91 protein-coding genes, 1 tRNA gene and 1 pseudogene (1 of these 93 running past the window's edge) are annotated in these 115,343 nt (G+C 72.5%); 44 read left to right on the plus strand and 49 right to left on the minus strand.

What is annotated here, in order from left to right; all coding sequences use genetic code 11:
• Positions 1–8: 8 nt before the first annotated feature.
• The 4 genes from ACFY93_RS23050 to ACFY93_RS23065 form a co-directional block, all read right to left on the minus strand.
• On the minus strand, positions 9–1,391 hold the full coding sequence (locus tag ACFY93_RS23050; protein ID WP_391362060.1) for a hypothetical protein: 1,383 nt from the start codon (positions 1,389–1,391) through the stop codon (positions 9–11).
• Positions 1,392–1,491: 100 nt separating this feature from the next.
• Positions 1,492–2,454: a glycine betaine ABC transporter substrate-binding protein gene (locus ACFY93_RS23055; RefSeq protein ID WP_391362063.1), complete on the minus strand. Its 963-nt coding sequence runs from the start codon at positions 2,452–2,454 to the stop codon at positions 1,492–1,494.
• A gap of 22 nt (positions 2,455–2,476) precedes the next feature.
• Positions 2,477–3,196, minus strand: coding sequence for an ABC transporter permease subunit (locus tag ACFY93_RS23060; protein WP_391362065.1), 720 nt, complete (start codon positions 3,194–3,196; stop codon positions 2,477–2,479).
• Entirely contained in the window at positions 3,193–3,915 is a 723-nt protein-coding gene (locus ACFY93_RS23065; protein ID WP_391362068.1) for an ABC transporter permease subunit, read from the minus strand. Before ACFY93_RS23065 ends, ACFY93_RS23060 begins: the two co-directional genes overlap by 4 nt.
• 397 nt (positions 3,916–4,312) lie before the next feature.
• Here ACFY93_RS23065 and ACFY93_RS23070 point away from each other — a divergent pair, with 397 nt between their 5' ends.
• The gene (locus tag ACFY93_RS23070) at positions 4,313–5,494 is read left to right on the plus strand and encodes a betaine/proline/choline family ABC transporter ATP-binding protein (RefSeq protein WP_391362071.1); all 1,182 of its coding nucleotides are present in this window, start codon (positions 4,313–4,315) and stop codon (positions 5,492–5,494) included.
• A 12-nt stretch (positions 5,495–5,506) separates the two neighbouring features.
• Here ACFY93_RS23070 and ACFY93_RS23075 read toward each other — a convergent pair whose 3' ends face one another.
• Entirely contained in the window at positions 5,507–6,634 is a 1,128-nt protein-coding gene (locus ACFY93_RS23075) for an alpha/beta hydrolase-fold protein (protein ID WP_391362074.1), read from the minus strand.
• Between the two features lie 225 nt (positions 6,635–6,859).
• On the opposite strand from ACFY93_RS23075, the gene ACFY93_RS23080 reads away from it, so the two are divergent.
• The 6 genes from ACFY93_RS23080 to ACFY93_RS23105 all read left to right on the plus strand — a co-directional run bounded on the left by ACFY93_RS23080 (position 6,860) and on the right by ACFY93_RS23105 (position 11,987).
• Entirely contained in the window at positions 6,860–8,716 is a 1,857-nt protein-coding gene (locus tag ACFY93_RS23080) for a phosphatidylglycerol lysyltransferase domain-containing protein (protein ID WP_391362076.1), read from the plus strand.
• Between the two features lie 144 nt (positions 8,717–8,860).
• On the plus strand, positions 8,861–9,760 hold the full coding sequence (gene folP, locus ACFY93_RS23085; protein ID WP_391362079.1) for a dihydropteroate synthase: 900 nt from the start codon (positions 8,861–8,863) through the stop codon (positions 9,758–9,760).
• Positions 9,757–10,251, plus strand: coding sequence for a nuclear transport factor 2 family protein (locus tag ACFY93_RS23090; protein ID WP_391362090.1), 495 nt, complete (start codon positions 9,757–9,759; stop codon positions 10,249–10,251). The genes folP and ACFY93_RS23090 overlap by 4 nt, the downstream gene beginning before the upstream one ends.
• Positions 10,252–10,451: 200 nt before the next feature.
• A complete protein-coding gene (gene folB, locus ACFY93_RS23095; RefSeq protein WP_391362093.1) occupies positions 10,452–10,811 on the plus strand; it encodes a dihydroneopterin aldolase in 360 nt (119 codons plus the stop codon).
• Positions 10,808–11,419 (plus strand): 2-amino-4-hydroxy-6-hydroxymethyldihydropteridine diphosphokinase, encoded by a 612-nt coding sequence (gene folK, locus ACFY93_RS23100; RefSeq protein ID WP_391362096.1) that lies wholly within the window; start codon positions 10,808–10,810, stop codon positions 11,417–11,419. The genes folB and folK overlap by 4 nt, the downstream gene beginning before the upstream one ends.
• Positions 11,420–11,498: 79 nt before the next feature.
• Positions 11,499–11,987: a DUF3180 family protein gene (locus tag ACFY93_RS23105; protein ID WP_391362099.1), complete on the plus strand. Its 489-nt coding sequence runs from the start codon at positions 11,499–11,501 to the stop codon at positions 11,985–11,987.
• Positions 11,988–12,054: 67 nt separating this feature from the next.
• Here ACFY93_RS23105 and folE read toward each other — a convergent pair whose 3' ends face one another.
• The 6 genes from folE to dacB form a co-directional block, all read right to left on the minus strand.
• A complete protein-coding gene (folE, locus tag ACFY93_RS23110) occupies positions 12,055–12,663 on the minus strand; it encodes a GTP cyclohydrolase I FolE (RefSeq protein ID WP_391362102.1) in 609 nt (202 codons plus the stop codon).
• 155 nt (positions 12,664–12,818) lie between these two features.
• A complete protein-coding gene (gene ftsH / locus ACFY93_RS23115; protein ID WP_391362308.1) occupies positions 12,819–14,846 on the minus strand; it encodes an ATP-dependent zinc metalloprotease FtsH in 2,028 nt (675 codons plus the stop codon).
• A 219-nt stretch (positions 14,847–15,065) separates the two neighbouring features.
• Complete coding sequence (hpt, locus tag ACFY93_RS23120) at positions 15,066–15,626, minus strand: hypoxanthine phosphoribosyltransferase (RefSeq protein WP_391362105.1); 561 nt, start codon at positions 15,624–15,626, stop codon at positions 15,066–15,068.
• Between the two features lie 77 nt (positions 15,627–15,703).
• Entirely contained in the window at positions 15,704–16,936 is a 1,233-nt protein-coding gene (tilS, locus tag ACFY93_RS23125) for a tRNA lysidine(34) synthetase TilS (protein WP_391362108.1), read from the minus strand.
• Between the two features lie 214 nt (positions 16,937–17,150).
• Positions 17,151–18,287, minus strand: a complete 1,137-nt coding sequence (locus ACFY93_RS23130) for a zinc-dependent metalloprotease (protein WP_391362110.1) — start codon at positions 18,285–18,287, stop codon at positions 17,151–17,153.
• A 92-nt stretch (positions 18,288–18,379) separates the two neighbouring features.
• The gene (gene dacB / locus ACFY93_RS23135; RefSeq protein WP_391362112.1) at positions 18,380–19,966 is read right to left on the minus strand and encodes a D-alanyl-D-alanine carboxypeptidase/D-alanyl-D-alanine-endopeptidase; all 1,587 of its coding nucleotides are present in this window, start codon (positions 19,964–19,966) and stop codon (positions 18,380–18,382) included.
• Positions 19,967–20,045: 79 nt separating this feature from the next.
• Between dacB and ACFY93_RS23140 the strand changes: the two genes are divergently transcribed.
• Positions 20,046–20,537 (plus strand): inorganic diphosphatase, encoded by a 492-nt coding sequence (locus ACFY93_RS23140; protein WP_081218601.1) that lies wholly within the window; start codon positions 20,046–20,048, stop codon positions 20,535–20,537.
• Between the two features lie 167 nt (positions 20,538–20,704).
• Positions 20,705–22,378 (plus strand): threonine/serine exporter family protein, encoded by a 1,674-nt coding sequence (locus ACFY93_RS23145; RefSeq protein WP_391362114.1) that lies wholly within the window; start codon positions 20,705–20,707, stop codon positions 22,376–22,378.
• Between the two features lie 147 nt (positions 22,379–22,525).
• Here the strand turns inward: ACFY93_RS23145 and ACFY93_RS23150 are convergent, their stop codons facing one another.
• Together ACFY93_RS23150 and ACFY93_RS23155 are read right to left on the minus strand one after the other, a co-directional pair.
• Entirely contained in the window at positions 22,526–23,227 is a 702-nt protein-coding gene (locus ACFY93_RS23150; RefSeq protein ID WP_391362116.1) for a VTT domain-containing protein, read from the minus strand.
• 229 nt (positions 23,228–23,456) lie between these two features.
• Positions 23,457–24,218, minus strand: coding sequence for a TipAS antibiotic-recognition domain-containing protein (locus tag ACFY93_RS23155; RefSeq protein WP_391362118.1), 762 nt, complete (start codon positions 24,216–24,218; stop codon positions 23,457–23,459).
• Between the two features lie 111 nt (positions 24,219–24,329).
• On the opposite strand from ACFY93_RS23155, the gene ACFY93_RS23160 reads away from it, so the two are divergent.
• Together ACFY93_RS23160 and ACFY93_RS23165 are read left to right on the plus strand one after the other, a co-directional pair.
• Positions 24,330–25,604, plus strand: coding sequence for an ion channel protein (locus tag ACFY93_RS23160; RefSeq protein WP_391362121.1), 1,275 nt, complete (start codon positions 24,330–24,332; stop codon positions 25,602–25,604).
• Positions 25,605–25,686: 82 nt separating this feature from the next.
• Complete coding sequence (locus ACFY93_RS23165) at positions 25,687–27,093, plus strand: glutamate decarboxylase (RefSeq protein WP_391362123.1); 1,407 nt, start codon at positions 25,687–25,689, stop codon at positions 27,091–27,093.
• A 23-nt stretch (positions 27,094–27,116) separates the two neighbouring features.
• On the opposite strand, the gene ACFY93_RS23170 is transcribed toward ACFY93_RS23165, so the two are convergent.
• From ACFY93_RS23170 to ACFY93_RS23185, 4 genes are all read right to left on the minus strand, one after another.
• Complete coding sequence (locus ACFY93_RS23170; protein ID WP_391362126.1) at positions 27,117–27,758, minus strand: helix-turn-helix transcriptional regulator; 642 nt, start codon at positions 27,756–27,758, stop codon at positions 27,117–27,119.
• 99 nt (positions 27,759–27,857) lie between these two features.
• The gene (locus tag ACFY93_RS23175) at positions 27,858–28,397 is read right to left on the minus strand and encodes a DUF664 domain-containing protein (RefSeq protein ID WP_391362129.1); all 540 of its coding nucleotides are present in this window, start codon (positions 28,395–28,397) and stop codon (positions 27,858–27,860) included.
• A 121-nt stretch (positions 28,398–28,518) separates the two neighbouring features.
• Positions 28,519–29,979 (minus strand): aldehyde dehydrogenase family protein, encoded by a 1,461-nt coding sequence (locus ACFY93_RS23180; RefSeq protein WP_391362132.1) that lies wholly within the window; start codon positions 29,977–29,979, stop codon positions 28,519–28,521.
• A gap of 141 nt (positions 29,980–30,120) precedes the next feature.
• On the minus strand, positions 30,121–30,957 hold the full coding sequence (locus ACFY93_RS23185; RefSeq protein ID WP_391362311.1) for a Scr1 family TA system antitoxin-like transcriptional regulator: 837 nt from the start codon (positions 30,955–30,957) through the stop codon (positions 30,121–30,123).
• A 346-nt stretch (positions 30,958–31,303) separates the two neighbouring features.
• Here ACFY93_RS23185 and ACFY93_RS23190 point away from each other — a divergent pair, with 346 nt between their 5' ends.
• Positions 31,304–31,837, plus strand: a complete 534-nt coding sequence (locus ACFY93_RS23190; protein ID WP_391362135.1) for an ATP-binding protein — start codon at positions 31,304–31,306, stop codon at positions 31,835–31,837.
• A gap of 66 nt (positions 31,838–31,903) precedes the next feature.
• On the opposite strand, the gene ACFY93_RS23195 is transcribed toward ACFY93_RS23190, so the two are convergent.
• Positions 31,904–32,167 (minus strand): DUF397 domain-containing protein, encoded by a 264-nt coding sequence (locus tag ACFY93_RS23195; RefSeq protein WP_391362137.1) that lies wholly within the window; start codon positions 32,165–32,167, stop codon positions 31,904–31,906.
• 505 nt (positions 32,168–32,672) lie between these two features.
• On the opposite strand from ACFY93_RS23195, the gene ACFY93_RS23200 reads away from it, so the two are divergent.
• The gene (locus ACFY93_RS23200; RefSeq protein WP_391362139.1) at positions 32,673–33,176 is read left to right on the plus strand and encodes a hypothetical protein; all 504 of its coding nucleotides are present in this window, start codon (positions 32,673–32,675) and stop codon (positions 33,174–33,176) included.
• A gap of 281 nt (positions 33,177–33,457) precedes the next feature.
• Positions 33,458–34,021 (plus strand): DUF4232 domain-containing protein, encoded by a 564-nt coding sequence (locus ACFY93_RS23205; protein ID WP_391362142.1) that lies wholly within the window; start codon positions 33,458–33,460, stop codon positions 34,019–34,021.
• Positions 34,022–34,174: 153 nt separating this feature from the next.
• On the opposite strand, the gene ACFY93_RS23210 is transcribed toward ACFY93_RS23205, so the two are convergent.
• A complete protein-coding gene (locus ACFY93_RS23210; RefSeq protein WP_391362145.1) occupies positions 34,175–35,338 on the minus strand; it encodes a DUF2786 domain-containing protein in 1,164 nt (387 codons plus the stop codon).
• Positions 35,339–35,491: 153 nt separating this feature from the next.
• Here ACFY93_RS23210 and ACFY93_RS23215 point away from each other — a divergent pair, with 153 nt between their 5' ends.
• From ACFY93_RS23215 to ACFY93_RS23230, 4 genes and pseudogenes are all read left to right on the plus strand, one after another.
• Complete coding sequence (locus tag ACFY93_RS23215) at positions 35,492–36,220, plus strand: ATP-binding cassette domain-containing protein (protein ID WP_391362149.1); 729 nt, start codon at positions 35,492–35,494, stop codon at positions 36,218–36,220.
• Positions 36,214–38,344 (plus strand): annotated as a pseudogene (locus tag ACFY93_RS23220) (ABC transporter permease). The gene ACFY93_RS23215 and the pseudogene ACFY93_RS23220 overlap by 7 nt, the downstream one beginning before the upstream one ends.
• A gap of 169 nt (positions 38,345–38,513) precedes the next feature.
• Positions 38,514–39,254, plus strand: a complete 741-nt coding sequence (locus tag ACFY93_RS23225; protein WP_391362152.1) for a Clp protease N-terminal domain-containing protein — start codon at positions 38,514–38,516, stop codon at positions 39,252–39,254.
• A 188-nt stretch (positions 39,255–39,442) separates the two neighbouring features.
• The gene (locus ACFY93_RS23230) at positions 39,443–41,170 is read left to right on the plus strand and encodes a bifunctional 3'-5' exonuclease/DNA polymerase (RefSeq protein ID WP_391362155.1); all 1,728 of its coding nucleotides are present in this window, start codon (positions 39,443–39,445) and stop codon (positions 41,168–41,170) included.
• A gap of 234 nt (positions 41,171–41,404) precedes the next feature.
• Here ACFY93_RS23230 and ACFY93_RS23235 read toward each other — a convergent pair whose 3' ends face one another.
• The 3 genes from ACFY93_RS23235 to ACFY93_RS23245 form a co-directional block, all read right to left on the minus strand.
• Positions 41,405–44,674 carry a BTAD domain-containing putative transcriptional regulator gene (locus ACFY93_RS23235; protein WP_391362157.1) on the minus strand — a complete coding sequence of 1,090 codons (3,270 nt, stop codon included), beginning with the start codon at positions 44,672–44,674 and terminating at the stop codon, positions 41,405–41,407.
• Between the two features lie 345 nt (positions 44,675–45,019).
• Positions 45,020–45,541: a nitroreductase family deazaflavin-dependent oxidoreductase gene (locus ACFY93_RS23240; protein ID WP_391362160.1), complete on the minus strand. Its 522-nt coding sequence runs from the start codon at positions 45,539–45,541 to the stop codon at positions 45,020–45,022.
• A gap of 109 nt (positions 45,542–45,650) precedes the next feature.
• The gene (locus ACFY93_RS23245; RefSeq protein ID WP_391362163.1) at positions 45,651–45,884 is read right to left on the minus strand and encodes a DUF2180 family protein; all 234 of its coding nucleotides are present in this window, start codon (positions 45,882–45,884) and stop codon (positions 45,651–45,653) included.
• Positions 45,885–46,406: 522 nt separating this feature from the next.
• On the opposite strand from ACFY93_RS23245, the gene ACFY93_RS23250 reads away from it, so the two are divergent.
• Together ACFY93_RS23250 and ACFY93_RS23255 are read left to right on the plus strand one after the other, a co-directional pair.
• The gene (locus tag ACFY93_RS23250; RefSeq protein WP_391362166.1) at positions 46,407–48,674 is read left to right on the plus strand and encodes a catalase; all 2,268 of its coding nucleotides are present in this window, start codon (positions 46,407–46,409) and stop codon (positions 48,672–48,674) included.
• 252 nt (positions 48,675–48,926) lie between these two features.
• Entirely contained in the window at positions 48,927–49,277 is a 351-nt protein-coding gene (locus ACFY93_RS23255; RefSeq protein WP_391362169.1) for an SCO0607 family lipoprotein, read from the plus strand.
• Positions 49,278–49,296: 19 nt separating this feature from the next.
• Here ACFY93_RS23255 and ACFY93_RS23260 read toward each other — a convergent pair whose 3' ends face one another.
• From ACFY93_RS23260 to ACFY93_RS23275, 4 genes are all read right to left on the minus strand, one after another.
• Positions 49,297–49,989 (minus strand): response regulator, encoded by a 693-nt coding sequence (locus ACFY93_RS23260; protein WP_391362171.1) that lies wholly within the window; start codon positions 49,987–49,989, stop codon positions 49,297–49,299.
• Positions 49,986–51,281, minus strand: a complete 1,296-nt coding sequence (locus tag ACFY93_RS23265; RefSeq protein WP_391362174.1) for a histidine kinase — start codon at positions 51,279–51,281, stop codon at positions 49,986–49,988. The genes ACFY93_RS23260 and ACFY93_RS23265 overlap by 4 nt, the downstream gene beginning before the upstream one ends.
• A gap of 7 nt (positions 51,282–51,288) precedes the next feature.
• Positions 51,289–53,526 carry an MMPL family transporter gene (locus tag ACFY93_RS23270; RefSeq protein WP_391362177.1) on the minus strand — a complete coding sequence of 746 codons (2,238 nt, stop codon included), beginning with the start codon at positions 53,524–53,526 and terminating at the stop codon, positions 51,289–51,291.
• A 316-nt stretch (positions 53,527–53,842) separates the two neighbouring features.
• Positions 53,843–55,243: an aminotransferase class I/II-fold pyridoxal phosphate-dependent enzyme gene (locus tag ACFY93_RS23275; protein WP_391362180.1), complete on the minus strand. Its 1,401-nt coding sequence runs from the start codon at positions 55,241–55,243 to the stop codon at positions 53,843–53,845.
• 242 nt (positions 55,244–55,485) lie between these two features.
• On the opposite strand from ACFY93_RS23275, the gene ACFY93_RS23280 reads away from it, so the two are divergent.
• The 14 genes from ACFY93_RS23280 (at position 55,486) to ACFY93_RS23345 (ending at position 70,815) form a co-directional block, all read left to right on the plus strand.
• Entirely contained in the window at positions 55,486–57,069 is a 1,584-nt protein-coding gene (locus ACFY93_RS23280; protein ID WP_391362182.1) for a chorismate-binding protein, read from the plus strand.
• Positions 57,066–57,662 (plus strand): gamma-glutamyl-gamma-aminobutyrate hydrolase family protein, encoded by a 597-nt coding sequence (locus ACFY93_RS23285; RefSeq protein ID WP_391362184.1) that lies wholly within the window; start codon positions 57,066–57,068, stop codon positions 57,660–57,662. The genes ACFY93_RS23280 and ACFY93_RS23285 overlap by 4 nt, the downstream gene beginning before the upstream one ends.
• A 517-nt stretch (positions 57,663–58,179) precedes the next feature.
• Entirely contained in the window at positions 58,180–59,601 is a 1,422-nt protein-coding gene (locus ACFY93_RS23290) for a phenylacetate--CoA ligase family protein (RefSeq protein WP_391362187.1), read from the plus strand.
• 1 nt (position 59,602) lies between these two features.
• Positions 59,603–60,250 carry a hypothetical protein gene (locus tag ACFY93_RS23295; protein ID WP_391362189.1) on the plus strand — a complete coding sequence of 216 codons (648 nt, stop codon included), beginning with the start codon at positions 59,603–59,605 and terminating at the stop codon, positions 60,248–60,250.
• Positions 60,251–60,296: 46 nt separating this feature from the next.
• Positions 60,297–61,586 carry an amidohydrolase family protein gene (locus ACFY93_RS23300; protein WP_391362192.1) on the plus strand — a complete coding sequence of 430 codons (1,290 nt, stop codon included), beginning with the start codon at positions 60,297–60,299 and terminating at the stop codon, positions 61,584–61,586.
• Positions 61,586–62,809 (plus strand): MFS transporter, encoded by a 1,224-nt coding sequence (locus ACFY93_RS23305; RefSeq protein WP_391362195.1) that lies wholly within the window; start codon positions 61,586–61,588, stop codon positions 62,807–62,809. The genes ACFY93_RS23300 and ACFY93_RS23305 overlap by 1 nt, the downstream gene beginning before the upstream one ends.
• Before the next feature lie 182 nt (positions 62,810–62,991).
• A complete protein-coding gene (locus ACFY93_RS23310) occupies positions 62,992–63,759 on the plus strand; it encodes a phenylalanine--tRNA ligase beta subunit-related protein (protein ID WP_391362198.1) in 768 nt (255 codons plus the stop codon).
• Positions 63,760–63,811: 52 nt separating this feature from the next.
• Positions 63,812–65,029, plus strand: coding sequence for an ATP-grasp domain-containing protein (locus tag ACFY93_RS23315; protein WP_391362201.1), 1,218 nt, complete (start codon positions 63,812–63,814; stop codon positions 65,027–65,029).
• A gap of 2 nt (positions 65,030–65,031) precedes the next feature.
• Entirely contained in the window at positions 65,032–66,342 is a 1,311-nt protein-coding gene (locus tag ACFY93_RS23320) for an MFS transporter (protein ID WP_391362204.1), read from the plus strand.
• Positions 66,343–66,487: 145 nt separating this feature from the next.
• Positions 66,488–67,792 (plus strand): TrpB-like pyridoxal phosphate-dependent enzyme, encoded by a 1,305-nt coding sequence (locus ACFY93_RS23325; RefSeq protein ID WP_391362207.1) that lies wholly within the window; start codon positions 66,488–66,490, stop codon positions 67,790–67,792.
• Positions 67,793–67,928: 136 nt separating this feature from the next.
• Positions 67,929–68,600 carry an NAD(P)H-dependent oxidoreductase gene (locus ACFY93_RS23330; RefSeq protein WP_391362210.1) on the plus strand — a complete coding sequence of 224 codons (672 nt, stop codon included), beginning with the start codon at positions 67,929–67,931 and terminating at the stop codon, positions 68,598–68,600.
• A gap of 66 nt (positions 68,601–68,666) precedes the next feature.
• Positions 68,667–69,011 (plus strand): cupin domain-containing protein, encoded by a 345-nt coding sequence (locus tag ACFY93_RS23335; RefSeq protein WP_391362213.1) that lies wholly within the window; start codon positions 68,667–68,669, stop codon positions 69,009–69,011.
• A complete protein-coding gene (locus ACFY93_RS23340; RefSeq protein ID WP_391362215.1) occupies positions 69,008–69,319 on the plus strand; it encodes a chorismate mutase in 312 nt (103 codons plus the stop codon). The genes ACFY93_RS23335 and ACFY93_RS23340 overlap by 4 nt, the downstream gene beginning before the upstream one ends.
• Positions 69,316–70,815 (plus strand): UbiD family decarboxylase domain-containing protein, encoded by a 1,500-nt coding sequence (locus tag ACFY93_RS23345; protein WP_391362219.1) that lies wholly within the window; start codon positions 69,316–69,318, stop codon positions 70,813–70,815. Before ACFY93_RS23340 ends, ACFY93_RS23345 begins: the two co-directional genes overlap by 4 nt.
• On the opposite strand, the gene ACFY93_RS23350 is transcribed toward ACFY93_RS23345, so the two are convergent.
• Together ACFY93_RS23350 and ACFY93_RS23355 are read right to left on the minus strand one after the other, a co-directional pair.
• On the minus strand, positions 70,727–72,274 hold the full coding sequence (locus tag ACFY93_RS23350) for an aminotransferase class I/II-fold pyridoxal phosphate-dependent enzyme (RefSeq protein WP_391362222.1): 1,548 nt from the start codon (positions 72,272–72,274) through the stop codon (positions 70,727–70,729). The genes ACFY93_RS23345 and ACFY93_RS23350 overlap by 89 nt on opposite strands.
• Positions 72,275–72,352: 78 nt before the next feature.
• Positions 72,353–73,039 carry an FCD domain-containing protein gene (locus ACFY93_RS23355; RefSeq protein ID WP_391362225.1) on the minus strand — a complete coding sequence of 229 codons (687 nt, stop codon included), beginning with the start codon at positions 73,037–73,039 and terminating at the stop codon, positions 72,353–72,355.
• 187 nt (positions 73,040–73,226) lie between these two features.
• On the opposite strand from ACFY93_RS23355, the gene leuA reads away from it, so the two are divergent.
• Positions 73,227–75,053 (plus strand): 2-isopropylmalate synthase, encoded by a 1,827-nt coding sequence (gene leuA / locus ACFY93_RS23360; RefSeq protein ID WP_391362228.1) that lies wholly within the window; start codon positions 73,227–73,229, stop codon positions 75,051–75,053.
• 76 nt (positions 75,054–75,129) lie between these two features.
• On the opposite strand, the gene ACFY93_RS23365 is transcribed toward leuA, so the two are convergent.
• The 11 genes from ACFY93_RS23365 to bldG form a co-directional block, all read right to left on the minus strand.
• A tRNA-Thr gene (locus tag ACFY93_RS23365) sits at positions 75,130–75,203 on the minus strand.
• A gap of 95 nt (positions 75,204–75,298) precedes the next feature.
• On the minus strand, positions 75,299–76,948 hold the full coding sequence (locus ACFY93_RS23370; protein WP_391362231.1) for an alpha/beta fold hydrolase: 1,650 nt from the start codon (positions 76,946–76,948) through the stop codon (positions 75,299–75,301).
• A 105-nt stretch (positions 76,949–77,053) separates the two neighbouring features.
• On the minus strand, positions 77,054–78,259 hold the full coding sequence (locus ACFY93_RS23375; RefSeq protein WP_391362234.1) for a DNA polymerase III subunit delta': 1,206 nt from the start codon (positions 78,257–78,259) through the stop codon (positions 77,054–77,056).
• Between the two features lie 193 nt (positions 78,260–78,452).
• On the minus strand, positions 78,453–81,737 hold the full coding sequence (gene tmk / locus ACFY93_RS23380; RefSeq protein WP_391362236.1) for a dTMP kinase: 3,285 nt from the start codon (positions 81,735–81,737) through the stop codon (positions 78,453–78,455).
• 117 nt (positions 81,738–81,854) lie between these two features.
• Positions 81,855–84,686, minus strand: coding sequence for a type I DNA topoisomerase (gene topA / locus ACFY93_RS23385; protein ID WP_391362240.1), 2,832 nt, complete (start codon positions 84,684–84,686; stop codon positions 81,855–81,857).
• Positions 84,687–84,957: 271 nt separating this feature from the next.
• Positions 84,958–85,155, minus strand: a complete 198-nt coding sequence (locus ACFY93_RS23390) for a hypothetical protein (protein WP_391362243.1) — start codon at positions 85,153–85,155, stop codon at positions 84,958–84,960.
• Positions 85,156–85,457: 302 nt separating this feature from the next.
• A complete protein-coding gene (locus tag ACFY93_RS23395) occupies positions 85,458–86,975 on the minus strand; it encodes a methyltransferase (RefSeq protein WP_391362246.1) in 1,518 nt (505 codons plus the stop codon).
• Positions 86,976–87,366: 391 nt separating this feature from the next.
• Complete coding sequence (locus tag ACFY93_RS23400; protein ID WP_391362248.1) at positions 87,367–87,951, minus strand: small secreted protein; 585 nt, start codon at positions 87,949–87,951, stop codon at positions 87,367–87,369.
• Positions 87,952–88,164: 213 nt separating this feature from the next.
• A complete protein-coding gene (locus ACFY93_RS23405) occupies positions 88,165–90,570 on the minus strand; it encodes a sodium-translocating pyrophosphatase (protein WP_391362251.1) in 2,406 nt (801 codons plus the stop codon).
• Between the two features lie 357 nt (positions 90,571–90,927).
• Positions 90,928–91,368: an ATP-binding protein gene (locus ACFY93_RS23410; RefSeq protein WP_391362254.1), complete on the minus strand. Its 441-nt coding sequence runs from the start codon at positions 91,366–91,368 to the stop codon at positions 90,928–90,930.
• Positions 91,369–91,494: 126 nt separating this feature from the next.
• Complete coding sequence (gene bldG, locus ACFY93_RS23415) at positions 91,495–91,836, minus strand: anti-sigma factor antagonist BldG (protein ID WP_005475923.1); 342 nt, start codon at positions 91,834–91,836, stop codon at positions 91,495–91,497.
• Between the two features lie 80 nt (positions 91,837–91,916).
• On the opposite strand from bldG, the gene ACFY93_RS23420 reads away from it, so the two are divergent.
• The gene (locus tag ACFY93_RS23420) at positions 91,917–94,379 is read left to right on the plus strand and encodes a DEAD/DEAH box helicase (RefSeq protein WP_391362257.1); all 2,463 of its coding nucleotides are present in this window, start codon (positions 91,917–91,919) and stop codon (positions 94,377–94,379) included.
• Between the two features lie 131 nt (positions 94,380–94,510).
• Here ACFY93_RS23420 and ACFY93_RS23425 read toward each other — a convergent pair whose 3' ends face one another.
• From ACFY93_RS23425 to ssd, 7 genes are all read right to left on the minus strand, one after another.
• Positions 94,511–94,966: an Rv3654c family TadE-like protein gene (locus ACFY93_RS23425; protein WP_391362314.1), complete on the minus strand. Its 456-nt coding sequence runs from the start codon at positions 94,964–94,966 to the stop codon at positions 94,511–94,513.
• A gap of 161 nt (positions 94,967–95,127) precedes the next feature.
• The gene (locus tag ACFY93_RS23430) at positions 95,128–95,457 is read right to left on the minus strand and encodes a TadE family type IV pilus minor pilin (protein WP_391362260.1); all 330 of its coding nucleotides are present in this window, start codon (positions 95,455–95,457) and stop codon (positions 95,128–95,130) included.
• Between the two features lie 142 nt (positions 95,458–95,599).
• Positions 95,600–95,800, minus strand: coding sequence for a DUF4244 domain-containing protein (locus ACFY93_RS23435; RefSeq protein ID WP_391362317.1), 201 nt, complete (start codon positions 95,798–95,800; stop codon positions 95,600–95,602).
• Between the two features lie 190 nt (positions 95,801–95,990).
• A complete protein-coding gene (locus ACFY93_RS23440; RefSeq protein ID WP_391362263.1) occupies positions 95,991–96,773 on the minus strand; it encodes a type II secretion system F family protein in 783 nt (260 codons plus the stop codon).
• Entirely contained in the window at positions 96,770–97,621 is an 852-nt protein-coding gene (locus ACFY93_RS23445; RefSeq protein ID WP_391362319.1) for a type II secretion system F family protein, read from the minus strand. Before ACFY93_RS23445 ends, ACFY93_RS23440 begins: the two co-directional genes overlap by 4 nt.
• Positions 97,622–97,673: 52 nt before the next feature.
• Positions 97,674–98,897 carry a TadA family conjugal transfer-associated ATPase gene (locus ACFY93_RS23450; protein WP_391362266.1) on the minus strand — a complete coding sequence of 408 codons (1,224 nt, stop codon included), beginning with the start codon at positions 98,895–98,897 and terminating at the stop codon, positions 97,674–97,676.
• 56 nt (positions 98,898–98,953) lie between these two features.
• Positions 98,954–100,048, minus strand: a complete 1,095-nt coding sequence (gene ssd, locus ACFY93_RS23455; RefSeq protein WP_391362270.1) for a septum site-determining protein Ssd — start codon at positions 100,046–100,048, stop codon at positions 98,954–98,956.
• A 570-nt stretch (positions 100,049–100,618) separates the two neighbouring features.
• Between ssd and ACFY93_RS23460 the strand changes: the two genes are divergently transcribed.
• Entirely contained in the window at positions 100,619–101,452 is an 834-nt protein-coding gene (locus ACFY93_RS23460; protein ID WP_391362273.1) for an HAD-IB family hydrolase, read from the plus strand.
• A gap of 525 nt (positions 101,453–101,977) precedes the next feature.
• Here the strand turns inward: ACFY93_RS23460 and ACFY93_RS23465 are convergent.
• Positions 101,978–102,823 (minus strand): oxidoreductase, encoded by an 846-nt coding sequence (locus ACFY93_RS23465; RefSeq protein WP_391362275.1) that lies wholly within the window; start codon positions 102,821–102,823, stop codon positions 101,978–101,980.
• A gap of 100 nt (positions 102,824–102,923) precedes the next feature.
• Here ACFY93_RS23465 and ACFY93_RS23470 point away from each other — a divergent pair, with 100 nt between their 5' ends.
• A complete protein-coding gene (locus ACFY93_RS23470; protein WP_391362277.1) occupies positions 102,924–103,904 on the plus strand; it encodes an ATP-binding protein in 981 nt (326 codons plus the stop codon).
• Between the two features lie 109 nt (positions 103,905–104,013).
• Here the strand turns inward: ACFY93_RS23470 and ACFY93_RS23475 are convergent, their stop codons facing one another.
• The gene (locus tag ACFY93_RS23475; protein WP_391362280.1) at positions 104,014–105,285 is read right to left on the minus strand and encodes a hypothetical protein; all 1,272 of its coding nucleotides are present in this window, start codon (positions 105,283–105,285) and stop codon (positions 104,014–104,016) included.
• A 338-nt stretch (positions 105,286–105,623) separates the two neighbouring features.
• Between ACFY93_RS23475 and ACFY93_RS23480 the strand changes: the two genes are divergently transcribed.
• From ACFY93_RS23480 to ACFY93_RS23505, 6 genes are all read left to right on the plus strand, one after another.
• A complete protein-coding gene (locus ACFY93_RS23480) occupies positions 105,624–108,347 on the plus strand; it encodes a SulP family inorganic anion transporter (RefSeq protein ID WP_391362283.1) in 2,724 nt (907 codons plus the stop codon).
• A 340-nt stretch (positions 108,348–108,687) separates the two neighbouring features.
• Positions 108,688–110,688: an acetate--CoA ligase gene (gene acs / locus ACFY93_RS23485; protein WP_391362285.1), complete on the plus strand. Its 2,001-nt coding sequence runs from the start codon at positions 108,688–108,690 to the stop codon at positions 110,686–110,688.
• A gap of 270 nt (positions 110,689–110,958) precedes the next feature.
• A complete protein-coding gene (gene nhaA, locus ACFY93_RS23490) occupies positions 110,959–112,356 on the plus strand; it encodes a Na+/H+ antiporter NhaA (protein WP_391362322.1) in 1,398 nt (465 codons plus the stop codon).
• A 56-nt stretch (positions 112,357–112,412) separates the two neighbouring features.
• The gene (locus ACFY93_RS23495; protein ID WP_391362288.1) at positions 112,413–112,901 is read left to right on the plus strand and encodes a phage holin family protein; all 489 of its coding nucleotides are present in this window, start codon (positions 112,413–112,415) and stop codon (positions 112,899–112,901) included.
• Positions 112,898–113,848 carry an alpha/beta fold hydrolase gene (locus ACFY93_RS23500; protein ID WP_391362290.1) on the plus strand — a complete coding sequence of 317 codons (951 nt, stop codon included), beginning with the start codon at positions 112,898–112,900 and terminating at the stop codon, positions 113,846–113,848. Before ACFY93_RS23495 ends, ACFY93_RS23500 begins: the two co-directional genes overlap by 4 nt.
• Positions 113,849–114,071: 223 nt before the next feature.
• Positions 114,072–114,251: a hypothetical protein gene (locus tag ACFY93_RS23505; protein WP_391362292.1), complete on the plus strand. Its 180-nt coding sequence runs from the start codon at positions 114,072–114,074 to the stop codon at positions 114,249–114,251.
• A gap of 89 nt (positions 114,252–114,340) precedes the next feature.
• Here the strand turns inward: ACFY93_RS23505 and ACFY93_RS23510 are convergent, their stop codons facing one another.
• On the minus strand, positions 114,341–115,343 hold the 3' portion of the coding sequence (locus ACFY93_RS23510; protein ID WP_391362295.1) for a MarP family serine protease. Its footprint extends 197 nt past the window's final position; 1,003 of the gene's 1,200 nt are visible here — the last part of the coding sequence; its start codon lies off the right edge, out of view; the stop codon is at positions 114,341–114,343.

Here is a 115,343-nt window from a genome sequence, read left to right on the forward strand (position 1 = left end):
GCAGCCGGTCAGGAGACCGCGCTGCGGAGCCCCGTCAGGTCGATCTGCTCGGTCTCGTCGTGCGCGGTCAGGTCGATGACCTGGCCGATGCCCCGGGACTCCTCGTCCGCGGGCTTGAACACGCCCTCGGACTCGGCCTTGTGCAGCGCGAGCGCCTCCTGGCCCACCACGTCGGCCAGGTCCTCGTTCTGCACGGCCTCCATCGCGTCCGCGGACGAGTCCTTCTGGGTGCCGAAGAAGTCGAAGCCGCCCTGGACGGAGGGGCGGCGCGACGGCGACTGCGGGGCGACGGCCACGGCGGTCGGCACGGTGAAGTGACCGGAGGGACGGGTGCGCTTGACCGGCGCGACGGGCTCGGCCGGCTTCTCCACGGCGGCCGCGTGCCCGTGCTCGTCGGCCGCCCCGGGCTTCCCCTGCGCCTCGTCCTCCCCGGCGGGGGCGTCCGACGCGGAAGCGCCGGGCGCGGGGTCCGCGTCGTCCCGCACGGGCTCCGCCCGCACCGCGTCGGCCCTCACGGCCTCCCTGGCGGCGTCCCTCACGGCCTCCTTGACGGCGGCGTCCCTGACCGGGCCGCCTTTGGCCACATCGGCGCCGCCTTCGGCGAGGCCGTCCGCCGTCGCCTCGTCCGCCGTCTCCTCGGCCGCCGTCGGCTCCGGTCCGCCGTCGGGTGCCCCGGAGTCAGGGTGGCGGCCGGCTTCGGCGAGGCGGCTGAGGGCCGCGTCGGCCCGCAGGAACAGGGCCGAACCCCCGGGCGAGAACACACCCGCGCCGGCCACGGTCTCGGCGTCGGACGCGACAGCGGAGTCCGGCCCGGCCACGGAGTCCGGTCCCCCGGCGGAGCCGGACGTCGGTCCGGCCCCGGTCCCGGAGCCGGGCCGCGTCCCGCTCTCCGCGACGGTCGCCGACGGCCCTGCCGTCAGCTCGCGCGAGGGGACCGTCGTCTCTATCGCGAGCAGCCGGCGGCCCTCCAGCGCGGTGGCCCGTTCCGTCTCGGCCGTGGCGTACCGCCGCAGCAGCGCCGCGTGTTCGTTGCGCAGGCCCGCCAGCTCGGCCCGCTTCGCCCGCAGCTTGTGCTCCAGCTTGACGCGCAGTTCGCGCGATTCGTCCAGATCCGTCTCGAGTTCGGCGACGCGCTCCTCGTAGCGCCATTCGTCGCTCGCCCGCGCGCGCGTGAGGTCGGCGACGCGTCTGCCCGCCGCCGCGTCCCAGCGGCGCATGACGAAGGCGCCCACGACCGCCGTCACCGCGGCGCCCGCGGCCAGCCCACGGAGCACCAGCGGCTCCGTGAACAGCCAGGGCCCCACGGCGCAGACGAGCGAGACGCCCGCGATCGCCGAAGGAGGCAGCAGCCTGTGCAAGGGCGGGGAATGGCGGTGACGTCCACGTGGCATGGCCAGAAACTTACCGCGAGTAGGCGAATCATGGTGCCCCGCCCGGTAAAAACACAGCCACCTCGAACGCTTCACACCGCCACGGGCATCCCCCGGCGCGCTACTTCTTGATCAAACCCTTCGACCGCAGATACTCCTCGGCCACATCGGCCTCCTTCTGACGCTCCGCGTCGACCTTGCGGTTGAGTTCCACCAGATCGTCCGTGGTGAGCGTCCGGGTCAACTCCGAGAGGGCGTCCGCAATCGCCTGACCGCCCGCGTCCTTCGCGTTGACCACGGGAAGCACGTTGTCCGCGTTCTGCAGCTTCTTGTCGTCCTCCAGGAGGACGAGGTCGAAGTTCTTGAGGGTCGCGTCCGTGGTCGTGGTCAGCACCAGCTGGTCCGTGCCGTTCTTGACGGCCTGCTTGGACTGGGTCGTCCCGACGCCCTTGGGGTCGATCCCGGAGACGTCGATGCCGTACGTCTTCTTCAGACCGGGCGCGCAGAAGGGGCGGGTCTCGCATTCGTCACCGGCGGCGATCTTGACCTTGACGCCCGACTTACCGAGATCCGAAAGCGTCTTGAGGTGATGCTTCCGGGCGAATTCGGCGCTCACCGCGAACGCGTTCTGGTCGACCGCCTCGCCCGGCGGCAGCACCTTGAGTCCCTTCGGCCCGGCGAGCTTCTTCAGCGCGGCGACCGTGGCGTCGACATCGCTGGAGGCGACCGTCTTCGCGTCGGCGCCGTTCTCCTTCAGGTTGAGGAATTCCGCGAGGGTCGCCGCGTATTCGGGGACGACGTCGATGGCGCCCTTCTCCAGCTGCGGTTCGTAGATCTCGCGGTTCTCCACGGTCTTGACCGTCACGCTGTATCCGGCGTTGTCCAGGACCTGCTTGTAGAGCTCGCCGAGGACCTTGGCCTCGGTGAATCCCGCGGCGCCCACGACGAGTTCGCCCTTGCCGCCACCGGCCCCCTTGTCCGGGCCGTCGTCCTCCAGGCTGTCACCGCCGCAGGCGGCGAGCGAGGCGGTGAGCGCGCCCACGGCGACCGCCGCGACCGCCATCCGACGCGTTCTGCTGTTCATCGTTTCGTTCCCCTCTTCAGGATCAGGTAGTTGGACGTCCGCCGTCGAGCACCTCGCCGCCCGCGCGGAACCGGGAACGCGACGAAGGGGAGGGGTCGAAGATCCGGCCCGCCACCACCAGCACCGCCTCCACCAGGAGCGCGAGCACCGCGACCAGGAAGGCGCCCGCGACCACCTGCGGCGTGTTCTGCAGGCTGAAGCCGGCCGTGATGATCCGGCCGAGGCCGCCCTCGCCCGCCATGGCGGCGAGGGTCGCCGTGGCGACCACCTGCACGGCGGCCGACCGCAGTCCCGTCATCACCAGCGGATACGCGAGGGGCAGTTCGACGCGCCGGAAGACCTGGCCGCCGCTCATGCCCATCCCGCGGGCGGCCTCGACCACCGACCGGTCCACCTCCCGCATCCCGAGATACGCGTTGGTCAGCAGCGGCGGCACGGCGAACAGCACCAGCGCGATGAGCGTCGGCAGGTCCCCCTGCTGCCCCAGCGGTGTCAGGGTCAGCAGCACGAGCACCGCCAGCGTGGGCACGGCACGTCCCACGTTGGAGATGTTGACCGCGAGCGCGCCCCCCTTGCCGATGTGCCCGAGCCACAGGGCGAGCGGCAGCGCGACGAGGCAGGAGACGGCGAGGGTGACCCCGCTGAAGTACAGGTGCTCGGCGAGCCGGTGCCAGACCCCCTTCTCGCCCTGCCAGTTGGCGCCGGTCGTCAGCCAGTCGTACGCACCCGAGATGGCGTTCATGCGGGCTCCGTCACCTTCTCCGCGGCCGGACGCCGCCGTATGCGGGACGTGCGGGGCGTCCGGGTCCACGGCGTGAGCAGCCGCTGCAGTCCGAGCAGCAGCAGGTCCGCAGCGACCGCGAGCAGCACGCACAGCACGGACGCGGTGAGCACCTGCGCCTTGAAGGTGGAACGCAGGCCGTCGAGGATCAGCGTGCCGAGGCCGCCGTAGTTCACGATCGCGCCCACCGTCGTCAGCGCCACCGTGGACACCGTCGCGATGCGCACCCCGGCCAGCATCGCGGGCAGGGCCAGCGGCAGCTCGACCTCCCACAGCAGCCGCACCGGTCCGTACCCCATGCCGCGCGCCGCCTCCCGGGCGTCCTCGGGGACGGCCTGCAGGCCCGCGAGGATGTTGCGCACGAGGATCGTCAGCGAGTACAGCACGAGGCCGGTGACCACCAGCGAGGCCGAGAGCCCGAACACGGGCAGCAGCAGCGAGAACATGGCGAGCGACGGGACCGAGTACAGGACGGTGGTCAGCCCCAGGATGGGGGCCTCGAACGCCCGGCCGCGCCGGGCGAGCAGCGCCAGCGGGAAGGCCACGGCCACGCCGATGGCGACCGCCGCGGCGGTGATGCCCACGTGCTGGACGGTCGCGTCGATGAGCTCCTGGCTGCGGGAGCGGACGTACTCCCCGCACACCCAGTCGTTCGCCACGAGACAGTTCTGCTTGCTCACCCGCCCCACCTCCCCCGAAACACCCGAACATATGTCAGTGGACCGACGAGCCGCCCGTCGTTCCCGTCGCCGGCGGCTCCGGGACGTTGCGCCCGGACCGGTCCGGACAGGAGACCCTAGGGTCTGTCCGGCGGATCATGCCGCAGACGCGGGAACCGGCACGCACATCTGCGGCGTTGTCGTCGGTTGCCATGGCTCCGCCATGTCGCCCTCCTCCGCCTTGCAGCTGCACGCACCGGTCCCCGCTCACCGGCGCTGATCAGGCACCGCCGGCTCACTGCGACTTGATCCGCCGGACAGACCCTAGTACGCACCACTGACAATGGCCGATGGACGCCGTACGAACGAAACACCGTCTTCACACAACGCTCCGCGCCGACGGCCACAATGGGGAGTCATGATCCGGTTCGAGAACGTCACCAAGCGGTACGCGGACGGCACCACGGCCGTCGACGACCTGTCCTTCGAGGTAGCGGAGGGCGAACTGGTCACGCTCGTCGGCCCGTCCGGCTGCGGCAAGACCACCACCATGAAGATGGTGAACCGCCTCATCGAGCCGACCGCCGGGCGGATCCTCCTGGACGGCGAGGACATAGCGGCCGTCGACCCGGTCCGGCTCAGACGCCGTATCGGCTACGTCATCCAGCAGGTCGGCCTCTTCCCGCACCGGACGGTCCTGGACAACACCGCCACCGTCCCCCACCTCCTCGGCGTCAAGCGCGCCAAGGCCCGCGAGCGCGCCGCCGAACTCCTCGACCTGGTCGGCCTGGACCCGCGCACCTTCGGCGGCCGCTATCCCGACCAGCTGTCCGGCGGCCAGCGCCAGCGCGTCGGCGTGGCACGGGCCCTGGCCGCCGACCCGCCCGTCCTGCTGATGGACGAACCGTTCGGCGCGGTCGACCCGGTGGTCCGCGAGCACCTGCAGAACGAGTTCCTCAGGCTCCAGCAGTCGGTGCGCAAGACGGTGCTGTTCGTCACGCACGACATCGAGGAGGCCGTGCGGCTCGGCGACCGCATCGCCGTCTACGGACAGGGCCGCATCGAGCAGTTCGACACCCCCTCGGCCGTACTGGGCGCGCCCGCCACCCCGTACGTGGCCGACTTCGTCGGAGCGGACCGCGGTCTCAAGCGGCTGTCCGTGACCCCCATCGAGGAGAGCGACCTCGAACAGCCGCCCGTGGTACGGCTGGACGATCCGCTGCCGCGGAAGCTCGACAGCGGGGCCCGCTGGGCCGTCGTGCTCGACGCGGACGGCGCGCTGCACGGCTGGATCTCCGCGGAGCACGCGCGCGTGCGCACCGGCACCGTGCGCGAGCACGCCCGCCGGATGGAGGCGTGGCTGCCCGTGGGCGCGTCCCTGAAGCAGGCGTTCTCGACGATGCTGCAGCACGACGCGGGCTGGATCGCCGTCATCGACGAGGACGGCGAGGGCCGCTTCCTGGGCGTGCTCACCCCGGCGCGCCTGCACGAGGCGCTGCGCCGGTCCACGGCCGCCGACGCGCGGGACATCGCCCGCGCGGACGTCGAGCTGGAGTCGGTGGGCACGCTGGACCCCGCTGCGGCCGCGGGGGACGGCTGAGGTCACCGGGCGTCAGCGGCCGGTCAGCCGTCCGCTGAGCCACTGGAGGGCCGGCGGGATCTCGCGGCGCCAGGTGTTGAAGTTGTGCCCGCCGCTGTCGAGGACGATCGAGGAGATCCGGGTCGGCGGCCTCGACTTCACCAGCTCTATGAAGTCCAGCGTGTCCTGGTAGTTGGCCTCGCCCTGGCGGCTGCTGGTGACCAGCAGGGACGTGTCGGGCGCCGGCCGGTGTCCCAGGTACCACCTCAGGTCGGCCTCGTCGCGCAGCTTTTCGTCGCCGTGGAAGAGGTCGCCCGTGGTGGCGTCGGTGGGCGCCGCGTAGTAGGGCGACAGTCCCGCCCCCGCCGCGTAGGCCTGCGGGTGGTGGACGGCGAGTTTCAGCGCGCAGTAGCCGCCGGTGGAGTCGCCGACGACGCCCCAGTTCCCGGGCTTCGTACCCACCCTGTAGTGGGCCGACACGGCGTCCGGCAGGTCTTCGGCGAAGAACGACTCGGTGGGCGGGCCGCCCGGGACGTCGACGCACTCGGTGTCCCGCGGGGGCGCCACGGTGGGCCGCAGCATGACCAGGATCATCGGCTGCGCCCTGCCGTTCTTGGCCTCCTCGTGCGCGGTCTGCGGATAGGGCAGTCCCTTGATCAGCGCCTGGGCGGTCCCCGGGTATCCGGTGAGGACCACCACCGCCGGGAACGTGCGCGTGCGGTACCGCGGCTGGAAGTACTCCGGCGGCAGGTACACGTACGCCCGGGTGGCGATGCGGGTCGTACGGCCCACGACGGCGACCTCCTGGATCTGGCCGCCGACCCGGGGCCGCGAGCCGCCCGCCACGCTCACCTCCTGGGTGCCGACCACCCGGAGGGGTCCGCCGTCCGCGCCGGCGGCGGTGTGGTCGAGGACCACGCCCTGACCGTTCTCCCTGCCGAGCAGGTCCGCCCAGCTGGCGTAGAACCCGAAGGCCTGATTGGCGCTCAGGCCGAGCGCGAGCACGATCGCCACCTGGGTGGCCAGCAGCAGGCCGATCCGGCCGCCGACCGCCCCCAGGCTCCGTCGCGCCAGCCGCGGCCACAGCCACACCGTGCCGACGAACAGCAGTACGGCGAGCGAGACCGCCAGCACCAGCACCTTGTTGCTCGTGAGACCCATGGGGTGTTTCCTGCCTGCGCTTTCCGTCCTGGATCCGCCCTCGCCGTCGCGAGGCCTTGGCCCGGGTTCTGCCCGCCGTTCGGCACGGCTTTCCGGAGGGGAGTGAACCTGGCCCCCCAAGACACCGTCCTAGAGGGCGCAATGTCGCCGGATGCCGGATTGGCACCGGATTCACGATCTCTCGCGGAACTACGGGTTGCGATGTCTGTCAGGATAGATGCGGAAATGTCGGGTGCGGTTCCGGAACGAACGGGCGGACCCCGGCGCACGATCCGCGGTCCGCGCCCCGAGGCCGTCCCCGCCCTGGTCTCCAGGACCTGCACGCTCGTGGGCCTCCTCGACATCGCCGCCGGTGTCTTCCCGCGCTTCCGGCACAGCCGCATGCACACCCTCGCCGAGGTACTGCCGGGCTCGCTGGGCCCGTTCGCCGCCGCGCTCTCGCTCAGCGCGGGCGTGCTCCTGCTGCTGCTCGCCCACGGGCTGCGCCGGCACAAACGACGCGCGTGGCGCGCCGCCGTGGTGCTGCTGCCGGCCGGAGCCGTGGCCCAGTTCAGCTACCGGCACTCCCTCCTGGGCGCCGTCATCTCGCTGGCGCTGCTCGTGCCGCTGCTGCGCCACCGGAGTGAATTCGCCGCGCTGCCCGACCCGCGCAGCCGCTGGCGCGCGCTGGCCAACTTCGTCCTGATGGGCGCCGGTTCGCTGGTCCTGGGGCTCGTGATCGTCAGCGTCCACCCGGACCGGCTGGTCGGCGACCCGAGCCTCGCCGACCGGATCACCCATGTGCTGTACGGGCTGGCCGGATTCGAGGGCCCCGTCGACTACACCGGGAACACATCCTGGACGGTCGCCTTCTCCCTCGGTGCCCTCGGCCTGCTCACCGCCGTCACCACGATCCACCTCGCCTTCCGTCCCGAACACCCGGCCGCCCGCCTCACCGGGGACGACGAGACTCGTCTGCGGGCGCTCCTGGACAAGCACGGCCGCCGCGACTCCCTCGGCCACTTCGCGCTCCGCCGCGACAAGGGCGTCGTCTTCTCACCCAGCGGCAAGGCGGCCGTCACCTACCGCGTGGTGTCCGGGGTGATGCTCGCCAGCGGCGACCCGATCGGCGACGTCGAGGCGTGGCCCGGTGCGATCGAGCGCTTCATGGACGAGGCGAAGGCCCACTCCTGGACGCCCGCCGTCATGGGCTGCTCCGAGACCGGCGGCGAGGTGTGGACGCGCGAGACCGGCCTCGACGCGCTCGAACTGGGCGACGAGGCGGTGGTGGACGTCGCGGATTTCTCCCTGGCCGGGCGCGCGATGCGCAACGTGCGCCAGATGGTGAAGCGCATCGAGCGGGCCGGCTACGAGACCCGGGTACGGCGCGTCCGTGACCTCGGCGAGGGCGAACTCGACCGGATCCGGCGCGCCGCGGCGGACTGGCGCGGCACGGACACCGAGCGCGGCTTCTCCATGGCGCTGGGCCGCATCGGCGACCCCGCCGACGGCGACTGCCTGATCGCCACGGCGCACCGCGTCGACGGCCCCGTCGCCGGCACGTCCGGCGCGGCGGCCGGTGACGCCCGGACCGCCGCCGGGCCCGGCCCCTACGGCGACCTGAAGGCCGTCCTGCACTTCGTCCCGTGGGGCCGGGACGGGGTCTCCCTCGACCTGATGCGGCGCGACCGCTCGGCGGACCCCGGCATGAACGAACTGCTCATCGTGGCCGCGCTCCAGGCCGCACCGCGGCTCGGGATCACCCGCGTGTCGCTGAACTTCGCGATGTTCCGCGCGGCCCTCGCCCGCGGCGAGAAGATCGGGGCCGGGCCGGTGCTGCGCGCCTGGCGCGGCCTGCTCGTCTTCCTGTCGCGCTGGTTCCAGATCGAGTCGCTCTACCGGTTCAACGCCAAGTTCCGGCCCCGCTGGGAGCCCCGCTTCGTCGTCTACCGCTCGCCCAGGGACCTGCCGCGCATCGGCCTCGCAGCCCTGCGCGCCGAGGGCTTCGTCACCCTCGCCGCGCCCCGCCCGCTGCGCCGCGGGCCGGCTCCGCAGCGCCCCTGCGCCCACCGGCCGGCCGACCGCGAGGTCCGGGCCGCGTAGGAACCGCCGGAGCGCGCGGAGGCCCGCGCGGTGCCCTTCCCCCCTCCCACCGGGCCCCGCGCGGGCCGGCCCCGGGCCGTGCGCCCCCGCGGACGACCCCTCCGCGGGGGAAGCGGGGGCACCCCGGGGGCCTAGGCTGGTCATATGAGCACGATGAGCCGGCGCGGCCGAGTGGCGGGACTGCCGACGTGGGACCGCTGCGCGGTCATGGGGGTCGTCAACGTGACGCCCGATTCCTTCTCCGACGGGGGCCGCTGGTTCGACACGGCGGCCGCCGTCAAGCGCGGCCTCGCGCTCACCACCGAGGGCGCCGACCTCGTGGACGTCGGCGGCGAGTCGACCCGGCCGGGAGCCACCCGCGTCGACGAGGCCGAGGAGCTCAAGCGGGTCGTCCCCGTCGTACGGGGCCTCGCCTCCGAGGGCGTCACCGTGTCCGTCGACACCATGCGCGCGTCCGTCGCCGAGCAGGCGCTCGCGGCCGGCGCCGCCCTCGTCAACGACGTCAGCGGGGGTCTCGCCGACCCGGCGATGATCCCGGTCGTCGCGTCCGCCGGCGCGCCCTTCGTGGTCATGCACTGGCGCGGCCTCCTGGAGGGCGCCAACGTCCAAGGCACGTACGAGGACGTCGTCACCGAGGTCGTCGACGAGCTGCACGCGCGCGTGGAGGCCGTCCTGGAGGGCGGCATCGCCCCCGACCGGATCGTGGTCGACCCCGGTCTCGGCTTCTCCAAGGACGCCGAGCACGACCTGGAACTCCTCGCCCGTCTCGACCGGCTGCGCGAACTCGGCCACCCCCTGCTGGTCGCCGCGTCCCGCAAGCGGTTCCTCGGCCGGGTGCTGGCGGGACCGGGGGGCACCGTCCCGCCCGCGCGCGAGCGCGACGCCGCCACCGCCGCGGTCTCCGCGCTCGCCGCCGACCAGGGCGCGTGGGCCGTGCGCGTCCACGAGGTACGGGCGACCGCGGACGCCGTCCGGGTGGCGCGCGCGGTGGAGGGCGCCCGCGTCCCGGACGCCGGGAGCCGGGGCGGGGACGCGGGCCGGTGAGCACTCCCCGGACCGACGTGGAGGCGGTCGAGCGCGCCAACACCGCCTTCTACGAGGCGCTGGAGCGCGGCGACTTCGAGGAGCTGTCCTCCCTGTGGCTGGCCCCGCGCGACACCTCCGACGACGACATCGAGGGCGCCGCCGCGGTGGTCTCCTGCGTCCACCCCGGCTGGCCCGTCCTCAACGGCCGCGGCGAGGTCCTGCGGTCGTACGCGCTGATCATGGCGAACACCGAGTACATCCAGTTCTTCCTCACCGACGTCCACGTCTCGGTCACCGGGGACACCGCCGTGGTCACCTGCACCGAGAACATCCTCAGCGGCGGCCCCGCGCCCGAGGAGGGCGACGAGCTCGGCCCGCTCGTGGGCCAGCTGGTCGTCGCCACGAACGTGTTCCGCCGCACCGGCGACGGCTGGAAGCTCTGGTCGCACCACGCGTCCCCCGTGCTCGCCGAGTCCGGGGAGGACGACGGCGAGGAGGCGTCCTCCTGAGGGGCGGGCGGCGCGGCGACGGGAGGCACGGTCCCCGGTTGGGAGCGCGGTCCCGTGGGTAGGGCGGCTACCGGCCCGCGCGCCGTGGCGCCCCCACGGGCGAGCGCTGTCGGTGCCCGCGGGTAGATTCATCCGAGGCCGTAACACCGACCGCACTCGGTGTGCACCGGCCGTCACCGACGACTGCAGGAGTGATTCGCGTGGATCGTGTCGCGCTGCGCGGCCTCAAGGCCCGCGGGCACCACGGCGTCTTCCCGAAGGAGCGCGAGGAGGGCCAGACCTTCATCGTGGACCTGACGCTGGGCCTGGACACCCGGCCGGCCGCGGCCGACGACGACCTGGCGAAGACCGTGCACTACGGCATCGTGGCGGAGGAGGTCGTGGCCGTCGTCGAGGGCGACCCCGTCGACCTCATCGAGACCCTCGCCGAGCGCATCGCCCGGACCTGCCTGAAGCACGAGGGGGTCCAGGAGGTCGAGGTCTGCCTCCACAAACCGGACGCGCCGATCACGGTCCCCTTCGACGACGTGACCGTCACCATCACCCGGAGCCGAGTATGAGCGCGTTCTTCACCGGAGACCAGAGCGACCCGACGGTACAGCCGGTGCCCGCGTCCGTGGTGGAGCGCGTGGACGCCGCCGACTCGACCCTCAGCAACCCCCGGCGCGCCGTGCTCTCCCTCGGCTCGAACCTCGGCAACCGCCTGGAGACCCTCCAGGGCGCCGTCGACGCCCTGGAGGACACCCCCGGAATCCGCGTCAAGGCGGTCTCGCCCGTCTACGAGACGGAGCCCTGGGGCGTGGAGCCGGGCAGCCAGCCCTCGTACTTCAACGCGGTGGTCGTGCTGCGGACGACGCTGCCGCCCTCCTCCCTCCTGGAGCGCGCGCACGCCGTCGAGGAGGCCTTCAGCCGGGTCCGCGACGAGCGCTGGGGCCCGCGCACCCTCGACGTCGACATCGTTGCCTACGCCGACGTCGTCTCCGACGACCCGGTGCTCACGCTCCCCCACCCGCGCGCCCACGAGCGCGCCTTCGTCCTCGCCCCCTGGTACGACGTGGAGCCCGAGGCCGACGTCCCGGGGCGGGGCCCCGTGGCCCGGCTCCTCGGCGAGGTCACCCGGGAGGGCGTCACGCCCCGCGCGGACCTGGAACTCCGGCTGCCCGAGTAGTCGTTAAGGTCAGGACGACCGCACGACGCACGCGGACGGCGGCACACCGGCCGGCCGTCGCCACCACGAGGGGATTCGAGTGAAACAGCTGCGCATCAGGGTGCTGGCCGCCGTGTTCGTGGTGGCCGGCGTCCTGTCCTGGGCGGGCGCCCGCCTGTGGAACGCGGTGGGCACGCTCCCCCGGGTCCCCCTGGCCGCCCCGATCGTGCTGGCCCTGATCGCCGTGGTCCTGCTGGCCACGGCGCTCTCGCTGCGCGCCCGCCTCAAGGCCCAGCGCGAGCGCCGGCCGGAGGCCAAGGGCGTCGACCCGATGATGGCGGCCCGCGCCGTCGTCTTCGGTCAGGCCAGCGCCCTCGTCGCCGCCCTGGTCTCCGGGATGTACGGCGGCACGGGCGCCTTCCTGCTGGAGTTTCTCGACATCCCGGCCCGCCGTGACCAGGCCGTCTACGCGGGCCTGTGCGTCGTCGCGGGCATCGGCGTCATAGCGGCCGCCCTCTTCCTGGAGCGCGTCTGCAAGCTCCCGGAGGACGACGACGAGAACGGCGGGACGGCCCCCGCGGGGCCGTGACACGACAAAGGCGGGGGGCGGACGACCCGGTCGTCCGCCCCCCGCCTCCGTCACCGGCCGTCCGGGCTCAGCGGGCCATGATCAGGCTCATCGCCTCGTTGCGCGTGGCCGGGTCCCGCAGCTGCCCGCGCACCGCCGACGTGATGGTCTTGGCGCCGGGCTTGCGCACCCCGCGCATGGTCATGCACATGTGCTCGCACTCGATGACGACGATCACCCCGCGCGGCTCCAGGATCTCCATCAGCGAGTCCGCGATCTGCGTCGTCAGCCGCTCCTGCACCTGGGGACGGCGGGCGTAGACGTCCACGAGCCGGGCCAGCTTCGACAGCCCCGTGATCTTGCCGTCGGCGGAGGGGATGTAGCCGACGTGGGCGACGCCGACGAACGGCACGAGGTGGTGCTCGCAGGAGCTCTGCACCTCGATGTCCTTCACCAGGACCATCTCGTCGTGTCCCAGGTCGAACGTCGTCGTCAGGACGTCCTCGGGCTTCTGCCACAGGCCGGCGAATATCTCGCGGTACGCCCGCGCCACCCGCGCCGGCGTCTCCCTCAGGCCCTCGCGGTCCGGGTCCTCACCGACCGCGATGAGCAGCTCGCGCACGGCGTTCTCGGCGCGCTTCTCGTCGAACTCGCCGCCGACGACGGCTTCGCCGTCCAGCGTCATCGGGTCGGTCATCTGATGCCTCGTTCCTGTGCCTCACCCGTACGGATCACACCTCGCCCGTACGGGCATACGAAAATGCCGCGCCCCCCAAGGCTAGAACCTCGGGGGGCGCGGCGTTCATTCCGGGGCCGGAGCCGGGCCTGGGGCCACAGACCGGCCGGGAGCCGTCAGCTCTCGGGACGCTCCTCGGGGACCGCGTCCGTCGTCTGACGCGACTCGGTCACGCCCGCGATCGACGCCGACGCGCCGTTCGCCCCGTTCGTCAGGGACAGCTCCTTGGGGGAGAGCACCGGAGGACGGGTCGACGGGGTGCGCCGGGAGGAACCGGTCCACGCGGGGCGGGCCGGACGCTTCACGATCGGGGCGAAGATCTCGGCGATCTGCTCCTTGTTCAGCGTCTCCTTCTCGAGCAGCGCGAGGACCAGGTTGTCCAGGACGTCGCGGTTCTCGACCAGGATCTCCCACGCCTCGTTGTGCGCGGTCTCGATGAGCTTCTTGACCTCTTCGTCGACGAGCGCGGCGACCTCTTCCGAGTAGTCGCGCTGGTGACCCATCTCCCGGCCGAGGAACGGCTCGGTGTTGTCGCCACCGAACTTGATCGCGCCGAGACGCTCCGTCATGCCGTACTGCGTGACCATCGCGCGGGCCGTGGTGGTGGCCTTCTCGATGTCGTTCGCCGCACCGGTGGTCGGGTCGTGGAAGACGAGCTCCTCGGCCGCGCGGCCGCCCAGCATGTACGCGAGCTGGTCCAGCATCTCGTTGCGCGTGGTGGAGTACTTGTCCTCGTCCGGCAGGACCATCGTGTAGCCGAGAGCACGGCCTCTGGAGAGGATCGTGATCTTGTGCACCGGGTCGGAGTTCGGGGAGGCCGCCGCGACCAGGGCGTGACCGCCCTCGTGGTACGCGGTGATCTTCTTCTCCTTGTCCGACATGATCCGGGTCCGCTTCTGCGGGCCCGCGACCACACGGTCGATCGCCTCGTCCAGCATGGAGTTGTCGATCAGCTTCAGGTCACTGCGGGCGGTGAGCAGCGCGGCCTCGTTGAGGACGTTGCTCAGGTCCGCGCCGGTGAAGCCCGGGGTGCGCCGCGCGACGGCCGACAGGTCGACGTCCGGGGCGACCGGCTTGCCCTTCTGGTGGACCTTGAGGATCTCCAGACGGCCCTGCATGTCCGGGCGGTCGACCGCGATCTGGCGGTCGAAGCGGCCGGGGCGCAGGAGGGCCGGGTCGAGGATGTCGGGCCGGTTGGTGGCGGCGATCAGGATGACGCCGCCCTTCACGTCGAAGCCGTCCATCTCGACGAGCAGCTGGTTCAGCGTCTGCTCGCGCTCGTCGTGCCCACCGCCGAGACCGGCGCCGCGGTGCCTGCCGACCGCGTCGATCTCGTCGACGAAGACGATCGCCGGAGCGTTCGCCTTGGCCTGCTCGAACAGGTCGCGGACCCGGGAGGCACCGACACCGACGAACATCTCGACGAAGTCGGAACCGGAGATCGAGTAGAACGGAACGCCCGCCTCGCCCGCGACGGCACGCGCGAGCAGCGTCTTGCCCGTACCGGGCGGGCCGTACAGCAGCACACCCTTGGGGATCTTGGCGCCGACGGCCTGGAACTTCGCCGGCTCCTGGAGGAACTCCTTGATCTCCTGGAGCTCCTCGACCGCCTCGTCCGATCCCGCGACGTCCGAGAACGTCGTCTTCGGGGTGTCCTTGGTGATGAGCTTCGCCTTGGACTTCCCGAAGTTCATGACCCGGGAGCCGCCGCCCTGCATCTGGTTCATCAGGAACAGGAACACGACGACGATGAGGACGAAGGGCAGCAGGGACAGCAGGATGCCGACGAAGGCGTTCTGCTTGGACGGCGAGACCGTGTAGCCGTCCGGGATCTGCTTGTTCTGGAACTTGTCCTGGAGAGTGCTGGCGAGGGCGACGCCCTGGTCGCCGATGTAGCTCGCCTGGATCTTCGAGCTGTCCTCGACCTCTTGGCCGTCCTTGAGCTGGACCTTGATGACCTGCTCGTCGCCGGTGGTGATCTTGGCCGACTCGACCTTGTTGTCATTGATCGCCTGGACGACCTGGCCGGTGTCCACTGTCTTGTAGCCGCCGGACGAACCGACGACCTGCATCAACACGACCACGGCAAGGACGGCCAGCACGATCCACATGACCGGCCCACGGAAGTATCGCTTCACGTCCATCCATACGGAGCGGTGCCGCCCCGTCCCTCCTGCCATAGTGAGTTTGATAAAGACTTTTAAAGACTGTTCCTCGGACGGTACCCCAGCATTGTCACCCGAAGCCGCAGGGGACGGCTGGCAATCCCGTCTACGCATGCTCCAACGGCGCGGAGCCCACGGGGGTTCCCGGAACGCCCCATGACGTTCCCATGACGTCGGACACCCGGGGTCCCGCGGCCGTCAGCCGCCGTAGACGTGGGGCGCGAGCGTACCGACGAAGGGCAGGTTGCGGTACTTCTCGGCGTAGTCGAGGCCGTATCCGATGACGAACTCGTTCGCGATGTCGAAGCCGACCCACTCGACGTCGATCGCGACCTTCGCCGCCTCCGGCTTGCGCAGCAGCGTGCACACCTTCAGCGAGGCGGGCTCGCGCGAGCCGAGGTTGGAGATCAGCCAGGACAGCGTGAGCCCGGAGTCGATGATGTCCTCGACGATCAGGACGTGCTTGCCCTTGATGTCGGTGTCGAGGTCCTTGAGGATCCGCACCACGCCGGAGGACTGGGTGCCCGCGCCGTACGACGACACGGCCATCCAGTCCATGGTGACCGGGGTGGACAGCGCGCGCGCCAGGTCCGCCATGACCATCACGGCGCCCTTGAGGACACCGACGATGAGCAGGTCCTTGCCCGCGTACTCCGCGTCGATCTTCGCGGCCAGCTCCGCCAGCTTCGCGTCGATCTCTTCCTTGGTGATGAGCACCGACTTGAGGTCGGTGCCCATGTCTTTCGCGTCCACCCGCATCACTTTCGGTCGTCCGTCCCACCGGCCGTTCGGACCGAGCGCGGCCCGTGTGAACGGGGCGGCGGGAGGGTCCGGTTTCAGCCTTGCCGGATAACCAGTCTGCCACCCTGCCGCCGGGCCACGACCCGGCCGGGGAGATTGATGGCCCCCTGGCCGCGCCAGCCGGTGATCAGCCGGTCGACCTCCTCGATGTGCCGGGCGAACAGCGAACCGGCCGGGGCACCCGCGTCGATGGCGGCGCGGCGCAGGATCCGGCGGCGCACGGCGGGCGGCAGGGTGCGCAGCTTGGCGCACTCCAGGAGGCCCGCGGCGTCCCGTACGGAGGCCTCCGCCTGCCCGGCCCAGGCGTCGAGGGCGTCGGCGTCGTCGCGGGAGAGCTGGGCGGTACGCGCGAGCGCCTCGACGACGCCCTTGCCGAGCGCCTTCTCCAGGGCGGGCAGGCCCTCGTGGCGCAGCCGGGAGCGGGTGTAGGCGGGGTCGGCGTTGTGCGGGTCGTCCCAGACGGGCAGCGACTGGACCATGCAGGCCTTGCGGGCGGTCTGCCGGTCGAGGTGCAGGAAGGGACGCCGGTAGCGGCCGCCGGCCCCCGAGACCGCGGCCATCCCGGACAGGGAGCGGATGCCGGAGCCGCGGGCGAGGCCCAGCAGGACGGTCTCGGCCTGGTCGTCGCGGGTGTGGCCGAGCAGGACCGCGGTGGCCGAGTGGCGCTCCAGGGCGGCGTCCAGGGCCGCGTACCGGGCGTCGCGGGCGGCGGCCTCGGGGCCGCCCTCCCGGCCGACGGCGACGGCGACGGACTCGACGGGGTCGAGGCCGAGCTCGCGCAGCCGCTCGACGACCTCGTCCGCGCGCGGTCCCGAGCCGTCCTGCAGGCCGTGGTCCACGGTGATGCCGCCGGCCCGGATGCCGAGTTTGGGGGCTTCGAAGGCGAGCGCGGAGGCGAGCGCCATGGAGTCGGCGCCGCCCGAGCAGGCGACGAGCACGACCGGCGCGGGCGGCACCGGCTGCCCGGACCGCCCCGGCGGTTCGAGCGGCGACCGCTCGGGAGCGGCGGCGGGGACGGCTGCCCGTCCCTCGCCCCGGGCGGTGGCGGCGGAGCCGGGCGCGAAGGCGTGTGCGCTCTCCCGGGCGGGGGCGGGCGGATACCCGGCGCCGCCGACGGAGGGCCGTCCGCCGCCCGGGGCGGGGACGCGTCCGGGGGCGCGGGCGGGCGTGCGCCCGGTGGCGCGGGCGGGCGCGTGCTCGGCGAGGATGTCGTGGAGTACGCGGCGAACCGCCAGGCGTATCGCCGCGACCGCAGGATGGGGACCCATGTCCGGTTCCCTTCATGAAGTTTTCGGGGGGTGAGCCAGAGTCGGTCACTCAGAGTGTGTAGATGGTGACAGAAGCGGGCCGTTCCCCGAGCATTGCACGCCTACCCGTGGCTCACGGTCCCTCGGACGGGTGATTGGAGGGGCGTTCGCCTGCCGTCGGCCGGATTCGGCTCACGGGCTCTCCGCACCACGTTTCACGCCTTTCCCACCCGGCTCAGGAGTCCGTCCTGCGGTGCACGCGCGTGATCCAGTCACCGGGCCGGGAGATCTCGGCCTTGGTCGGCAGTGTGTTCGGCGAGGTCCACACACGGTTGAACCCGTCCATGCCCACCTCCTCGACGACCGCGCGGACGAACCGCTCCCCGTCGCGGTACTGGCGCAGCTTGGCGTCGAGGCCGAGCAGCTTGCGCAGCGCGAGGTCGAGCCGGGAGGCACCCTTGGCGCGGCGTTGCTGGAACTTCTCGCGGATCTCGCCCACGGACGGCACGACGTCCGGCCCGACACCGTCCATCACGAAGTCCGCGTGGCCCTCGAGCAGTGACATGACGGCCGTGAGGCGTCCGAGGATCTCGCGCTGGGCGGGCGTCTGCACGAGTTCGACGAGGGAACGCCCGCCGTCGTCCTCCTCGCCCTCGGGCCTGCCGCCCGCCAGCGACTGGGCGGCTTCCCTGATCCGCTCCAGGACGGTCATGGGGTCGACCTCGGTCTCGCCCAGGAACGACTGGATTTCGCCCTCGAGGTGGTCGCGCAGCCAGGGCACCGCCGTGAACTGGGTGCGGTGGGTCTCCTCGTGCAGACAGACCCAGAGGCGGAAGTCGTGGGGCTCCACGTCCAGTTCCCGCTCGACGTGCACGATGTTCGGCGCGACCAGCAGGAGCCTGCCGCCGCGCCTCCCGCCCGGGGAGTCGCCGGCGGGGAGGTCGCTGGTGGCCGGGGCGAAGGTCTCGTACTGTCCGAGGACGCGGGACGAGAGGAAGGACAGCAGCATGCCCAGCTCCACGCCGGTGACCTTGCCGCCGACCGCGCCGAGCACCGCGCCGCCCGTGGTGGAGCCGCGCCGTTCCTGCATCTTGTCCAGCAGCGGCTTGAGGATCTCCCGGAAGCCGGCGACGTTGGCCCGCACCCAGCCGGGGCGGTCCACGACGAGGACGGGGGTGTCGTGGGCGCCGTCCTCGCCCAGCCGGGTGAATCCCCGGACGTGTTCCTCGGAGGCCTTCGCGTGCCTGCGCAGCTCCGCGACGACGGCCCGCGCCTCGTCACCGCTCACCTCGGGGCCCGGCCGTACGAGCCGGGTCGCGGTCGCGACCGCGAGATTCCAGTCGACCATCTCGGCACCACCGATGCTCGTCATGCGTCAACCGTACGTGAGCACACGCGGGAGCGGTGGGGGATGAGCACGGCCGGTGGCGGGCCGTGGGGCCGGTGGTGCCAGGGATACGGCTGTCATCCGCACCCGCACTTCGCGAGGGCGGTGGCCGTGCGGTCCAGGACGGCCTGGGCGGCCTGCGGGTTCGGCGGGTGCTCGGTGTCGGAGGTGAGGAAGGCGAAGGCCAGCAGCCGTCCGTCGGCGTCGACGACCGTGCCGGCGAGGGTGTTCACGCCGGTCAGGGTGCCGGTCTTGGCCCGTACGACGCCGGTGCCGAGGACGTCGTCGGTGTAGCGGTGGCTGAGGGTGCCGCTGAAGCCCGCCACCGGGAGGCCGGTCAGCACCGGCCGCAGTTCGGCGTGTCGGGGGTCGCCCGCCTCGGCCAGCAGCGCGGTGAGCAGGCCGGCGGTGAGCCGGTCGTCCCGGTTCAGCCCGCTGCCGTCCGCGAACACGGCCCCCTCGACCGGCAGCCGGAGCTTCTTCAGCGCGGAGCGGATCGCAAGGGCGCCGCCCTCGAAGCTCGCCGGTCCGCCGGAGGCGAGCGCCGCCTGGCGGGCCATCGCCTCCGCGATGTCGTTGTCGCTGTTGGTCAGCATCCGCTCGACCAGCGCGGACAGGGGCGGGGAGCTGACGGAGGCGAGCGGCTTCGCGCGCTCGCCCGCCCGGGAGACGCCGGGGGCGCCGGTCTCGACACCCCTGTCGTGCAGGAGGTCCGCGAAGGTGCGGGCGGCGTCCTGGGCGGGGTCGGCCGCGCGGGGCGCCGGGCCCTTTCCGGAGTCGTCCAGGCGGCCCTCGTCGGCCATCAGGGCGGTGACCGGTGCGAGGTTGCCGTTGACGCCGATGGGGTGCTGGGCGGGGCCGGTGTACAGCGAGGTGTCATAGGAGAGCGTCACCTTGCCCAAGTGACGTTTCTTCAGGGCCCTGGCCGTGTCGTCGGCCAGCTCCCGCAGGCTCGCGTACCCGTCGGCCTTCGCGCGGGCAGTGAGCGTCGGGTCGCCGCCGCCGACGAGCACGACCTCCTCGGTGCCGGGTTCCAGGACCACGCGGGTGGTGATGCGGTGGTCGGGGCCGGCCGTCGAGAGCGCCGCGACGGCGGTGGCGATCTTCGTGGTGGAGGCCGGGATCAGGGCGTCGCCCACGTTCCTGCCGTACAGGCGCTCGCCGGTCGCGACGTCCACGACGACGCCCGTGCGCCGGACACCGAGCGCCGGGTCGTCCAGGAGCGGGTCCAGTACGCCGGCGAGGGCGCCGCCGGAGGCGGCGGGACCGTTGCCCGTGCCGTCCGGACCGGCGCCGGTGGAGGGACCGAGCCCGGCCAGCACGGCCGCGGCGCTGGGCGCGGGGCGGGGCGCCTTTGCGGACGTACCGGGCGCGCGGCCGTGATCTGCGCCACCCTCGCCGTCCCAGGAGGCGGCCCGGTCGCGCTCAGCCGTACGCTGGCCGGAGGAGTCCCACGGACCGGCCGCGGTCACCACCCCGGCCGCGAGGGCCAGGCCCACCGTGGCGGCACCGGCCGTGAGCTGCCAGGTCTTCGGCTTCGCGGCCCGCGCGAGACGCGGCGTCACGGTGCGCGTGATCCGCGCCAGGCGCGGTCCCACCGCTTCCGCGACCCGCACCACGTGCGGTCTCGCGGCCCGCCAAGCCCTCAGCTCTGGCACGACCACCAGCCCCTTTCGCGATCACACACCTGCGTGAGGGACACTTAACCACCAGAACTATGTGTTGATCATGGAGGAGCCACCGGTGGAGTTCGACGTCACGATCGAGATTCCGAAGGGTTCACGGAACAAGTACGAGGTGGACCACGAGACCGGTCGGATCCGTCTGGACCGTCGGCTCTTCACCTCGACCAGCTACCCGGCCGACTACGGCTTCGTCGAGAACACCCTCGGCGAGGACGGCGACCCGCTGGACGCGCTGGTCATCCTGGACGAGCCGACCTTCCCCGGCTGCCTCATCCAGTGCCGCACCATCGGCATGTTCCGTATGACGGACGAGGCGGGCGGCGACGACAAGCTGCTCTGCGTCCCGGCGCACGACCCGCGCGTGGAGCACCTGCGCGACATCCACCACGTGTCGGAGTTCGACCGCCTGGAGATCCAGCACTTCTTCGAGGTCTACAAGGACCTGGAGCCCGGCAAGTCCGTCGAGGGCGCCGACTGGGTGGGCCGCACCGACGCCGAGGCCGAGATCGAGCGTTCCTACAAGCGCTTCAAGGAGTCCGGCGGCCACTGACGCCCCCGCCCGGCCGGGCCGCGTGATCCTCACCGGGTCGCGCGGCCCGTTCGCGTGTCCGTGCGCATACTGAGGCATACGGAGGCTCACGGAAGGCACGTGGGCGTACGGAGGAGATGAGTGCGCACGCGAGGGGTACGTGCGTACGAGCAAGGCGCGCGCGACAGGTGAGGCAGGAACTGGTGGCGGACCCCGAGGCGGACGACCGTAAACCGCAGTCGGACGAGGCGAGGAGTGCCTTCGCTCAGCCGCCGGGCGTGGTCCAGCAGGCTCCCGTGGCGGAGGACGAGTCGTCCACCACGTCCGAGTTCGCCATCCCCAGGGGGCTGGGCACCCCGCAGCCGCCCGCCGCCGAGGCGGAGGGCTCGGCGTTCAGCGTCCCGCGCACCTACGACGCGCGCAGCGCGCCGCCCGCCTTCACCCCGCCGGCCGGCGTCCCCCTGGTCCGGCTGACCAAGGACGTGCCCTGGCAGGACCGGATGCGCGCGATGCTGCGGATGCCGGTCACCGAGCGTCCGGCACCGGAGCCCGCGCACAAGGAGGACGAGGCCGGGCCGGCCGTGCCCCGCGTCCTGGACCTGACCCTGCGTATCGGCGAGCTGCTGCTGGCGGGCGGTGAGAACGCCGAGGACGTGGAGGCGGCGATGTTCGCCGTCTGCCGCTCCTACGGGCTCGACCGCTGCGAGCCGAACGTCACCTTCACCCTCCTGTCGATCTCGTACCAGCCCTCGCTGGTGGACGACCCGGTGACGGCGTCCAGGACGGTACGGCGCCGGGGCACCGACTACACCCGGCTCGCGGCCGTCTTCCAGCTCGTCGACGACCTCAGCGACGAGGAGACCTCGATCTCCCTGGAGGAGGCCTACGGGCGCCTCGCCGAGATACGCCGCAACCGGCACCCGTACCCCGGCTGGGCGCTGACCTCGGCGAGCGGCCTGCTCGCCGGGGCGGCCTCGGTGCTGGTCGGCGGCGGGGTCGCCGTGTTCGTCGCCGCCGCGCTCGGCGCGATGCTGGGCGACCGGCTGGCGTGGCTGTGCGCCGGACGCGGACTGCCGGAGTTCTACCAGTTCATGGTGGCCGCCATGCCCCCGGCGGCGATCGGGGTGGCGCTCACGGTGACGCACGTCGACGTGAAGGCGTCCGCGGTGATCACCGGCGGTCTCTTCGCCCTGCTGCCGGGGCGGGCGCTCGTCGCGGGCGTGCAGGACGGGCTGACCGGCTTCTACATCACGGCGTCGGCGCGGCTGCTGGAGGTCATGTACTTCTTCGTGGGCATCGTCACCGGTGTCCTGGTGGTCCTCTACTTCGGGGTGAAGCTGGGCGCCGAGCTCAATCCGGAGGCGGCCCTGAGCAGTGCCGAGCGGCCGGTGTGGCAGATCACCGCGTCGATGCTGCTGTCGCTCACCTTCGCCGTCCTGCTGCAGCAGGAGCGGTCCACCGTCCTGATGGTGACCCTCAACGGCGGGGTCGCCTGGGTCGTCTACGGGGCCATGCACTACGCCGGGGACATCTCGACGGTGGCGTCCACGGCGGTCGCGGCGGGCCTCGTGGGCCTGTTCGGGCAGATGCTGTCCCGCTACCAGTTCGCGTCCGCGCTGCCGTACACGACGGCCGCGATCGGCCCGCTGCTGCCCGGTTCGGCCACGTACTTCGGGCTGCTGGCCTTCGCCCAGAACGACGTCGACCGGGGCCTGGCGTCGCTGACCCGGGCGGCGACCCTGGCGATGGCCATCGCCATCGGCGTGAACCTCGGGTCGGAGATCTTCCGGCTCTTCCTGCGAGTGCCGGGCGGCGAGAGCGCGGCGGGCCGCCGCGCGGCCAAGCGGACCCGCGGCTTCTGACCCGCGGCGTCTCAGGCGCCCGGGGCGGCGTCCGGACGCGGGGCGGCGCCCGGGCACGGGGCCGGGCACGCGGACGGCCCCCCGCGCGGCCCTCACGAAGCGGAGGGCGGCACGGGAGGCGGGAAGGACACGGGCCGGGGCGGGACCCTAACGCTTGGCGTGGCGGCCGCGCTGGCCCGGCGGGACCTGGGACGCGTCGTCGGCGGGCGGGGCCGCGGCCGCCGCCTTCTTCGCCTTGCCGCGCGCCCGCAGGAACTCGATGGCGATCGGGACCACCGAGACGAGGACGATCAGGATCAGGATCGCCTCGATGTTCTTGTGCACGAACTCGATGTTGCCGAGCCAGGAACCCAGCAGGGTGACGCCCGCGCCCCACAGGACGCCGCCGATCACGTTGAACGTGATGAACGAGCGGTACTTCATCCCGCTGACGCCGGCGATGATCGGCGTGAACGTGCGCACGATGGGCACGAAGCGGGCCAGCACCAGCGACTTGGGGCCGTACTTCTCGAAGAACTCGTGGGCCTTGACCACGTTCTCCTGCTTGAAGAGGCGGGAGTCCGGGCGGGTGAAGAGCGAGGGACCGACCTTCTTGCCGAAGACGTAGCCCGCCTGGTCGCCGAGGATCGCGGCGAGGCAGATCAGGGCGACGGCCCCCCACAGCGGGAAGTCCATCTGGTCGGAGGCGATCAGCAGGCCGCAGGTGAACAGCAGCGAGTCGCCCGGCAGGAAGAAGCCGATGAGCAGGCCCGACTCCGCGAAGACGATGAGGAGCAGACCCCAGATGCCGAACGAGTCGAGCAGGTGGTCCGGATCCAGCCAGCTTGGTCCGAGGGCAAGCGTCGTCACGGTTCCGGGCTCCTGAGTTGTGAAGGAAGGCGCGGCGGCCTGTTCGGTCCACCAAAGCTACCAACGCAAGGTGTCCACGCCAGGTTCCACGAGGTCCTCCAGGATGCACTGTGCACGGCCCGCGACAAACCCGCGGGTCCCGAAGGGCCGGGCCGCGCGGACACCGGACCGCGCGTGAGGGGCGCCCGCGACGGCGGGCGCCCCTCACGCGCGGGAACCGACGAGCCGGTCAGGCGCCGTGACGGTCCGCGTTCGCCGCGATCGCGTCCCTCAGGTGCTCGGCGAGGCCCGGCCGCAGGGAGTCGTAGTACTCCTTGAAGCGCTCGTCGGCCACGTACATCTCGCCCAGGCACCGGTGCATCGCGTAGGCGCAGGTGTAGTACCAGGTGGTGATGTGCTGCCGGTGCTCCTCGGCCAGGTCCATCGCGCGCTCGCCCGCCGGGGGCTCGCCCGCCTCCATGAGGGCGCCGTAGCGCTCGCCCCAGGAATCGACCTCGGCCTGGATGCGCTTCCAGTCCTCCTTGGTGTAGCGGGCGGCCCGGCGCTGCGACTCGGCGTACTCCTGGGTGCCGCCCCAGCGGCGCTCCGCCTCCTCCGCGTGCTCCTCCGGGTCCTTGCCCCCGAAGACCTCGAACTTCTCCTCCGGTGTGAGGTTGATGCCCATCGTGCGTGCCTCCATGGCGTGCTCCACGGCCGCGGCCATCCTCTGCAGCTTCTCGATCCGGGCGGTCAGCAGGCTGTGCTGCCGGCGCAGCTGCGCGCGCGGGTCCGCGTCCGGGTCGTCGAGCAGGGCGGCGACCTCGTCGAGCGGGAAGCCGAGCTCCCGGTAGAACAGGATCTGCTGCAGCCGGTCCAGGTCGCCGTCGCCGTAGCGCCGGTGGCCCGCGTGGCTGCGCTCGCCGGGTACGAGCAGGCCGATCTCGTCGTAGTGGTGCAGTGTGCGCACCGTGACCCCGGCGAATCGGGCGACCTGTCCCACGGAGTAGCCCATGTCCCCGCTCCTTCCTGGTCGGTACGCGCTTCAGGCTGAACCCTGACGCGGCGTGAGGTGCAAGCCCGCCGAACGAGCGCTTTGCGGCCTTCGCCCGCTTAAGGTGCTTTCGTGACCACCGAGACGCCCCCGGCGACCGCGTCCCCCGTACGGCGTCTGCTGCCGGTGATGCTGCCCGCCGTGGTGGTCGGTGTCCTCACCTCGTTCGTCCTGCTGGGCGTCAGTCTGCTCGCCGACCGGCTCAAGGACGTGCTGTGGGAGACCCTTCCGGACGCGCTGGGCGTCGGCCGCTACTCGGTGCTCTGGATGATGGTCGTGCTCACGGTGACCGGCGCCGCGGTGGGCCTGGTGGTGTGGAAGGTACCGGGGCACGCCGGTCCGGACCCCGCGACCATGGGACTGGTCGACCCTCCCCTGCCGCCCGGGGTACTCCCCGGCCTGCTGCTCGCCACCCTCCTGGCGCTCGCGGGCGGAGTGAGCCTGGGCCCCGAGAACCCGATCACCGCCGCCAACATCGCGCTCGCGTGCTGGCTGGGCACCAAGGCGGCACCCGGCTCCCCCACGGCCCTGTGGACGGCGCTGGCGGCCGCGGGCACGATCGGCGCGCTGTTCGGCACCCCGGTGGCCGCCGCGCTGGTCTTCTCCGAGGTCCTCGCCGGCCGCCCGGGGCCGGGGGGCGCGCTGTGGGACCGGCTGCTGCCACCGCTGCTCGCGGGCAGTGTGGGCGCGCTGACCATGACGCTGCTGGAGCACCCGAGCTTCGACCTCTCCCTGCCCGCGTTCTCCGGGCCGCACTGGGCCGACCTCCTGGCGGCCCTGGTGATCGCCTCGGTGGCCGCGGCGGTCACGATGGCCGCGGTGTTCGCCTTCCCGTACGTCCACGGCGCCTTCGCTCGGCTGCGCCACCCCGTGGCGGCGCTGGTGACGGGCGGAGCCGTCCTCGGTCTGCTGGGCGCCCTCGGCGGCCACCTGACGCTCTTCAAGGGGCTGGACGAGGTGAAGACGCTGGCGCGGGACCCCGACGGCTGGTCGGCGGGCGGGTTCGCCCTGATGGCCGTGGTGAAGCTGGCCGCGCTGCTGGTCGCCGCCTCGTGCGGATTCCGCGGCGGCCGGATCTTCCCGGCCGTCTTCGCCGGGACGGCGCTCGGGCTGTGCGCGCACGCGCTGGTGCCCCAGGCGCATCCCACCGTCGCCGTGGTGTGCGCGGTGCTCGGCGTGCTGCTGGCCGTCACGCGGCAGGGCTGGATCAGCCTGTTCACCGCGGCTGTCCTGGGGTCCGATCCGGACGTGCTGCCGCTGCTCGTGCTGGCCTCGATACCGGCCTGGCTCGTCGTCACCGGCAGACCGCAGATGCAGCTCCACGACGACGGGACCCCGATCCGCTGACCGCACCGTGCCGGCGCGACCGCGCCGGCGGCGACGCCGGCCCGCCGGCCCCGCCGAGCCCACCTCACCGTATGGAGGAGAAGTGCCGCTGCACCGAGGCCCGGAGGGGCCCGACGCGCGTCCGATGTCCGTGAACCCCTTCTTCGGGCAGGCGGACCCGGTCGGCGAGATGACCGAGGCGCCGCCCAGGCACCGGCTCCCGGACGGACCGCTGCCGCCCGCGACCGCCTACCAGCTGGTCCACGACGAGCTCATGCTCGACGGCAACGCGCGGCTGAACCTCGCCACCTTCGTCACCACCTGGATGGAACCGCAGGCCGCCACCCTGATGGGCGAGTGCCTGGACAAGAACATGATCGACAAGGACGAGTACCCGCGCACCGCCGAGCTGGAGCGGCGCTGCGTGGCGATGCTCGCCGACCTGTGGAACGCCCCGGACCCCTCGGCGGCCGTGGGCTGTTCGACCACCGGTTCGAGCGAGGCCTGCATGCTCGCCGGCATGGCGCTCAAACGGCGCTGGGCACAGCGGAACGCGGACCGCTGCCCCGGGGCGCGGCCGAACCTCGTGATGGGGGTGAACGTCCAGGTCTGCTGGGAGAAGTTCTGCACCTTCTGGGAGGTCGAGGCCCGCCAGGTGCCCATGGAGGGCGACCGCTTCCACCTCGACCCGAGGGCCGCCGCCGAGCTGTGCGACGAGAACACCATCGGGGTGGTCGGCGTCCTGGGCTCCACCTTCGACGGGTCGTACGAGCCGATCGCCGAGCTGTGCGCGGAACTGGACCGGCTGCGGGAGCGCACGGGCCTGGACGTCCCGGTCCATGTCGACGGCGCGTCCGGCGCGATGGTCGCCCCCTTCCTCGACCCGGACCTGGTCTGGGACTTCCGGCTGCCGAGGGTGTCGTCCATCAACACCTCGGGGCACAAGTACGGGCTCGTCTACCCGGGCGTCGGCTGGGCCCTGTGGCGCACGCCCGCCGAACTCCCCGAGGAGCTCGTCTTCCGGGTCAACTACCTGGGCGGCGACATGCCGACCTTCGCGCTCAACTTCTCCCGGCCCGGCGCGCAGGTGGTCGCGCAGTACTACACGTTCCTGCGGCTCGGCCGCGAGGGCTACCGGGCCGTGCAGCAGGCCGCGCGGGACGTGGCGACCCAACTCGCCGCCGGGGTGGCGGAGCTCGGCGACTTCCGGCTCCTCACCCGGGGCGACGAGCTGCCCGTCCTCGCCTTCACGACGGCGCCCGAGGTGAGCGCGTACGACGTCTTCGACGTGTCCCGGCGGATGCGCGAGCGGGGCTGGCTGGTGCCCGCGTACACCTTCCCCGCCCACCGGGAGGACCTGTCGGTCCTGCGGGTCGTGTGCCGCAACGGGTTCTCCTCGGACCTCGCGGACCTCTTCCTCGACGACCTGCGCCTGCTGCTGCCCGAGCTGCACCGGCAACCGCACCCCTGGACACGCGACAAGGAGGCCGCGACCGGGTTCCACCACTGAGGGCGGCGCCGTCGCGGGCGGGGTCAGTCCCGGTCCCCCGGGTGCGGCGTGCCCGTGGCGTACGGGTTGGGCTCGCCGTCGGCGAGGATGCCCAGGAACGGCTCCCCCTCGCCCGCGAACGTGTAGGCCCCGCCCTCGATCCGCGCGATGAGGCCACGGGTCCACTCCGCGCCCGAGTCGGCCGAGTGGACCCAGAAGTCCATGATCTCGCCGATGTGGCCGAGCTGACCGGGGCCGCCCTCGGGGGTGTAGTACTCGGTGACGGAACGGCGCCACTCCCCGATCGCGCGCACCCGTTCCCCCAGGAGCGCGAGGGCCTCCGCCCTGTCGAGGTCGACCATGAAGCCGAGCGCGGCGGAGAGCACGTCCGGCTTCTGGCCGTACGACGTCAGCGACTCGCGCAGCAGCCGGAAGTACTCCTCGGTGCCGCTGTCCGTCATCTCGTACTCGGTGCGCGGCGGGCCTCCGGCCGTGGACGGCGCGGTCTCGTGGGCGTGCAGCAGTCCTTGCCTCGCCAGCTGCTTGAGCGCGTGGTAGATCGAGCCGGGCTTGGCGTTGGACCACTCGTGGGCGCCCCAGTACTCGAGGTCGCCCCGCACCTGGTAGCCGTGGGCCCGCCCGTGTTGGCGGACGGCGCCGAGCACGAGGAGACGGATCGCAGACATGGGGTCCAGATTAGGACGCCGGCTCCGGCGCCCCGCCGGCCCGGGCGACCGCCGGCTCCGGCGCCCCGTCGTGCGGCGGGGCCCGGCGGGGGCACCGGCTCAGCTCGCCCGTTCGCGGTCCACCAGTTCGAAGGCGGTCGCGCCGTCCAGCGACTCGCGGATGATGTCCGCGTGTCCGGCGTGCCGGGCCATCTCCGAGGTCAGCCGCAGCATCACCCAGCGCATCGAGACCCTGCTCTCCGGCGGGAACCAGGGCGCCTCGGGCAGCGGGAACGTGTCGTCGAGGCTGGGAACCGAGCGGATGAACGCCTCGGTCTCGGCCGCCACCTTCTCCCAGTAGGCCAGCACCGACTCCACCGTCTCGTCCCCGACGAGGACGAAGCACTCGTGCCAGTTCGACTCGTCGCGCGTGACGGCGGGCCGCTCGCCCCTGGCCCGCGCGATCCAGCTCTGCTCGACCTCGGCGACGTGCTTGAGCAGACCGGCCAGGGACAGCTCGCTCGCGCTCGGCCGGCTTGCCGCCTGCTGAGCCGTCAGGCCGAGCAGGGCCCCGCGGATGCCTCCGCGCTCGCCCTCCAGGAAGGAGAGCAGCGCCCCGCGCTCGTCGCCGTGGGCCTCTGCGGGAACGTGAGTGACCATGACGGCCGCCTTTCATCGGGTCCTCTTGCCTGACACCGATCACGTTACGGACCCTTGCGGTCAGCTTCTGTCCGCAAGGGTCCGTGGCAGTGTGAAGGACGGGAAGGGCCGGCGGGAGTGGTCAGAACGGGAAGGCGCTGCGCCCGTGCTGCACCGAGATCCACTTCTGCGTGGTGAACGCCTCGACCGTCGCCTCGCCGTTCAGACGGCCGATCCCGGAGTTCTTCTCCCCGCCGAAGGCGACCAGGGGCTCGTCGTGCACGGTGCCGTCGTTGACGTGGAACATCCCGGTGTCGACCCGCTTGGCGAAGGCGACCCCCCGCTCGACGTCGGCCGTGTGCACGGCGCCGCTCAGCCCGTACGGGGTGTCGTTGACGAGGCGGACGGCCTCGTCCTCGCCGTCGAAGGGGACGAGGAGCGCGACCGGGCCGAAGATCTCCTGCCGGAGGATGCCGGAGCCGGCCGGCAGGTCCGTCAGGACGACCGGCTCGACGAGGTTCTCGCGGACGGCTCCGCGCACCAGGGCCGTGGCCCCGTCGGCGATCGCCTGGTCGACCGCGCCCGTGATCGCGTCCGCCTGCGAGGAGTTGATGAGCGGGCCGATCACCGTCGACGGGTCGCTCGGGTCACCGGCCTTGAGGGACTTCACCTTGGCGACGAACTTCTCGGTGAACTCGGCCGCGACCGTACGGTCCACCAGGACGCGGTTGGCGGCCATGCAGACCTGGCCCTGGTGCACGTACCGGCTGAAGACCGCCGCGTCCACCGCGTAGTCGACGTCCGCGTCGTCGAGCACCACGAGCGCGCTGTTGCCGCCGAGTTCGAGGACGGAGCGCTTGAAGTGCGAGGCGCAGACGGTGGCGACGTGCCGGCCCACCTTGTCGGAACCGGTGAAGGAGATGACCTTGGGCACCGGGTGCTCGATGAACGCGTCACCGATCTCGGCGATGTCGGTGATCACGACGTTCAGCAGGCCGCCCGGCAGACCGGCCTCCTCGAAGATCCTGGCGATGAGGGAGCCGCCGACGACGGGGGTGTCCTGGTGCGGCTTGAGGACCACGGCGTTGCCGAGCGCGAGCGCGGGGGCGACGGACTTCAGGGAGAGCAGGAAGGGGAAGTTGAAGGGGCTGATCACCCCGACGACACCGACCGGGACGCGGTACTCGCGGTTCTCCTTGCCGACGGTGGGCGAGGGGACGATCCGGCCCTCGGGCCGGAGCGCCAGCCGGACCGACTCGCGGAGGAACTCCTTGGCCAGGTGCAGTTCGAAGCCCGCCTTGAGGTGGGTGCCGCCGAGTTCGGCGATGATGACCTCGGCGATCTCCCGCTCGCGGTCCTCGACGATCCGCAGCGCGTTCTCGAGGACGGCGCGGCGCGCGTACGCGCCGGCCTCGGCCCACTCCTTCTGCGCTCGCCCGGCCGCGCGGTACGCCTGGTCGACCTCGTCCACCGTGGCTATCGTGATCGACGCCAGCTTCTCGCCGTCGTACGGGTTGAAGTCGATGATGTCCCAGGAGCCGGTGCCGGGGCGCCACTCGCCGTCGATGTACTGCTGGGCAAGCTCCGTGAAGTACGTCGACATGTGAACCCTCAATCCCCTGCACCGCTGTGGCGGGCGTCCTGCCTTACCCCTGTTGGCAGGTCATCGTACTGTCGCGTAAGGGGAGTTGGGGGGTAAGTCGGATGACTGTGCGACACCTCCACAGAGGTGGGCGCGGCCTCGTCAGGACAGCTGGAGCAGCCCCCTGAGCAGATCCCGGCTCTCGGACGGGCCGGGGCTGTCCTGCTGGAGCTGCTTGAGCGCGTGCTCGTACTGGGCGACGTCCTCGCGCTTGTCCAGATACAGCGCGCTGGTGAGCTGCTCCAGATAGACCACGTCCGACAGGTCCGACTCGGGGAAGCTCAGGACGGTGAAGGAGCCGCTCTCACCGGAGTGCCCGCCCAGGCTGAACGGCATGACCTGCAGCCGTACGTTGGGCCGCTCCGAGATCTCGATCAGGTGCTCCAGCTGGCCGCGCATCACGTCGCGGTCCCCGTAGGGACGGCGCAGCGCGGCCTCGTCGAGGACGATGTGGAACTCCGGAGCGTTCTCGGAGACCAGGCACTTCTGGCGCTCCAGGCGCAGGGCGACCCGCCGCTCGATGTCGGCGGCGCTCGCTCCCTTCATACCGCGGGCGACGACCGCGTGCGCGTACGCCTCCGTCTGCAGCAGCCCGTGCACGAACTGCACCTCGTAGCAGCGGATCAGGTGCGCCGCGCCCTCCAGGCCGACGTACGTCGGGAACCAGCTGGGCAGGACGTCCGAGTAACTGTGCCACCAGCCCGCGAGGTTGGCCTCCTTGGCGAGCGAGAGCAGCGACGTGCGCTCCGCCTCGTCACTCACGCCGTACAGCGTGAGGAGGTCCTCGACGTCCCTCGTCTTGAAGCTCACCCGTCCCAACTCCATGCGGCTGATCTTCGATTCGGAGGCGCGGATCGAGTAGCCGGCCGCTTCCCGGGTAATGCCGCGCGACTCCCGGAGCCGCCGGAGGTGCGATCCCAGCAACATGCGCCGCACCACCGAGCCGCTCGACTCACCAGCGCTCACGTTCGTCAGCCTCCCAACCGTCTTCAAGGGCCGCAGTCTGCCACTAAAACACTCCGAGCTGTACTCGTTCGGTTACAGAAAGGGAAAGCATCCGAAGGCGAGGCGCAGGAACAGATCAGTTGAGGCCAAACCCGAGAGAAGAAGGTGACAGAAGAAAAGGGAAGGAAGCGGTACGCGCGGGTCCATATCCGGCGCGTGCACGTGCATCTGCCCTTGCATCTGCCGTGCGCATTGGGAACCATGGTGCCGCGCCACCGCTGCATCGCAACGACCGCGAATTCCCGGGGGAGTGCCTCGCATGGGGACGAATGGATCGACCATGCTCGAGCCGTTACGGCAGGGGCTTCCGCCACTCGACCCCGCGGCCGTGTCCGACGCCGCCTCCTGTGCTCTGCCCGCCCGCTACGAAGCGGTGCGCGAGGCCCGGCAGTTCACCCGCAGGACACTCGACCAGTGGGGCATCGGCGACCGTTTCGACGACGTCTGCCTGGTCGTCTCCGAACTCGTGACCAACGCCCTGCGGCACGGCCTGCCCGTCTCCCGGCAGCCCGCGTCGCCCGACGCGCCCGGCGGCTCGCCGCCGGACGTCGCCCCGGGCACCTGCCACCGCGACGACCAGGGGCCGCCGGTGCGGCTGCACCTGATGCGGTGGACGGAGCGTCTGGTGTGCGCCGTGCGCGATCCCAGCCACGACAGCCCGGTCGCCCGCGCCTCCGACGACTTCTCGGCCGAGTCGGGCCGCGGCCTGTTCCTCGTCGACTCGTTCGCCGACGGCTGGGGCTGGCACCCGCTCGCGGGCACGCTCAGCGGCAAGGTCGTCTGGGCCCTCTTCCGCGTGGAGTCCGGCGAGTGACCCGCCGCGGCGTTTTCGCGCGCCGCGGTTCTACGCGCGTCACCGCGTGTGCGTCTCCGGTCACCGTCAGGCGCCGGCCACCAGGTGGTCGAACTCGCCGTCCTTGATACCCAGGAGCATGGCCTCGATCTCGGCCCTCGTGTAGACGAGCGCCGGCCCCTCCGGGAACCGCGAGTTGCGCACCGCCACGTCACCGCCCGGCAGGCGCGCGAACTCCACGCACGAGCCCTGCGAGTTGCTGTGCCGGCTCTTCTGCCACGCGACCCCGTTCAGCTCGGTCGCGGCCATGCCGTTGTACACGCCGTCCACGTCGTACACGTCGTGGTTCACAGGTCGCTCCCCGGTCGTGCAGTGGCCGAGGTGGCCATAGATGCATTGGTCAACTGCCCCGGATCATAGCTCTGTTCATGTGCAAATGCATGGGCAGATGCACGTGCACGGGGGGTGTTCCCCTGGTTACAGCTTTTACCGGTGCTTGACCGGCGTACCGGTCGAGCGTTTTCCCCCGGAATCGCTTTCCACGCGACCCGGGAACCCCCCGTCCACGGTCACCCGCGCCACCATCCGCGCAGGATGCTCCGGGTCGGCTCCCTCGCACTGGTCCTCGATGCTCGTCCGTACCGTTCCGTACGGGTCCCTATCAAGGACGCACGGGAAGCCCTTTCTGTTCCACTCTCAACGAAATGGACGGCTCCCGGGGCCAACGAGGCGGGGTACGGCCCGCGTGAGCAAAGGCACGTGGGCTTCCTCCTGAGGGCTGCGGGGCCTGCTGGTAGCTTGCTGCGGTCGTTCCGGCGACCTCAGTGATCATGTGCCCAACCTTGGGGGAACTCCAGTGATTTCGGCGACCTTCCCGCGTCGGCGGGCGCGTATCGCGGCGGCGGGCGCGAGCCTCGTGGCCGTCCTGGTGCTCACCGGCTGCGGTGGCGACGGCGACTCCGGCGGGTCCGGCGACAGCTCCGCTCCGGACTCCTCGGCGAGCGCGACGGACGGCGGCTCCGGGAAGACCGGGGCCAGGAGCGAGCTGGACGGCAGCTGGGTGACCACGGCGGACGGCAAGCCCGTGGCACTGGTGATCAGCGGCAAGAAGGCCGCCCTCTTCACGTCGGACGAGACCATCTGCAGCGGCACCGCCGGCAAGGAGACGGGCATGCGGATGATCAAGCTCAAGTGCGCGAACGGCGACAAGGACCGCACGTACGGCCGGGTCGACTCCGCCGACGCCAAGACCCTCAAGGTCTCCTGGGAGGGCTTCGGCGACGAGACGTACACGAAGTCCGAGGCCGGCTCGCTGCCGACGGGGCTGCCGACGGAGACCCTGGGCTTCGTACGGGAGTGACCGCGGGGGCGGCGGGTGGGACGGCGGGTGGGACGGCGGGTGCCTCACGGGCCGCGGTACCGGGCGGCGTGCGCCGAGCGGTGTGTGCCGGGCGGTGTGTGCCGGGCAGCGCGTACCCGCGTCGTACGGGCGGCGCGCGCGCCCCGCGCGGGGTGGTGCGCGCGGGAGTGCGGTGACGTCCGTGCCGTGACGTCCGTGCGCCGACACCCATGTGGGGCACGCGGGCGGGGACCGTCCTGGGCGATGATCCCTGTGCACCGTCTCGAACCTCAGGGGATCCCATGCGCGCCACTCCGGCCCATCTCGCCACCACCGCCGTCGCCGTCCTCGCCACGGCCCTCGCCCTGACCTCCTGCGACGACAGCGGCGACGGCGGTGAGGCGGCCGGCGGCGGGAAGGACGCGAAGCAGTCCGCCGTCACCGCCTGCGCCGCGGGCCACGTCGCCGTCCGGGTCGGCCCCGGCAACGCCGCCCCGGCCGCCGGGGACACCGGCAACATCCCCGTCACCGTCACCAACAGCGGCTCCGCCGACTGCACCCTGAAGGGCTTCCCCCGCACCGAGCTGACCGGCGACGGCACCGCGTGGACCGTGGCCCGGCAGCCGGGCGCGCACGCGGAGACGGTGACGCTGAAGCCGGACGAGGCGGCCTCCTTCACGCTCACCTACGTGCGCGGCACGGCGGGCGGCACGGGGGACAGCGTCGTCGTGAAGACCCTGAAGGTCGCTCTGCCGGGCGCCGACGGCGGGTCCGAAACCTCGCCGTGGACCTATGGGGAGGTCGCGCTGAAGTCGAAGGACACCGTGGACGCGTCGGTCAGCCCGTTCCGGACGGCGGGCGACTGAGCGGGGCCGAAAGCGGGTCCCGGGGGGCCACGCCGCGCTCACGGACACGGGCCCCGGCCGGACAGGTCGGGGACACCGGGCCGGCCGTGCCGTGAACCCCGTCGGGTCCGGGCAGGCCGGCCGAGTCGCGGGCGGCAGCGGGGTCCGGGCAGGTCAGCCGAGTCGTGGGCGGCGGTGGTCGCCGACCTGGGCGCGGTCCGCCGCCGCGGCGCCCTCCTCCCAGCCGGCCGCGTCGTCCACCCCGCGCAGCCGGGTCGTCACGGTGTCCGGGAACATGCGTTCCGTCTCCTCCGTGACCGCCACGTCCCGGACCGCGAGAACCGGCAGCAGCTCCCCCTCCGCCGCGGCGACCTGCCCCTGAGCGGCGGCGGTCAGCCGGTCGCCGATCCGGTGCGCGTACGCCGCGAGGAACGACTGCCGGAACGTCTTCGTCCGCTTGCGGCCGCCCGCCCGCTGCGCCGCCTCCGCCTTCGTCATCGCGGCCGTGGCCTGCACGAGCAGCGAGGTGTGGAGCAGTTCCACGGCCTCCAGGTCGGCCTCGAAACCGACGACGGTCGAGAACCCGAGCGCCTCGTTCCACACCGCCCGGCAGCGGTTGGCCCCGGCGACCGCGTCGAGGAGTACCGCCTTGGCCGTCTCGTACGGCGGGTCCACCCCGATCCGGCAGGCACCGGGCACGTCCGCGCTGTGCGTACGGGCGGCGAGGAGCGCCTCGTCGATGCTGTGCCGCGCCATCAGCTCCTGCGCCTTGGCGCTGAGCGCCTCCGCCTCCTCCGGGAAACCGGTCGCCTCCGCCTTCGCGAGCAGCCCCCGGATCCGGGTGAGCATCCGGGAGTGCGGGGCGGCCCGGTCCCCGGCGGCCTGCCGCCGCGGCTCCGGCCCGGCGAGGGGCTCGACGGCGGGGAGGCGAAGCAGCAGGCGGTAGAGCTCCAGGGCGACCGTGGCCTGCGAGAAGCGGTCGGGGCGCTCGCCGCGCGCGGCCGGTCCGGCGGCCGGTCCGGCCAGTTCGGCGAGCTGCGCGGCCCACCGCGGCCCCGGCGGCCGGCGGTCCGTCCGGTGCTCGTCCTGGCTGAGGATCAGCGCCGTCACCAGGCGGACGTGGACGTCGTCCAGTTCACGGCGCACGATCCGTACGACGTCGGCGGGCTGCCAGCCGCGCCGCCAGGCTGCCGCGACGAACTCCTCTCCCCGGCGGGCGAGTTCCGCGTCCGCCGCGGGGTCGGCGGCGAGGAGCGAAGCACCCGTGTCGAGGGCCGCGTCGGTCTCGGCGTAGAGGGCGGCCTCGAAGGCCCGCTCCACCGTGGTCGTCGTACTCACCCGCCGATCGTGTCACGGCCCCCGGACCGGCTCCTCCCCCGGCCCAGGACGGCCCCGCCCGGGGGCAGCGGCTGCGGGGTAGGGCCTGCCCTACCCCGCACACGCCCCCCAGGGGTCATGTGCGTGGGTACGGTGCCCGGTTGGCTGGAGGGCATGACGACTTCAGCCGTACGTGTCCGCGCCCTCTGCCGCCGCTATGGCGACGTCGCCGCGCTGGACGGGGTCGACCTCGACTTCGCCGCCGGGCCCTTCACCGCGGTGATGGGCCCCTCCGGCTCGGGGAAGTCGACGCTGCTCCAGTGCGCGGCCGGGCTCGACCGGCCCACCTCCGGCTCCGTGACCGTCGACGGGACGGAACTGGCGGGGCTGAGCGAGCGCCGGCGGACGCTGCTGCGGCGCGAGCGGATCGGGTTCGTCTTCCAGTCCTTCAACCTCCTGCCCTCCCTGACCGCCGCCCAGAACGTGGCCCTGCCGCTGCGGCTCGCCGGCCGCCGCCCGTCCGGCGGTGCCGTGCGCGAGGCGCTGGCCCGGGTGGGCCTCGCCGGGAGGGCCGGGCACCGCCCCTCGCAGCTGTCGGGCGGGCAGCAGCAGCGCGTCGCCCTCGCCCGCGCGCTGATCACCGGGCCGGCGGTGCTCTTCGGGGACGAACCGACGGGCGCGCTGGACACCACGACGAGCCGCGAGGTGCTGACGCTCCTGCGGCAGCTCGTCGACGACGAGGGCCTGACCACGGTGATGGTCACGCACGACCCGGTGGCCGCCGCGTACGCGGACCGGGTCGTCTTCCTGGTCGACGGCCGGGTGAGCGGGGAGATGACGGCACCGGCCGCCGAGCGGGTCGCCGCGCACATGACGGGTCTGGAGCGGGTGCCGTGCTGCTGAGCCTGTCCTCCCTGCGGGCCCGGTGGGCCTCCTTCCTCGGTGCCTTCGTCGCGGTCGCCCTGGGCGTCGCGGTGATGACGGCGATGGGTCTCGGCCTGGCCGCGAGCGTCGGGGCCCCGGACCGGGCGCCCCAGCGGTTCGCGTCCTCACCGGTCGTGGTGATGGGCCAGGACACCCTCACGGTGGAGGTGCGCCGGGGGCCGGGGACCGCGCGCGTGTCGAAGAAGCTGGCGCATCCACACCCTGTGGACAGGGAACTCCTGGCACGCCTGCGGACGCTGGGCACCGTCCGTACGGACGGCTCCCCGGACGCGGTGGGCGTCGACGCCCCCGCCCCGGCCGTACGCGCGGCCGTCGGTGACCGCGCCCGCGTCCTGACCGGCGACGACCGCCGCCTGGCCGACCCGTCCACCGAGCGGGACGCGCGGGCGCTGGTCGGGGTGAACGCGCTGCTGGGCACGGCGGCGGGAGTCACGGCGTTCGTGTCGGTGTTCGTGACGGCGTCGACGTTCGCGTTCGTGGTGGCGCTGCGACGGCGGGAGCTGGGGCTGCTGAGGATGGCCGGGGCGACCCCCGGGCAGGTGCGGCGGATGCTGCTCGGGGAGGCGGCCCTGGTGGGCGCCGCGGCCTCCGCCGCCGGGTGCGCGCTGGGGGGCCGGGCGGCCCCCCGGCTCGTACGGCTGCTGGTGGACGGCGGGGTGGCTCCCGGCTGGTTCGCACTGCGCGGATCGGTCACCTGGCCGTACCACGTCGCCTTCTGGACGGGGATGGCCGTGGCGTGGACCGGGGCCTGGGCCGCCTCGCGGCGGGCGGGACGGACCGGACCCGTCGAGGCGCTGCGCGAGGCGTCGGTGGACACCGGTGTGATGCCGTGGTCGCGCCGGGCCGCCGGCCTCGGGCTGCTCGTGGGCGGACTCGGCCTGCTGGCCTGGACGCTGGGCACGGACCCGGCCGCGCTGCTCAAGCGGAAGACGTACACGACCCAGCCGATGATCCTGGTCACGGCGGTGGCCGCGCTGGCTCCCCTGCTGGTGCGCCCCGCCGTGCGGCTGGTCCGGCTGCCCGGCGCGACCGGCCTGCTGATCCGCGAGAACGCGGCCGCCTCGGTGCGCCGGACGGCCGCCGTGGCCGCGCCGGTGCTGGTGACGGTCGCCCTGGCGGGTTCGCTGCTGGGCTCGGCGGCGACGGTGACGGCGGCGAAGGCCGCGGAGGCCCGGGCGCGTACGCGGGCCGAGTTCGGGCGACGGTCTCAGGGCGGTCCCGGTGACCGGGGGCACGGTGTCGGCCACGGCGTCGACGGCGGTGTTCGTACGGGAGGACGGCGGGTCCGCGCTGATCCGGTCCGAGGCGCGGGCGGTGAGCGACGTGGAGGCGTTCGCGTCGGTGTCGCGACTGCCGGTGGTGGCCGGCGACGTCCGCGATCTCGACGACCGGTCGATCATCGTGAACGAGGAGTGGGAACGGCACGCGGTGGGCTCCTGGGTCCGCGTCCGGCTGGGAGACGGGAGCCCCGCCCGGCTGCGGATCGCCGCCGTGCTCACGAGGGGCACGGGCGACAACGGCGCCTATGTGACGGCGGCCAACGCGCCCGGGGCGAGGGTCGACCGCCTCGACGTGCGGACGGCGCAGGGGGCGGACCGGGGCGCGGTCGCGGCGGCGCTGCGCTCGGCCGGCGGGACGGTGCGGCCGACGTCCGCGTGGCTGGCCGCCACCCGGCCGCGGACCGGGGCGCAGACCCGCGTCGGCCTGTTCGTCGTCCTCGGCATCGCCCTCGTGTACACGGGGATCTCCCTCGCCGGGACCCTGCTGATGGCCACGTCGGCACGGGGCGGCGAGCTGCGGTCACTGCGCCTCGCGGGGGCGACGCGGGGGCAGGTGCTGCGCGTCGTCGCGGGCGAGTCCCTGCTCGCCGTCGGTGTCGGCGCGGTGCTCGGCGCCGCCGTCGCGGGGGTGAACCTGGCGGCCACGGCGGCGGCGCTCGCCCGCCTGTCGGCACCGGTCCGGGTGGCGGTGCCGTGGGAGACGGCGGCCGTGTGCACGGGGGTCTGCGCGCTGATCGCGGCAGCGGCGGCGACGGCCGCGCTGACGGGACCGGCCGGGCGTTCGCCGGGCGGGGCGGGGTGAGGGGGCCGGGTTCGGGCGGCCGACGGGCCGGGTGGAGGGGCCGGGGCGCGCGTGCGGCGGGCCGGGAGGGGGCGCGCGTCCGGCGGGCGAAGTGACCGCGCGCCGGCGCCCGGACGACATCTGTCAACTCGGGGTTGACGGGCCGGGACTGTCAACCTACGGTTGACGTATGACGACGAACTCTCCCGGCACACCCTCCGTACGTCTCGACGACCTCATCGATGCCATCAAGAAGGTCCACACCGACGCGCTCGACCAGCTCCAGGACGCGGTGATCGCCGCGGACCACCTGGGTGACGTCGCGGACCACCTGATCGGCCACTTCGTGGACCAGGCCCGGCGTTCCGGCGCGTCCTGGACGGACATCGGCAAGAGCATGGGCGTCACCCGGCAGGCCGCCCAGAAACGCTTCGTCCCCAAGGGCTCGGAGTCCTCGGACCTCGACCCCGGCCAGGGCTTCGGCCGCTACACCCCGCGCGCGCGGAAGGTGGTCATGGTCGCGCACAACGAGGCCAAGACGGCGGGCAACTCCGAGGGCCTGCCCGAGCACCTGGTCCTCGGCCTCCTCTCCGAACCGGAGGGCCTGGCCGCCAAGGCGATCGTCGCGCAGGGGATCACCCTGGACGCCGTGCGCGAGGCGGCGACCGCCGCGCTCCCCCCGGCCGGCGACACCCCCGAGCTGATCCCCTACGGCCCCGCCGCCAAGAAGGCCCTGGAGCTCACCTTCCGGGAGGCGCTCCGTCTCGGCCACAACTACATCGGCACCGAGCACCTCCTCCTCGCCCTCCTCGAACACGAGAACGGCGGAGGCGTGCTGTCGGGCCTCGGTGTCGACAAGGCCCGGACCGAGGAGTACGTGGCGGCGGCGCTCGCGGACGTCGCGGGCGCCCCGGACGGCCCGGAGTCCTGACGGCCCCGGACGCGCCGCTTGACCGGCCGTCCGCCCGTCCGCGCGAGGCCCGGACCGTCCGGCGGCCCCGGCCGGTCCCGGACGCCCCCGGTTCCGCCGGTCACCCGCTGTCCGGGCACGTCACGGCCGGTCGGGCGCCCCGGCTTCCGGGAGCCGGGCTGTCAGACCCTCCTGCGAGACTCGAAGCCATGACCGACCGGTGGGCTCTCGCACCGGCCGAGGACGGCGGCGCCGAGGTCGCCCCCCTCGGCCCGGACGGGCTGCCCGCCGGACCGGTGCGGCGGGAGCCGGATTTCGTCGAGTCCGTGCGCTCCCGGCCGGACGTCGCACGCTGGGTGTGGCGGTCGGCCGCCGAGGTCTACCCCCGCCTGCTCGCCGCCGGGGTGCGCGTGGAGCGGTGCTACGACATCGAGGCCGCCGAGACCCTGCTGCTCGGCCACGAGGGGCGGCTCGGGGAACCACGCTCGGCCGCCGCCGCGCTGGCCAGACTGCGCGGCGGCCCCGTGCCGTCCGATCCCCCGCCGCGTTCCGCCGAGCCCGGCTCGCAGTCGTCCCTGTTCGAACCGCGCCCGGCGCACGTGCCGCTGGACGGCCTTGTCGAGGTGTACGCGGATCAGCTGCGCCGTCACGACGCCACCGCACGTCCCGGGCGGATGCGGCTGCTGACGGCCGCCGAGTCGGCGGGGATGCTGGTGGCCGCCGAGATGAACGGGTCGGGACTGCCCTGGAGCGCGGACGTCCACCGCCGCCTGCTGAACGAACTGCTCGGCGAGCGGTACGCGGGCGGCGGCGAACCCAGACGCCTGGCCGAGCTCACCGACGAGATCTCCGCCGCCTTCGGCAGACGGGTGAGACCCGACCTGCCCGCGGACGTCCTCAAGGCCTTCGCGCAGGCGGGGATCAAGGCCAGGTCGACCCGGCGCTGGGAGATCGAGTCCCTCGACCATCCGGCCGTGAAGCCCCTGCTGGAATACAAGAAGCTGTACCGGATCTGGGTCGCGCACGGCTGGTCGTGGCTCCAGGACTGGGTGCGCGACGGACGGTTCCGGCCCGAGTACCTGCCGGGCGGCACCGTCACGGGGCGCTGGGTCACCAACGGCGGCGGCGCCCTGCAGATCCCCCGGGTGATCCGGCGTGCCGTGGTCGCCGACCCCGGCTGGCGGCTCGTGGTGGCCGACGCCGACCAGATGGAACCGCGCGTCCTCGCCGCCATCTCGCGCGACCCCGGCCTGATGGAGGTCGCGGGCCGGGAGACCGACCTCTACCAGTCCGTCTCGGACCGCGCCTTCTCCGGCGACCGGGACCAGGCGAAGCTCGCCGTGCTCGGCGCGGTGTACGGGCAGACGTCGGGGGACGGCCTCAAGAACCTCGCCGCGCTCCGCCGCCGCTTCCCCCGGGCGGTCGCGTACGTCGACGACGCGGCGCGGGCGGGCGAGGAGGGCCGGCTCGTACGGACCTGGCTGGGACGTACGTGCCCCCCGGCGGCCGGGGCCTCGGACGCCACGTCGGAGGAGGCGGGCATTCCGCAGGACGACCCACAGGCGCGGAGCGGCGGGGACTCCGGCTCCGGTGGGGGCCGGTCCGCAAGCGGCCAGGACTGGGTGCCGGGCTACGCGTCGAGCGACTCCCGCGCCCGGGGCCGTTTCGCACGCAACTTCGTCGTCCAGGGCAGCGCCGCCGACTGGGCCCTGCTGCTGCTCGCCGCGCTCCGGCGCAACTGCGCGGAGCTGACGGCCGAGCTGGTCTTCTTCCAGCACGACGAGGTGATCGTGCACTGCCCGGCCGAGGAGGCGGACACGGTGGTGGCGGCGATCCGCGAGGCCGCGGAACTGGCGGGACGCCTCACGTTCGGCGAGACCCCGGTCCGCTTCCCGTTCACGACGGCGGTGGTCGAGTGCTACGCGGACGCGAAATGACCACGTTCCGGAGGACCGCAGCACCGAGAACACCGGACTACCAGAACATAAGAGCACCAGAACACGAGAAGACCAGAGGACCAGAGGACCAGAGGACTGAAGGATCAGAGGACAAGGTGATGAGCTGACCGGATGACGGAGTGACGAGGCGATGAGGCGATGGACTGACGAGGGGATGAGGGTATGAGGGGACGGAGTGATGACGTGATCACGTGACCGTCGGCCCCGACCGGCTCAGCGCCTCCCGGCCAGCAGGTCCCTGAGCTCGCCGATCACCGGGGTGTCCCTGCCGTCCAGCGCCCGCAGGGCGGACTCCCACTGCGCGTACGCGTCGCCGGTGCGGCCGGACGCCTCCAGCAGCAGCCCCCGCTGGTGCCGGGCGAGCCCCTCCGTGTAGCGGTCGGCGCGGCGGCCGGCGCGGGAGAGGAGCAGCTCGCACTCGCGTGACGCCCGTTCGTGATGCCCCACGCCGCGCAGGGCCCGTACCAGCCCGAGCCGGGTCTGGGACTCGCCGTGCCAGTCGTCGCGGTCGCCGAGGACGCGCAGGCTCTCCTCGAAGTGCGGCAGGGCGGCGGCCGGTTCGCCCAGGGTGAGGTGGGCGTACCCGATGTTGCAGTGCGCGGTGAGGCGCACGATGACGTCGTCGGTGGCGGTCCCGATGACGAGGCTCCGCATGTGGTGTTCGATGGCCGCCCGCGGGTCCGTGTGCTCGTAGAGATTGCCGAGGTGGCTGTAGGTGACGGCCTCGCCGTGCGGATCGTCCAGCTCGCGGGAGTACTCCAGGCTCTGCCGCAGCGCCTGCTCCGACTCGGCGTGCCGCCCGAGCCCTTCGAGAAGCATCCCCCGGTTGTTGAGGCACCGCCGGATCCGCGTCGTGACGTCGAGCCGTCGCCAGATCTCCAGCGCCCGGTCGTTCAGGGCGAGCGCGTCACCCGGCCGGCCGGACAGGAAGTGCAGCCCGGCGAGATCGGCGAGCGCGTACGCCTCGGCGGCCTCGTCCCCGAGCCGCGTGGCCGCGCCGAGCGCCGCCCGGCCGAGAACCTCCAACTCGGCGACGCGGCCGCCGCGTTGCAGATACGGGTTGAGGAGGCGGACGAGAAGGGGCACGTAGGCGGAGGCTTCGGCGTACCGCTCCACCAGGGCCACCACGTTCCCGAGCTCCAGGTCGCCCCAGGCGAAGGCCTCCTTGGCCGAGGCGAACGGCGGTGTGGCCGCGACGTCGGCGGCGTGCGGCGCGGGCTGCGCGGCGGTGGGCCGTATACGGTCCTCACGGTCCAGCCCTGGCTCGAGGATCGCCGCGAGGCTGCGCGCGGCCACCCCGGCGTACCACCGCAACGCCCGCTCGGCGACGGGGCCCACGGCACCGTCACCGCCGTGGCCGTCCACCGCCGCATCCGCCCCGTCCGCCGCCGCCGTCTCGCGGGCGAAGTCACGGACCAGGTCGTGGGGCGTGTAGCGGCCGTACGACGTCTCCTCCAGGAGGGCCACGTCGACCAGGCGGTCGAGGGCCGCCTCGGCGCGGCGTTCGCCGGTGCCCGTGAGGCAGGCGATCAGCGGTGCCCCGTACTCGGGGAGGTCGAGCGCTCCGATCCGGCGCAGCGCGAGGGCCGCGTCCCGGTCGGCCTCGCGCCGTGAGGACCGCAGCGCGTCATGGGCCACCGCCAGCGATCTGCGCACGCTCAGGTCGTCGTACTCCAGGTGGTGCAGGCGTCCCTCCGTGGCGGTCAGCTGACCGGCGAGCGCGTCCGGGGTGAGCGCCCGGCGCGCGGCGAGACGGGCGGCGACGACTCGGAGGGCGAGCGGCAGCCGGCCGGTGAGTTCGACGAGCGGATGGCTGCCGTCGAGCCCCCACTGCCGTCCGGACACCGCCCGCAGCAGTGCCGCGCTCTCCTCGTCCGAAAGGGGCGCGAGCGGGAAGCGGGTGACGCCGTCCAGCGCGGTGAGCGGCGAACGGCTCGTCACGATCACCGCGCACCCGTCCCCCGCCGGCAGCAGCGGCCGCACCTGCGCGGCGCTCTCGGCGTCGTCGAGCACCATCAGCGTGCGCGTCGGCGCGAGCATCGAGCGGAGCAGGGCGGACGCCGCGTCCGGCTGCTCGGGTATCCGGCGAGGCTCGGCGCCGAGGTCGCGCAGCAGCGCGGCGAGCGCCTGACCGGGCGTGAGCGGCACCATTCCGGGGGTGGCGCCGTGCAGGTTCACGTACAACTGGCCGTCGGGGAAACGTTCTTGCAGCCCCTGGGCGACGTGCAGCGCGAGCGCGCTCTTGCCGACGCCGGCCATCCCGCTGATGACGGCGACGGAGGGGCACCGGGGGCGTGTGCTCCCGGTCGCGTCCAGCACCCGGCGCAGCTCGCCGATCACCTGCTCCCGGCCCGTGAAGTGCGCGGGTGCGGGCGGGAGTTGGGCGGGGCGGGGGACGGTGGCCGCCGGGTCGGCGCGCCGGGGCACGGGCTCCGGTGCCGGTGCCGGTGCCGGTGCCGGTGGCGCCGCGGGCGGTCCGGGTACGGTCCCGCCCTCCGGGTCCGCCGTCCGCCCGCCCCCGTCCGCCGCCGTGACAGGCCCACGGGCGGGTGGACCGGCGTCCTGGGCGGGCTCGCCCCGGAGGATCTCCAGGTGCGCCTCGCGCACCGCGGCCCCCGGCTCCACCCCGAGCTCCTCCACGAGACGCGCCCGCAGATCACGGTGGACGGCGAGGGCCTCGGCCCGGCGGCCGGTGCGGTGCAGCGCGAGCATCAGCAACCGGTGGAACGCCTCGCGCAGCGGATACTCCGCCACCAGCTCCGCCAGCTCCGGCGCCAGCGCGGCGACCCGGGTGGCTCCCGGGGCCGGGGCGTACCGGACCTCACCGCCGCCGCCGGGGCCCACGGCGGGGGCGGGCCCACCGGCGCCCGCGCCGCCAAAACCCTCGGCGCCGGAACCGGCGCCCGCCACCGCGGCCCCGGCGTCCTCTCCCGTGACGCCCTTGCCCGCCGCGCCGTCCGCCGACCGGAGCTCGGCCTCGTACCGCCACTCCAGCGCGAGCAGCCGCGCCTCCGCGAGCCGCTGGGCGAGGGCGTGGCCGCCGGTCTCGGGCGGCAGCCCGCTCAGCGGGGCGCCCCGCCACAGCGCGAGCGCCGCCAGGGACTCGCGCAGGACGCCGTCCCAGTCACGGGCGGCGTGCCCGGCACGCGCGGCACCGACGTGGCCCTCGAACACCCGGACGTCCAGCTCGCCGTCGTCGACGCGCAGCCGGTACCCCGGCGGGACCGCCGTCAGGCGTCGCGGGTCGTCGAGCAGCCGTCGCAGCCGGGTCACGTGGTTGTGCAGCGAGGCGTGGGCGGAGGCCGGTGGCGCCCCGCCCCACAGGGCGTCCTTGAGCGTGTCGACCGCGACGACCCGGCCGGGCTCCAGAAGCAGCGCGGCGAGCAGGGCCCGCAGCTTGCCGCTGCCAATCGGCCGGACCTCGCCGCCGGAGCCGTACAGGACCGGCGGACCCAGCAGACCGAACCGCAGCCCGTCCCGCATAGTGCCGCCCCACTGCCTTCCCTCGCGGCCCGTCGTGCCGCGCCATGATCACTTCACGCCTCGACAGGAGCCGAAGCCCGGAGCCGGAACCGGAAACCCGAAACCGGAAGAAGAGGCCGTTGTGGTCATGTTAGCGATCCGTTGGTGATACCTGATGTGATCACATCATCGGATCTGGCCCCGACGGTGCGCGCGTACGACGCGCAACTCGGGGGAGTGACGCCGCCGCGGCCGGATCCGGGAAGCGCGGGACCCGGTCGTCGGAGGTGAACGACCGGGACTCTCGCCTGCCCCGGGCCCTCCGCGTCAGGGCCTGCCCGGCTTCCGGCACCGGCCCGTCGCCGCTCAGCCCCCGCCGTGTCCCGCCGGCCGTGCGGGCTCCGCCCCGTCGGGCGTGATCTCCACGAACGGGATGTGGTCGCGGCCGACGAGGTAGTAGTCCGCCGCCGTGCCGTCCGTCTCGATTCCGCAGATCCCCATGAGACGACGGGCGGTCCGCGGATGGCGCGGGGCGTACTCGGCCATCGCGCGGCCCGACTCCTCGGGGGTCATGGGCCGGGCGGTGGCGGCGGTCCGGCGCCGCCCGACCTGGATGGTGACCCTCGGGGTGTGCCGGATGTTGCGGTACCACTGCGAGGCCGGGCCGAAGCCGGACGCCAGGCGGTAGGCGCCGGTGGCGGGATCGCGGCCGGTGATCTCCAGGACGACCTGACGGGGCCGCCCCGACGTGCGTCCCGTGTGGGTGAGCAGCAGCATGCGTCCGCCCATCAGCGCGCCGAGGTGCCACCGGTACAGACGGATCGGAGCACGGGCGAGGGCGCGACGCCATCCGGTCGGGGACGGGGTCGCTCTGACCTTCCGCGGCACGGTGGGGACCTTTCGATCGAGGGGGCGGGCAAGGCGGGCGGGCGCGGCACAGGGACGGAGGGTCCGGCCGGGCAGGGCGCGAGGCCGGCCGGCGCATGGCCGGGAACGGTCAGCGCACGGCCGCCTCCCCACGGGTCCCGAGGGCCGCCTCGGCCGCCCGGCAGGTGAGGCAGCTCATCCGCCGCGCGGCCCGGGGCGACGTGGCCGTGCCCACACCGGCGAGCTGCTGCACGGGTACGTCCGCCACATGTACGTGACGGACACAGACCGCCGCACCGCACAGGTGGCAGACCCCCACCGCGTCGCCGAACTCACCGAGCAACGTGCAGTCGTAGCAATGCATGGGACAGCTCCCTTCACCGCCGAGCGGCCGCGGACGCCGACGGCCGCCGAGCTCCGCGGACCCGTGGGACCTCCGGAGTGCCGCCGCTTCCGGTCCCGGCGAGCGCCGGCGTGGCGCCCGTGGCCACCGCCCGGGCCGCCCGACGCGCCCGCGACCCGTGGACCCGTGGGCCCAGGTGGTCGGATCCGCACGTTTGCTCAGTGCAACAGTCTACTCCTGAACGGCCGTTGAGGCCCTGCCGCGGGCGAGCCTCGTGCGACGCGGAAGCACCGCGGCCCGCCCCTCCACGCGCCGAGAGCACCGCACCCGTGCCCGCACCAGCGCTCGCACCCGTTCAGGTGGTCCTCGGTCCTCCCGGGCGCGAGGCGGTCGCTGTCGCGGTTCATCCCCGACGGCCCGGGTACTCAGGCGACGCCGCGTGCGACTGTGCGCGGCCGTCCGTCCAGCGGGTGCGTGGCGCCGGGGTCGCGGGAGCCCGGTCCGGTGTCGCGGCCGGCGCATGTTCGAGGGTTTGGGAGTGCGATGACCGAGAAGAACCCCGTCAAAGCCATGGCCGCGAAGGCCGCCGACGCCCTGCACGGCGACGGACCGCCGGAGGGCATACCCGGGCGGCCGGGGGCCGGGACGCCGACCGTGGCGGAGCCGGCCGAGCCCAGGGAGCCCCTGCCCCCGAAGCCCGACCAGGGTGCCCCCAGGCCGGTGAGCCCGACCGGCCGTGACACCGGGGCCGACGCGGCCGTCAGGTCGCAGGACGGCGCCTACCTCACCACGGCCCAGGGGAATCGCCTCTACGACACCGACCACTCCCTCAAGGCGGGCGAGCGCGGCCCCGTCCTGCTCCAGGACCACCATCTCCGGGAGAAGATCACCCACTTCGACCACGAGCGGATCCCCGAGCGGGTCGTCCACGCACGCGGCGCGGCGGCCCACGGCGTCTTCCAGGGGTACGGCACCGCGGCGAAGGTCACGAAGGCGGCGTTCCTCGCCAAGGACGCCGAGACCCCGGTGTTCGTCCGCTTCTCGACGGTCCTCGGCTCCCGGGGCTCCTCCGACACCGTGCGGGACACGCGCGGTTTCGCGACGAAGTTCTACACCAGCGAGGGCGTCTTCGACCTGGTCGGCAACAACATCCCGGTCTTCTTCATCCAGGACGCGATCAAGTTCCCGGACATCGTGCACGCCGCCAAGCCGCACCCCGACCGGGAGATCCCGCAGGCGCAGAGCGCCCACGACACCCACTGGGACTTCGTCACCCTGCACACCGAGGCCACCCACCACGTCATGTGGAACATGTCGGACCGGGGCATCCCCCGCTCGTTCCGCATGATGGAGGGCTTCGGCATCCACACCTTCCGGCTGGTGAACGCCGAGGGCGGGACGACCCTGGTGAAGTTCCACTGGAAGCCCAAGCTGGGCGTGCACTCGCTGGTGTGGGAGGAGGCCCAGCTGATCAACGGCATGGACCCCGACTTCCACCGGCGCGACCTGGCCGACGCCATCGAGGCGGGCGCGTACCCGCAGTGGGAGCTGGGGATCCAGACGTTCCCCGACACGGCCGAGCAGATGTTCGAGGGCATCGACCTGCTCGACCCGACGAACATCGTCCCGGAGGAGCTGGCGCCCGTACAGCCCATCGGCCTGCTGACGCTCAACGCCAACCCGACGAACTTCTTCGCCGAGACGGAGCAGGTCGCCTTCCACCCCGGTCACCTGGTCCCCGGCATCGACATCACCGACGACCCGCTGCTGTCGGGCCGGCTCTTCTCGTACCTCGACACGCAGATCAGCCGGCTCGGCGGCCCCAACTTCGCCCAGCTCCCGATCAACCGCACCCACGCGCCGGTCAACGACATGCTGCGCGACGGCATGCACCAGACCGCCGTCCACGCGGGCGTGGCCCCGTACCGGCCCAACTCCCTCGACGGGGGCTGCCCGTTCCAGGCCGGCGCGGACACCCGTGCCTACATCGAGACGCCCGTGCCCGTGCCCGAGTCGACGAAGGTCCGCAAGGCCCCGGCGTCCTTCTCGGACCACTTCAGCCAGCCCCGGCTGTTCTGGCTGAGCATGAGCCCGGTGGAGCGGGAACACATCATCGGCGCGTACACGTTCGAGCTGGGCAAGTGCTACGAGCAGTCGGTCAAGGAGCGCGGGCTCCAGGTCCTCGCCAACATCGACCCCGAGCTGTGCGCGCAGGTCGCGGCCGGCCTCGGTCTTCCGGCGCCCGAGCCCACGGTCCCGCTCGCCGACCCCGACCCCAGCCCAGCTCTCTCCCAGGTGGGCCGGACCTGGCCGCTCGACGGCCGTGTCATCGGCATCGTCACGGGCGGGGAGGACGACCTGGCCGGCGTACGGGCGGTACGCGAGGCCGTGCTGAGCGCGGGGATGGTCCCGCTGGTCGTCGCCCCGGCGGGCGGCAGGCTCGAAGGGGGCGGCGACCCGATCACCGTGCAGCGCACGTTCGCGACGGCCCGCTCGGTCGAGTTCGACGCCCTGCTGCTGGCCGGCTCCCCCGGCCCCGGCAAGGACGCGGCCGGCGCCCGCGACGCCAGGGCCGGAGCACCGGAGGCCGACGGCCCCACGGACCCCCGGATCCTGCTGATGCTGTCGGAGGCCTACCGCCACGGGAAGGCCATCGGCGGCTGGTCCGACGCGGCCTCCGCCCTCCGCGCGGCGGGCGTCCCCCAGGACGCCCCCGGGGTCGTCGCGGCCGGCACGGGCACCGGCGCCCTGGAGCGGATCAGCGAACTCCTCGCCGGCCACCGCGCCTGGGAGCGCTTCTCCACGAGGTGACGCGCACGAGTGACACGAGTGGCACAGGTGCGGTGACGGGGCCCGGCCGCGACGGCCGGGCCCCGTCGCCTCGCACCCCGCGCCCTCCGCCGCGCACCCCCGGGCGCCTTCGCGGTGCGGAGCCGTGGCACGGAAGCTGAGTACGAGCGCGGCACCGGGGTGAGTACGTCTACTCGTGAGCGGTACGGGGCCTGGCGACAGACTCCTCGTATCAGCACTTCGGTGCACTTCGGTCTCGAGAAGGAACTCACGATGCGCGAGAGCAGCCACCCCCACCCCTCACCGGTCCGCCCCGGCCGGCGCCGCCTCGCCGGGCCCGTGACCCTCCTCGCCGTGACCGCCCTCGGCCTCGGACTGCTGGCCACCGGATGCTCGATGGAGGACGCGTCCTGCAGCGATCACGAGTACGGCGTGATCAGCGTGGGCGGCACCGGCTCGGCATGCGTGTCCGACGACGAGGAACCCCCGAAGGGCTACACCCGCTACCCGGAGGGCAAGGAGCCCCAGCACGTCGGCGACGAGTGGGACACGTACTGGCAGACCCACACCGTCGACGAGAACGGCCGGATCATCGAGGTCCCGGACGCCGCCGCCGGGCAGTGACGCCCCGGCCGGGTGCGGACTACGGCAGCCGGCCGGTTCCGCCGTCGGGAACGGCGCGGGCGAGTCCCGTCCGGTAGGCGATGACGACGAGCTGCGCCCGGTCGCGGGCCTCCAGCTTCGTCATCGCGCGCTGCACGTGGGCCCGGACGGTGAAGGGGCTGAGGAACATCCGCTCGGCGATCTCCTGGTTGGACAGGCCGGTCGCGACCAGGGCCACCATCTCGCGTTCGCGCGGGGTGAGCGCGGCGAGCCGCTCGGGGTGGTGCGGCGTGGCGGCGTCCGGTGTGGCCAGGAAGCGGGCGACCAGGGAGCGCGTCGCGGCCGGGGACAGGAGCGTCTCGCCGCCGGCGATCGTCCGCACGGCGTCCAGCAGGTCCTCGGCGCCGATGCCCTTGCCGATGAAGCCCCCGGCTCCCGCGCGCAGCGCCTGAGCGACGTACTCGTCGGTCTCGTACGTCGTCAGGATCAGGATGCGGCTGGCGCGCAGCTCGGGGTCCGCGCAGATCTCCGCCGTGGCCGTGAGGCCGTCCACCTCGGGCATCCGGATGTCCATGACCACCACGTCCGGGCGCAGTTCCCGGGTGAGTCTCACCGCTTCCCGGCCGTCGGCGGCTTCGCCGACCACGGTGATGTCGTCGGAGGCGTCGAGCAGCATGCGGAAGGCGCCGCGCAGCAGGGCCTGATCGTCGGCGAGCAGCACACGGAGCGTCACGCCGGGCCCCCGTCCTCTCCGTCGTCCATCCTTCTCCCTTCCTCACCCGCCGTGGTTTCCCCGCCCGGCGGCCGGTCACCCCTCCGCGCCGCGTCCCTGGCGGGCGGCAGGGGCAGTTCGGTGGAGACGAGGAAGCCGCCCTCCGGGCGCCGGCCCGCGGAGAGGTGCCCCCCGACCGCGGTGGCCCGCTCCCGCATGCCGATCAGACCGTAGCCGGGGGGCCGGTCGGGCGCGGTGGGCACCGCACCGGGTCCGGCGCCGCCTCCGTCGTCGGCGACGCTGAGGGTCACGCGGTCACGGTCCCAGGCGAGGCGCACCCGGGCGCTGCCGGTACCGGCGTGCTTGGTCACGTTGGTCAGGGCCTCCTGGACGATCCGGTAGGCGGTGAGGTCAAGACCCGGCGGCAGCGGCCTGGCCGTGCCCTCCTGCTCCAGCGACACCTCCAGGCCCGCGCGGCGGAACGATTCGAGGAGCGTGGGGAGCCGGGACAGTCCGGGCGCCGGTTCGGCGGGCGCGGCCGCGTCCCCGGACTGGCGCAGCAGGCCGACCGTGGCCCGCAGTTCGTCGAGCGCGTCGCTGGTGGTCTCGACGAGTTCGTCCAGGCTCTTGCGGGTCTGCTCCGGGCGGACGTCGAAGAGGTGGGCGGCGACCGTGGCCTGCGCGTTGGCCAGAGTGATCTGATGGGCCACGAGATCGTGCAGTTCCCGGGCGATGCGCACCCGTTCCTCGGCGACCCGGCGGCGCGCCTCGCTCTCCCGGCTCTTCTCGGCCCGCCACGCCCGTTCCTCCACGGCCGCCAGGTAGGCCCGCCTGTTCTGGGCCGCGTGGCCGAGCACGCCGGCCCCCAGCGGGAACGCCACCACCGCTCCCATCCTGCTCGCGTCCTGCCACGAGAGGGTCCCGAGAGCGAGGGTGGGGAGGGCCAGCAGCACCGCGGAGGTCAGCAGCACCGCGCTGACCGCGCGCCGTTCGCCGCGCACGGCGAGCGCGTAGGCGGTGATCACGGCGGGGGCCACGTTGAGCGGGCTCAGCACGAGACCCGACGGCGCGACCAGCATGCCGCACACGGTCGTGGCCGCCATGGCGGCCACGGGCGTCCTGTGCCGCGCCGGCAGCACGGCACAGGACAGCACGGCGATGAGGTAGGCGGCGGCGGACGGCGGTGACATCGGCTCGTCGTCGATCGGGACCACGCCGCCGAACAGGCAGAGCGCGAACGCGGTCGCCGTGACCGCCGCCTCCCGCCACCCTGCGCCCCGTGAGCGCGGCCCGCCGCCACCTGGATGTGTCACGGCCGGATCAGCGCCCGCCGACGGGGAGCCGCGGCACCTGTGCGTGCGGCTCGGCAGCGGAGGGCAGACCGCTCAGGGCCTCCCCCTCGACGTCCACGTTCGGCAGCACACGGTTCAGCGTACGCGGCAGCCACCAGGCCCGGTGGCCGAGAAGTGCCAGCACCGCGGGGGCGATCGCCATCCGGACCACGAAGGCGTCGAAGGCGACCGCGGCGGCCAGGCCGAGGCCCATCGTCTGGATGGTCGGGCTGTCCATCCCGACGAATCCGGTGAACACGCTGATCATGATGACCGCCGCCGCGGCCACCACGCGCCCGCTGTGCCGGAACCCGCTCACGACCGCCTCACCGGGAGACGCACCGTGGACGTAGGCCTCGCGCATCCGGGCGAGGAGGAAGACCTCGTAGTCCATGGCGAGGCCGAACACGATGCCGATGATGAGGATCGGCATCAGCGACATGACCGGTCCGGTCTGCTCGACACCGATCAGGTCGGCCGCCCAGCCCCACTGGAAGACGGCGACGACGACGCCGAAGGCGGCGCCCACCGACAGCAGGAAGCCGAGCGCGGCCTTGATCGGGACCAGGAGGGAGCGGAAGACCACCATCAGCAGGATCACCGCGAGGCCGATGACCACGATCAGATAGGGGACGAGGGCATCGGACATGGCTTCGGAGATGTCGATGTTCAGCGCGGTCTTGCCGGTCACCTTGATGTCGGTGTCCGTGCGGGCCTCGACGCCGGAGACCGCGTCCCGGATGTCGTGCACCAGGTCCTTGGTCTCGGCGCTGTTCGGGGCGGTCTCGGGGACGGCGGTGAGGACAGCCGTGTCCTTGTTCGGGCTGAGAACCGGGTCACCGACCGACGCGACCCCGTCCACTCCCCGTACGGTCTTGACGACCAGGTTCGTGGCGGCCCGGGCGTCCGCGGAGCCGGAGGTGTCCACGACGACGGTCAGCGGGCCGTTGAAGCCGGGGCCGAAGCCGTCGGACAGCAGGTCGTAGGCACGGCGCTCGGTGGTCGTCACCGGCTTGGACTCGTCGCCGGGCAGGCCGAGTTCGAGGCTCAGTGTGGGCACGGCGAGGGCGCCGAGACCGAGTACGGAGATCACCAGCACCCTGACCGGCCGGCGCAGCACGAACCGCGCCCAGCGGGCGCCGAGTCCGGGCCGGCCCGCCGCGGCGGGGACGGCGTGCGGGTGTCCGCTGTCCGGCGGGCCGGCCTTGCGGGCCGCGCGCGACAGCACCCGGCGGCCGAAGACGCCGAACAGCGCGGGAACCAGGGTCAGCGCGACGAGTACGGCGACGGCCACGGCGCCCGCGCCGGCCATGCCCATCTTGGTGAGTTCGGGGATCCCGACGACCCCCAGCCCGACCAGGGCGATGAAGACGGTCGCGCCGGCGAAGACGACGGCGGATCCCGCCGTGCCGGCCGCCCGGCCGGCGGCCTCCTCCGGTTCCCTGCCCTGGGCCCGTTCGTCGCGGAAGCGGGAGGTGATGAAGAGCGCGTAGTCGATGCCGACCGCGAGCCCCAGCATCAGCGCCAGGATGGCGGCGGTGGACGTCAGCCCCAGCGGGACGGACAGCGCGGCGATCAGGCCGAAGCCGATGGCCACGCCCACGAACGCGGTCAGCAGCGGCAGTCCGGCCGCGACCAGCGATCCGAGGGTGAGGACCAGCACGACGGCCGCCACCACCACGCCGATGATCTCCGTCGTACCGCCCAGCCCCACTTCCGACTCCAGGGCCGAGCCGCCGATCTCCACGGTCAGGCCCGCGTCCCGCGCCTGGCTCGCGGCGGCCTGGAGGGCGCTCTTCGTCGGCTCCGTCAGGTCGACGGCGTCCACGGTGTAGGTGATCGTGGAGTAGGCGATGCCGCCGTCCTCGCTGACGTCGCCGGCCTTGAACGGGTCGGTGGCCGACGATACCTGGCCGCCCCCGTCCAGTGAGCCGAGCGCGTCCTCGACGATCGCCTTGTTCTGCCTGGCCGTCACCCGCTGCCCGTCCGGGGCCCGGAACACCAGGCGGGCCTCCGCGCCCTGGGAGTCGCTCTCCGGGAAGCGCTGGTTCAGCAGATCGAACGCTTCCTGCGACTCGGTGCCCGGCATGGAGAGGTCCTCGTCCTGCCCGGACGGCGCCATGGCGGCGGCCACCCCGACGAGCACCAGGACGCCCAGCCACAGTCCGCTCACGAGGCGGCGCCGCCGGAAGGCCCACCGCCCGATCCGATAGAGGAATACCGCCACCTGTTGATCACTCCAGACACCGCTCGGCAAGGGAAAGGCGTGGGATTCACGCGTCTTCCACACTCCCTTCCGCCGCCCCCGCCGGGCATCGTCCCCCGACGCCGTCCTTTCCTGGTGCCGCCGGACCAGCCACCGCCCTCTCCTGGTGCGTACGCACCAGGAGAGGACGTGTTGCGTGCGGGATTCGCGTCCTGTACCCGCGTATGCGCGCGCATTAGGGGCCGCCGGCAATGGTGCGGGCCTCAGCCGCCGTGCCGCTCCCGGGACTTCGGACGATTACCGGGGAAAGCGGCGCGCCCATTCCGGTCCGCGCGCGTCAGGTGGTCAACTCCCGGTATACGGAGCCCAATTCCATCAGGCTCCGGATCAACCCACCGGTGTTCACCGTGGCGTAACTGATCACCAGCGCGGGGGGCCGCGACGTGTCCGTGAGGGCGTAGAAGCGGCCGCCCCGGACCAGAACGGAACGGGCGCGGGCAGCACGGACCAGGGCCCGCTCGTCGACGTGGCCGGGGAGCCGCAGGTACGCCTGGAGACCGCTGTCCCCGCCCAGGAGGCGGCTGCCGGGCAGACTCGTCGCGGCCTGGCGGCGCACGGCCTGCCGGCGGCGGTGGAACTCCGAGCGGAGCCTGCGCTGGTGCCGGTCGAAGGCACCGGTGTCCACGAACCGGGTGAAGGCCAGCTGCTCCAGCCCGGAACAGCCGATGTCCCATCCCGCGCGGACGTGCTCGATCGACGCCATCAGTTCCGACGGGGCCGCGAGCCAGCCCAGGCGCAGCGCGGGGGCCAGGGCCTTGCTCGCGCTTCCGGCGTAGACGACCCGGTCCGGGGCGAGGCTCTGCAGCGCGGGCAGCCGGTCGTTGCGGTGCAGGAAGGGGCTGTCGAAGTCGTCCTCGATGACGTAGCCGTCGACCTCACGCGCCCAGGCCGTGAGGCGTTCGCGGCGGTCCGGGCCGAGCCGGGCGCCGGTGGGGAACTGATTGCCTGGGGTGACCAGGACGGCCCGTGCGCCGCTCTCCTCCAGGAGGTCCACCCGCAGTCCGTCCTCGTCCACCGGTATGCCGACCGGGCGCAGGCCGGAGCTGGTGATGAACTCGCGCTCGCCCGGGTGGCCGGGGTCCTCCACGCCGAGCGTGGTGTGGCCGCGGTCGAGCAGGACCTTGCAGACCAGGGCGAGACCCTGGGCGAACCCGGAGGTCACCATCACGTCCTCGGGGCGGCTGCGGACGCCGCGCACTCGGCCCAGATAGCCGGTCAGCACCCGGCGGGTCAGCGGGACACCGGCCGGCGGGGAGTAGCCGAGCTCCAGGCGGCCCGAGTCGTTGATCACGCCGGTGACGCAGCGGATCCACTCCTGACGGGGGAAGTCCACGACGTTCGACGTACCGGTGCGCAGGTCCCACATGGCTCCGGCGGCGGGCTCCGGATCGGGCGGTACGAGGGTGGAGCCCGCGGTGTCGGGCTGGGCCCGGTGCGCGATCGTGGTGCCCGAACCCCGCTTGGTCTCCAGATATCCCTCGGCCGAGAGCTGTTCGTACGCCTCCACGACGACGCTGCGGGAAACACCGATGTCCAGCGCCAGTTGGCGACTGGAGGGTATTCGTGTGCCCGGCCATAAAGTTCCGTCCTCAACCAGATCGCGGAGTGAGTTGCGGACTTGGACGGCCAGGGAAAGACGCGACTCCCGGTCCACGGTGAGCCCCAGTTGCCACGACAAGTGGTCTCCTCCCGGACAGCCGAAGTGGTATGGCCCGCGCATTCTCACATTTGATGAAGTCATTTCGCGCACACATTCGCCGCCGGGCAGGTCGCCGGCGGCACGGGGGGTGGCGCGGGGGAGCCGGGACGATGCGGTCCTGGCAAGCGTGATGCGTGGCGACCGCGACTCGAGTACGCCACGGACGTGATTCTTGATTCCTCGAAGCCCCTACGGTCCGTTCGGATCAGAAAGGTTTCGTCATGTCGTTGCTGTCTGAGTTGAACCCGCCCGGAGCCGGGGCGGAGGGGGCCGCGCGGGAGACCGCCGGGCGGCCCGCACGACCCGGGGGCGTGCGGGTGCGGGTGGTCTGCGAGACCCTTCCGGCCGTCGACGCGCTGAGCCTGTACGAAGCCCTCGCCGCCACGCGGGAACAGGGCGACGCCTACCTCTTCGAGAGTCTGGACGGACCGGAGCGCGACCGGCACTTCGCCGCCGTCGGCTGCGGGCGCCTCGCGGAACTGCGCGTCTTCGCCGACCGCGTGGAACTCACCGCCACCGGTGGCCTCGGCGACGCGCTCGCCGCCGCCCTGACGGCCGCCGCCGGGGCGCCGCACCGCGCCGGGAACGGCACACGGCGGTGGGACGTGCGCGATGCCGACGCGGTGTGGCGGATGCTGCGCGCGGTACAGGGCGCCTTCGACGTCGACACCGAGGTGCCCACGGGGACCTTCGCCTTCGGCTTCCTCACCACGCTCTCGTACGAGGCGGCCTGGGACATGGAGGACCTTCCCGCCCCGCGGACGGGGACGGACCTGCCGCGCTGCACGCTCACGCTGTTCAAGGACACGGTCTGGTACGACCTGCGGGACGGCGGGGTACGGCACCTCGCCGCAGAGGGGCCCCTGCTTCCGGCGGACGGCGGCGTGGAACCGCTGCGGGCGGCCGTGGCCCGGGTGAACGCCCAGGGCGTGGTGAGCCGCGCGGCCGGCGTGCCGGACGCTCCGCCGCCCCTGTCGGTGCGCGACACCGTGGACGAGGAGACGTTCGTCGTACGCGCCAAGCGGTGCCTCGGCCACATCGCGGTCGGCGACGCCTACCAGATCCAGATCGGCCACCGCATCGACGTGGAGACCGCGTTGACGCCGGGAGAGGTGTACCGGCGGCTGCGCCACCGCAACCCCTCCCCCTACATGTACCTCGTCCCCTGGGCGGGGCGGACGGTGATCGGGGCGAGCCCCGAGCTGTTCGTGCGGGTCCAGGACGACACCATCTCCATGCGCCCCATCGCGGGCACCGCGCCCCGCTCCGCCGACCCCGCCGAGGACGCCCGCCGGGTGGCGGGCCTGCGGACCAGCGCCAAGGAGCGTGCCGAGCACGTCATGCTGGTCGACCTGTGCCGCAACGACATCGGACGGGTCGCCGTGCCCGGGACGCTGTCCGTCGACACGATGATGGAGGTGGAGCCGTTCGCCTACGTCCACCACCTGGTCTCCACCGTGTCGGGCCGGATCAGGGAGGGCACCGACGTCTGGGCGGCGATCTGCGCGACCTTCCCCGCGGGCACCATGACCGGCGCGCCGAAGCTGAGCGCCATGGAGATCATCGACGACATCGAGGACCATCCGCGCGGCATCTACGCCGGTGCCCTCGGACTCGTCGACGTGCGCGGCTTCGCGGTGCTCGCCCTGTGCATCAGAACCGCCGTCCACGACGGCGTCCGCTACAGCACCCAGGCGTCCGCCGGCATGGTCGCCGACTCCGAACCGGGCGCCGAATGGCGCGAGACGCTCGCCAAGATGAGCGCCGCCTACTGGGCGCTGACGGGGCAGGAGCTGCTGCGGTGAGGGTCCTGCTCATCGACGCGTACGACAGCTTCAGCCACATCATCGACCAGTACCTGCGCACGCTCGGTGCCGAGACCGAGGTGGTCCGCTCACGCACCCGCGCGGTGGGGCACCTGGTGGACTCGGCCCCCGACGCGGTGGTCCTGGGTCCCGGACCCGGGCACCCGGAGGCCTCCGGGCACGTCGAGCTGGTGCACGCCTTCGCCGGACGGGTGCCGCTGCTCGGCGTCTGTCTCGGCCACCAGGCGATCGGCCTCGCGTACGGGGCGCGGATCGCCGTCGCCCGGCATGTGAAGCACGGCAAGACCAGCCCCGTCGAGCACGACGGACGGGGGGTCTTCACGGGCACCCCGCTGCCCCTCACCGTCACCCGCTACCACTCACTGATCGTCACCGATCCGCCCGCGGAGCTGGAGGTCACGGCGACGTCCCTGGACGACGGCTACGTGATGGGCGTCCGGCACCGGACGCTCGCCGTCGAAGGGGTGCAGTTCCATCCGGAGAGCGTCATGACGGAGGACGGCATGCGGCTCTTCGGGAACTTCCTGGAGCGGGCGGGCTCGACGAACACGCTGAGCGGCGCCACCGGCTGAGCGGCGCCACCGGCTGAGCGGCGCCACCGGCTGAGGGGAATCCGGGACGCCGACCGGCAGGCCGCACCACGGCCCGGACGCCCTCGACGACTCCCGCCGCCGCGCGCGGTCCCGGGCAACGACGCCCGCGCCGCGCGTCGTCCCTGACCGGCCCGGCGCCGCGGGCCGGACGGCCCGCCCGCGCCGCCCGGAACGCGGCGCCGGCCGTCCCACGGCCCCGCGGCCGGCCACCGGCACGAAACCCGAAGCGGCCCGGAGACCGCCCCCGGAGGCCCGCCCCCGGAGATCCGGCCCCGGTGACGCCGCCGCACCCGACCCCGGTGACGCCGCCGCACCCGACCGCGGCGGCCCGAGCACCCCGGCGGCGACGGGGACCCCGGCCCCCTTCCCCCGGCGCACCGGTCCGTACGCCTCCACGGCCGCGCGCCCACTCGACACGGACACCTGTTCCACGCGGCAGGCGGGCCCGGCACGACGCCGGCCGCACCGCCCCACACCACGAGAGGATCCACCGCCCATGTGGCTGCCCACGCAGGGCCCCGCGGCCGACTTCGCCGCCAGGTACCTAGAACTCCACCGGGCCTTCTACGGCCGCACGCTGACCGGCGAGGCCCTCGCGGACTGGCGTACCCGCCAGCTGCGCACCGTACTCGACCAGGTGAGCGACGGATCGCCCTTCTACGCGCGGCATCTGAAGGGGGTCGACCTCGCGGCGGTCACGCCCGACGACCTCTCGGCACTGCCGTACACCACCAAGGCCCATCTGCGGGAGGAGATGCTGGACGTCCTCAGCAGGCCGCTCGCCGACGCCCTCTTCTTCTACGAGACGACCGGCACCACCGGCCGGGCGACGCCCTGCCCCCGGGACGGCCGCGAGATCACCGCGAGCAACGCGCACATCACCGAGTCCTGGGCGTCGATCTTCCGTCACCACTTCGGCGGACACGCGCCGCGGATCGGCCTGATGGGCCCGACCGAGGTGCACTCCTTCGGCGACACCCTCGGCGACATCGCCCGCAACGTCGGCTCGCTCAACGCCAAGATCTGGCCGTACTCCCCCGTCATCGGCTTCGAGAAGGCGCTGCAGCTGATGCGGGACCTCGAACTCGAGGTGATCTGCTGCACCCCGGGCGTCGCCCTCACCCTGGCCAAGGCCGCCGAGCACTTCGGCTACGACCTGCGGCGGGACTTCTCCGTCAAGCTGCTGTTCGTCACGGGCGAGATGTGCACACCGGCGCTGGCCCGCAACCTGGAGACCGTCTGGGGCGCGGACGTCTACAACATCCTCTACGGCTCCCAGGAGGCCTTCGTCATCGCGACGGCCTGCCGCAACAAGCGCATGCACCTCTCCCAGACCAACTACCTCGTCGAGGTCGTCGATCCGGAGTCCGGCGTCTCCCTGGGCCCTCGCGGGACGGGTGAGCTGACCGTGACGATGCTGGTGGACGGTGTGAAGCCGCTCGTCCGCTACCGCACCGGCGACGCGGTGGTCGTCGAGGAGTCGGACTGCGACTGCGAGATGCCGGGCGACCTGGTCCGGATCGTCGGCCGCACCCTGGACCGGCTCGCCCTGGGCGAGGGGCGGTTCACGGCGGGGCAGGTCGAGACGGCCGTCATGACGGGGGTCACCGGGTGCGCGGGGTACCAGGTCGTGATCGAGCGGGACGCCGCCGGCCAGGACCGTCTGACCGTGCGGCTCGAACTGCTCGAAGGCATGGTGGACGACCCGGCGGGCCTCGCCGACGCGGTGCGGGCACGGGCCGCCGAGAACCTCGGGGTGCCCGTCACCGTCGAACTCAGCGACGGTCTCGACCCGATCGTGAGCACCGGCGCCTTCGTCAGCTGGAAGGCCGCGCGCATCGTGGACCGGCGCAGCGCGCCCGACCACGAGACCCGGGTGGCGCGGAAGATGGCGGCGAACCGTGGCTATGAGAGCTGACGTGTCCGCGCCCCTGCCCGGCGCGCTCGCCGAGGCGTACACCGCGCGATGGAGCGCGCTGAGCCGACGGTGGGCGGACCGGCCCGGGACGACGCTGGGCACGCTCGGCCCGGCCGGGACGTCCAGCGAGCTGGCGGCCCGTTCCCTCGCGGCGGAACACGGCCTGTCCGTCGAGCTGTTCACCACCTTCGACGACGTGCTCGACCACCTCCTCGGGCGGAAGGTCGAGTTCGCCCTCGTACCCAGCGCCTACCAGGGACTCACCCGCTTCCACTGGCACCGGGACCTGCGGCTGCGGGCGTTCTTCCCGCAGGCCACGCCGGAGTACGGGATCGCGTCGGGGGACGGCTGCTTCCCCGCGCCGGGCGGCGGCCCGCTCACGGTCGCCGCCATGTGGGAGGTCCGCCGGATCTACGCCGAGGTGGTACCCCTGCGGCTGCGCGACCGCGAGGTCACGTGGGTGGACGCCGCCTCGACCCAGCAGGCCGCCGAGGTCGTCGCCAGAGGCGGCGCGCAGCTCGCGGTCACCAACGCGCCCGGTGTACGGGCCCACGGGCTGCGCTGGCTGGCCCGGCGTCCCGGCGCGGAGATCATCTGGACCCTGTTCGGCCACGCGTCGGAGGAGACCGGACACACCAGCGCGGCCTGAGGCCGACAGCCACCAGACAGACGTACGACACGGGGAGATGTCCGACGTGCCACGCAAGACCCTGCTCCACGACGCCACGGTCCAGGAGGGCCTGGGCCGGGCCTCACTGCCGCACCACAGTGTGCTGCTCGACGGCGACCGCATCGAGGCGGTCCTGCCGGCCGGCCACGCACCGTCGCACTCGCCCGAGGTCGACGTGCTCGACCTCGGCGGGCGCACCGTGATGCCCGGCATGACCCTCGGCCACACCCACATCGCGTACCTGAACATCCTCGACGGACGGGAGATGCTCTTCAAGTACTCCGTCCCCGAGATCACCCTGGCCGCCGCCGAGAACACCACCGCCCTTCTCGGCCTCGGCTACACGGCCTTCGTCGGCGCCGGCTCGGTCGCCGGGATCGACATGGCGCTGCGCCAAGCCGTCGACTCAGGACGGCTGCGGGGGCCCAGGATCACCCCGTGCAGCCGCGACCTGATGGTCTCCGGGCCTCCCGGACGCCGCAATCCCGAGGTCGGCAAGCGCATCCCGTCGGACCTCATGCGCCTGGCGGACACACCGGAGGAGATGGCGGAGTACGTCGCCGGGGAGATCGCCCAGGGAGCGGAGATCGTCAAGGTCTTCTCCTCGGGCGACGACACCTTCCCCAACGGCCGCTCCCACGAACTGCTGTTCACCGCCGAGGAGCTGGTGGTCGCCGCGCGCACCGCGCACGAGCACGGGGCCAGGGTGCGGGCCCACTCGCGCGGCCTGCAGGGCATCCGCAACGCGATCGCCGCCGGGGTCGACGTCATCGACCACGCGACGTACGCCGACGACGCGGCACTCGACGCGATCGCCGAGCGCGGCATCTTCGTGGTGCCGAGCCTGTACCAGCCGCACATGCTGCTGACGACCGGGACCGAGCACGGCAAGACCCCGGAGTACCTGGAGACGCTGGAGTTCGAGGCCGAGGTGGCCAACACGCTGCGCATCCTGCCGCTCATGGTGGAACGCGGCATCCCGGTCGTGGCCGGGGACGACTTCGGCTTCGCCTGGACCCCGCACGGCACCTACGCCAAGGAGCTGGAGCTGTACGTGACCATGGCGGGCATCCCGGCGCCCACCGTGCTGACCTGGGCCACCGCCAGCGGCGCCCGGCTCGCGGGGCGGGGCGACGACGCGGGGACGGTCCAGGCGGGCCGGCTCGCCGACCTGGTCGTCACCGACGGCGACCCGGCCGAGGACATCACCGTGCTCGGCCGCCCCGGAGCCATCGAGCTGGTGCTGCTCGGCGGCACCCCCGTCGCCGGCGACGCCGGCGCCTTCCGTCCCCGTGTCCCGGCAGGAGCCGCGTGATGGCCCGTACCCGTTCCGTCCTGCCCGTCCTCCCGCTGCTCGCCGTCGGGGCCTTCGCCATCGGCACCGACACCTTCGTGGTGGCCGGGGTGCTGCCGGAGGTGGCCGACGGCCTGGACTCCGGCCTCGCCGACGTGGGGTGGGTGAGCACGGCCTTCGCGCTCACCTACGCCGTCCTCGCGCCCGTCCTCGGCGCGCTCACCGGACGCGCCGGGCGCCGCACCGTACTGGTGGTCTCCCTCGTCGTCTTCGCCCTCGGCAACGCCGCGTCGGCCCTCGCGCCCAGCCTCGGCGCGCTGCTCGCCGCCCGGGTCGCGACCGCCGCGGGCGCCGCCCTCTACATCCCCGCCGCCTCCGCGTCGGCCGCCGCGCTGTCCCCGCCGGAGAGGCGCGGGCGTGCCATGGCCGTGGTGCTCGGCGGACTGTCCGCGGCGACCGTGGCGGGGGTGCCGTTCGGGACCTGGCTCGCCGCCGACCTGGGCTGGCGCTCGACGTTCTGGCTGCTCGCGGGGCTCGGCGTGGCGTGCGCGGCGGCGTGCGCCGGCGGACTGCCCGAGGTGCGGCTGCCCGCCGCACCGGGGCTCGCGGCACGGCTGGCCCCGGCACGCGATCCGCGCGTGCTGTTCGCCGTGCTCACCACGCTGCTGTTCATGACCGGCGGCTACCTCGCGCTGACCTACATCGGCGCGGTGCTCGCCCCGGCGACCGACGGCTCCGGTACGACGCTGGCACTGCTGCTCCTCGTCTTCGGGGTGCTCGCGGTCGTCGGCACGGTGCTCGGCGGGCGTGCCACCGACCGGTGGGGGCCCACCCCCGTCCTGCTCGCCTCCGTCGCGGGTCTCGGTGCCGTGCTGGCGGCGCTGCCGTCGAGCCGGGACGGGATGCTCACCGCGGCCGTCGCCATGGGCGCGTGGGGTGTCACCGCGATGGCCACCCAGCCGCCGCAGCAGCACCGGCTGTTCGCGATCGCACCCACCTCGGGTCCCCTGCTGCTCTCCCTGAACTCGTCGGCGACCTTCGCGGGGATCTCCCTCGGCGGGTTCCTCGGGGGCCGGGTCATCGCGCACTCGGGCGCGGACGGCCTGGACGCGCTGGGCCCGTACGGGGCCGGTCTCGCGGCGCTCGCCCTGGTCACGGCCCTGATCGGCGTACGCGTGAAGGCACCGGAGCGGCCGGCCGGAGCGGCCAAGCGGGCGCCCCGGCCGGCGGGAAGGGCCGGCTGAGCCGGGGCGGTCCCCGCAAGCGGCCTTCCGTAATTCCGGGGAATTGGCCACATCTCGCGGGTCCCGCGCTCCTTACCGTCAGTCGCGTCATCAGCGGACCACCGCGTCGGCGCCGGTCACCGCACCGGATCCGGCACCGACACCGACACCGACACCGACACGCCAGCGAAGGATCACAGCTCATGGACAGCACCGCCGCCGCCCGCACCCTGACCGTCACCATCGACGCACGGCTCACGGCGCGTGTGCCCGGCTACGTGCTCGGCCTGATCGCCGTGCCGGACATCGAGGTCGTCAAGGACGCCCCGGCGGTGACCGCGCGGCTCGGTGCGGCCGAGGACACCCTGCACGCCGAGCGGCTCACCAAGGCGGACGTCTCCGCGCTGCCCACGATCGCCGCCTGGCGGGACGCCTACCGGACCGTCGGCGTGAACCCCAACCGCTTCCCCTGCGCCGCCGAGTCGGTCCTGCGCAGGGTGGCGAAGGGGGACCGCCTGCCCCGGATCAACTCGCTGGTGGATCTGTGCAACGCCGTCTCCCTCGACAGCCGCCTCCCGGTCGCCTCGTGCGACGTGGGCGACATCGAGGACGAGCTGCACATCCGCCTCGCCGACGGCACCGAGACGTACCTCCCGCTCGGCGCGCCCGACGCGCCCGAGCAGCCCGAACCGGGCGAGGTCGTCTACGCCGACGGCCGGGGGCGCGCGCACTCGCGGCGCTGGAACTGGCGGCAGGGCGACGTGGTCAAGACCGCCGTCGGTCGGCGCCGGATCCTGCTCACCGTGGAGTCGGCGCACCAGGGCGGCCGTGACGACGTCGAGCGGGCGCTCGGCCGGATCGGGGAGGCGCTCGACGAGTTCGGTGCCGGTGCGGGCCGCCCGCTGGTGCTCGACGCGTCCACGCCGTCCGGGGAGCTGTTCGCGGCCCCGTCCGCCGCGTCGGTCCGCTGACCGCCCACGCGTCGACGCGCGTGACCCGTACGACTCGTGTGAGGAGCACCCCGTGAACCGTTCCATCCTGGTGGTCTACCGGCCCGCGGCGGGCCGTTACGCCGCCCAGTTCCGCGCCGTCGTCGCGGCCGCAGCCGATCTCGGTGTCCGGACGGTGGTGCTGCTGCCCACCGGCGAACAGGCCCCCGAGACCGACGGCCTGGCCCGCTACCACGCGGACCTCGAGGACACCGCCTCCGTGCGCGCCGCGGTCGGCCGGATCGTCGCCGAGCACCGCGTCGAGCGGATCTTCCCGCTCTTCGAGGGCGACGTGCTGCCGGCCGCCCGCTGCCGCAGGGACCACGGCATCCCCGGCCTCACCCCGGACCAGGCGCTCAACTTCCGCGACAAGAACGTCATGCACCGCAGGGCCGAGGAACTCGGTGTGCGGGTCGCGCGCTCCTGCCGCCCCGACACCGTCGGCACCGTCGCCCGCTTCGCCGACGAGGTGGGGTACCCGGTCGTCGTCAAGCCGTACGCGGGCTGGGCCTGCGGCAACACCTACCGGGTCGACGGCCGGGAGGAACTCGACCGGGTCTGGGAGGAGATGGGTGACGACCGGCACGAGTACCGGGTCGAGGAGTTCGTCCGCGGCACCGAGTTCCACGTCGACTCGCTGTTCCAGGACGGCGAGGCCGTCTTCGAGCAGCTCTCCCAGTACACGTACTCCGTCCTGGAGTACCGCGACGAGCCGGGCGGCACCATCTCCCGCAAGTACGGCCTGTCCCCGGGCGAGCGCGGCATCCTGGAGCTGAACGCGGTCGTGCTCCGCGGCTTCGGGCTGAGGACCGGGGTGGTGCACGCCGAGTTCTTCCTGCTCGACGACGGCTCGGTCGTCTTCGGCGAGGCGGGGGCCCGGGCGGGTGGCGGCTCGATCGTGCCGGCCATCGAGGCCGGGCGCGGCATCAACCTCGCGGGCGAGTGGTGCCGGCTCGAACTCGACCCGGACCACCGGCCCGCCGCGCGCCCGGGCCCCGAGGTCGGCACGGAGTATCTGGCGTCGGGCGAGTACGGCAGGATCACCGCCATCACCTCCCCCGACGAGCTGAAGGCCCTCGACGGGGTGCTCGACGCCGACGTGTGGAAGAGCGCCGGCGACGTCCTCGCCCCGCCGACCCGCTCCAACGACGTGCTCGGCTGGTACGTGTGCGAAGGCAGTGACTTCGAGGACGTGAGAACCCGCTTCAAGACCGTGCGGGACGCCTTCCGCGTCGAGACCGAGCAGGCGTAGCCATGCGGTGGACACGGTTCAAGGAACTGCCCCTCCCCCTGCGCGTGCTCTTCCTCGCCTCCTTCGTCAACCGCGCCGGCATGTTCGTCTTCCCCCTGCTCGCCGTCTACCTGGTGCGGGGCGAGGACCTGAGCCCCGGCGAGGCGGGCCTGCTGATCTCGATCGGCAGCACGGGCCTGCTCGTCGGCAGTCTCCTCAGCGGTCCGCTGTGCGACCGGCTCGGCCGCCGTACGGCGCTGCTCACCGCGCTGCTGCTGAACGCGGCGGGCTACCTCGGCCTCGCCGTGCTCGACGGCCCGCCGTGGACGTACGCGGTCCTGCTCTTCGTCGCCCTCGTGGGCATGGGGATATTCAGCCCGGCGTCCAACACCCTCGTCGCCGACCTCACCACGCCCGAACAGCGGCCCTTCGCCTACACGGTCAGCTACGTCGGCAACAACCTGGGGATGGGCATCGGCCCGCTGCTGGGCGGTGTCGCGGCGGCCTACTCGTACGAGGTGATGTTCGCGGGGAACATCCTCGCGGGCCTGGTGTGCGCGGCGATGATCGCGGTCTGGGTCCCCAAGGACCGCAGGCGCGGCTCCGCGAAGCGCACGGAGGACAGGCGCTCCGGGCCGCTCGGCCACAGCCACGTGCTCTGGCTGGTCCTGGCCTCCTTCTTCTACGTGGTGCCGCTGATCGGGCTGGAGTACGCGCTGCCGCTCGCCGTCACCACGGTGCTGCACGACTCGGCGAGCCTGGTGGGAGCCGTCTACACGGTCAACAGCGTCGTCGTGGTGAGCCTCGGCCTCGTCCTGGAGAAGCACATCCGGGGCCACGGCACGAAGCGGCTGCTGCTGATCGCGGGAGCACTGTGGGCGATGGGTCTCGGCGTGATCGTCGTCGGGTTCTCGCTGGCGGCCATCCTGCTGTCCACGGTGGTCTGGACGCTCGGAGAGATCATCGTCTCCGTCGTCGTGCCCACGTACATCGCCGACCATGTCGACGAGCGCCGGGTCGGCGGCTTCATGGCGCTGAACGGCTTCGTGCTCGGCCTCGCCCGGCTCGTGGTGCCGGTCGGCCTCGGCGTGGTCTGGACGTGGCAGGGCCATCAGCCCGTCTTCCTGATTCTCCTCGCTGCGCCCCTGGTCGGCATGGCGGCGTTCGCCCTGCTGCGGATCAGGCCGTCGGCCGCCGGAGATCCGGCCACCGGGGACCCGGCCACCAGGGACCCGGCCGTCGCCGGCCCGGTCGCCGGGGGCGATCCCGCACCCGCGCCGGCCCACCCGGCGCCCTCCGCCCGGACCGCGGAGGCGTCGGCACCCGGCGCGTAGCGGCGCGGGGACGCCGCCCCTCGCGGCCGCCCGCGCCGGCCACTCGACTCCCCTTCCACACCGACTCCACCGACTCCGCTCCCACCGACTCCAACGACTCCGCCCACGTGGCTCCACCCGCTCCGCTCGACCGAGGAAAGTGTTCATGTCGCAGACGAAGTTCCTGCTGTCCGAAGACCGCATGCCCACCACCTGGTACAACGTGGTCGCCGACCTGCCGAAGCCGCTGGACCCGATGCTGCACCCCGGCACCCGGGAGCCGATCACCGCGGCCGACCTGGAGCCCCTCTTCCCGGGCGAGCTGATAGCCCAGGAGTTCTCCACCGACCGCGAGGTGGACATCCCCGGCGCCGTCATCGACGTGTACCGGCAGTGGCGGCCCAGCCCGCTGGTCAGGGCCCGCCGTCTGGAGAAGGCGCTCGACACCCCGGCCCGCATCTACTTCAAGAACGAGGGCGTCAGCCCGGCCGGCAGCCACAAGCCCAACACCGCGATCCCGCAGGCGTACTACAACAAGCGGGCGGGCGTGGAGCGGCTCACCACCGAGACCGGCGCCGGCCAGTGGGGCAGCTCCATCTCCCTCGCCTGCCAGTACTTCGGCCTCCTCTGCGAGGTCTACATGGTCAAGGTGAGCTACCAGCAGAAGCCCTACCGCCGCGGCCTGATGGAGACCTACGGGGCCCGTGTCAGCCCCAGCCCCAGCGACCTCACCGAGGCCGGCCGGGCCGCTCTCGCCGCCGACCCGGACTCCCCCGGAAGCCTGGGACTCGCCATCTCCGAGGCGGTGGAGGCGGCCCTCAGCAGTGGCGGATCCGCCAAGTACGCGCTCGGCTCGGTGCTCAACCACGTACTGCTGCACCAGACGATCATCGGTCAGGAGGCCCAGCTCCAGATGGAACTGGCCGAGGACTACCCGGACATCGTGATCGGCGCGGCCGGCGGCGGCTCCAACTTCGGCGGCCTCGCACTGCCCTTCCTCGGCGAGCAGCTGCGCGGCGGACGCTCCGTGCGGGCCGTCGCCGTCGAGCCGTCGTCCTGCCCGACCCTGACCGAGGGGAAGTACGACTACGACTTCGGTGACACCGCGGGCATGACCCCGCTCACCAAGATGCACACCCTCGGCCACGACTTCGTGCCGCCGAGCATCCACGCGGGCGGTCTGCGCTACCACGGCATGTCGCCGATCATCAGCGCCCTCAAGGACATCGACGTCCTGGAGGCCCGTGCCGTCCCGCAGACCGCCTGCTTCGAGGCCGGGGTGACCTTCGCCCGCAACGAGGGCATCGTGCCGGCGCCGGAGTCCACGCACGCCGTGCGCGTGGCCATCGACGAGGCGCTCGCCTGCAAGGAGTCCGGCGAGGAGAAGAGCATCCTGTTCTCCCTCTCCGGGCACGGCCACTTCGACATGCAGGCCTACATCGACTACTTCGCCGGGAAGCTCGAGGACTGACCGGCCGGCAGGGGGAGGGGCGGGGCCGGCCGGCTCCGCCCCGCAGTGCCTCTCGTCCGGACCGGTCCGGACCCCGGGAGCGGGGTCGGGACCGGTCCTGACGAGAGGGCGAGATCAGTGACTCATGGGGGAGTTCATGCAAGGCGTACACGGAGCGAAGCCCGTCATCCTCGGTATATCGGGGTCCGAGCGTGCCGGGGGGAACACGGATCTGGCGCTCGCGCACGCGGGCGGACTGGTGCGGGAGCGGGGTGCCGTCTTCCGTGAGGTGCATCTGCGCGACCACCGCATCTCACCCTGCAGTCCGTGCGGCGACTGCAACAACCGGACGAGCCCGTGCGCCCTTCCGGACGACATGCCCGCCATCGTCGAGGAGATGAAGCGGGCCGACGGGATCATCTACGCCGTGCCCGTGCACGGCTTCGGCCTCGCCCATCTCATGCAGATCTTCATCGAGAGGGCGGGCGTCGGCTATCTGCGGTTCGACCGGCCGCTCGCCAACAAGGTCGGCGGGATCATCGTCACCGGCCGCCGTTACAGCGACGCCTCCGTGCACAACCAGCTCATGGACAATCTGCTGCTCAACCGCATGATCATGGTGGGCAGCGGCTTCCCCGCCCTGCTGCGCAACACCTCGCGGGAGCCGGGCCTGCGCGACCCCGAGGGCGTGGACGCCCTGGAGCGCATGGTCCACCGAATGATCGACATGACCCTGCTGCTGCGCAGGGTCAGGGCGAGCTCCGACGAGTCGGTGCTGCCCCTCGACGACCGCAACGAACGGGTCGTACGCGCGCGTTCGATGTCCTGACCCACGCCACCACCACGTCGTCCAGACCCACGCCACCACCACCGCCCACCGAGGAGTACTCCCACCATGACCACCACGGCCCCCGCCCTCGTCGGCATCGACTTCGACACCGTCCCCTGGGAGAAGTGGCACAAGCCCGGCGCCGAGGGCCGGGTGAAGATCGCGTACACCGGAGGTCTGCGGGTGCGCCTGATGGAGTTGCCCCCGGGCTTCGACGAACAGGAGTGGTGCGAGCGCGGCCACCAGGGCTACGTGCTGCAGGGCGAGTTCACCATCCACTTCGACGACCGCTCGGTGCCCTGCCGCCCCGGCATGGGCTTCGTCATCCCCGGTGACGAGCGGCACCGCTCCCAGGGCTCCGCGGGCGAGCCCACCGTCGTGTACGTGATCGACGAGGTGCCCGCGCCATGACGGCCACGGCGCGGATCGAGGAGCTGCGCGGCTCCATCGACCTTCTGGACCGCCAGATCGTCGGCCTGCTCGCCGCGCGTACCCGGGTGGTGAGGGAGCTGACCGAGTACAAGAGCGACGAGGAGGCGGTGCGCTCGCCCGACCGCGTCGCCCAGGTGATCGCCAAGGTGCGCCGGCTCGCGGACGAGCAGGGCATGCCTCCCGGGATCGCGGAGGCCACGTACCGCACGCTCGTCGCCGAGTTGACGGCGCTGCAGCTCGACCGGCTCGCCGAGCGGCGGGCCGCCGCACCGGAGGGCATGTCGTGACGCGCCGCCGTCTCGCGGATCTGCGCACCGCGCTCGCCGGGCTGGACCTGATGCCCGGCGAGCTGGTGCGGGAACGGGAGGAGGTCCCGGCCCGGTTCGGGGTCTCCTCCCGGTACGCGGCCTGGGCCGGGACACCGGCGCCGCCTCCGACGGGTCCGGGGCCCGCCGTCCTCTTCGAGCGGGTCACGCCGGCTGCCGCGGGCGCCGAGGCCCGGGCCGTGCTCATCGGCCTGTACGGCACCCGCCGCCGGGCCGCCGCGCTGCTGAAGTGCACCCCCTCGCAACTCCCGTACCGCCTGCTCGACGCGGTCGCGTCGCCTCTGCCGCCGGTGCGGCTGAGGGGCGGCCGCGGCCCCGGCCGCCGGGAGCTCGCGCCGGACCTCACCGCGCTGCCGGTGCCGGTGCTCACCGACGCGGACGCGGGCCCCTATCTGACGCTCGGCGCGGTCCTCGCGACCCATCCGGAGACCGGGGTGCGCAACCTGTCGATCCACCGGATGTGTGTGCGGGGCCCCGGCGAGCTGTCGATCTGGATGGTGCCGGGACGGCACCTGGAAGCCGCCCATCTGGCGGCCCTGCGCCGGGGCCGGCCGCTGCCGGTCGCGATCCATCTGGGGCTCGGGCCGGCCGTCCTGCTCTCCTCGTGCTGCCCGGCGTCCCTCGTCCCCGGCGGAGTCGACGAACTCGCCGTGGCGGGCGCGCTGGGCGGCGCTCCGGTGGAGCTGACGTCCTGCCGGACGGTCGACGCGGAGTGCGTCGCGCACGCCGAGTACGTCCTGGAGGGCGAGCTGCTGCCCGGCCCGGTGCCGGAGAACCCCCGCGGGCCGTACGCGACACCGGAGTTCCTCGGCTATCAGGGACGGGCCCACCCGGGGCTCCCCACCGTCCGGATCTCCGGGATCACGGCACGCGAGGGAGCGATCCTGCAGACCGTCTCGGGCCCGGGACACGAGCAGTCGGTGCTGCTCGGCTTCGGAATGGAGGCGGCGGTCCTCGGCCGGCTGCGGCAGCTGGGCACACCGGCCCGGGCGGTGCACTGCCACACGGCGGGCGGCGGCCAGCTCATGGTGGTGATCCAGTGGCCGGCCAAACGGTCGGCCACCGACGACGAGGCGGTGCGCAAGGCCGCGGAGTCGGTGCTGGAGGAGTTCCGGATGGCCAAGCTGGTCGTCTCCGTGGACGAGGACGTCGACCTGGAGTCGGACGCGGACCTGTGGTGGGCGATGACCACCCGGCTGCAGGCCGACCGGGACGTCTCGGTGCTGCCGGACCGGGAGGGCTTCCCCCTGGACCCGACCCAGTCCCCCGCGTACTCGGACACGCTGTCGGGCGAAGGGCGTACGGCGAAGGCCCACTTCGACTGCACCGTGCCGTACGCGCACCTCGCCCGCTTCCACCGCCCGCGCTTCACGGAACCGCGGGAGCCGGGGGCCGGTCCCCCCGGGCGCCCGTCGCCTCGCGCACCGCTTCGGCCAGCAGGGCGACTCCCTCGGTGATACGGGCGACGGGCAGGGCCGCGTACCCCATCAGGAACGTCGGTTCGGCCGGCGGGTCCTGGACGAAGTAGCCGGACGCGGGGTAGATCCGGACTCCGCGACCGGCCGCCAGCCGGACGATCGTGTCCTCCGGAACGCCTCGCGCCCCGGTGAGGGTGACCAGCACGTGCAGGCCGGCGGCCTCGCCGGAGATGCGGACCTCGGCACCGAAGTGCTCGTACAGCTCCCCGAGCAGGCGGCCTCTGCGCTGCCGGTACAGCCGTGTCATACGGCTGATGTGGCGGGCGTACGCGCCGGTGGACACGAAGTCGGCGAGCGCCTCCTGGGCGACCGTGGGCGTCAGCCGGTCGGTGATCCACTTGATGCCCAGGAAGGGCTGCACGAGAGGGCGCGGGAGCACCGCGTAGCCGATCCGCAGCGCGGGAAAGAGCGTCTTGCTGAAGCTGCCCACGTAGACGACGGTGTCCCGGTGCCGTTCGGCCGCCAGCGCGGGCAGCCGCTCGGCGGTGAACGTGAACTCGTTGTGGTAGTCGTCCTCCAGGACCGTCGCGCCGTGCTCGTACGCCCACTTCAGGAGCCCGCGCCGCCGTCCCCCGGACATGATGAACCCGGTCGGGAACTGGTGCGACGGCGTGACGTACACCAGTTTCACCCGCTCCGGATCGTGCCCCCGGGCCCGCACACAGGCGTCGATGTCCTCCACCCGCAGCCCCTCCTCGTCCACGGGGACGGGCACGACGGCCGCGTCGGAGCAGCCGAACACCTGACGCAGCACGGTGTGGCTGGGGTCCTCGATCACCACCACGTCACCCGGCGCGACCAGCATCCGGACGAGGATGTCCAGGGCCTGGGTGGCGCCGCCGGTGACCATGATGCGGTCGGGGGACGCGTCGAGGGCCCGGCTCTGCCGGACGAGGGCGGCGATCTCCGTCCGCAGCGCCGGGGAGCCCTCGGCCGGGCCGTAGCCGAGCGCGGCGACGTCGGCGCGGCCGTACGCGTCGTGCAGGGACTGCCGCCAGCGGGCGACGGGGAAGTCCGCGAGCGCCGGAGTGCCGTGCCGGAAGTCGAGCGCGACACCCGGGTGCCGGGTGGGCGGCGGCTCCCAGGGCTGCCACAGCGCGTTGCCGCCGTCGGTGGCCCTGGGCGGCTGCGGGGCGAGCGTCGTGGACGCCGGGCGGGAGGGACGGACCGGGGCGGCACCGGCCGCCGGACCGGCGACCCTGGTGCCGGAACCGCGCCGGGCGGTGAGGATGCCGTGGGCGCGCAGGAGTTCGTACGCGCGGGTGATGACGGTCCTGGACACGTCGAGCTGCGCGGCGAGTTCACGGGACGCGGGCACCGTCTCGCCCGGCCGCAGCCGGCCCGACCGCACCAGGGCGGTGACCTGGTCGCACACCTGCTGCTGCAGCGGCGTACCCCCGTCCCGGTCCAGCACGATGAGCAACTCCGACGACCCCACGTCCCCTCCGTCTCCCCGCCCGGCCCGGGCTATCACTGTATGTCCCCGCGCGGGGGCTTCCGGGGAGAACGAGGCGGGTCAGAGGGAGTTGAGCAGGGCCAGCGTCCGCGTGAGCTCGTCGCGCAGTTCGCGCGCGGCCGCGTCGGCGTCGCCGCGCACGACGGCGTCGACCATCGCGGCGTGGCTCTCGTCGCCGTACTCCGGGTCGGCGCGGAGGCCGAGCAGCTCGACCAGATCGAGCAGCCCCTGCTGCAGCACGGGTACGAACTCGGTGAACAGGCCGGTGAGCACCGGGTTGTGTGCCGCGTCGACCACGCCCGCGTGCAGGGCGATGTCGGCCCCGACGAACTCGGCGTCGCCTGCGTGCGCCGCCGCCCGCCGCCCGGCCAGCGCCTCCTGGAGGACGGCGATGTCCTCGTCGGTACGGCGCCGCGCCGCCAGCCGGGCGGCCTCCACCTCGACGAGCATCCGGACCTCGTAGACATCGGCGACGGCCGCCTGGCGGAGCTGGGTGGACCAGTCCTGCCTGGGCCGGGTCGCGATGACGAAGACACCGGATCCCTGACGCGACCGCACGAGCCCGGCCCCGGCCAGCGCCCGCAGGGCCTCACGGACGGTGGAGCGTCCCACGCCGAGGGACTTGGCCAGGGCGGTCTCCCCGGGGAGCTTCGTCCCGACCGGCCACGCACCGCCCGTGATCTGTTCGCGCAGATGGTCCGTGGCCTGCTCGACCAGAGGGGACGGCCGCAGGGCGCCCAGTGACATCCGGTTTCGCCTTTCCTTGGGACCTCAGGTTGTCTGAGGAGCTGAGTTGTGGTTATTTTACCCGCATGCTGTCGCGCGAGTTCCTTCTTCTCGGCTGCCGCTGCGGGGTCTGACACGACCGGCACCCCGCAGCGGGGTTCCGGGCTGCGCCGGTCGCCTGACGGACGACCGAAAGAAGTTCCGCACGATGCCCTCCACCTTCCCGGCCCCGGCGGCCACGGCGTTCCCCACCCTCCGCACCCCCTCCGGTGACGTGCCGGCGGGCGCCCCGCGCTGGAACCCCCAGCGGCCGAGCGCGATGCCGCACCACCGCTACCGGCCCGCGCACGAGCGGGTCGCCCTGCCGCTGACCGACCGGACCTGGCCGTCACGCCGGATCGAGCAGGCGCCGCTGTGGGTGCCGGTCGACCTGCGCGACGGCAACCAGGCACTGGCGGAGCCGATGGACACCGCACGCAAGCGGCGCATGTTCGATCTCCTGGTCACCATGGGCTACAAGGAGATCGAGGTGGGCTACCCCTCCGCCAGCCAGACCGACTTCGACTTCGTACGGCACCTGGCCGACAGCGACGCCGTGCCCGACGACGTGACCGTCTCCGTGTTCACGGCGGCCCGCGCGGACCTGATCGACCGGACCGTCGCCTCCGTCGAAGGACTCCCCCGCACCCTGGTCCACCTCTACACGGCGACCGCTCCCACGTGGCGGGACGTCGTCCTGGGCCGCTCCCGTGCCGAAGTCCACGCGCTGATCCGGGAGGCGGCCACGCATCTGATGTGCCGTGCGGAGGAGCGGCCGGGCGCCGGCATCCGGTTCGAGTTCTCCCCCGAGGTGTTCAACCTCACCGAACCGGACTTCGTCCTGGAGGTGTGCGACAGCCTCACCGAGCTGTGGGAGGCGAGCCCCGACCGTCCGGTGATCCACAATCTGCCGGCGACGGTGGAGATCGCCACGCCCAACGTGTACGCCGACCAGATCGAGTACATGCACCGTCACCTCGCCCGGCGCGACTGCGTGATCCTCTCCGTGCACCCCCACAACGACCGCGGCACCGGCGTCGCCTGCGCCGAACTCGCCGTCCTCGCGGGCGCCCAGCGTGTGGAGGGGTGCCTGTTCGGCAACGGTGAGCGCACCGGCAACGTCGACCTGGTGACCCTGGCCCTGAACCTCTTCGCCCAGGGCGTCGACCCGATGATCGACTTCTCCGACATCGACGCGGTGCGCGAGGTGGTCGAGCACTGCAACCGGCTGCCCGTCCACCCCCGGCACCCCTACGGCGGCGACCTCGTCCACACCGCCTTCTCCGGCACCCACCAGGACGCCATCGCCAAGGGGATGGCCCACCACGCCGAGCGGGCCGCCGAGACCGGCGTCCCCGCCGGGGCGGCTCCATGGGCGGTGCCGTACCTGCCCGTCGACCCGGGCGACATCGGCCGCACCTACGAGGAGGTCATCCGCATCAACTCCCAGTCCGGCAAGGGCGGCATCGCCCACCTCCTCCACACTCACCACGGCCTGGACCTGCCACGGACGATGCGCCCGGACTTCTCCCGCACGGTGCAGCGGGTCACCGACGCCACCGGGCAGGAACTGTCCCCCAAGGAACTGTGGGAACTCTTCCGCACCACCTACATCGCCCCGGCCCTGGACGGCCCGGTCACCCTGGTCTCCTGGAACACCACGGAAACCGCCCCCGGTGAGCACCGGTTCACGTGCACGCTGCGCGCCGATGGCCGGGACCACTCCTGCGAGGGCACGGGCAACGGCCCGCTCTCCGCCCTCGCCGACGCCCTGCGCGCCGTCGGCATCACCGTCGACGTCCTCGGCTACACCGAGCACTCCACCACCCCGGGCCCGGGCAGCCCCGCCGTCGCCTACGCCGAATGCCGGGTCGCCGGCACCGTCCGCTGGGGCGCGGGCTGGGACACCTCGGTCCTGACCGCCTCGGTGAACGCGATCATGTCCGCCGTCAACCGCTCCCCCCGGACCGCCCCCGCCGGACCCACTCCCCACTGACCGACGCCGCCCCCTCGGCACCGCCCGGGCATGAAAAAACCCCAGGTCACGGCGAGTGAGTCCTGGGGTGATTCCGAGCCGCCTTCGGGATTCGAACCCGAGACCTACGCATTACGAGTGCGTTGCTCTGGCCATCTGAGCTAAGGCGGCGCGCTGTCCGCACTATGGTGCGATCAGCAACGCGGGTAAGTCTACACAGTTTCCGGAGTGGTCCGCACACAGCCCGGGAGGGGCCGCGGCAGGGGCTATGAGCAGCGCTTTCCCTCAGCCGGAGGGGTGCCCTCGAGGAGGTAGCGGTTGATCGCGGAGTCGACGCAGTCGCTGCCGCGGCCGTAGGCGGTGTGGCCGTCACCGGCGTAGGTGAGGAGGGTGGCGGAGGAGAGCTGGCCGGCGAGGGAGCGGGCCCAGGCGTACGGGGTGGCCGGGTCGCGGGTGGTGCCGACGACCACGATGGGGGCGGCGCCCTTCGCCTCGATCCGGTGCGCCTCGCCCGTGGGCCGCACCGGCCAGTACGCGCAGTTCAGCGAGGCCCAGGCGAGGCCCTCGCCGAAGACCGGGGACGCCTTCTCGAAGTCGGGGACCGCGGCCTCCACCTCGCCGGGGCCCGAGAAGGCCGGCGGAAGGTCCAGGCAGTTCACCGCCGCGTTGGCGAACATCAGGTTCGCGTACGTCCCGTCCGGGTCACGCTCGTAGTAGCTGTCGGCGAGGGCCAGCAGGCCCGAGCCGTCCTTCTTCTTCATGGCCGCAGTGAGGGCGTCACGCAGCTGGGGCCAGGAGCCCTCGTCGTACAGGGCCGCGATCACGCCGGTCGTCGCGAGTGCCTCGCCGAGCCTGCGTCCGTCCGCGTCGCCCGCCGGGAGGGGCGAGGCGTCGAGCTTCGTGAAGAAGGCCTTCAGGTTCCTGCCCACCTGTTCCGGGCTCGTGCCCCGTCCGCCCAGGGGACAGTCGGAGTGGCGTACGCAGTCCTTCGCGAAGGACTGGAAGGCCGTGTCGAAGCCCTCCGTCTGCTCCCTGTTCAGCTCGCGGGCCGTGAGCGAGGGGTCCAGGGCGCCGTCCAGCACCAGCCGGCCCACCCGCTTCGGGAAGAGACCCGCGTACGTCGCGCCGAGGAACGTCCCGTACGACGCTCCGACGTACGTCAGCTTCCTGTCGCCCAGCGCGTCCCTCAGGATGTCCATGTCGCGGGCCGCCTCGACGGTGGACACGTGCCGCAGCAGCTCGGACGACCGGCGCTCGCAACCGTCCGCGAAGTCCTTGTAGGCGTCAACCAGGCGGGCCGTCTCCTTCCGGTCGTCCGGGGTGACGTCCGTCTGCGTGTACGCGTCCATCTCCTTGCCGGTGAGGCACTTCACCGGCTCGCTGCGGGCCACTCCGCGCGGGTCGACGGCGACCATGTCGTACCGGGCGCGGACCGCCGCCGGGTAGCCGATGCCCGCGTACGACTGGAGGTAGCCGATCGCCGAGCCGCCGGGGCCGCCGGGGTTGACCAGCAGGGAACCGATCCGCTTGCCCGGGCCCGTGGCCTTCTTCCGGGCGACCGCCAGTCTGACGTCCCCCGCGGCCGGCTTGGCGTAGTCGAGCGGGGCCTTCATGGTGGTGCACTCGAAGCCGGGGACGCCGCACGCGCGCCAGCTGAGCTTCTGCCCGTAGTACGGGGCCAGCACCGACGGGGTGGACCGGGGCAGCGCCGCCAGCGCCGCGTCCTGCGTCGAGGTCGTCGTGGAGCTTCCCGGGGAGCAGGCGGCGGTGGCGAGGAGCGCGCCCGCCGCCAGCGCGAGGCCGCACCGGGCGGGCAGCGACCGCAGTGGCCGGAGGGGGCGGGGGGCTCGGGAGTCACGGCGGGGGCCCGAGATGCCGGAGGTGCCGGAGGTGCCAAGGATGCGCCTGGTCTGCATCGTCCGAGCGTAACCGTCAGCAATCACTCGGTCACCACGTGTGGCCGTTTCCGCTCGTACGAGGGACCCCGGCTCGACCCCGGCTCGGAGTGCTCCCCGTCCTCCTCAGCCCGCCCGCAGTGCCATCGTCATCGCCTCCACCGCGAGCAGCGGAGCCACGTTGCGGTCGAGGGCGTCGCGGCAGGCGGCGATCGCGTCGATGCGGCGGAGCGTGGACTCCGGGGTGCCGCCGCGCGCCAGGCGTTCCAGCGTGTCCTCGGCGTCCGCGTTCGCGATGGCCACCCGCGAGCCGAGCTGGAGGGCGAGCACGTCCCGGTAGAACCCGGTGAGGTCGAGCAGGGCGAGGTCGAGGGTGTCGCGCTTGGTGCGTGTTCTGCGGCTCTTCTGCTTGTCCTCCAGCTCCTTCATCGCGCCCGCCGTGCCGCGCGGCATCCGGCCGCCCTGGGCCGCCCCGAGCGCCGCCTTCAGGTCCTCGGTCTCCTTGACGTCGACCTCCTCGGCGAGCTGCTTGGCGTCCTCCGCCGCCGTGTCGACGAGCTCCTGCGCCGCCTTGAGGCAGCCGCCGACGTCCTCGACGCGGAGCGGAAGTCTGAGGACGGCGGCCCGGCGCGCACGGGCGGCCGGGTCGGTGGCGAGGCGGCGGGCCCGGTCGATGTGGCCCTGGGTCGCGCGCGCGGCCGCGGCCGCCACCTCGGGCTCGACGCCGTCACGCCGTATCAGCAGGTCGGCGACCGCGTCCACGGGCGGGGTGCGGAGCGTCAGCAGGCGGCAGCGCGACCGGATCGTGGGCAGGACGTCCTCGACGGACGGGGTGCACAGAAGCCAGACCGTCCGCGGAGCGGGCTCCTCCACGGCCTTCAGGATGACGTTGCACGCGCCTTCCGTGAGACGGTCGGCGTTCTCCAGGACGATGACCTGCCAGCGGCCGTTCGCCGGGAACATCTGGGCGCCGCGGACGAGATGGCGGGTCTCCTTCACGCCCATGGAGAGCAGTTCGGTACGGATGACCTGTACATCGGCGTGGGTGCCGACCAGGCTGGTGTGGCAGCCGTCGCAGAACCCGCAGCCGGGGACGCCGCCGAGGGCGCGGTCGGGGCTCACGCACTGGAGCGCCGCCGCGAAGGCCCGCGCGGCGGTGGCGGCGCCCGAGCCGGGCGGGCCGGTGAACAGCCAGGCGTGCGTCATCTTCGACGCCTCCGGCGGCGGGGCGCCGGTGGCGGCGGCGGTGACCAGGGCGTCGGCGTCCCGGGCGGCCGCCGCGAGCTGCGCGGTCACCTTCTCCTGGCCCACCAGGTCGTCCCACACGGGCATGGGGCACCGCCCTTTCGTCACACTTCGCCTTGCCGGATCCCATTGTGCGGGAGAGGACTGACAACGCTCCCCGCCCGGCCTTCCCACCGGTCGGGGAGGCCGGTCGTGGAGACCCGGTCGGGGAGGTGGCCGGGCGGGCGGCGCAGCCGAAGGGCGGCACCGGGGACCCGGTGCCGCCCTTCGGCCGGCCACGTCAGCGACGGCGGCGGCCGCCCCGGCCCCTGCCGGGTTCCTCGTCGTCGTGCGGGCCGTCCTCGTCGCGGCCGCCCAGCAGTTCGTCCGCAAGCGTCGGCAGGTCGTCCAGCGGAGTCTCCTCCGCCCAGTCGGGACGCGAACGGTGGCGCGGAGCGCCCACCTCGTCGACCTGCGGGAGCTCACGGGTGCGCTCCTGGGGCGACTCGGGCGCCGGGTCCCGGTGCTCCTCCCGGAAGTAGCCCGGAGGGACACGGTCCGCGGGATCACCGGCCCCGCCGCCCGTGCCGCCGTCATGTCCGGGACGTACGGGAGGCAGCACGGCCGTCTCGTCGGCCGCGCCCGGAGCGACCGGCGGCAGCACGGCCGTCTCGTCCGCCTCGGCGGGGAACCGGGGCAGCACCGTCGTCTCGTCCACCGCCCCCTCGGGCGCCGGGGGCTGCGGGATCCTGGCCGTCTCCTCGGCGTCGTACCCCGGGCCGGAACCGGCGCCGGAGCCACGCCCCGGGCCCGCCGCAGGCTTCACGACCGGCGTGGGCACGGTCGTCTCGTTCGCCGTCTCGCCGTTCGCCGTCTCGCCGTTCGACCTCTTGCCGGTCGACCTCTTGCCGGTCGGCGCGGTCTGTGCGGCGACGGGCGAAGCGGGCTGCGCGGGAGGCGACGACGGGCGGGTCACCGTCGGGTTCGCGGCCGCCGCCGACGCCGCGGCGGCGGCTTCCGCCGCCCTGCGCGCCGACTCGGCGCGCAGCAGGGCCTCCTCGGCCTTCCGCTGCTTCTCCAGGCGGCGCTCCTCGGCCTCGGCCCGCAGTCGCGCCTCCTCCTCGGCCTGCCTGCGCCGGCGTTCCTCCTCGGCGGCCCGCGCCTTCTCCTCGGCGAGACGCCTGACCCGCTCCTCCTCGGCCCTGCGGCGGGCCTCCTCGGCGCGCTGCCGGGCCTCCTCCGCCTGGCGTTCGGCCTCACGCCGCTGTGCCTCTTCGAGTTCGCGCTGCTTGCGCTCCTCCTCCTCGGCGCGCAGCCGGGCGAGCTGCTCCTGCCGCTCGCGTTCGATGCGCTCCTCCTCGGCCTTGCGGGCGGCCTCCTCCTCCGCCTTCCTGCGGGCCTCCTCCTCGGCGGCCTTGCGTGCCTCCTCCTGAGCCTTCACCTCGGCCTCGGAGAGCGGCAGCAACGCGTCGAGGCGGTGCCGGACGACCGTGGTGACGGCCTCGGGCTCCTGAGCCGCGTCGACGATCAGGTAGCGCCCGGGGTCGGCCGCGGCCAGGGTCAGGAAACCGGAGCGCACGCGTGCGTGGAACTCGGCGGGCTCCGACTCCAGCCGGTCGGGAGCCTCGGTGAACCGCTCGCGCGCCGCCTCGGGCGAGACGTCGAGCAGCACCGTCAGGTGCGGCACGAGCCCGTCCGTGGCCCAGCGCGAGATGCGGGCGATCTCCGTCGGCGACAGGTCACGGCCCGCGCCCTGGTAGGCCACCGAGGAGTCGATGTAGCGGTCCGAGATGACGACGGCGCCGCGCTCCAGTGCGGGCCGCACCACGGTGTCCACGTGTTCGGCGCGGTCGGCCGCGTACAGCAGGGCCTCCGCCCGGTGCGACAGTCCGGCCGAGGAGACGTCGAGGAGGATCGACCGCAGCCGCTTGCCGACGGGGGTGGCGCCCGGCTCCCGGGTCAGCACGACCTCGTGGCCCTTGGCCCGGATCCACTCGGCGAGCGCCTCGGCCTGGGTCGACTTCCCGGCCCCGTCGCCGCCTTCCAGGGCGATGAAGAAGCCGTTCGAGGCGAGCGTCTGCACGGGGTCGTCGCCACCGCGCAGCGCGTCCAGCAGGTCGTGGCGCAGCGGCACTCCGGACCGGTCGTCGACCTTGGCCAGCACCAGCGCGGCCACCGGCAGCAGCAGGGCGCCGACGAGCATCAGCGTGAACGCGGCTCCCCCGTGCGCGAAGACGAACTTGCCGTTCTCCAGGCGGTGCGGTCCGATCGCGGCCGCCACGAGCGGCGCCACCAGCGCGCCCAGAGCCACGAACACCCGTACGACTGCGTGCAGGTGTTCGGTCGTGCGCGCCCGCCGGTACTCCTCGGCCTCCTGGTCGAGCAGCGCGTGCCCGGTGTTCGCGGCGACGCCGGCGCCGATGCCCGCGAGCGCCGCTATCAGCAGCACGGTGGTGACGTCCGGGACGAGCCCGGCGGCGAGGAGAGCGACACCCGTGAAGGCGATGGCGAGGGCGAGCAGCCTGCGCCGTGACAGCGACGGCAGCACGGACGGCGCCACACGGATTCCGGCGGCCGTGCCACCGGTCAGCGCGAGGACCAGCAGCCCGTACGTCACCGGCCCGCCGCCGAGGTCCTTGGCGTGCAGCACGGAGACGGCGACGGCCGCCGCGATCGCCCCGGCGACGGCCGCGCAGGCCGGCACGAGCAGGGGAACGGCGCCGGTACGGCCCTTGTCGACGCCGGTGCCCGTGCGGGGGCGGCGCAGCCCTTCGAGGGGCGACCGCGCACGCGGGGTGCGCGTGTCGGGCAGTTCGAGGTAGGTGAGCACGGACAGCGAGGCGGCGAACAGACCGGCGGCGACGTACGAGGAGAGCGCCACCTGGTGCTGGTCGAACCAGTCGATCCCCGCGCCCAGCAGATTGCTGATCAGCGACACCAGGACGAGCGCGGCCGCTCCGAGCGGCACCGCGACGAACTGTGTGCGCAGCGACAGCCGCCGCAGCGCGTCCATGTGGTCCGGCAGCGGGCGCACCGTGGCGCCCTCCGGGGGCGGCGCGGGCAGCAGCGCGGGCGCCGCGCTCTCACGGCAGACCGTCCAGAAGCGTTCGGCGACGCCGCTCACGAAGGCGGTGACGAGGAGGACGGCGAGCGCGCTGTCGGGGGTCCAGTCGATCCACAGGGGGGCGACGATCAGGAGCGCCGCGCGCAGACCGTCGGCCCCGACCATGGTCCAGCGGCGGTCGAGGGGTCCTTCCTGGGACGTCAGGGCCGTGAGCGGCCCGAGGAGTACGGCCCCGAAGAGCAGCGTCGCCAGGGCGCGCGCCCCGAAGACCGCCGCCACCGCGACGGCCACTCCGCGGTAGCCGTCGCCGAAGGAGCCCTCCAGGACCGCGGCCTGGAGTACGAGGACGACCAGGACCAGCAGGGCGAGGGTGTCGCCGACACCTCCCACGAGTTGCGCGCTCCACAACCGTTTCAGCTGGGGGCGGCGCAACAGCGCGCGGACGGCGCGCTCTCGGGAATCTGCGACCAGGGCGGTGTCGGGGGCCGGATCATGGGCCGTTGGCTGCTCGGCTCGCGTCATCCTGACAGCCTATCCGGACGGGCGAACTCCTCGAAGCAGCGGCCGAACATACGGACGCCCCCACACCGGAAGGTGTAGGGGCGGCCGGTGCCTCCCGGGGCTCGCCGGGAGGCACGGTCAGCTCTCCGAAGCGGCCGTCTTCTCGGCGGCGGCCTTCTTCGCGGGGGCCTTCTTGGCGGCGGCCGTGCCCGAGGCCGTCGTCTTCTTCGCCGCCGTCTTCTTGGCGGGCGCCTTCTTCGCGGTCGTCTTCTTGGCCGCGGCCTTCTTGGCGGTGGTCTTCTTCGCCGTCTTCTTCGCCGGGCTCTTGGCGCGCTTCTCCGCGAGCAGCTCGTAGCCGCGCTCGGGCGTGATCTCCTCGACGCTGTCGCCGGAGCGCAGGGTCGCGTTCGTCTCGCCGTCGGTCACGTACGGACCGAAGCGGCCGTCCTTGACCACGACCGGCTTTCCGCTGACCGGGTCCTCGCCGAGCTCCTTCAGCGGCGGCTTGGCGGCGGCGCGCCCGCGCTGCTTGGGCTGCGCGTAGATCGCGAGCGCCTCTTCGAGGGTGATGGTGAAGAGCTGTTCCTCGGCCTGCAGCGACCGGGAGTCGGTGCCCTTCTTCAGGTACGGCCCGTAGCGGCCGTTCTGCGCGGTGATCTCCACGCCCTCGGCGTCCGCGCCGACGACCCGCGGCAGGGACATCAGCCGCAGGGCGTCCTCCAGCGTCACCGTGTCGAGGGACATCGACTTGAACAGCGAGGCGGTCCGCGGCTTGACCGCGTTCTTGCCCGTCTTCGGGGTCCCCTCCGGGAGCACCTCGGTCACGTACGGGCCGTAGCGGCCGGCCTTGGCGACGATCTGGTGGCCCGTGGACGGGTCGGCGCCCAGCTCGAAGTCGCCGCTCGGCTTGGCGAGCAGCTCCTCCGCGTAGTCGACGCTCAGCTCGTCGGGGGCCAGGTCCTCCGGGACGTCGGCGCGCTGGTGGTTCTCGGAGTCCTTCTCACCGCGCTCGATGTACGGGCCGTAGCGGCCGACGCGCAGCACGATGTCGTTGCCGACCGGGAAGGACGACACCTCGCGGGCGTCGATGGCGCCCAGGTCGGTGACGAGCTCCTTGAGGCCGCCGAGGTGGTCGCCGTCGCCGTTGCCCGCCTCGGCGGCGCCGGTCGCTTCGCCCTCGCCGAAGTAGAACCGCCGCAGCCACGGCACGGCCTGCGCCTCGCCGCGCGCGATGCGGTCGAGGTCGTCCTCCATCTTGGCGGTGAAGTCGTAGTCGACGAGCCGCCCGAAGTGCTTCTCCAGCAGGTTGACCACGGCGAAGGACAGGAAGGACGGGACGAGCGCCGTGCCCTTCTTGAAGACGTAGCCGCGGTCGAGGATGGTGCCGATGATCGACGCGTACGTCGACGGGCGGCCGATCTCGCGCTCTTCGAGCTCCTTGACCAGGCTGGCCTCGGTGTAGCGGGCCGGCGGCTTGGTGGCGTGGCCGTCGACCGTGATCTCGTCGGCGGTGAGCGGGTCGCCCTCGGTGACCTGCGGAAGCCGGCGCTCACGGTCGTCCAGCTCGGCGTTCGGGTCGTCGGCGCCCTCGACGTACGCCTTGAGGAAGCCGTGGAAGGTGATCGTCTTGCCGGACGCGCTGAACTCGGCGACGCGCCCGTCGGAGGCCGTGCCACCGATCTTCACCGTGACGGAGTTGCCGATCGCGTCCTTCATCTGGGAGGCGACGGTCCGCTTCCAGATCAGCTCGTACAGCCTGAACTGGTCACCGGTCAGACCCGTCTCGGCGGGGGTGCGGAAGCGGTCCCCGGAGGGGCGGATCGCCTCGTGCGCCTCCTGCGCGTTCTTGACCTTCCCGGCGTACGTGCGCGGCTTGTCCGGCAGGTAGTCGGCCCCGTAGAGCTGCGTGACCTGGGCGCGGGCGGCGGAGACCGCCGTCTCCGAGAGGGTCGTGGAGTCGGTACGCATGTAGGTGATGAAGCCGTTCTCGTACAGCTTCTGCGCCACCTGCATCGTGGCCTTCGCGCCGAAGCCGAGCTTGCGCGAGGCCTCCTGCTGCAGCGTCGTCGTACGGAACGGGGCGTACGGGGAGCGGCGGTACGGCTTCGACTCGACCGAGCGGACGGAGAAGCGGGTGTCCTCCAGGGCCGCGGCGAGCGCGCGGGCGTTCGCCTCGTCCAGGTGGAGGGTGTTCGCGGTCTTCAGCTGCCCCACGGAGTCGAAGTCGCGGCCCTGGGCGACGCGCCGGCCGTCGACCGTGGTCAGGCGGGCGACCAGCGACGACGGGTCGGACGGGTCACCGGCCCGGCCGGTGCCGAAGGTGCCGGTCAGGTCCCAGTACTCGGCGGAACGGAAGGCGATGCGCTCGCGCTCCCGCTCGACGACGAGGCGGGTCGCGACCGACTGGACACGCCCTGCCGACAGGCGCGGCATGACCTTCTTCCACAGGACCGGCGAGACCTCGTAGCCGTAGAGACGGTCGAGGATGCGGCGGGTCTCCTGGGCGTCGACCATGCGCTGGTTCAGCTCGCGCGGGTTGGCGACGGCGCTGCGGATCGCGTCCTTGGTGATCTCGTGGAAGACCATCCGGTGGACCGGGACCTTGGGCTTCAGGACCTCGAGGAGGTGCCACGCGATGGCCTCGCCCTCGCGGTCCTCATCGGTGGCGAGGAAGAGTTCGTCGGAGTCCTTCAGCAAGTCCTTGAGCTTCTTGACCTGGGACTTCTTGTCGGCGTTGACCACATAGACGGGCTGGAAGTCATGGTCGACGTCCACACCGAGGCGTCGCACCTCGCCGGTGTACTTCTCGGGCACCTCCGCGGCGCCGTTGGGGAGGTCGCGGATGTGCCCGACACTCGCTTCGACGACATAGCCGGGGCCGAGATAGCCCTTGATCGTCTTCGCCTTGGCAGGCGACTCGACGATGACGAGTCGGCGGCCGCCGTGTGCGGTGTCGCTGGTCGGGGACAACTTCGCTCTTCTCTCCGGTCGACGCGGGGGGTGCTCCCCCGGGTTGCGACCCGGGGTCGGGTCGTGCTGACGCTGCGGAGTGTGACGGTACATCCCGCCCCCGTGTCAAACGGGAAAAGCCCGCAACGGCCACTCGAACGGTAACCCGACTACCGCCATTCCTGCCGCCCGGAGTGCGGACCAGCCCTTTGTGCGTTATGCGGAGGGTGATCCGCCAGTTACCGCGGGACTGCCCTGACCACGCCCCTGACCCGCGTCTTTGCGCCCCTCCTCACACCCGGGTGAAGCACCACATCGCCAGGATCAGCGCGGCCAGTCCGGCCAGGCTCGCACACGTCACCGATGCGACGGGGCTCACACCGAGCGCCACCGGGCGACGCTGCCGCGCCCGCGTCACGGTCCACAGCAGCAGGCCCGATCCGAACAGGGCGAACACCATCCCCGCGAAGACCGCCGGTCCACTCTCCATGCCTCTTCCTCCCACCCTCGGACCCTCAGGACCGGGAGGCTGGCACGCCCGCGAGACGTGCGTGCGAACCCCGGGTGAACGAGGGCGGACGGGACCTCGGGGCGAGGAGACGGACCCGGTGAGGAATGGGCGGGGACGGGCCGGGGACCGGGCGGGAGCGGCTGGGGCCGGGCGGGGCTACGGCGGGGTGGGGCCCCGGCGGGGTGGGGCCCCGGCGGGGTGGGCGGGGCTACGGCAGGGTGGGGGGGCCACGCCGGGGTGGGCGGTGCGGCGGGGTGGGCGGTGCGGGTGTCCGGTGCGGCTCAGCGCGCCGGCTCGATGAAGCCCTGTTCCACCAGCAGGCGGATCTGGGCGGGCGTGCGGTCGCGCAGCAGGACTGGGTCCTCGCCGACCAGCTGCGCGATGGCGTCCAGGATCCGCCCCGCGCTCAGCGTGCCGTCGCACACCCCCGCGAAGCCCGCGCCGACCGTGTCCACCTTGGTGGCCCGGCGCATCCCGCGGTTCTGCCGCAGCACCACGTGTTCCGGGTCCTCCGCGCCGGGCAGCCCGACCTGTTCCTGGACGACCTCACCGGCGAGCTTGAAGTGCCCGGCCAGCAGGGCCGCGTCGTCGTGCGCCCGGAGGTAGTCGACACGCTCGAAGTGGGCCCGCACCGCCTCCCCGAGCGGCTGTTCGACCGAGTGCGGCCACTCCTCCACCGTCACGGAGGGGACAGCCGCCCCGGTTCTGCGCAGGGTGACCCATCCGAAGCCGATCATTTTCACGCCGCGTGTCTCGAACTCGTCGAGCCAGGCGTCGTACCGCGCCTGGTACTCGGCGGGATCCGAGCGGTGGTCCCCCGCGTCCCGCAGCCACAACTCGGCGTACTGCGTGACGTCCTGGACCTCCCGCTGCACGATCCACGCGTCGCAGCCGTCCGGCACCCAGGAGCGCAGCCGGTCCTGCCACTCCTCGCCTTCCATGTGCTGCCAGTTGGCCAGAAACTGTGCGTACCCCCCTTCGTTCAGCCGCTCCCCCGCCTGCTGAACGAGCGTCCGGCACAGATCGTCCCCGGCCATCCCGCCGTCCCGGTAGGTGAGGCGCGCTCCCGGCGAGATCACGAAGGGCGGGTTGGAGACGATCAGGTCGTACGTCTCGTCGGCGACCGGCGCGAAGAGCGACCCCTCGCGCAGGTCCGCCGCCGGGGCACCGGAGAGCGCGAGGGTGAGCGCCGTGATGTGCAGCGCACGCGGGTTGGGGTCGGTCGCGGTCACCCGGGTGGCGTGCTGCGCGGCGTGCAGCGCCTGGATGCCGGAACCCGTCCCGAGGTCCAGCGCCGACCCCACCGGCGTACGCACCGTGATGCCGGCGAGCGTCATGGAGGCCCCGCCCACACCGAGGACGACGCCCTCCTCGCGGCTGCCGATCCCGCCGGCCCCGCCGACCGCGCAGCCCAGGTCCGAGACGATGAACCAGTCCTCGCCGCCGGGGCCGCCGTACGGCCGGACGTCCACCGTCGCGGCGACCTCGTCCTCGCCCACCCGGGTCAGCCAGCCGCTCTCCAGGCACTCCCGGACGGGCAGGACGTCCGCCACGCGCGCGTGGGGTGCGGGCTGCTGGAGCAGGAAGAGCCGTACGAGCGTCTCCAGCGCGGTGTCCCCGCGGGTGGCCCGGAGCGCCGGCACGGTCTCGCTGCGCGCCAGGGCCGCGTACGCGGGCGCACCGAGCAGATCGAGCAGTCCGTCGGCGGTGAACGAGGCGCCGAGCAGGGCGTCCCGCAGGCGCGCGGTGACGTCGGATGGGTCGGACGTGGGCAGGGAGGGCAGGCCGCTGGTACTCACCCGACCATTGTCTCCGCTCCCGCGACCCCCGCGCGTCCACCTGTGGACAACCCGCGCATCCGGACCCCGGCCTGTGGACAACCTCCGGCACCCTGTGGGCATCCGACCCGGACACGTCCACGTCCACGTCCATGCTCATGGCGGCGGACCATCCAGTGGCGAGTGCGCTCAGGAACGCCGGATACGCCCGGAGCCGGGGGACGGGGGACGGGGGTCGCGGGGCAGCCCTGAAGACACCGGGCCGGCACCCCGGTGAGCCGGACGCGCCGGGCACCCCAGGCACGCCGAACGGCCGGATACGCCGAAGGGCCGGATACGCGCGCGTACCGGGCCCTTCGCGGGAATCGTGGGGCGGCCGGGAGGCCGGCCGTCAGGTCAGGAGGTGTCCGGGTCAGGCCTTGGGCGCCGAGGACGCCGACTTGCAGCTCTCCTGCTTGGCCATCGCCTTGCCGACGTCGCCCTCCTCGAGCTTCTTGAGCGCGTCGTTGCCGCTCTGGCTCAGCTTGTCGAGCTGAGTGGCGATGCCCTTGAGGCCGTCCGCGAACTTCGCCTGGTCGTCGGTGTCGAGCTTGTCGACCTGCTTCTCCAGGTCTGCGTACGACGCGGAGATGCCCTTCAGCTCCTTGACGGCGTCGGTCTGCTTCTTCTCGCCGTCCTCGACATCGGGCGCCCCGGCCTTGTCCACGGCGTTGCCGATCGCCTTGTAGGCGTCCGACATGTCCTGGAACGCCTGTGCGTCGGTCTTCTGCACGTCCTTGGGCGTGCTGCTGTCCGAGGTCTCCTTCTGGATCGCGGCGTTGGCCGCCTCGATCTTCTTCGCCTGCGGCTTCACGGCGTCACAGACCTGCTTGGCCCAGGAGTTCAGCTTCTCGTCGTTGTCGTCGTCGCTGCTGCATCCCGACAGCGCCAGTACCAGTACCGCACCGCCGGACAGTGCGGCCGCGAGCTTCTTGTTCACCGGATTGGTCCCTTCCATGGCTCTCGGCCCCGGAACATACACGCCAAGTGGGCGACAACACCGTGTCGAACGACCGTTTAATCAGTTGTTGCGCCATTTGCACCACGCGAGATAAGGCTCACGAAGTTGAGGGCTTCACGCACGCGGCGGGCGGACGGAGCGTCAGTACGCTCCGTTCGCCCACCGGTTGCCCGATCTGACCGGTCGTGAGGTCAGAGGCTGTGCGACCGCCTAGGAAACCACCGCCGGATCAGCGGTCTTGGCGGTCCGCTCGACGGTGTCCTCCTCGCCCACGGCGATGCCACGCCGCTTGGAGACGTACACCGCTCCGATGATGACGAGCAGTGCGAGCGCCGCGATGAGGACGCGCATGCCCACGCTCTTGTCGTCGCCGTAGGAGAACTTGACGACCGCCGGCGCGATGAGCAGCGCCACCAGGTTCATCACCTTCAGCAGCGGGTTGATCGCGGGACCCGCGGTGTCCTTGAAGGGGTCGCCCACGGTGTCGCCGATCACCGTCGCGGCATGGGCCTCACTGCCCTTGCCGCCGTGGTGGCCGTCCTCGACGAGCTTCTTCGCGTTGTCCCATGCGCCACCGGAGTTGGCGAGGAAGACCGCCATCAGGGTGCCGGTGCCGATGGCACCCGCGAGGAACGACCCGAGCGCTCCGACGCCCAGGGTGAATCCGATGGCGATCGGCGTCAGCACGGCCAGCAGGCCGGGCGTGGCGAGTTCGCGCAGCGCGTCCTTGGTGCAGATGTCGACGACGCGCCCGTACTCGGGCTTCTCGCTGTAGTCCATGATCCCGGGGTGCTCGCGGAACTGCCGCCGCACCTCGTAGACCACGGCCCCGGCCGACCGGGAGACCGCGTTGATCGCCAGTCCCGAGAACAGGAAGACGACCGCGGCGCCCGCGATGAGCCCGACCAGGTTGTTGGGCTGCGAGATGTCCATCATCAGATTCAGCGGCGCGCCCTTGCCGGAGACCTTCTCGCCCACGTCGTCCGCCGCCGAGAAGATCGCGTCCCGGTACGAGCCGAAGAGGGCCGAGGCCGCGAGAACGGCCGTGGCGATGGCGATGCCCTTGGTGATGGCCTTCGTCGTGTTGCCCACGGCGTCCAGGTCGGTGAGCACCTGGGCACCGGCGCCCTCGACGTCGCCGGACATCTCCGCGATGCCCTGCGCGTTGTCGGAGACCGGGCCGAAGGTGTCCATCGCCACGATCACACCGACCGTGGTGAGCAGGCCGGTGCCGGCCAGGGCCACGGCGAACAGGGCCAGCATGATCGACGTGCCGCCGAGCAGGAAGGCCCCGTAGACGCCGAGACCGATCAGCAGGGCGGTGTAGACGGCCGATTCCAGACCGATCGAGATGCCGGCGAGGACGACGGTGGCCGCGCCGGTGAGCGAACTCTTGCCGATGTCCCGTACGGGGCGTCGGGTGGTCTCGGTGAAGTAGCCGGTCAGCTGCTGGATCAGTGCGGCCAGCACGATGCCGATGGCGACGGCGACGACCGCCAGGATCCGCGGATCACCGTCCTTGGCGGTGACCGCGGCGTCCGTGACTCCGTCGAGGTCGGCGTAGGTCGACGGCAGGTACAGGTACACCGCGGCCGCCACCAGCACCAGCGAGATCACCGCGGAGATGAAGAATCCGCGGTTGATGGCGCTCATTCCGCTGCGGTCCGCGCGCCGCGGGGCGACCGCGAAGATGCCGATCATCGCGGTCACGACACCGATCGCGGGCACGATCAGCGGGAAGGCGAGGCCGGCGTCGCCGAACGCCGCCTTGCCGAGGATCAGCGCGGCGACGAGGGTCACGGCGTACGACTCGAAGAGGTCGGCCGCCATGCCGGCGCAGTCGCCGACGTTGTCGCCCACGTTGTCGGCGATGGTCGCGGCGTTGCGCGGGTCGTCCTCCGGGATGCCCTGCTCGACCTTGCCGACCAGGTCGGCGCCGACGTCGGCGGCCTTGGTGAAGATGCCGCCGCCGACACGCATGAACATGGCGATCAGCGCGGCGCCGAGGCCGAAGCCTTCGAGCACCTTCGGCGCGTCGGCCGCGTAGACCAGCACCACACAGGAGGCGCCGAGCAGACCGAGCCCCACTGTGAACATGCCGACTACACCGCCGGTGCGAAAAGCGATCTTCATGGCTTTGTGCGAGACGGCGGTGAGGTCCCTTTCGGGCTCACCTTCCGCCGGAGTCGCTTCCCGTGCCGCGGCGGCCACGCGCACATTGCTCCGCACGGCCAGCCACATGCCGATGTATCCGGTGGCCGCCGAGAACACCGCGCCGATCAGGAAGAAGATCGATCGGCCGGCGCGCTGATTCCAGTCGTCCGCGGGCAGCAGCATGAGCAGGAAGAACACCACGGCGGCGAATACCGCGAGCGTGCGCATCTGCCGGCCCAGGTAGGCATTGGCGCCCTCCTGGATCGCCACCGCGATCTTCTTCATGCTGTCGGTGCCCTCGCCCGCCGCGAGCACCTGGCGCACCAGGACTCCGGCGACCACCAGGGCCGCCAGCGCGACGGCTCCGATGACCATCACGATGAGGCGGTTGTCGTCGGTCAGGACCGCGGCCGCGAGGGTTGTGGGGTGGTCAAACTGATGAGGGGTAGAAAGCCCCGCCATTCGTCCTCCTTGACGCTTGGGCTGAGCTCAAGATGTGGACGGATTCTAGGTACCGGAACCTGATCAAAACAGTGCGCGGTAAGCGAAATTCGCCTTCAGGGCCCTTCAGCGAATGATCCACGGAGATCCACGGAACCCAAAAGAGGTAATGCCCCAAAACCGTTGACCCGCGACCATGATCATGGAATTGATCTTTGGTTTGATCTTTTAACTGATCATTCAATTGCCGATCGGGCGGTCGTGAATTGATTCACGAAAGCACTGCGCCGGGGAAAACGGCGGGAAACCGGCGTGAGCGCGCACAAGAAAAGGGCCCTGCTGAGCAGGGCCCTTCACATGCAGTACGAGGGGGAACGATCAGGGGACGAGCCCGGCCGGCGGCGTGGTTGGCCAGCTCATCCTGATCAGTCCGCCGTGCTGTCCGGCGGTGACCTCCACGTCGTCGACGAGGCCGCTGATGACCGCTAGGCCCATCTCGTCCTCCTCGGCGTCCGTGTCGGGCTCACCGGCCCCGCGAGCGCCCGGCGTCTTGTCACCGGGAGCGGCGCGCGGCGCCTCGTCGCCGACCTCGATGGAGAACTGCTTCTCCTCCTCGATCAACGACACCCGCACCGGAGCCGCGATACCGCCGCTCTGGTGCAGTCCGACGGCACGGGTGCAGGCCTCGCCCACGGCGAGGCGCACCTCGTCGAGTACGGCCTCGTCCACTCCGGACCTGCGCGCCACCGCTGCCGCCACCAGTCGGGCGGTCCTGACATGCTCGGGCAGCGCACTGAAGCGGAGTTCAACGGTGGCCATGCATCCCCCTCAGAACTACGGGCGTGCTGTCAGGGGACCGGGCCGCCGAGGCCCGGTCCCCCGCATTGCTCCTCCGTCGTGGGCACGCGACTGCAGCCGTCCTTGGGCTCGCGTGCCCGGACGGCGTCAGTCGGTGGCCGCCACCGCTTCGTCGACCGAAGTGTGGATCGGGAACACCTTGGTGAGACCGGTGATGCGGAAGATCTTCAGAATGCGCTCCTGGTTGCAGACCAGACGGAGCGAGCCCTCATGGGCACGCACCCGCTTCAGGCCGCCAACCAGCACGCCGAGCCCGGTGGAGTCGAGGAAGTCCACGCCCTCCATGTCGACGACAAGATGAAAACTGCCGTCGTTCACCAGCTCGACCAGCTGCTCGCGCAGCTTGGGCGCGGTATATACATCGATTTCGCCACCGACCTCGACGACCGTACGATCGCCGACGGTACGGGTCGACAGGGACAGGTCCACGGATCCTCCAGCACCTTGCTATCGAGCGGTCGCCCCTCGGGACACCTCGGCGGAGCCCCCGGGACGGTACGCCAGCCGCGATGGCATTCAATCACTTACCGGCAGGCGTGCACGACGCCTTGAGCCCATTGTCCGTCATGCCAGTGACACACTCGGTGCCGATGGCCAAGAATCACCGACCCGATCGCCCCTCGTCGGACACCGCTTCCCGCCCGTCTCCGGACACGGTCCTCGAGCGGCTCGCCTCGGGGCCGAGCCGGGCTTCGCGCATCACTCATACGGAGCACTTGCCCCCGCGGGCGGGTCGCCATGCAGTCTGGCCCGACCGGATCCGGCCGGAGGTCATCGCCGCCCTGCGCGCGGTGGGCATCGAGGACCCCTGGGCCCACCAGGCGCTGGCCGCCGAACACGCCCTCGACGGCGACTCGGTCGTCGTCGCCACCGGAACCGCGTCCGGCAAGTCCCTGTCGTATCTCGTCCCCACCCTGTCGACACTGCTCGACGGCTCCGAGGCCCCGAACGGCCGTGGCGCGACCGCCCTCTACCTCGCGCCCACCAAGGCGCTCGCCGCCGACCAGTGCCGATCCGTGAAGGAACTTTCACGCCCCCTGGGCACCGCCGTACGGGCCGCCGTCTACGACGGCGACACGCCTGTCGAGGAACGCGAATGGGTGCGCCAGTACGCCAACTACGTCCTGACCAACCCCGACATGCTGCACCGCGGGATACTGCCCTCCCATCCCCGCTGGTCCTCCTTCCTGCGCGCCCTGCGCTTCGTCGTCGTCGACGAGTGCCACACCTACCGGGGCGTCTTCGGCTCGCACGTCGCCCAGGTACTGCGCCGGCTGCGCCGCCTGTGCGCCCGGTACGGCTCCTCCCCCGTCTTCCTGCTGGCCTCCGCGACCGCCGCGGAACCCTCGGCGGCCGCCGGGCGCCTGACCGGCCTGCCCGTGGTCGAGGTCGCCGACGACGCCTCTCCGCGCGGCGAGCTCGTCTTCGCCCTCTGGGAGCCCCCGCTCACCGAACTGCACGGCGAGAAGGGCGCCCCGGTACGCCGTACGGCGACCGCGGAGACCGCCGACCTCCTCACCGACCTGACCCTGCAGGGCGTGCGCTCGGTGGCCTTCGTACGGTCCCGGCGCGGCGCCGAACTGATCTCCGTGATCACCCAGGAGCGACTGGCCGAGATCGACCGCTCACTCGTGAAACGCGTGGCCGCCTACCGCGGGGGCTACCTCCCCGAGGAACGCCGTGCCCTCGAGCGCGCCCTCCACTCCGGAGAACTCCTCGGCCTCGCCGCCACCACCGCCCTCGAACTCGGCGTCGACGTCTCCGGCCTGGACGCGGTCCTGATCTCCGGCTACCCGGGCACCCGTGCCTCCCTGTGGCAGCAGGCCGGCCGCGCCGGACGGTCCGGACAGGGCGCCCTGGCGGTGATGATCGCCCGCGACGACCCGCTGGACACGTACCTCGTCCACCATCCCGAAGCCCTGTTCGACCAGCCGGTCGAGTCCACCGTCCTCGACCCGGACAACCCGTACGTCCTCGCCCCTCACCTGTGCGCGGCGGCCGCCGAAACCCCCCTCACCGAGGACGACTTCGCGCTCTTCGGCCCGACCTGCGCGGATCTCCTCCCCCAGCTGGAGGCCGCCAAGCTGCTGCGCCGCCGCACGGCGGCCTGGCACTGGACCCGCCGGGAGCGGGCCGCCGACCTCGCCGACATCCGAGGGGAGGGCGGCAGCCCAGTCCAGGTCGTCGAGGCGGCGACAGGGCGCCTCCTGGGCACGGTCGACGCGGGCGCCGCGCACACCGGCGTCCACGACGGGGCGGTCCACCTCCACCAGGGCCGCACCTACCTGGTGAAGCACCTGGACCTGGAGGACTCCGTCGCCCTGGTCGAAGAGGCCAACCCCCCGTATTCGACGGTCGCCCGTGACACCACGGCCATCTCCGTCCTGGAGACGGATGTCGAGCTCCCGTGGGGCGACGGCCGGCTCTGCTACGGCTCCGTCGAGGTCACCAACCAGGTCGTCTCCTTCCTCCGGCGCAGACTCATCACGGGTGAGGTACTGGGCGAGACGAAGCTCGACCTCCCTCCTCGCAGGCTCCGTACGCGTGCCGTGTGGTGGACGGTCACCGAGGACCAGCTGGACGCGGCCCGCATCACCCCGGAGATCCTCGGCGGTGCCCTGCACGCCGCCGAGCACGCCTCCATCGGCATGCTGCCGCTCTTCGCGACATGCGACCGGTGGGACATCGGAGGCGTCTCCGTCCCCCTCCATCCGGACACCCTCCTCCCCACGGTCTTCGTGTACGACGGTCACCCCGGCGGCGCGGGTTTCGCGGAGCGCGCCTTCCACACCGCGCGCGCATGGCTCACCGCCACCCGCCAGGCCATCGCCTCCTGCGAGTGCGACGCCGGATGCCCGTCCTGCATCCAGTCACCCAAGTGCGGCAACGGCAACGACCCTCTGCACAAACGCGGCGCCGTCCGACTGCTCACCGTGCTGCTGCGAGGGGCACCCGCGGCGCGGAAGGAGTAGCGAGTCACGGCGGCGGAGCGGGAGCCCGCAATTCTGTCCGGGTTGCTTGGGCCAACCGGGGGACCATGCCTCTCCGCATGCCGGGGCACCACCGGTCATGCCGGGACATCGGCTGCGGCCGGGACCGCTCATCACATCCCGGGTCTTCGGAACTCAGTCGCCGCCTCTGGGCCGATCGGGTCAACGGCGCCACTCGTCTCCCCCGGGCCGCTCCGGAGCGCCGACGGCCGCACCGGGGACGGGGCCGGTGCGACCGGACCCGCCGGTCCCGCCCTGGATCGCACCTCCACGGAGAACGGCCCCCTCCCCGACGCGGCCGTGACCTCCGAGACATCGCCCTCGATCGCACACCGCACCAGCCGGGCTCCCTGAGCCCGCGCCACGCGCTCCGCCGTGCCACAGGCCCTCCTCCCGCCGTCCATCCAGTGGTCAGCGGCGGCGAGCGCCGCCAGATCCGCCGCGCCGGCGGCACGGTGGCGGACCACCACGGCGTGTCCCATGGCCAGCACGGCACCGAAGACGGCGCACAGAACGGCGATCGCCCCCACGGTCCAAACCGTGGCCGACCCCCGGTCCTGCGACACCACTCGCCCACGTGACCAGCGCGACCAGCGCGACCAGCGCGACCAGCGCGACCAGCGCGACCAGCGCGACCAGCGCGACCAGCGCGACCAGCTGCCGAACGAGAGCACCCGCCGTCCGGATGTGGGCGATCGGCTGCCGGACATGGCCCCGCTCCCCTCCTCCATCACTCCGCCACCCCCACCGTCTCCTCCGCCAGTGCCACCGCTTCGTCGCTCAGCCGTAGCGGCAGGGTGTCCGGCCCCGGTGGGCCGGCTACGACCCTCACCCGGACCAGGTCGCCCTCCCGGCTCACCGTGACGCTCGCCCCGTCCGGCGCCGCCCGTCGGGCCACCGCGAGGACCGCCTGCGGTGGGTCCTGGCGCGCAGCCGCCCGGGCGCCCGCCCTGGCCGCGTCCACGCACTGGATCTGCGCGGCCGCGGCGAGCAGGGCCCACACGAGCGCCATCGCGAAAAGCACCAACGCAGGCAGCACCAACGCGGCCTCGGCCGTCACGAACCCGGCGTCCTGCCGGCACCCGTGAGAGACCCGCGAAGCCCGCGGAGACCCGACAGCCCGAGGAGGCCGAGGAGGCCGTCCAGACCGAGGGAACTGTGAAGCCCGCGCCCCTCTCTCGCCCGGACGCTCGCGCTCACGGTCACATCCGGACATTGAGCGCCCGCTCGACGATGCCCTGCAGTTCGGTGGTGACCTGCCCGCTCGTCACCACCTTGTAGAGCACGGCTGCGAACGCCACCGCCGCGACGACTCCCACGGCATATTCGGAGGTGACCATTCCGGCGTCCCTCCGTGTCCCCCGCGGCATCCGTTTCCCCCTCGGCCTCCACACCGCCCGCATGCGCCGGGCCAGAGCCCGCATCGGCACCCGCACCGACACTCGTACCGTCTTCTGCATCTCAAACCCCCGTAAGGTCCTGTCCTGTCCGGTCCCGTTCTGTCCATCACCCGGCCACCGGGCCACACGTCACTCGTTCACCGGCCGTCGGGTATCCCCGGTCACCCGCGGGCTCACCGCTGTCCGTCACTCGTCATCGGCCACCCCCTTCCAGCACCCCGCCCGCCAGCCCGATCACCACGGGAAGCACGCCGACCGCGATGAAGGCGGGCAGGAAACACAGCCCCACGGGCGCGGTCACCATGACGGCGGCCCTGCGGGCCTTCGCCGTCGCGGTGCGGCCCCACTCGGCGCGAGCCTCCGCGGCGAGCCGGGCGACGGGCCCGGCTGCCGGCAGGCCCGACTCGCCCGCCCTCTCCAGCAGCCGAGCAAGCGCCCCCGCACCCGGTATCGACGCCAATCCCCGCCACGCCTGCGCCGGTTCGCCGCCGAGCCGTACCTCCGCCGCACCCCGCGCCAAGCGCTCCCCGACCGGTCCGCCCAAGGCGCCGCCCACGGCCTGGGCCGCCACCACAGGGTCGGCACCCGCGGCGATGCAGGCGGCCACCAGATCGGCCGCGAGCGGGAGTTGACGTGTCGCGAGGGCGGCGTCGTACTCGTCGGCCGGTCTCCGCGCCCGCCGCCGGCTCCACCGCCAAGCGGCGAACCCCGCCGCCAGGCCCGCCGACAGTCCTGCGACGCCGCCGACCAGCACCCAGCCCGCGCACACGGCCGCCGCAACCGGCAGCCACCGCCGCACCGTGTCACCCGGCACGGCCCACCGCCGTGCGGGCGGCACCTCCAGGGCCATCAGCCTCGAAAGCCGTCCGCGCACCCCTCGCTCGCGCCGCGCCGCCGCCAGCGCCCGGACGAGCCAGCTCACGGCCAGAGCCGCGCACGCCGCCTCCCCCAGCCTGTGGACAACCACCGCACTCATACCGCTTCCGCTCCTCTCACGATGCGAAGGGCCCACCACAGCCCGAGGGCCTCCAGCACACCGCCGACCAGCAGACAGCCGAGGCCCGCGCCGCTGTGCAGCAGCACATGAAGCGGATCGGCACCCATCGCCGTCCCCAGCAGCAGCCCGAGCACCGGCAGGCCCGCGAGCATCACGGCGGTCGACCGTGAACCCGCCAACTGGGCCCGCAGATCCGCTCGCTGATCCCGTTCTGCTCGCAGCGCGCCCTCCAACCGGTCGAGGCCCGCCGCGAGACCGGCCCCGCGGTCCACGGCCACTCCCCAGCACGCCGCGAGCCCCAGCAACCCGTCGGCCCCCGGCTGCCGGGCCGCGTCGTCGAGCGCGCCCGGCACATCGCCACCGAAGCGCGCCGCCGCCAGCACGAGCGCCTGCGCGTCGCCGAGTCCTCCAGTGTCGCCCGCGGCGCGCAACAGCGCCTCGCCCGGCTGCCGGCCCGCTCGCACCTCCCCGGCCAGCGCCCCGCACAACGCGATCACCGCGTCACCGCGGCGCTCCTGCTCCCGGCGCGCCTCGCCCGTGCGCCGCACCCGCCTCAGCAACGGCACACCGGCCGCCCCCACGACGAGGGGAAGCACGGACGCGCCGAGCAGAGCGATCACCGCTCCGGCGACGAGCGCCCACCATTCGGGCCCCGTACGGGCCCGCACCCGCCGCAGCCCGGAGGACACCCGCTCCCATGACGGCGGCCCCGTGCCCAACGCCCCGCCGCCCGCGAAGAGCAGTCGCGCCCGGTGCGCCTGCGAGTCCCCGACACCCATCAGCCAGACGGCCGCTCCTCCACAGGCCACGACCGCGGCCACCGACATTCCGTCGCTCACGATCCCCTCCCCACTCCGCAGTCCGGCACCCAGCTCCGGGTCACAGCACTCCACTCCCTTCGATCCCCTTCCTCAGCAGCCCCCTCAGCCGCTGCCAGCCCCGCTCGTACGCGAACGCCTCCGCCCCCCACCGCAGCGCGGGCACGGTCACCACCAGCCCCGTCGCGTCCCGCTCCAGCACATGCACCTCGGCGATCCGCCGCCGTCCGGTACGGTCACGTACGAGGTGGAGGACCACTGACAGGGCGGCCGCCAGCTGACTGTGCAAAGCCGCCCGGTCGAGTCCCGCGGCCGTCCCCAGCGCCTCCAGGCGGGCGGGTACGTCGGCCGCGGCGTTGGCGTGGAGCGTCCCTGATCCACCCTCGTGACCTGTATTGAGAGCGGCCAGCAGGGACACGACCTCGGGTCCGCGCACCTCACCGACGACCAGGCGGTCGGGTCTCATGCGCAGGGCCTGCCGGACCAGATCCTGGAGCTCGACGAGCCCGGCGCCCTCCTGGTTCGCCGGCCGCCCTTCCAGGCGCACCACATGCGGGTGGTCGGGACGGAGCTCCGCCGAGTCCTCGGCCAGCACGATCCGCTCGCCAGGTCCGACCAGCCCGAGCAGGGCGCTCAGCAGCGTCGTCTTGCCGCTCCCCGTCCCCCCGCTGATCAGGAAGGACAGCCGGGCGTCCAGCAGTGCTCTGAGCACCCGGTCCCCGCCGGGCGGCACCGTCCCCGCAGCCACCAACTCGTCGAGCGTCAAGGCTCGCGGCCGTACGACCCGCAGGGACAGGCAGGTCGAGTTCACGGCGACGGGTGGCAGAACCGCGTGGAGTCGGGTGCCGTCGGGCAGCCTCGCGTCGACCCAGGGGCGGGCGTCGTCGAGGCGGCGGCCCGCCACGGCCGCGAGGCGTTGCGCGAGACGCCGCACGGCGGCCGTGTCAGGAAAGGAGACGTCCGTCAACTCCAGGCCACCGCCCCGGTCCACCCATACGCGGTCGGGTGCCGACACCAGGACATCGGTGACGGAGGGGTCGGCGAGCAAGGGTTCGAGAGGGCCGCTGCCCACGAGCTCGGACCGCAACTGGCGCGCGGCGCCCAGTACCTCGGCGTCCCCGAGCACGCGGCCCTGCTCGCGCAGCGCCTGGGCCACGCGGGCGGGTGTCGGTTCCGACCCGCTCTCGGCAAGCCACTGACGGACTCCGTCCAGCAGCCTCGCGTGCCCGTCCGAACCGGCACCACCCCCGTCTGTGCCCGCGCCCGCCCCTTGAGCGGGTCCCATGTCCGAACCCGAACCCGCGCTAGGACCAGGCCCCGTCCCTGCGCCCCAGAGTCCGTTCACGCGCCGGCCGCCTCGGCCAGAGCCTGGTTCCAGAACGCCGTGCAGAAGCGGGCCAGACGCCCCCGCGGGGCCGTCCCGGGCGGCGTGCCGGCATGCGAAGCGGTGGAGTCGGAGGGGACTTCGCCGACCAGCGGCAGTCCGAGCAACCGCCCGACCTCTCGGTCGTCCAGGCCCGGCGCGTAGGGCCCGCGTACCACGACCCGCAGGTCGCGCAGGACCATGCCGACCGCGGACGCCACCCGCCCGGCGGCCGCGATCGCGCGAAGCTCGCCGGGGACCACCAGCAGGCCGAGGTCCACTTGGGCGAGTGCCTCGGCGGCGCCCTCGTCGATCCGTCGCGGCAGGTCGACGACGACCGCGCCGCCGCGCCGCCTGGCCGCCGCGAGGACCGCTCGGACGGCCGGCGGGGGAACCGCCACCGAGTCTCCGCGGTCCCAGCTGAGCACGCGCAGGGCGTGCAGCTCAGGAAGGGACTCCTCCAGTGCGCTGCCGCCGACCCGTCCCCGGGAGGCGGCGAACGCCGGCCAGCGCAGTCCCTCCACGGTCTCACCGCCCAGAAGGACGTCGAGGCCGCCGCCCAGTGGATCCGCGTCCACCAGCAGGGTGCGCCGTCCTTCGCGCGCCGAGGTGACGGCAAGCGCGCAGGCCAGCGTGGACGCGCCCGCCCCGCCTCGGCCGCCGATCACACCGACGGTGATCGCGGGCCTGCCCACTCCCTCGGCCACGTCGGCGATGCGGTCGACCAGCCATTGTTCGCCATCCGGCAGCATCAGGACGTGATCCGCGCCGATCTCCACGGCCCGCCGCCAGACCCCCGGATCGTCCTGATCCCGCCCAACGAGCACCACTCCCCTCCGCCGCCCGGCGCCGCGCACCCGTCGCGCGGCGTCGTCCCCGACGAGGACGAGCGGTGCCGCCTCCCACCCTCCTCCGCGCTCGGGCACTCCGTGATGGACCTCGGGCCTCGCCCCCGCCGCGGCGCACAGGCGCAGCAGGTCGTCCAGGAGTTCCGGGTCCTCCGTGACGATCAACGGTCCGCCCTGCCGCCCTTCGGCGGCGGGTGTCGTGTCGCGTGTGATGGCTCCCGCCACGATGTCCGACCCCCTTCTTCGTTCGCCGCGCGGAGCCCTCCGGGGCTCCGCGATTCGCTTCCGTGTGAAGAACCGGCGCCCGGCCTCCATATGAAGGGCCGATAAGAACCGGCCATACGCCCCGACAAACCGAACCGGCCATGAACCGGCCAGGAGCGAAGCGCACTGGAATCACAGTGCGGCGAACCAGGAAATCGTGTGGATCTTGGTCAAAAACGGGGGACAACCCGATGGTTGTGGATATCGCCTTCACCTATCCAGGTGACATGGCCCCGTCTTCCACACAGCAGCCTCGCGACTACGTACAGTGACGAATCATGGATACGCGAGGGCTCCGGCACAGAGGGACACGGAGCAGCGCGGCGGATGCGCGAAAGAGGAGGAAACCCATCCGGACATGCGACGACCCCCGCCGGGGGGGAGAGCGGGGGTCGTCCCCACGGCCGACTCGGGGGGGAGGAGTCGGGCCGGGTTAGCACGGTCGCGAACGATCCGTGACTTCCATGGTGTACCCGAGAGCCTTCTCAGGCAAACCCACGCGCCCCACCTTACGCCGAATGGTGGGCGCCTATGCTCAGCCTTGTGGAAAACCACTCCTTGCCTCGCACAGCAGCCTTCTTTGACCTGGACAAGACGGTCATTGCGAAGTCGAGCACACTGACGTTCAGCAAGTCGTTCTACCAAGGCGGGCTGATCAACCGCCGGGCCGTCCTGCGCACCGCCTATACGCAGTTCGTGTTCCTGGCGGGCGGCGCCGACCACGACCAGATGGAGAGGATGCGGAAGTACCTCTCCTCACTCTGCCGCGGATGGAACGTGCAGCAGGTCAAGGAGATCGTCGCCGAGACACTGCACGACCTGATCGATCCGATCATCTACGACGAGGCCGCGTCCCTCATCGAGGAGCACCACGTCGCCGGACGCGACGTGGTGATCGTCTCGACGTCCGGGGCGGAGGTGGTCGAGCCGATCGGCGAGATGCTCGGCGCGGACCGCGTGGTGGCGACGCGCATGGTCGTGGGCGCGGACGGTTGCTTCACCGGTGAGGTGGAGTACTACGCGTACGGGCCGACCAAGGCCGAGGCCGTCAGGGAGCTGGCCCGGTCCGAGGGGTACGACCTGGCAGGCTGCTACGCCTACAGCGATTCGGCGACGGACGTCCCCATGCTGGAGGCCGTCGGCCATCCGCACGCCGTCAACCCTGACCGCACACTGCGGCGCGAGGCGGTCGCGCGGTCATGGCCGATCCTCGACTTCCATCGTCCGGTGCGGCTGAAGCAGCGGCTGCCGGCCCTCTCCGTACCGCCGCGCCCGGCGTTGCTGGCGGTCGCGGCGATAGGCGCCGCGGCAGCGACGGCCGGACTCGTCTGGTACGCGAGCCGACGTCGGGCGCCGGCCGTCTGACCATGAACACGGCCACGTCGGGGCACCCGCTCGCAGGCCCCGGCGTTGTCCGGCCGGGCCGCCGCCTTCAGCCGCGCCGGTGACTCCGAACCTCAATCAGCGCCCGATTCGCTCCTCTTTGAGCCTAAAAGTAAAGAACTGCGGCCGGGACTTCCGCTTGCTTCGCTCCTGGAGTACAAAGGGATTAACGGCCCGCGAGACCAAGGACATCCGAAAGGATTTACCTTAGAACGCAACCAACGGCCCCACGGACCGCGCATGGCCACCAGGCACCCACGCGACGTCGACCCGTCGATTACGGGCCAGCCGCACCAGGTGACGGGCAAGAGTTCCCGACCTGATGGGCAACATATCGAGGACGCATGGTAACCCGGTGAACATGCCAGCGGCGGTACGAGAACTCGTACCGCCGCAACCCTTGTTCGGGCCTGAGCGGCCTCTCGCGCGGGCATGCCCGGCTTCCTCTGCGGGCCCTTTTTCATACCGCCGCACGCCCCGTACGGACGCTTTTACGCCCTGCGTGACTCAGGCCGCTCCTCGCTGCAGCGCCTCGCACACCGCGGTCGACTCGCGCGCCCCCAGCCCGGCCGCCTTGCCGCAGTGGGCGATCCACGCCGCCATACCCTCGGGCGTACCCGAGACGTACCCCTCAAGAGCCGCCACGTAGGCGGCCCGGCCGAGTTCCGCGTGCCCGACCTCCGCCGGGCAGACGGACTTCGGGTCGAGTCCACTGCCGACCAGGACGATGCGCTCGGCCGCGCGCGCGACCAGGCCGTTGTGGGAGGCGAAGGGCCGCAGGGCGAGCAGCTCACCGTGCACCACGGCGGCCGTCACGAGAGCGGGCGCGGAACCACCCGCGATGATCAGCCTGGAGAGGCCGTCCAGTCGGCCCGCGACCTCGGCGGTGTCCGGTACCGGCAGTTCGACGAGCGGCTCATGGACCGGTTCCCCGGGCTGCCGGGGCCGCCCGACCTCGTCCGAGGCGTCCGCCGCCGCCACCAGGTGCAGCCGCGCCAGCACCCGGAGGGGCGACTGCCGCCAGATGGACAGGAGCTGGCCGGCCTCGGCGGTCAGCCTGAGCGCGCCGCCCACGGTGCGGGCCTCGTCGTCAGCACTGAAATCGGTGCGCCTGCGCACCTCTTCGAGCGACCAGTCGGCACCGGAGAGTGCCGCCGAGCCGCGCGCTCCGCGGAGCGCGGCCTCGGACGTGATCTCGTTGCTGCGGCGCCGCATGATCCGGTGCCCGTAGACCCGGTCCACCGCCTTGCGCACGGACTCCACGGACTCGGCGACGCCGGGCAGGGAAGCCAGGGCCGCAAGCGGGTCCCCCGAGCTCGGGGGAGGTTCGGCGGTCGCGCCTGTCGTACTCATGAGTGCGACATTACGCAACCGGGCGGCCCGCCCCACGAAGGAGTGGTCTTCTTCACGCGCATGAGCACCCTGCGCGTTCGTTCCACTACTCTTGGTGAACATGAAAATTGCTTTCGTAGGGAAGGGCGGCAGCGGCAAGACCACGTTGTCCTCGCTGTTCGTCCGCCATCTCGCGGCCACCGGGTCGCCGGTCGTCGCGGTGGACGCCGACATCAACCAGCACCTGGGAGCCGCACTCGGCCTCGAGGACGGGGAGGCCGCCGAGCTGCCCGCGATGGGCGCGCGACTGGCGCTGATCAAGGACTACTTGCGCGGTTCCAACCCACGGATCACGTCGAGCGAGACGATGATCAAGACCACTCCGCCGGGTGAGGGCTCGCGGCTGCTGCGGGTGTGCGAGAGCAACCCGGTGTACGAGGCGTGTGCCCGGCCGGTGGAACTCGACGGCGGCACCGTCCGTTTGATGGTTACCGGCCCCTTCACCGACGCCGACCTGGGGGTCGCCTGCTACCACTCCAAGACCGGAGCGGTGGAGCTGTGTCTGAACCACCTCGTCGACGGCCCCGGCGAATACGTGGTGGTCGACATGACGGCGGGCTCGGACTCCTTCGCCTCCGGCATGTTCACCCGCTTCGACATGACGTTCCTCGTCGCCGAGCCGACCCGGAAGGGGGTCTCCGTCTACCGCCAGTACAAGGAGTACGCCCGGGACTTCGGGGTCGTCCTGAAGGTCGTCGGCAACAAGGTGCAGGGCCAGGACGACATCGACTTCCTCCGCGCCGAAGTCGGTGACGAGCTGCTGGCCGGCGTCGGGCACTCGGACTGGGTGCGCGCCATGGAGAAGGGCCGCCCGCCCCGGTTCGAGCTGCTGGAGGAAGCCAACCATCGATGCCTGCGCACCCTGCGGACCGCCGCCGACGCCACGTACGAGCTGCGCGACTGGGATCGGTACACGCGCCAGATGGTGCACTTCCACCTGAAGAACGCCAGTTCCTGGGCCAATGCGAAGACCGGGGCCGACCTGGCCGCCCAGGTGGACCCCGGTTTCGTACTCGGTGAACGCCTGGTGGCAACGGCTTGACGGACTGGCACCGGGCCTGAGCGCCGCCACCCGGCCCAGGCCGGGTGGCTGTAGCCGACCTCAGGCCCGGAGGGCTGTACCGGCCCCGGACCTGAGGACCGGTGCCCGGCTACCGCTTGACGGCGGGGGCGCCGGGGACGCCCTTCGGGGCTGGGGCCGGGCGGCCCGAGAGGAAGGAGGCCCAGCCCTTCTTCGGCGCCTCGCCGACCTTCAGCTCGCGGAGCTTGTCGAGGGTCTCCGGGTCCTGTGCGTCGAGCCAGTCGGCGAGCTGCCGGAAGGAGACGCAGCGCACCTCGGCCTTGGTGCAGACCCGCTCGACGACCTCCTCGACGGCGCGCATGTACGTGCCGCCGTTCCAGGACTCGAAGTGGTTGCCGATGATCAGCGGGGCGCGGTTGCCCCGGTAGGCGCGCTCGAAGCCCTGGAGCAGGCCGTCGCGCATCTGGTCGCCCCAGTACTCGCGCTTGCCCGGGTCGCCCTGGGTCCTGGTCCCCGACTGATTGACCATGAAGTTGTAGTCCATGGTGAGCGTCTCGAAGCTGCGGCCCGGGACCGGGACGAGCTGCATCGACAGATCCCACAGCCCGTGCTTCTTCTCGGGCCAGACCTGGTTGTTGACGCCGCTGGTGTCGTAGCGGAAGCCGAGTTCGCGGGCGGCGCGCATGAAGTTCTTCTGCCCCTCGAGGCAGGGCGTGCGACCCCCGATGAGCTCCTTCTCGTAGTCGAAGGGCAGGGGTGCCGCGCCACTCAGGCCCGTGTTGGTCTTCCAGGACTCGACGAACGACTTGGCCTGGGCGATCTCGCTCTTCCACTCCTTGACCGACCACTCACCGACCCCGCCCCCGTTGCCGCAGAAGTGACCGTTGAAGTGCGTGCCGATCTCGTTGCCCTCCAGCCACGCGCCGCGCAGCTGCTCCACTGTGTCCTTGATTCCCTGCTCGTCGTTGAAGCCGATGTCCGAGCTGCCGGGTGAGTGCTCCGGCGGCCTGTACAGGTCGCGCTTCTCCTTCGGCAGCATGTACACACCGCTGAGGAAGTACGTCATCGTCGCCTTGTTCTCCCTGGCGACCCTGCGGAAGTGCGAGAACAGTCTCTGGCTGTCCTCTCCGGCACCGTCCCAGGAGAAGACCACGAACTGCGGGGGTTCCTGACCGGGCTTCAGCCGTGCCGGCTTCGGCAGACGCGGTTGCGCGCCGGTGTACGCCGTGGATCCGTCACCGATCAGGCGGACCGCGTTCTTCGGCGCCGGGGCGCCGGACGCCCTGGTCGTGCCGGGTGCGGCGTTCTCGGGTCCGGTGTCACTGACCGCGCAGCCGGCGAGGGCCGCCGCGCAGGTAGTGACGACCACCGCGCCCGCGGTGATCTTCTGGGGGGCAGCCATCTCGGCCCACCTTCTTCCTTCAGTCAGTCACCGCCAACAGGGGTGGTATCGGCCGGGTCGGAGAGCGCGTGCCGACAGCTCCGCAAAGGTGACACGGAGGGATTGAAGGAATAAGTACGACAAGCCGATAAAAAGAACGATTCACCCCACAGAGTGATTCACTGCCCCATTTGCCTCTAATATCCGCACTTAGCCTTTACTCTGCATTACGATCCATTTACCGAGAGTTGAAAAATCCCGCCGCTGCAAGCCGTGACCCACGGCCGCGACCCACCCCCCTTCCGCCTGGACGGGGACCACCTGTTCCGCGACCGCGCTGCCCCGGAGGAGACGGGAACATGTCTGCCTGCGTCCCCACCCGCGCCACCGACTCGAGTCGGAGCGAGCGCACACACCCGCCCCACAGCCCCCCACCGGCCCCGCCCCGCCGCTTCCGTGTCGCGGGCCCCGATCTGTCGGCTTCCCTCGCGGTCTTCCTGATCGCCCTGCCCTTGTCCCTGGGCATCGCCCTCGCCACCGGCGCCCCGCTTCAGGCCGGCCTCGTCGCCGCCGCGGTGGGGGGACTCGTCGCCGGACGCCTCGGCGGCTCACCGCTCCAGGTGAGCGGCCCCGCAGCGGGCCTGACGGTCGTCACCGCCGACCTCATCCACCGATACGGCTGGCGCACGACCTGTGCCATCACCGTCCTCGCCGGCCTCGCCCAACTGGGCCTCGGCTGCCTGCGTGTGGCCCGGACTGCGCTCGCCGTCAGCCCCGCGATCGTGCACGGCATGCTGGCCGGCATCGGTGTGACCATCGCCGTCGCCCAGGTGCACATCGTGCTCGGCGGCACACCCCAGAGCTCGGTGCTCGCCAACCTGCGGTCGCTGCCCGATCAGTTGGCGCAGGTGCGGGTGGCCGCGGTGTCGATGAGCGTGCTGACACTCATCCTTCTGCTGACCTGGCCACGGCTTCCCGGACGTCTGGGCCGCCTGCTGCGCACGGTCCCTCCGGCGCTCGTGGCCGTCGCAGGGGCCACCGCGACCGCCTCCCTCGCCGGGCTGACCCTCCCGCGGGTTGACCTGCCCTCCTGGAACAGCCACGCACTGGCCGGGATGCCCGAAGGCCCCGTGCTCGGAGTGGCCGCCGCCGTACTGACCACCACACTTGTGTGCAGCGTGCAGTCCCTTCTGGGTGCCGTCGCCGTGGACAAGCTGGTGGCCGGGCGGCCGGGACTGAGCACACGGGTGGGCTGCTCCGCCCTCGACCGGGAGCTACTCGGGCAGGGCACGGCCAATGTGGTCTCCGGCGCACTCGGCGGCCTGCCGGTCGCCGGGGTCGCGGTGAGAAGCGCGGCGAATGTGCGCGCCGGCGCCCTGAGCCGGAACTCCACGATGCTCCACGGCGTTTGGGTAGTAGTCGCCGCGCTGCTGATGGTCACCGCCCTGGAGCGGATCCCGCTCGCCGCTCTTGCCGCCCTGGTGATGGCCGTCGGCATCCAGATGGTGTCCCTGCACCACATCCGCACGGTCACCCGCCACCGCGAGGTGCTGGTGTACGTCGTCACCACGCTCGGTGTCGTGCTGTTCGGAGTTCTCGAGGGCGTGGCGCTGGGCGGCGCAGTCGCCGTCGCCGTCGCCCTGCACCGCCTCGCCCGCACCCGCATCACGCACGAGGAGAGAGAGGGAAGCCATTACGTACGTGTACGAGGGCAGTTGACGTTCCTCGCCGTGCCACGGCTCAGCCGCGCGCTGCACCTGATTCCGCAGGGGAGTGACGCCGTCGTCGAGCTGGACGGCTCGTTCATGGACCACGCGGCGTACGAGGCGCTGCACGACTGGCAGAACGCCCACCTCGCGCATGGGGGCACGGCCGAGCTGACCGGACGCACCGGTGCCAGCGTCACGGGCCCCACCCTGGGCTCGCACCCTCCGGAGGGGCCAGGGGAGACCGGCGCGGGACCGCACTGCCGCTGCAGACCCTGGACCCCGTGGCGCAACCACCACTGCGGGCGCCCGGGACCCGTACACCCGGACGGCCCGCCCTCGCCCGCGGACAGCCGGTCGGCGAAGCTCGACGAGCCGGCCGATGCCGCGCGACGGAGCCGGCCCGGTGCATCACACGGGTCCGACGAGCCCGGCGCGTCCAGCGGGACCGGTCGGCCCAGCAGACCCGGCAGATCCAACGGAAGGAAGGGGATCGGCGGGGTCAGTGGGGCCGGCGAGTCCAAAGGGTCCCCCGGATCCGATCGGTCCGGTGAACCGGGTGCACCGAACTCGCCGAGCGGGCGCGGCGCCGATCGGCTGGAGCGCGGCATCAGCGCCTTCCAGCGCAACACCGCTCCGCTGGTGCGGGACGAGCTCGCCCGGCTCGCGAAGGAAGGACAGCAGCCGGCACAGCTGTTCCTGACCTGCGCCGACTCCCGGCTCGTCACGTCGATGATCACTTCCAGTGGTCCGGGTGACCTCTTCGTCGTGCGGAACGTGGGCAATCTCGTACCGCTGCCCGGCGCGGAGAGCGGGGACGACTCGGTGGCCGCCGCGATCGAGTACGCGGTGGACGTGCTGAGCATCCGGTCCATCACGGTGTGCGGCCACTCCGGATGCGGGGCGATGCAGGCCCTGCTCAACACCGAGCCGGAGGCGGCGCAGACGCCGCTCAGGCGGTGGTTGCGGCACGGGTTGCCGAGCCTCGCACGGATGACCGCGCGGAACGGGGCCGGTGCGCGCCTCACCGGGCGCGAGGCCGCCGACGCGGCTGAGCAGCTCTGCCTGACCAACGTGGTGCAGCAGCTGGAGCACCTTCGGGCCCACGCATCCGTGGCACGAGCCCTCCGGGGCGGTGCGCTCGAGCTGCACGGGATGTACTTCCACGTGGGAGAGGCCCAGGCGTATCTGCTCGACGAGTCCGACGGGTCGAGCCTGTTCCGCCGCGTAGGACACGTCGGGCGCGCAGGACACGCCCGGCCCGTGGGGGCCGTGGGACGCGCGGGGAGCGCGGAGGACGGGGCGGCGGGCCTGCGGGCACCCGACGGTGCGCCGGCCCAGGAGGTGGCGAGCGAGGAGGAACTCGACCCGGCGTGAGCCCGCCCGACGCCGTCCGTTCATGTGCGCCAACCCACATGGACCTGGACCCACCCGGGCGTCCGCCCACACGCGCGTCGGCCCGCCGGGGCGGCACTCCCAGTGCCGCCCCGGCGCTCCCGCCCCGGCGCTCCCGCCCCGCGCTCCCACCCCGCGCTCCCACCCCGCGCTCCCACCTCACCCGCCTCCACCGATGCCCGGCGAACCGGTGATCTGATGAACCCGATCGCCGCCCGCTCCGTGCACTTGGGTACACCCCTCACATCAGAGCACAGACCAGGACAGGTCTAAACCAATTTTCGGACGGCCCTTGTCATCGGGGGTCCCGGTCTGATGAGCTGTGGCCTGGGACACAACGGACACCCTGGGAAAGGGAGATGGCGTGAGCAACGAAAGCCTGGCCAACCTGCTGAAGGAAGAGCGCAGGTTCGCGCCGCCCGCCGACCTGGCCGCGAACGCCAACGTCACCGCGGAGGCGTACGAGCAGGCCAAGGCTGACAGGCTCGGCTTCTGGGCCGAGCAGGCCCGCCGACTGACCTGGGCCACCGAGCCGACCGAGACGCTGGACTGGTCGAACCCGCCGTTCGCCAAGTGGTTTGCCGACGGCAAGCTCAACGTGGCGTACAACTGCGTGGACCGGCACGTCGAGGCCGGCAACGGCGACCGCGTGGCCATCCACTTCGAGGGGGAGCCGGGTGACAGCCGGGCCATCACCTACGCCGAGCTGAAGGACGAGGTCTCCCGGGCGGCGAACGCGCTGCAGGAGCTGGGTGTGGGCAAGGGCGACCGGGTCGCCATCTACCTGCCGATGATCCCCGAGGCCGTCGTCTCCATGCTGGCCTGCGCCCGCATCGGCGCCGCCCACTCGGTCGTCTTCGGCGGCTTCTCCGCCGACGCCATCGCCACCCGCATCCAGGACGCCGACGCCAAGCTGGTCATCACCTCCGACGGCGGCTACCGGCGCGGCAAGCCCTCCGCCCTCAAGCCGGCCGTCGACGACGCGGTGAGCCGCGTCGCAAGCGTCGACAAGGTCCTCGTCGTCCGCCGTACCGGACAGGACGTGCAGTGGACCGAGGGCCGCGACATCTGGTGGCACGAGATCACCGGACGGCAGTCCGCCGAGCACACGCCCGAGGCGTTCGACGCCGAGCAGCCGCTGTTCATCCTCTACACGTCCGGGACCACCGGTAAGCCCAAGGGCATCCTGCACACCTCGGGCGGCTACCTCACCCAGACCGCCTACACCCACCACGCCGTCTTCGACCTCAAGCCGGAGACCGACGTCTACTGGTGCACCGCCGACATCGGCTGGGTCACCGGCCACTCCTACATCACCTACGGCCCACTGGCGAACGGCGCCACCCAGGTGATGTACGAGGGCACCCCCGACACCCCGCACCAGGGCCGCTTCTGGGAGATCGTCCAGAAGTACGGCGTCACCATCCTCTACACCGCGCCCACCGCGATCCGCACGTTCATGAAGTGGGGCGACGACATCCCCGCCAAGTTCGACCTGTCCTCGCTGCGCGTCCTGGGCTCGGTCGGTGAGCCGATCAACCCCGAGGCGTGGATCTGGTACCGCAAGCACATCGGCGCCGACCGCACCCCGGTCGTCGACACCTGGTGGCAGACGGAGACCGGCGCGATGATGATCTCGCCGCTGCCCGGCGTCACCGAGGCCAAGCCGGGCTCCGCCCAGCGCGCTCTGCCCGGCATCTCCGCCACCGTCGTCGACGACGAGGCGAACGAGGTCCCGGACGGAGGCGGCGGATACCTGGTCCTCACCGAGCCGTGGCCGTCGATGCTGCGCACCATCTGGCGCGACGACCAGCGGTTCCTGGACACGTACTGGTCGCGGTTCGAGGGCAAGTACTTCGCCGGGGACGGTGCCAAGAAGGACGACGACGGCGACATCTGGCTGCTCGGCCGGGTCGACGACGTGATGCTCGTGTCCGGGCACAACATCTCCACCACCGAGGTCGAGTCGGCGCTCGTCTCCCACCCTTCCGTGGCCGAGGCGGCCGTGGTCGGCGCGGCGGACGAGACGACCGGCCAGGCCATCGTGGCCTTCGTGATCCTGCGCGGCACCGCCTCCGCCGACGACGACGGTCTCGTAGCGGACCTGCGCAACCACGTCAGCGCCGCACTCGGCCCCATCGCCAAACCCAAGCGGATCCTGCCGGTCGCCGAACTGCCGAAGACCCGCTCCGGAAAGATCATGCGACGACTCCTGCGCGACGTCGCCGAGAACCGCGAGCTCGGAGACGTCACCACCCTCACCGACTCCTCCGTCATGGACCTCATCCAGTCCAAGCTGCCGGCCGCACCCAGCGAGGACTGAGCGCGACCGGCCGCACAAGGCGGACGTGAGGCCCCAGCGGAACGGCTGAGCGGAGAGCGCCTGAGCGGGAAGGCGAAGCGAGGGCCGCACATCGCCCGAAGGGGTGCCTGGCACAACACCAGGCACCCCTTCCGCGCGTAATGCCGGATATGCGTATGTAATGACCCGGTAAGGTGGTGACCCAGGTGCGCCGGGAAGTCTGGTCGGCAACGCCGTCCGCGACCCCGCGTGACGGCGGACACGAGCCGTACCGACCCGGAGGTCCCCGCCGTGGCCGCGCCCCGCACCAGCAATCGCAGCTTCCTCGGACGCCTGTCCCTGCCCGAGCGCACCTTCGTGGCGGACGCGCTGCGCACCGAGACCGTCGGCGGGGTGCTCCTCCTCGTCGCCGCCGTCACGGCGCTGATCTGGGCGAACACACCCCTGAAGGACAGTTACGCGAGCATCGGCGACTTCCACTTCGGCCCCGCGGCCCTCGGCCTCGACCTCTCCGTGCGCCACTGGGCTGCCGACGGACTGCTGGCCGTCTTCTTCTTCGTCGCCGGGATCGAGCTGAAGCGTGAACTGGTCGCCGGAGACCTCCGCGACCCGAAGGCGGCGCTGCTCCCGGTCGCCGCCGCCCTGTGCGGCATGGCCGCCCCGGCGATCGTGTACACGGTGGTCAATCTCGCGGGGGACGGTTCCCTGTCGGGCTGGGCTGTACCGACGGCCACGGACATCGCCTTCGCGCTCGCCGTCCTCGCTGTCATCGGCACGTCACTGCCGTCCGCGCTGCGCGCCTTCCTGCTCACGCTCGCCGTGGTCGACGACCTCTTCGCGATCCTGATCATCGCGGTCTTCTTCACCCACCAGCTGAACTTCGCGGCCCTCGGCGGCGCGGTCATCGGCCTCGCCGTCTTCTGGCTGCTGGTCAGGAAGGGTGTGCGCGGCTGGTACGTGTACGTGCCGCTCGCCCTCGTCATCTGGGGGCTGATGTACAACAGCGGCATCCACGCGACCATCGCCGGGGTCGCGATGGGCCTCATGCTGCGCTGCCACCGGCGCGAGGGCGAGGAGCAGTCTCCCGGCGAGCGGATCGAACACGGGATCCGGCCGTTCTCGGCGGGACTGGCGGTCCCGCTGTTCGCTCTCTTCAGCGCGGGCGTGTCGGTCTCCGGAGGGACGATCGGCGACGTGTTCACGAAGCCGGAGACGCTCGGGGTCCTGCTCGGCCTGGTGGCCGGCAAGGCGGTCGGCGTCTTCGGCGGTACGTGGCTGGTGGCCCGTTTCACCCGGGCGTCGCTGTCCGAGGACCTCGCCTGGCCCGACGTCTTCGCGGTCGCCTGCCTCGCGGGCATCGGCTTCACCGTCTCGCTGCTCATCGGGGAACTCGCCTTCGAGGACAACGCCGTCATGACCGAGGAGGTGAAGGCCTCCGTGCTGACGGCCTCCCTCATCGCGGCCGTGCTCTCCGGCGTGCTGCTGAAAATACGCAACGCCAGGTACCGCGGACTGTGGGAGGCGGAGGAGCGCGACGAGGACCTCGACGGCATCCCCGACATCTACGAGCAGGACAACCCCGCCTACCACCTGCGCATGGCCGAGATCCACGAACGGAAGGCCGCCGAACACCGGAGGCTTGCCGAAGTGGCGGGCAGGGCAAGCGAGGAGCACGACGGTCCGGCATGATCTGACACATCCACATGTCCAGAAGAAGCCATGAAGAGCAAAGCAGGGAGATCGCGATGAGCGCACCCGACGGCAGCCCGGTCGGCGCCGAACGCAGCATCGGCCAGCTGTTCGCCTCGGCGACGACCGAGATGTCCGCGCTGGTGCACGACGAGATCGCGCTGGCGAAGGCGCAGCTCAAGCGGGACGTCAAGCGCGGCGCGGTCAGCGGCGGCGCGTTCTCCGCTGCCGGTGCGGTACTGATCTTCTCCTTGCCGATGCTGAGCTTCGCCCTCGCCTACGGGATCCGCACCTGGAGCGGCTGGAACCTGGCCGTCTGCTTCCTGCTGTCCTTCGCGGCGAACGTCCTGGTGGCCGCCCTGCTCGCGCTGATCGGTGTGTCCTTCGCCAAGAAGGCCAAGAAGGGCAAGGGGCCGCAGAAGACCGCGGCCTCGATGAAGGAGACGGCCGGCGTCCTGCAGAACGCCAAGCCGCACCCGCGTCGGCCGAAGCAGGCCGGTCCGGTCGGTGACGGGGTCGAGGCTGTGGCACGCTCGTCCTCATGACGGACCCCGCCACTCCCCCGGCGCAACCCACTTCGGTCGTACGACTCGAGCTCCCCGGCGGCCCCGAGGTGATCCACCGCGACGTCGCCGCGAACGGCGCGCGATTCCACATCGCCGAGCTGGGCGACGGGCCGCTGGTCCTGCTGCTGCACGGCTTCCCGCAGTTCTGGTGGACGTGGCGCCACCAGCTGGTGGCGCTCGCCGACGCCGGTTTCCGCGCGGTCGCGATGGACCTGCGCGGCGTGGGCGGCAGCGACCGCACCCCCAGGGGTTACGACCCGGCCAACCTGGCACTCGACATCACCGGGGTGGTGCGGTCGCTCGGAGAGCCCGACGCGGCGCTCGTCGGCCACGACCTGGGCGGCTACCTGGCGTGGACGGCGGCCGTGATGCGTCCCAAGCTGGTGCGCCGGCTCGCCGTCGCGTCGATGCCCCATCCGCGACGCTGGCGCTCGGCCATGCTCTCCGACGTCAAGCAGACGGCCGCCGGCTCCTACATCTGGGGGTTCCAGCGGCCGTGGGTTCCCGAGCGCCAACTCGTCGCGGACGACGGTGCCCTGGTGGGCCGTCTGATCCGGGAGTGGTCAGGGCCGCGGCTGCCGGACGACGAGGCGGTGGAGGCGTACCAGCGCGCCATGACCATCCCGTCGACCGCGCACTGTTCGGTCGAGCCGTACCGGTGGATGGTCCGTTCGATGGCCCGCCCGGACGGCATCCAGTTCAACCGGCGCATGAAGCGCCCGGTGCGGGTTCCGACGCTGCATCTGCACGGCTCGCTCGACCCGGTGATGCGGACGCGGAGCGCGGCCGGTTCCGGGGAGTACGTCGAAGCGCCCTACCGCTGGCGGCTGTTCGACGGCCTCGGTCACTTCCCGCACGAGGAGGACCCGGTGGCCTTCTCGACCGAGCTGATCAACTGGCTGAAGGACCCCGAACCAGACCGGTGATCGGACCGCCCGACGGCTCCGCGACGGCCGCCCGACGGCTCCGCGGCGAGCCCGCCCGGGCTGCGCCTGGACGGCGCCAGAACGGCGCCAGGACGACCGTCGGAGGACGCCCGGGGCACGGAGGCGAACGGGTGTCCTACGAACAGCCAAATGCCTCGCGCATAGGCCAATTGGGCGGCCGGGGCGCGATTACCGACCTTGGGGCACGGGCAGAGGACGGGGTATGGGCTGGACGCACGACTACAGTGACGCAGCACGCAACCGCCGCTCGGCCACGGGCCTGAGCTCCCACCAGAGGGGTGCCCCGCAGATGACGGACTCCGACCCCAGGGTGGGCATTCCGCACATTCTCCGTCGTCGTGCCCGCTGGGTCTCGGCGCGCCTGCGCCATCCCCGCGGCTAGACGGATTTTCAGGGCTTCACCCCGGCCGCACTCACCGCACACACGCGCCGCAGGCGCTCCCCGCGTCCGCGGCGCACGGCTGTCCGCGCCTACAGCGCGCAGTCGTCGCTGTCGACCTGTTGGTTCGCGGTGCGGCCCTTGGTGATGTCCGTGCGCACCTCGTCCGCCGTGAGCGCGTAACCGGTGTCCGGGTCGTCGAGGGACTTCGCGAAGACCACCCCGTACACCTTTCCCTCGGGTGTCAGCAGCGGGCCGCCGGAGTTGCCCTGACGCACGGTCGCGTAGAGCGAGTACACGTCGCGGCGCACGGTGCCCCGGTGGTAGATGTCCGGGCCGTTGGCCGTGATGCGGCCGCGCACGCGCGCGGGGACGACGTTGTACGCGCCGTTCTCCGGGAACCCGGCGACGATGGCGCCGTTGCCGCTGGAGGCGTCCGTGGACGTGAACTTGAGCGCGGGCGCGTTCAGGTTGGGCACGTCCAGTACGGCGATGTCGCGCTCCCAGTCGTAGAAGACGACCGTCGCGTCGTACTTGCGGCCCTCTCCGCCTATCTGGACGGTGGGTTCGTCGACGCCGCCGACGACGTGCGCGTTGGTCATCACGCGGCGGTTGCCGAAGACGAACCCGGTGCCTTCGAGGACCTTGCCGCAACCCTCCGCGGTGCCCATCACCTTGACGATGGACTTCTTGGCGCGGGTGGCGACCGCGCTGCGGGCGAGCGCCCGGTCGGGCGGCCGTACGTCGGTGATCGGCTCGTTGGCGAACGGGCTGAAGACCTGCGGGAAGCCGTTCTGGGCGAGGACGGAGGAGAAGTCCGCGAACCAGATGTCGGCCTGGTCGGGCAGGGCCCGTGACACACCGAGCAGCACCTTGGAGCTGCGCACTTCCTTGCCTAGCGTGGGCAGGGTCGTACCGGCCAGGGCCGAGCCGATCAGCCAGGCGACCAGCAGCATCGCCACGACGTTGACCAGGGCGCCCCCGGTCGCGTCGAGCGCGCGGGCCGGTGACCAGGTGATGAAGCGGCGCAGTTTGTTGCCGAGGTGGGTGGTGAGGGCCTGGCCGACGGAGGCGCAGACGATGACGACGATCACC

Origin of the sequence: Streptomyces sp. NPDC008313, from assembly GCF_042956125.1 — a bacterium.
GTDB lineage: Bacteria > Actinomycetota > Actinomycetes > Streptomycetales > Streptomycetaceae > Streptomyces.

Excerpts from the sequence above, each read along its gene's own strand:
- ACFY93_RS23050 (WP_391362060.1), bottom strand. The coding sequence starts at position 1,391 with ATGCCACGTGGACGTCACCGCCATTCCCCGCCCTTGCACAGGCTGCTG.
- ACFY93_RS23055 (WP_391362063.1), bottom strand. The coding sequence starts at position 2,454 with ATGAACAGCAGAACGCGTCGGATGGCGGTCGCGGCGGTCGCCGTGGGC.
- ACFY93_RS23060 (WP_391362065.1), bottom strand. The coding sequence starts at position 3,196 with ATGAACGCCATCTCGGGTGCGTACGACTGGCTGACGACCGGCGCCAAC.
- ACFY93_RS23070 (WP_391362071.1), top strand. The coding sequence starts at position 4,313 with ATGATCCGGTTCGAGAACGTCACCAAGCGGTACGCGGACGGCACCACG.
- ACFY93_RS23075 (WP_391362074.1), bottom strand. The coding sequence starts at position 6,634 with ATGGGTCTCACGAGCAACAAGGTGCTGGTGCTGGCGGTCTCGCTCGCC.
- ACFY93_RS23080 (WP_391362076.1), top strand. The coding sequence starts at position 6,860 with ATGTCGGGTGCGGTTCCGGAACGAACGGGCGGACCCCGGCGCACGATC.
- folP (WP_391362079.1), top strand. The coding sequence starts at position 8,861 with ATGAGCACGATGAGCCGGCGCGGCCGAGTGGCGGGACTGCCGACGTGG.
- folK (WP_391362096.1), top strand. The coding sequence starts at position 10,808 with ATGAGCGCGTTCTTCACCGGAGACCAGAGCGACCCGACGGTACAGCCG.
- folE (WP_391362102.1), bottom strand. The coding sequence starts at position 12,663 with ATGACCGACCCGATGACGCTGGACGGCGAAGCCGTCGTCGGCGGCGAG.
- ftsH (WP_391362308.1), bottom strand. The coding sequence starts at position 14,846 with ATGGACGTGAAGCGATACTTCCGTGGGCCGGTCATGTGGATCGTGCTG.
- hpt (WP_391362105.1), bottom strand. The coding sequence starts at position 15,626 with ATGCGGGTGGACGCGAAAGACATGGGCACCGACCTCAAGTCGGTGCTC.
- tilS (WP_391362108.1), bottom strand. The coding sequence starts at position 16,936 with ATGGGTCCCCATCCTGCGGTCGCGGCGATACGCCTGGCGGTTCGCCGC.
- ACFY93_RS23130 (WP_391362110.1), bottom strand. The coding sequence starts at position 18,287 with ATGACGAGCATCGGTGGTGCCGAGATGGTCGACTGGAATCTCGCGGTC.
- ACFY93_RS23155 (WP_391362118.1), bottom strand. The coding sequence starts at position 24,218 with ATGGGCTACTCCGTGGGACAGGTCGCCCGATTCGCCGGGGTCACGGTG.
- ACFY93_RS23170 (WP_391362126.1), bottom strand. The coding sequence starts at position 27,758 with ATGTCTGCGATCCGTCTCCTCGTGCTCGGCGCCGTCCGCCAACACGGG.
- ACFY93_RS23175 (WP_391362129.1), bottom strand. The coding sequence starts at position 28,397 with ATGGTCACTCACGTTCCCGCAGAGGCCCACGGCGACGAGCGCGGGGCG.
- ACFY93_RS23180 (WP_391362132.1), bottom strand. The coding sequence starts at position 29,979 with ATGTCGACGTACTTCACGGAGCTTGCCCAGCAGTACATCGACGGCGAG.
- ACFY93_RS23190 (WP_391362135.1), top strand. The coding sequence starts at position 31,304 with ATGCTCGAGCCGTTACGGCAGGGGCTTCCGCCACTCGACCCCGCGGCC.
- ACFY93_RS23205 (WP_391362142.1), top strand. The coding sequence starts at position 33,458 with ATGCGCGCCACTCCGGCCCATCTCGCCACCACCGCCGTCGCCGTCCTC.
- ACFY93_RS23215 (WP_391362149.1), top strand. The coding sequence starts at position 35,492 with ATGACGACTTCAGCCGTACGTGTCCGCGCCCTCTGCCGCCGCTATGGC.
- ACFY93_RS23225 (WP_391362152.1), top strand. The coding sequence starts at position 38,514 with ATGACGACGAACTCTCCCGGCACACCCTCCGTACGTCTCGACGACCTC.
- ACFY93_RS23230 (WP_391362155.1), top strand. The coding sequence starts at position 39,443 with ATGACCGACCGGTGGGCTCTCGCACCGGCCGAGGACGGCGGCGCCGAG.
- ACFY93_RS23235 (WP_391362157.1), bottom strand. The coding sequence starts at position 44,674 with ATGCGGGACGGGCTGCGGTTCGGTCTGCTGGGTCCGCCGGTCCTGTAC.
- ACFY93_RS23245 (WP_391362163.1), bottom strand. The coding sequence starts at position 45,884 with ATGCATTGCTACGACTGCACGTTGCTCGGTGAGTTCGGCGACGCGGTG.
- ACFY93_RS23250 (WP_391362166.1), top strand. The coding sequence starts at position 46,407 with ATGACCGAGAAGAACCCCGTCAAAGCCATGGCCGCGAAGGCCGCCGAC.
- ACFY93_RS23255 (WP_391362169.1), top strand. The coding sequence starts at position 48,927 with ATGCGCGAGAGCAGCCACCCCCACCCCTCACCGGTCCGCCCCGGCCGG.
- ACFY93_RS23280 (WP_391362182.1), top strand. The coding sequence starts at position 55,486 with ATGTCGTTGCTGTCTGAGTTGAACCCGCCCGGAGCCGGGGCGGAGGGG.
- ACFY93_RS23290 (WP_391362187.1), top strand. The coding sequence starts at position 58,180 with ATGTGGCTGCCCACGCAGGGCCCCGCGGCCGACTTCGCCGCCAGGTAC.
- ACFY93_RS23305 (WP_391362195.1), top strand. The coding sequence starts at position 61,586 with ATGGCCCGTACCCGTTCCGTCCTGCCCGTCCTCCCGCTGCTCGCCGTC.
- ACFY93_RS23310 (WP_391362198.1), top strand. The coding sequence starts at position 62,992 with ATGGACAGCACCGCCGCCGCCCGCACCCTGACCGTCACCATCGACGCA.
- ACFY93_RS23320 (WP_391362204.1), top strand. The coding sequence starts at position 65,032 with ATGCGGTGGACACGGTTCAAGGAACTGCCCCTCCCCCTGCGCGTGCTC.
- ACFY93_RS23325 (WP_391362207.1), top strand. The coding sequence starts at position 66,488 with ATGTCGCAGACGAAGTTCCTGCTGTCCGAAGACCGCATGCCCACCACC.
- ACFY93_RS23330 (WP_391362210.1), top strand. The coding sequence starts at position 67,929 with ATGCAAGGCGTACACGGAGCGAAGCCCGTCATCCTCGGTATATCGGGG.
- ACFY93_RS23335 (WP_391362213.1), top strand. The coding sequence starts at position 68,667 with ATGACCACCACGGCCCCCGCCCTCGTCGGCATCGACTTCGACACCGTC.
- ACFY93_RS23340 (WP_391362215.1), top strand. The coding sequence starts at position 69,008 with ATGACGGCCACGGCGCGGATCGAGGAGCTGCGCGGCTCCATCGACCTT.
- ACFY93_RS23355 (WP_391362225.1), bottom strand. The coding sequence starts at position 73,039 with ATGTCACTGGGCGCCCTGCGGCCGTCCCCTCTGGTCGAGCAGGCCACG.
- leuA (WP_391362228.1), top strand. The coding sequence starts at position 73,227 with ATGCCCTCCACCTTCCCGGCCCCGGCGGCCACGGCGTTCCCCACCCTC.
- ACFY93_RS23370 (WP_391362231.1), bottom strand. The coding sequence starts at position 76,948 with ATGCAGACCAGGCGCATCCTTGGCACCTCCGGCACCTCCGGCATCTCG.
- ACFY93_RS23375 (WP_391362234.1), bottom strand. The coding sequence starts at position 78,259 with ATGCCCGTGTGGGACGACCTGGTGGGCCAGGAGAAGGTGACCGCGCAG.
- tmk (WP_391362236.1), bottom strand. The coding sequence starts at position 81,737 with ATGACGCGAGCCGAGCAGCCAACGGCCCATGATCCGGCCCCCGACACC.
- ACFY93_RS23390 (WP_391362243.1), bottom strand. The coding sequence starts at position 85,155 with ATGGAGAGTGGACCGGCGGTCTTCGCGGGGATGGTGTTCGCCCTGTTC.
- ACFY93_RS23400 (WP_391362248.1), bottom strand. The coding sequence starts at position 87,951 with ATGGAAGGGACCAATCCGGTGAACAAGAAGCTCGCGGCCGCACTGTCC.
- ACFY93_RS23405 (WP_391362251.1), bottom strand. The coding sequence starts at position 90,570 with ATGGCGGGGCTTTCTACCCCTCATCAGTTTGACCACCCCACAACCCTC.
- ACFY93_RS23410 (WP_391362254.1), bottom strand. The coding sequence starts at position 91,368 with ATGGCCACCGTTGAACTCCGCTTCAGTGCGCTGCCCGAGCATGTCAGG.
- ACFY93_RS23420 (WP_391362257.1), top strand. The coding sequence starts at position 91,917 with ATGGCATTCAATCACTTACCGGCAGGCGTGCACGACGCCTTGAGCCCA.
- ACFY93_RS23435 (WP_391362317.1), bottom strand. The coding sequence starts at position 95,800 with ATGCGGGCGGTGTGGAGGCCGAGGGGGAAACGGATGCCGCGGGGGACA.
- ACFY93_RS23440 (WP_391362263.1), bottom strand. The coding sequence starts at position 96,773 with ATGAGTGCGGTGGTTGTCCACAGGCTGGGGGAGGCGGCGTGCGCGGCT.
- ACFY93_RS23445 (WP_391362319.1), bottom strand. The coding sequence starts at position 97,621 with ATGTCGGTGGCCGCGGTCGTGGCCTGTGGAGGAGCGGCCGTCTGGCTG.
- ACFY93_RS23450 (WP_391362266.1), bottom strand. The coding sequence starts at position 98,897 with ATGGGACCCGCTCAAGGGGCGGGCGCGGGCACAGACGGGGGTGGTGCC.
- ACFY93_RS23460 (WP_391362273.1), top strand. The coding sequence starts at position 100,619 with ATGCTCAGCCTTGTGGAAAACCACTCCTTGCCTCGCACAGCAGCCTTC.
- ACFY93_RS23465 (WP_391362275.1), bottom strand. The coding sequence starts at position 102,823 with ATGAGTACGACAGGCGCGACCGCCGAACCTCCCCCGAGCTCGGGGGAC.
- ACFY93_RS23470 (WP_391362277.1), top strand. The coding sequence starts at position 102,924 with ATGAAAATTGCTTTCGTAGGGAAGGGCGGCAGCGGCAAGACCACGTTG.
- ACFY93_RS23475 (WP_391362280.1), bottom strand. The coding sequence starts at position 105,285 with ATGGCTGCCCCCCAGAAGATCACCGCGGGCGCGGTGGTCGTCACTACC.
- ACFY93_RS23480 (WP_391362283.1), top strand. The coding sequence starts at position 105,624 with ATGTCTGCCTGCGTCCCCACCCGCGCCACCGACTCGAGTCGGAGCGAG.
- ACFY93_RS23495 (WP_391362288.1), top strand. The coding sequence starts at position 112,413 with ATGAGCGCACCCGACGGCAGCCCGGTCGGCGCCGAACGCAGCATCGGC.
- ACFY93_RS23500 (WP_391362290.1), top strand. The coding sequence starts at position 112,898 with ATGACGGACCCCGCCACTCCCCCGGCGCAACCCACTTCGGTCGTACGA.
- ACFY93_RS23505 (WP_391362292.1), top strand. The coding sequence starts at position 114,072 with ATGGGCTGGACGCACGACTACAGTGACGCAGCACGCAACCGCCGCTCG.